At 57.4% G+C, this 115,343-nt stretch carries 108 protein-coding genes and 4 tRNA genes (1 of these 112 cut by a window edge); 63 read left to right on the top strand and 49 right to left on the bottom strand.

Features of this window, described 5'->3' with window-relative positions; all coding sequences use genetic code 11:
* The 4 genes in view from MUU53_RS03055 to MUU53_RS03070 are tightly spaced (at most 41 nt apart) and all read left to right on the top strand, a layout consistent with a single transcriptional unit that may run on beyond the window.
* Positions 1–1,072, top strand: the 3' portion of a protein-coding gene (locus MUU53_RS03055) for an ABC transporter permease (protein WP_247259654.1). Its footprint begins 95 nt before the window's first position; only the last 1,072 of its 1,167 coding nucleotides appear in the window; its start codon lies beyond the left edge, outside the window; its stop codon occupies positions 1,070–1,072.
* The gene (locus MUU53_RS03060) at positions 1,069–2,004 is read left to right on the top strand and encodes an ABC transporter ATP-binding protein (protein ID WP_247259542.1); all 936 of its coding nucleotides are present in this window, start codon (positions 1,069–1,071) and stop codon (positions 2,002–2,004) included. The genes MUU53_RS03055 and MUU53_RS03060 overlap by 4 nt, the downstream gene beginning before the upstream one ends.
* Positions 2,004–2,762: an ABC transporter permease gene (locus MUU53_RS03065; RefSeq protein WP_247259655.1), complete on the top strand. Its 759-nt coding sequence runs from the start codon at positions 2,004–2,006 to the stop codon at positions 2,760–2,762. The genes MUU53_RS03060 and MUU53_RS03065 overlap by 1 nt, the downstream gene beginning before the upstream one ends.
* Positions 2,763–2,803: 41 nt before the next feature.
* Positions 2,804–3,112: a LysR substrate-binding domain-containing protein gene (locus MUU53_RS03070; protein WP_247259543.1), complete on the top strand. Its 309-nt coding sequence runs from the start codon at positions 2,804–2,806 to the stop codon at positions 3,110–3,112.
* Between the two features lie 62 nt (positions 3,113–3,174).
* Here MUU53_RS03070 and MUU53_RS03075 read toward each other — a convergent pair.
* Positions 3,175–3,264: transfer RNA gene (locus MUU53_RS03075), tRNA-Ser, on the bottom strand.
* Positions 3,265–3,608: 344 nt separating this feature from the next.
* On the opposite strand from MUU53_RS03075, the gene MUU53_RS03080 reads away from it, so the two are divergent.
* From MUU53_RS03080 to MUU53_RS03115, 8 genes are all read left to right on the top strand, one after another.
* Positions 3,609–4,823 (top strand): septal ring lytic transglycosylase RlpA family protein, encoded by a 1,215-nt coding sequence (locus MUU53_RS03080; RefSeq protein ID WP_247259544.1) that lies wholly within the window; start codon positions 3,609–3,611, stop codon positions 4,821–4,823.
* A 98-nt stretch (positions 4,824–4,921) separates the two neighbouring features.
* Positions 4,922–6,058, top strand: coding sequence for a D-alanyl-D-alanine carboxypeptidase family protein (locus MUU53_RS03085; RefSeq protein ID WP_377307249.1), 1,137 nt, complete (start codon positions 4,922–4,924; stop codon positions 6,056–6,058).
* 91 nt (positions 6,059–6,149) lie between these two features.
* Positions 6,150–6,827 carry a dTMP kinase gene (gene tmk / locus MUU53_RS03090; protein ID WP_247259657.1) on the top strand — a complete coding sequence of 226 codons (678 nt, stop codon included), beginning with the start codon at positions 6,150–6,152 and terminating at the stop codon, positions 6,825–6,827.
* Complete coding sequence (locus MUU53_RS03095; protein WP_247259545.1) at positions 6,824–7,852, top strand: DNA polymerase III subunit delta'; 1,029 nt, start codon at positions 6,824–6,826, stop codon at positions 7,850–7,852. The genes tmk and MUU53_RS03095 overlap by 4 nt, the downstream gene beginning before the upstream one ends.
* An 84-nt stretch (positions 7,853–7,936) precedes the next feature.
* Positions 7,937–9,496, top strand: coding sequence for a methionine--tRNA ligase (metG, locus tag MUU53_RS03100; protein ID WP_247259546.1), 1,560 nt, complete (start codon positions 7,937–7,939; stop codon positions 9,494–9,496).
* 8 nt (positions 9,497–9,504) lie between these two features.
* Positions 9,505–10,290 (top strand): TatD family hydrolase, encoded by a 786-nt coding sequence (locus MUU53_RS03105; protein ID WP_247259547.1) that lies wholly within the window; start codon positions 9,505–9,507, stop codon positions 10,288–10,290.
* Positions 10,291–11,118, top strand: a complete 828-nt coding sequence (locus MUU53_RS03110) for an MBL fold metallo-hydrolase (RefSeq protein ID WP_377307242.1) — start codon at positions 10,291–10,293, stop codon at positions 11,116–11,118.
* Positions 11,119–11,136: 18 nt separating this feature from the next.
* Positions 11,137–11,619 (top strand): DUF2938 domain-containing protein, encoded by a 483-nt coding sequence (locus MUU53_RS03115; RefSeq protein WP_247259548.1) that lies wholly within the window; start codon positions 11,137–11,139, stop codon positions 11,617–11,619.
* A gap of 210 nt (positions 11,620–11,829) precedes the next feature.
* Here MUU53_RS03115 and MUU53_RS03120 read toward each other — a convergent pair whose 3' ends face one another.
* A complete protein-coding gene (locus MUU53_RS03120) occupies positions 11,830–11,979 on the bottom strand; it encodes a hypothetical protein (protein ID WP_247259549.1) in 150 nt (49 codons plus the stop codon).
* A gap of 399 nt (positions 11,980–12,378) precedes the next feature.
* Between MUU53_RS03120 and MUU53_RS03125 the strand changes: the two genes are divergently transcribed.
* Positions 12,379–12,750, top strand: coding sequence for a helix-turn-helix domain-containing protein (locus tag MUU53_RS03125; protein ID WP_247259550.1), 372 nt, complete (start codon positions 12,379–12,381; stop codon positions 12,748–12,750).
* Between the two features lie 197 nt (positions 12,751–12,947).
* The gene (locus MUU53_RS03130) at positions 12,948–13,106 is read left to right on the top strand and encodes a hypothetical protein (RefSeq protein ID WP_247259551.1); all 159 of its coding nucleotides are present in this window, start codon (positions 12,948–12,950) and stop codon (positions 13,104–13,106) included.
* Positions 13,107–13,211: 105 nt separating this feature from the next.
* Here the strand turns inward: MUU53_RS03130 and MUU53_RS03135 are convergent, their stop codons facing one another.
* The gene (locus MUU53_RS03135; protein WP_247259552.1) at positions 13,212–14,594 is read right to left on the bottom strand and encodes a sensor histidine kinase; all 1,383 of its coding nucleotides are present in this window, start codon (positions 14,592–14,594) and stop codon (positions 13,212–13,214) included.
* Positions 14,591–15,268 carry a response regulator transcription factor gene (locus MUU53_RS03140; RefSeq protein WP_062554803.1) on the bottom strand — a complete coding sequence of 226 codons (678 nt, stop codon included), beginning with the start codon at positions 15,266–15,268 and terminating at the stop codon, positions 14,591–14,593. The genes MUU53_RS03135 and MUU53_RS03140 overlap by 4 nt, the downstream gene beginning before the upstream one ends.
* A 142-nt stretch (positions 15,269–15,410) precedes the next feature.
* On the opposite strand from MUU53_RS03140, the gene MUU53_RS03145 reads away from it, so the two are divergent.
* The 11 genes from MUU53_RS03145 (at position 15,411) to MUU53_RS03195 (ending at position 28,114) form a co-directional block, all read left to right on the top strand.
* On the top strand, positions 15,411–16,463 hold the full coding sequence (locus MUU53_RS03145; RefSeq protein ID WP_247259659.1) for an ABC transporter substrate-binding protein: 1,053 nt from the start codon (positions 15,411–15,413) through the stop codon (positions 16,461–16,463).
* A gap of 215 nt (positions 16,464–16,678) precedes the next feature.
* A complete protein-coding gene (locus MUU53_RS03150) occupies positions 16,679–17,623 on the top strand; it encodes a Bug family tripartite tricarboxylate transporter substrate binding protein (protein WP_137135964.1) in 945 nt (314 codons plus the stop codon).
* Positions 17,620–18,111 carry a tripartite tricarboxylate transporter TctB family protein gene (locus MUU53_RS03155; RefSeq protein WP_247259553.1) on the top strand — a complete coding sequence of 164 codons (492 nt, stop codon included), beginning with the start codon at positions 17,620–17,622 and terminating at the stop codon, positions 18,109–18,111. The genes MUU53_RS03150 and MUU53_RS03155 overlap by 4 nt, the downstream gene beginning before the upstream one ends.
* Positions 18,112–18,121: 10 nt before the next feature.
* Positions 18,122–19,639: a tripartite tricarboxylate transporter permease gene (locus MUU53_RS03160; RefSeq protein ID WP_247259554.1), complete on the top strand. Its 1,518-nt coding sequence runs from the start codon at positions 18,122–18,124 to the stop codon at positions 19,637–19,639.
* Between the two features lie 209 nt (positions 19,640–19,848).
* The gene (locus MUU53_RS03165; RefSeq protein WP_247259555.1) at positions 19,849–20,799 is read left to right on the top strand and encodes a lysylphosphatidylglycerol synthase transmembrane domain-containing protein; all 951 of its coding nucleotides are present in this window, start codon (positions 19,849–19,851) and stop codon (positions 20,797–20,799) included.
* 297 nt (positions 20,800–21,096) lie between these two features.
* Positions 21,097–22,983, top strand: coding sequence for a peptidylprolyl isomerase (locus MUU53_RS03170; RefSeq protein ID WP_247259556.1), 1,887 nt, complete (start codon positions 21,097–21,099; stop codon positions 22,981–22,983).
* A gap of 48 nt (positions 22,984–23,031) precedes the next feature.
* A complete protein-coding gene (trpD, locus tag MUU53_RS03175) occupies positions 23,032–24,048 on the top strand; it encodes an anthranilate phosphoribosyltransferase (protein ID WP_247259557.1) in 1,017 nt (338 codons plus the stop codon).
* A 6-nt stretch (positions 24,049–24,054) separates the two neighbouring features.
* Positions 24,055–24,870, top strand: a complete 816-nt coding sequence (gene trpC / locus MUU53_RS03180) for an indole-3-glycerol phosphate synthase TrpC (protein ID WP_247259558.1) — start codon at positions 24,055–24,057, stop codon at positions 24,868–24,870.
* The gene (gene moaC, locus MUU53_RS03185) at positions 24,867–25,355 is read left to right on the top strand and encodes a cyclic pyranopterin monophosphate synthase MoaC (RefSeq protein ID WP_247259559.1); all 489 of its coding nucleotides are present in this window, start codon (positions 24,867–24,869) and stop codon (positions 25,353–25,355) included. The genes trpC and moaC overlap by 4 nt, the downstream gene beginning before the upstream one ends.
* Before the next feature lie 9 nt (positions 25,356–25,364).
* The gene (locus tag MUU53_RS03190; protein ID WP_247259560.1) at positions 25,365–26,594 is read left to right on the top strand and encodes a molybdopterin molybdotransferase MoeA; all 1,230 of its coding nucleotides are present in this window, start codon (positions 25,365–25,367) and stop codon (positions 26,592–26,594) included.
* A gap of 59 nt (positions 26,595–26,653) precedes the next feature.
* Entirely contained in the window at positions 26,654–28,114 is a 1,461-nt protein-coding gene (locus tag MUU53_RS03195) for a cryptochrome/photolyase family protein (RefSeq protein ID WP_247259561.1), read from the top strand.
* A gap of 76 nt (positions 28,115–28,190) precedes the next feature.
* Here the strand turns inward: MUU53_RS03195 and MUU53_RS03200 are convergent, their stop codons facing one another.
* The 4 genes from MUU53_RS03200 to MUU53_RS03215 all read right to left on the bottom strand — a co-directional run bounded on the left by MUU53_RS03200 (position 28,191) and on the right by MUU53_RS03215 (position 32,261).
* Entirely contained in the window at positions 28,191–29,819 is a 1,629-nt protein-coding gene (locus MUU53_RS03200) for a CTP synthase (protein WP_170973370.1), read from the bottom strand.
* Positions 29,820–29,954: 135 nt separating this feature from the next.
* On the bottom strand, positions 29,955–30,353 hold the full coding sequence (gene secG, locus MUU53_RS03205) for a preprotein translocase subunit SecG (RefSeq protein ID WP_062554481.1): 399 nt from the start codon (positions 30,351–30,353) through the stop codon (positions 29,955–29,957).
* A 104-nt stretch (positions 30,354–30,457) separates the two neighbouring features.
* Positions 30,458–31,228, bottom strand: a complete 771-nt coding sequence (gene tpiA / locus MUU53_RS03210; protein ID WP_247259562.1) for a triose-phosphate isomerase — start codon at positions 31,226–31,228, stop codon at positions 30,458–30,460.
* Positions 31,229–31,376: 148 nt separating this feature from the next.
* Positions 31,377–32,261, bottom strand: coding sequence for an alpha/beta hydrolase (locus tag MUU53_RS03215; RefSeq protein WP_247259563.1), 885 nt, complete (start codon positions 32,259–32,261; stop codon positions 31,377–31,379).
* A 207-nt stretch (positions 32,262–32,468) separates the two neighbouring features.
* On the opposite strand from MUU53_RS03215, the gene parE reads away from it, so the two are divergent.
* Positions 32,469–34,532, top strand: coding sequence for a DNA topoisomerase IV subunit B (parE, locus tag MUU53_RS03220; RefSeq protein ID WP_247259564.1), 2,064 nt, complete (start codon positions 32,469–32,471; stop codon positions 34,530–34,532).
* A gap of 48 nt (positions 34,533–34,580) precedes the next feature.
* Here parE and MUU53_RS03225 read toward each other — a convergent pair whose 3' ends face one another.
* The gene (locus MUU53_RS03225) at positions 34,581–37,133 is read right to left on the bottom strand and encodes an HWE histidine kinase domain-containing protein (RefSeq protein WP_247259565.1); all 2,553 of its coding nucleotides are present in this window, start codon (positions 37,131–37,133) and stop codon (positions 34,581–34,583) included.
* On the bottom strand, positions 37,126–37,587 hold the full coding sequence (locus MUU53_RS03230) for a biliverdin-producing heme oxygenase (protein WP_247259566.1): 462 nt from the start codon (positions 37,585–37,587) through the stop codon (positions 37,126–37,128). Before MUU53_RS03230 ends, MUU53_RS03225 begins: the two co-directional genes overlap by 8 nt.
* Positions 37,588–37,879: 292 nt before the next feature.
* On the opposite strand from MUU53_RS03230, the gene MUU53_RS03235 reads away from it, so the two are divergent.
* Positions 37,880–39,031, top strand: a complete 1,152-nt coding sequence (locus MUU53_RS03235; RefSeq protein ID WP_247259660.1) for an AI-2E family transporter — start codon at positions 37,880–37,882, stop codon at positions 39,029–39,031.
* On the opposite strand, the gene MUU53_RS03240 is transcribed toward MUU53_RS03235, so the two are convergent.
* Positions 39,009–39,470 carry a GNAT family N-acetyltransferase gene (locus MUU53_RS03240; RefSeq protein WP_247259567.1) on the bottom strand — a complete coding sequence of 154 codons (462 nt, stop codon included), beginning with the start codon at positions 39,468–39,470 and terminating at the stop codon, positions 39,009–39,011. The two genes, MUU53_RS03235 and MUU53_RS03240, sit on opposite strands and share 23 nt — an antisense overlap.
* A gap of 142 nt (positions 39,471–39,612) precedes the next feature.
* Here MUU53_RS03240 and MUU53_RS03245 point away from each other — a divergent pair, with 142 nt between their 5' ends.
* On the top strand, positions 39,613–39,957 hold the full coding sequence (locus tag MUU53_RS03245) for a hypothetical protein (protein ID WP_247259568.1): 345 nt from the start codon (positions 39,613–39,615) through the stop codon (positions 39,955–39,957).
* A gap of 37 nt (positions 39,958–39,994) precedes the next feature.
* Here MUU53_RS03245 and MUU53_RS03250 read toward each other — a convergent pair whose 3' ends face one another.
* The 3 genes from MUU53_RS03250 to MUU53_RS03260 all read right to left on the bottom strand — a co-directional run bounded on the left by MUU53_RS03250 (position 39,995) and on the right by MUU53_RS03260 (position 42,580).
* A complete protein-coding gene (locus tag MUU53_RS03250) occupies positions 39,995–41,128 on the bottom strand; it encodes a DUF2336 domain-containing protein (RefSeq protein ID WP_247259569.1) in 1,134 nt (377 codons plus the stop codon).
* Between the two features lie 259 nt (positions 41,129–41,387).
* On the bottom strand, positions 41,388–41,993 hold the full coding sequence (locus MUU53_RS03255; RefSeq protein ID WP_247259570.1) for a flavin reductase family protein: 606 nt from the start codon (positions 41,991–41,993) through the stop codon (positions 41,388–41,390).
* A complete protein-coding gene (locus MUU53_RS03260) occupies positions 41,993–42,580 on the bottom strand; it encodes a nitroreductase family protein (protein ID WP_247259571.1) in 588 nt (195 codons plus the stop codon). The genes MUU53_RS03255 and MUU53_RS03260 overlap by 1 nt, the downstream gene beginning before the upstream one ends.
* A 128-nt stretch (positions 42,581–42,708) precedes the next feature.
* Here MUU53_RS03260 and MUU53_RS03265 point away from each other — a divergent pair, with 128 nt between their 5' ends.
* A complete protein-coding gene (locus MUU53_RS03265; RefSeq protein ID WP_377307248.1) occupies positions 42,709–43,644 on the top strand; it encodes a hypothetical protein in 936 nt (311 codons plus the stop codon).
* 58 nt (positions 43,645–43,702) lie between these two features.
* Here MUU53_RS03265 and thrS read toward each other — a convergent pair whose 3' ends face one another.
* From thrS to MUU53_RS03285, 4 genes are all read right to left on the bottom strand, one after another.
* Positions 43,703–45,724, bottom strand: a complete 2,022-nt coding sequence (thrS, locus tag MUU53_RS03270) for a threonine--tRNA ligase (RefSeq protein WP_247259573.1) — start codon at positions 45,722–45,724, stop codon at positions 43,703–43,705.
* Positions 45,725–45,844: 120 nt separating this feature from the next.
* Positions 45,845–46,270, bottom strand: a complete 426-nt coding sequence (locus MUU53_RS03275) for a DUF2267 domain-containing protein (protein WP_247259574.1) — start codon at positions 46,268–46,270, stop codon at positions 45,845–45,847.
* 5 nt (positions 46,271–46,275) lie between these two features.
* Complete coding sequence (gene yidD, locus MUU53_RS03280) at positions 46,276–46,662, bottom strand: membrane protein insertion efficiency factor YidD (protein ID WP_247259575.1); 387 nt, start codon at positions 46,660–46,662, stop codon at positions 46,276–46,278.
* A 3-nt stretch (positions 46,663–46,665) separates the two neighbouring features.
* Entirely contained in the window at positions 46,666–47,109 is a 444-nt protein-coding gene (locus MUU53_RS03285) for an iron-sulfur cluster assembly scaffold protein (RefSeq protein ID WP_247259576.1), read from the bottom strand.
* A 268-nt stretch (positions 47,110–47,377) separates the two neighbouring features.
* Here MUU53_RS03285 and folE point away from each other — a divergent pair, with 268 nt between their 5' ends.
* The 3 genes from folE (at position 47,378) to MUU53_RS03300 (ending at position 49,534) form a co-directional block, all read left to right on the top strand.
* The gene (gene folE / locus MUU53_RS03290) at positions 47,378–47,986 is read left to right on the top strand and encodes a GTP cyclohydrolase I FolE (protein ID WP_062554498.1); all 609 of its coding nucleotides are present in this window, start codon (positions 47,378–47,380) and stop codon (positions 47,984–47,986) included.
* Positions 47,987–48,007: 21 nt separating this feature from the next.
* The gene (gene hisI, locus MUU53_RS03295; protein WP_247259577.1) at positions 48,008–48,469 is read left to right on the top strand and encodes a phosphoribosyl-AMP cyclohydrolase; all 462 of its coding nucleotides are present in this window, start codon (positions 48,008–48,010) and stop codon (positions 48,467–48,469) included.
* Positions 48,470–48,574: 105 nt separating this feature from the next.
* Complete coding sequence (locus MUU53_RS03300) at positions 48,575–49,534, top strand: patatin-like phospholipase family protein (RefSeq protein WP_247259578.1); 960 nt, start codon at positions 48,575–48,577, stop codon at positions 49,532–49,534.
* A 37-nt stretch (positions 49,535–49,571) separates the two neighbouring features.
* Here MUU53_RS03300 and MUU53_RS03305 read toward each other — a convergent pair whose 3' ends face one another.
* Together MUU53_RS03305 and MUU53_RS03310 are read right to left on the bottom strand one after the other, a co-directional pair.
* Positions 49,572–50,006 (bottom strand): CBS domain-containing protein, encoded by a 435-nt coding sequence (locus MUU53_RS03305; protein ID WP_247259579.1) that lies wholly within the window; start codon positions 50,004–50,006, stop codon positions 49,572–49,574.
* Between the two features lie 110 nt (positions 50,007–50,116).
* On the bottom strand, positions 50,117–50,845 hold the full coding sequence (locus tag MUU53_RS03310) for a rhomboid family intramembrane serine protease (RefSeq protein ID WP_247259661.1): 729 nt from the start codon (positions 50,843–50,845) through the stop codon (positions 50,117–50,119).
* Between the two features lie 268 nt (positions 50,846–51,113).
* Here MUU53_RS03310 and MUU53_RS03315 point away from each other — a divergent pair, with 268 nt between their 5' ends.
* Entirely contained in the window at positions 51,114–51,683 is a 570-nt protein-coding gene (locus tag MUU53_RS03315) for a PAS domain-containing protein (RefSeq protein WP_247259662.1), read from the top strand.
* An 89-nt stretch (positions 51,684–51,772) separates the two neighbouring features.
* Positions 51,773–52,378 carry a PilZ domain-containing protein gene (locus tag MUU53_RS03320; protein WP_247259580.1) on the top strand — a complete coding sequence of 202 codons (606 nt, stop codon included), beginning with the start codon at positions 51,773–51,775 and terminating at the stop codon, positions 52,376–52,378.
* Between the two features lie 7 nt (positions 52,379–52,385).
* Here MUU53_RS03320 and MUU53_RS03325 read toward each other — a convergent pair whose 3' ends face one another.
* Positions 52,386–52,661, bottom strand: coding sequence for a hypothetical protein (locus MUU53_RS03325; RefSeq protein WP_247259581.1), 276 nt, complete (start codon positions 52,659–52,661; stop codon positions 52,386–52,388).
* Between the two features lie 294 nt (positions 52,662–52,955).
* Here MUU53_RS03325 and MUU53_RS03330 point away from each other — a divergent pair, with 294 nt between their 5' ends.
* From MUU53_RS03330 to MUU53_RS03345, 4 genes are all read left to right on the top strand, one after another.
* Complete coding sequence (locus tag MUU53_RS03330) at positions 52,956–53,564, top strand: transglutaminase-like cysteine peptidase (protein WP_165136017.1); 609 nt, start codon at positions 52,956–52,958, stop codon at positions 53,562–53,564.
* A gap of 146 nt (positions 53,565–53,710) precedes the next feature.
* Positions 53,711–54,460: a hypothetical protein gene (locus MUU53_RS03335; protein ID WP_247259582.1), complete on the top strand. Its 750-nt coding sequence runs from the start codon at positions 53,711–53,713 to the stop codon at positions 54,458–54,460.
* 132 nt (positions 54,461–54,592) lie between these two features.
* Complete coding sequence (locus MUU53_RS03340) at positions 54,593–56,077, top strand: SPOR domain-containing protein (RefSeq protein WP_377307241.1); 1,485 nt, start codon at positions 54,593–54,595, stop codon at positions 56,075–56,077.
* Positions 56,078–56,436: 359 nt separating this feature from the next.
* Positions 56,437–56,712 (top strand): hypothetical protein, encoded by a 276-nt coding sequence (locus MUU53_RS03345; RefSeq protein WP_247259583.1) that lies wholly within the window; start codon positions 56,437–56,439, stop codon positions 56,710–56,712.
* Positions 56,713–56,749: 37 nt separating this feature from the next.
* Here MUU53_RS03345 and MUU53_RS03350 read toward each other — a convergent pair whose 3' ends face one another.
* Positions 56,750–57,187, bottom strand: a complete 438-nt coding sequence (locus MUU53_RS03350) for a DUF1489 family protein (protein WP_247259584.1) — start codon at positions 57,185–57,187, stop codon at positions 56,750–56,752.
* Positions 57,188–57,258: 71 nt separating this feature from the next.
* Complete coding sequence (locus MUU53_RS03355; protein WP_247259585.1) at positions 57,259–58,656, bottom strand: L-serine ammonia-lyase; 1,398 nt, start codon at positions 58,654–58,656, stop codon at positions 57,259–57,261.
* Positions 58,657–59,110: 454 nt separating this feature from the next.
* Between MUU53_RS03355 and MUU53_RS03360 the strand changes: the two genes are divergently transcribed.
* Entirely contained in the window at positions 59,111–59,803 is a 693-nt protein-coding gene (locus tag MUU53_RS03360; protein WP_247259586.1) for a DUF599 domain-containing protein, read from the top strand.
* Positions 59,804–59,824: 21 nt separating this feature from the next.
* Positions 59,825–60,814, top strand: coding sequence for a heparan-alpha-glucosaminide N-acetyltransferase (locus MUU53_RS03365; protein WP_247259587.1), 990 nt, complete (start codon positions 59,825–59,827; stop codon positions 60,812–60,814).
* A gap of 43 nt (positions 60,815–60,857) precedes the next feature.
* Here the strand turns inward: MUU53_RS03365 and MUU53_RS03370 are convergent, their stop codons facing one another.
* Complete coding sequence (locus tag MUU53_RS03370; protein WP_062554511.1) at positions 60,858–61,244, bottom strand: MerR family transcriptional regulator; 387 nt, start codon at positions 61,242–61,244, stop codon at positions 60,858–60,860.
* 83 nt (positions 61,245–61,327) lie between these two features.
* Positions 61,328–62,743, bottom strand: coding sequence for a magnesium transporter (mgtE, locus tag MUU53_RS03375; protein WP_247259588.1), 1,416 nt, complete (start codon positions 62,741–62,743; stop codon positions 61,328–61,330).
* Positions 62,744–62,940: 197 nt separating this feature from the next.
* Between mgtE and MUU53_RS03380 the strand changes: the two genes are divergently transcribed.
* Positions 62,941–63,438, top strand: a complete 498-nt coding sequence (locus MUU53_RS03380) for a peptide deformylase (RefSeq protein ID WP_247259589.1) — start codon at positions 62,941–62,943, stop codon at positions 63,436–63,438.
* Between the two features lie 62 nt (positions 63,439–63,500).
* On the top strand, positions 63,501–63,998 hold the full coding sequence (locus MUU53_RS03385; protein WP_247259590.1) for a BON domain-containing protein: 498 nt from the start codon (positions 63,501–63,503) through the stop codon (positions 63,996–63,998).
* A 30-nt stretch (positions 63,999–64,028) separates the two neighbouring features.
* Here MUU53_RS03385 and MUU53_RS03390 read toward each other — a convergent pair whose 3' ends face one another.
* The 6 genes from MUU53_RS03390 to gyrA all read right to left on the bottom strand — a co-directional run bounded on the left by MUU53_RS03390 (position 64,029) and on the right by gyrA (position 72,387).
* On the bottom strand, positions 64,029–64,460 hold the full coding sequence (locus tag MUU53_RS03390; RefSeq protein ID WP_247259591.1) for an OsmC family protein: 432 nt from the start codon (positions 64,458–64,460) through the stop codon (positions 64,029–64,031).
* 29 nt (positions 64,461–64,489) lie between these two features.
* The gene (locus tag MUU53_RS03395; RefSeq protein ID WP_247259592.1) at positions 64,490–65,563 is read right to left on the bottom strand and encodes an alpha-hydroxy acid oxidase; all 1,074 of its coding nucleotides are present in this window, start codon (positions 65,561–65,563) and stop codon (positions 64,490–64,492) included.
* Positions 65,563–66,216 (bottom strand): tetratricopeptide repeat protein, encoded by a 654-nt coding sequence (locus MUU53_RS03400; protein WP_247259593.1) that lies wholly within the window; start codon positions 66,214–66,216, stop codon positions 65,563–65,565. Before MUU53_RS03400 ends, MUU53_RS03395 begins: the two co-directional genes overlap by 1 nt.
* Complete coding sequence (locus MUU53_RS03405; protein ID WP_247259594.1) at positions 66,213–66,899, bottom strand: Fe2+-dependent dioxygenase; 687 nt, start codon at positions 66,897–66,899, stop codon at positions 66,213–66,215. Before MUU53_RS03405 ends, MUU53_RS03400 begins: the two co-directional genes overlap by 4 nt.
* 77 nt (positions 66,900–66,976) lie before the next feature.
* On the bottom strand, positions 66,977–69,250 hold the full coding sequence (locus MUU53_RS03410) for a TonB-dependent receptor (RefSeq protein WP_247259595.1): 2,274 nt from the start codon (positions 69,248–69,250) through the stop codon (positions 66,977–66,979).
* A 305-nt stretch (positions 69,251–69,555) separates the two neighbouring features.
* Complete coding sequence (gyrA, locus tag MUU53_RS03415) at positions 69,556–72,387, bottom strand: DNA gyrase subunit A (protein ID WP_247259596.1); 2,832 nt, start codon at positions 72,385–72,387, stop codon at positions 69,556–69,558.
* A gap of 277 nt (positions 72,388–72,664) precedes the next feature.
* On the opposite strand from gyrA, the gene MUU53_RS03420 reads away from it, so the two are divergent.
* Positions 72,665–73,294 carry a MarC family protein gene (locus MUU53_RS03420; RefSeq protein ID WP_247259597.1) on the top strand — a complete coding sequence of 210 codons (630 nt, stop codon included), beginning with the start codon at positions 72,665–72,667 and terminating at the stop codon, positions 73,292–73,294.
* Between the two features lie 76 nt (positions 73,295–73,370).
* On the opposite strand, the gene MUU53_RS03425 is transcribed toward MUU53_RS03420, so the two are convergent.
* Positions 73,371–73,913 (bottom strand): single-stranded DNA-binding protein, encoded by a 543-nt coding sequence (locus MUU53_RS03425; RefSeq protein WP_247259598.1) that lies wholly within the window; start codon positions 73,911–73,913, stop codon positions 73,371–73,373.
* Positions 73,914–74,174: 261 nt separating this feature from the next.
* On the opposite strand from MUU53_RS03425, the gene uvrA reads away from it, so the two are divergent.
* Both uvrA and MUU53_RS03435 read left to right on the top strand, forming a co-directional pair.
* The gene (gene uvrA, locus MUU53_RS03430; RefSeq protein ID WP_247259599.1) at positions 74,175–77,102 is read left to right on the top strand and encodes an excinuclease ABC subunit UvrA; all 2,928 of its coding nucleotides are present in this window, start codon (positions 74,175–74,177) and stop codon (positions 77,100–77,102) included.
* A 26-nt stretch (positions 77,103–77,128) separates the two neighbouring features.
* Entirely contained in the window at positions 77,129–77,950 is an 822-nt protein-coding gene (locus MUU53_RS03435; protein ID WP_247259600.1) for a DUF72 domain-containing protein, read from the top strand.
* On the opposite strand, the gene MUU53_RS03440 is transcribed toward MUU53_RS03435, so the two are convergent.
* Positions 77,937–79,442 carry an NAD(P)H-hydrate dehydratase gene (locus MUU53_RS03440; protein WP_247259601.1) on the bottom strand — a complete coding sequence of 502 codons (1,506 nt, stop codon included), beginning with the start codon at positions 79,440–79,442 and terminating at the stop codon, positions 77,937–77,939. The genes MUU53_RS03435 and MUU53_RS03440 overlap by 14 nt on opposite strands.
* Positions 79,443–79,739: 297 nt before the next feature.
* On the opposite strand from MUU53_RS03440, the gene MUU53_RS03445 reads away from it, so the two are divergent.
* The 3 genes from MUU53_RS03445 to hspQ all read left to right on the top strand — a co-directional run bounded on the left by MUU53_RS03445 (position 79,740) and on the right by hspQ (position 82,379).
* The gene (locus tag MUU53_RS03445; RefSeq protein WP_062554525.1) at positions 79,740–80,078 is read left to right on the top strand and encodes a P-II family nitrogen regulator; all 339 of its coding nucleotides are present in this window, start codon (positions 79,740–79,742) and stop codon (positions 80,076–80,078) included.
* A 58-nt stretch (positions 80,079–80,136) separates the two neighbouring features.
* Positions 80,137–81,546 (top strand): type I glutamate--ammonia ligase, encoded by a 1,410-nt coding sequence (gene glnA / locus MUU53_RS03450; RefSeq protein WP_247259602.1) that lies wholly within the window; start codon positions 80,137–80,139, stop codon positions 81,544–81,546.
* 503 nt (positions 81,547–82,049) lie between these two features.
* Complete coding sequence (hspQ, locus tag MUU53_RS03455; protein ID WP_062554528.1) at positions 82,050–82,379, top strand: heat shock protein HspQ; 330 nt, start codon at positions 82,050–82,052, stop codon at positions 82,377–82,379.
* Between the two features lie 72 nt (positions 82,380–82,451).
* On the opposite strand, the gene MUU53_RS03460 is transcribed toward hspQ, so the two are convergent.
* Positions 82,452–83,087, bottom strand: a complete 636-nt coding sequence (locus MUU53_RS03460) for an invasion associated locus B family protein (protein WP_247259603.1) — start codon at positions 83,085–83,087, stop codon at positions 82,452–82,454.
* A 261-nt stretch (positions 83,088–83,348) separates the two neighbouring features.
* Here MUU53_RS03460 and MUU53_RS03465 point away from each other — a divergent pair, with 261 nt between their 5' ends.
* From MUU53_RS03465 to MUU53_RS03475, 3 genes are read left to right on the top strand one after another with little or no spacing between them, the layout of a single operon-like run.
* On the top strand, positions 83,349–85,160 hold the full coding sequence (locus MUU53_RS03465) for an extracellular solute-binding protein (protein ID WP_247259604.1): 1,812 nt from the start codon (positions 83,349–83,351) through the stop codon (positions 85,158–85,160).
* Between the two features lie 28 nt (positions 85,161–85,188).
* Positions 85,189–85,860, top strand: coding sequence for a DsbA family oxidoreductase (locus MUU53_RS03470; protein ID WP_247259605.1), 672 nt, complete (start codon positions 85,189–85,191; stop codon positions 85,858–85,860).
* Positions 85,861–85,915: 55 nt separating this feature from the next.
* Positions 85,916–86,851, top strand: coding sequence for a DMT family transporter (locus MUU53_RS03475; protein ID WP_247259606.1), 936 nt, complete (start codon positions 85,916–85,918; stop codon positions 86,849–86,851).
* Between the two features lie 13 nt (positions 86,852–86,864).
* Here the strand turns inward: MUU53_RS03475 and mfd are convergent, their stop codons facing one another.
* Positions 86,865–90,380 carry a transcription-repair coupling factor gene (gene mfd, locus MUU53_RS03480; RefSeq protein ID WP_247259607.1) on the bottom strand — a complete coding sequence of 1,172 codons (3,516 nt, stop codon included), beginning with the start codon at positions 90,378–90,380 and terminating at the stop codon, positions 86,865–86,867.
* The gene (locus tag MUU53_RS03485) at positions 90,377–90,706 is read right to left on the bottom strand and encodes a succinate dehydrogenase assembly factor 2 (RefSeq protein ID WP_247259608.1); all 330 of its coding nucleotides are present in this window, start codon (positions 90,704–90,706) and stop codon (positions 90,377–90,379) included. Before MUU53_RS03485 ends, mfd begins: the two co-directional genes overlap by 4 nt.
* A gap of 93 nt (positions 90,707–90,799) precedes the next feature.
* On the opposite strand from MUU53_RS03485, the gene recG reads away from it, so the two are divergent.
* Complete coding sequence (recG, locus tag MUU53_RS03490; RefSeq protein ID WP_247259609.1) at positions 90,800–92,905, top strand: ATP-dependent DNA helicase RecG; 2,106 nt, start codon at positions 90,800–90,802, stop codon at positions 92,903–92,905.
* Between the two features lie 37 nt (positions 92,906–92,942).
* Here recG and MUU53_RS03495 read toward each other — a convergent pair whose 3' ends face one another.
* From MUU53_RS03495 to pcsA, 9 genes are all read right to left on the bottom strand, one after another.
* A complete protein-coding gene (locus tag MUU53_RS03495) occupies positions 92,943–94,424 on the bottom strand; it encodes an esterase-like activity of phytase family protein (RefSeq protein ID WP_247259610.1) in 1,482 nt (493 codons plus the stop codon).
* A gap of 132 nt (positions 94,425–94,556) precedes the next feature.
* Positions 94,557–95,216: a DUF502 domain-containing protein gene (locus tag MUU53_RS03500; protein WP_247259611.1), complete on the bottom strand. Its 660-nt coding sequence runs from the start codon at positions 95,214–95,216 to the stop codon at positions 94,557–94,559.
* A 127-nt stretch (positions 95,217–95,343) separates the two neighbouring features.
* Positions 95,344–97,170 (bottom strand): glutamine--fructose-6-phosphate transaminase (isomerizing), encoded by a 1,827-nt coding sequence (gene glmS / locus MUU53_RS03505; protein ID WP_247259612.1) that lies wholly within the window; start codon positions 97,168–97,170, stop codon positions 95,344–95,346.
* A gap of 107 nt (positions 97,171–97,277) precedes the next feature.
* A complete protein-coding gene (gene glmU / locus MUU53_RS03510; protein WP_247259613.1) occupies positions 97,278–98,639 on the bottom strand; it encodes a bifunctional UDP-N-acetylglucosamine diphosphorylase/glucosamine-1-phosphate N-acetyltransferase GlmU in 1,362 nt (453 codons plus the stop codon).
* A gap of 164 nt (positions 98,640–98,803) precedes the next feature.
* On the bottom strand, positions 98,804–99,877 hold the full coding sequence (locus tag MUU53_RS03515; RefSeq protein ID WP_247259614.1) for a BMP family ABC transporter substrate-binding protein: 1,074 nt from the start codon (positions 99,875–99,877) through the stop codon (positions 98,804–98,806).
* A 45-nt stretch (positions 99,878–99,922) separates the two neighbouring features.
* Positions 99,923–100,837, bottom strand: coding sequence for an ABC transporter permease (locus MUU53_RS03520; RefSeq protein ID WP_247259615.1), 915 nt, complete (start codon positions 100,835–100,837; stop codon positions 99,923–99,925).
* Positions 100,838–100,840: 3 nt separating this feature from the next.
* Positions 100,841–101,932: an ABC transporter permease gene (locus MUU53_RS03525; RefSeq protein WP_247259616.1), complete on the bottom strand. Its 1,092-nt coding sequence runs from the start codon at positions 101,930–101,932 to the stop codon at positions 100,841–100,843.
* Positions 101,922–103,484, bottom strand: coding sequence for an ABC transporter ATP-binding protein (locus MUU53_RS03530; RefSeq protein WP_247259664.1), 1,563 nt, complete (start codon positions 103,482–103,484; stop codon positions 101,922–101,924). Before MUU53_RS03530 ends, MUU53_RS03525 begins: the two co-directional genes overlap by 11 nt.
* 163 nt (positions 103,485–103,647) lie before the next feature.
* Positions 103,648–104,382, bottom strand: coding sequence for a phosphatidylcholine synthase (gene pcsA, locus MUU53_RS03535; protein WP_247259617.1), 735 nt, complete (start codon positions 104,380–104,382; stop codon positions 103,648–103,650).
* 143 nt (positions 104,383–104,525) lie between these two features.
* Between pcsA and MUU53_RS03540 the strand changes: the two genes are divergently transcribed.
* Positions 104,526–105,740 carry a UbiH/UbiF family hydroxylase gene (locus MUU53_RS03540; protein ID WP_247259618.1) on the top strand — a complete coding sequence of 405 codons (1,215 nt, stop codon included), beginning with the start codon at positions 104,526–104,528 and terminating at the stop codon, positions 105,738–105,740.
* Here MUU53_RS03540 and MUU53_RS03545 read toward each other — a convergent pair.
* Positions 105,705–106,667: an AEC family transporter gene (locus tag MUU53_RS03545; protein WP_247259619.1), complete on the bottom strand. Its 963-nt coding sequence runs from the start codon at positions 106,665–106,667 to the stop codon at positions 105,705–105,707. The two genes, MUU53_RS03540 and MUU53_RS03545, sit on opposite strands and share 36 nt — an antisense overlap.
* A gap of 40 nt (positions 106,668–106,707) precedes the next feature.
* Positions 106,708–107,454 carry a cytochrome c biogenesis CcdA family protein gene (locus MUU53_RS03550; protein WP_247259620.1) on the bottom strand — a complete coding sequence of 249 codons (747 nt, stop codon included), beginning with the start codon at positions 107,452–107,454 and terminating at the stop codon, positions 106,708–106,710.
* A 1,071-nt stretch (positions 107,455–108,525) separates the two neighbouring features.
* On the opposite strand from MUU53_RS03550, the gene MUU53_RS03555 reads away from it, so the two are divergent.
* From MUU53_RS03555 to MUU53_RS03565, 3 genes are all read left to right on the top strand, one after another.
* Positions 108,526–108,599: transfer RNA gene (locus tag MUU53_RS03555), tRNA-Cys, on the top strand.
* A gap of 107 nt (positions 108,600–108,706) precedes the next feature.
* Positions 108,707–108,946: a DUF982 domain-containing protein gene (locus MUU53_RS03560; protein WP_247259621.1), complete on the top strand. Its 240-nt coding sequence runs from the start codon at positions 108,707–108,709 to the stop codon at positions 108,944–108,946.
* 321 nt (positions 108,947–109,267) lie between these two features.
* Positions 109,268–109,909: an exopolysaccharide biosynthesis protein gene (locus MUU53_RS03565; protein ID WP_247259622.1), complete on the top strand. Its 642-nt coding sequence runs from the start codon at positions 109,268–109,270 to the stop codon at positions 109,907–109,909.
* 22 nt (positions 109,910–109,931) lie between these two features.
* On the opposite strand, the gene MUU53_RS03570 is transcribed toward MUU53_RS03565, so the two are convergent.
* Positions 109,932–110,129 carry a hypothetical protein gene (locus tag MUU53_RS03570; protein WP_247259623.1) on the bottom strand — a complete coding sequence of 66 codons (198 nt, stop codon included), beginning with the start codon at positions 110,127–110,129 and terminating at the stop codon, positions 109,932–109,934.
* Between the two features lie 319 nt (positions 110,130–110,448).
* On the opposite strand from MUU53_RS03570, the gene MUU53_RS03575 reads away from it, so the two are divergent.
* Positions 110,449–110,523: transfer RNA gene (locus MUU53_RS03575), tRNA-Asn, on the top strand.
* Between the two features lie 203 nt (positions 110,524–110,726).
* Positions 110,727–110,801, top strand: a tRNA-Asn gene (locus MUU53_RS03580).
* A 74-nt stretch (positions 110,802–110,875) separates the two neighbouring features.
* Here MUU53_RS03580 and MUU53_RS03585 read toward each other — a convergent pair.
* Positions 110,876–111,130, bottom strand: coding sequence for a hypothetical protein (locus tag MUU53_RS03585; protein WP_247259624.1), 255 nt, complete (start codon positions 111,128–111,130; stop codon positions 110,876–110,878).
* 141 nt (positions 111,131–111,271) lie between these two features.
* Here MUU53_RS03585 and MUU53_RS03590 point away from each other — a divergent pair, with 141 nt between their 5' ends.
* From MUU53_RS03590 to sseA, 5 genes are all read left to right on the top strand, one after another.
* Complete coding sequence (locus MUU53_RS03590; protein ID WP_247259625.1) at positions 111,272–111,478, top strand: hypothetical protein; 207 nt, start codon at positions 111,272–111,274, stop codon at positions 111,476–111,478.
* Positions 111,479–111,562: 84 nt separating this feature from the next.
* The gene (locus MUU53_RS03595; RefSeq protein ID WP_247259626.1) at positions 111,563–111,871 is read left to right on the top strand and encodes a hypothetical protein; all 309 of its coding nucleotides are present in this window, start codon (positions 111,563–111,565) and stop codon (positions 111,869–111,871) included.
* A 186-nt stretch (positions 111,872–112,057) separates the two neighbouring features.
* Complete coding sequence (locus tag MUU53_RS03600) at positions 112,058–113,095, top strand: cysteine synthase A (RefSeq protein WP_247259627.1); 1,038 nt, start codon at positions 112,058–112,060, stop codon at positions 113,093–113,095.
* 13 nt (positions 113,096–113,108) lie between these two features.
* Positions 113,109–113,846, top strand: a complete 738-nt coding sequence (locus tag MUU53_RS03605) for an alanyl-tRNA editing protein (RefSeq protein WP_247259628.1) — start codon at positions 113,109–113,111, stop codon at positions 113,844–113,846.
* Between the two features lie 31 nt (positions 113,847–113,877).
* Positions 113,878–115,299 carry a 3-mercaptopyruvate sulfurtransferase gene (sseA, locus tag MUU53_RS03610; protein WP_247259629.1) on the top strand — a complete coding sequence of 474 codons (1,422 nt, stop codon included), beginning with the start codon at positions 113,878–113,880 and terminating at the stop codon, positions 115,297–115,299.
* Positions 115,300–115,343 lie beyond the last annotated feature (44 nt).

Genomic DNA, 115,343 nt, shown 5'->3' on the forward strand with positions numbered 1-115,343 from the left:
GATCGTACAGGGACAGCCGGTTTGGGTTTTCTCGGCCTTGCCCACATGGGCCGCCGCCTGTTTGATGCTGGTAGTCATTGCCGTGCTCGTAAGCGCGATCTTGAAAGCGGGCGTGCTGGTCCGAATGACCGCGGCATGCCTTGGTCTTGTCACGGTGCTCATCGCGATCGGCCTCGCAGCCAGCTTTCTGACGCCGGAAGGCAATAGTTTTGCGCGCGTCTCGACGGCGACCGGTTTCTGGATGCTGCTGTTTGCGTTTGCGATGCTGCTGATTGATGCGCTGGCCCGATTGCGTCCAAGACCACTGGCCAGAATTCTCCTTCTCCTGGCCGGCCTCGCGCTACTCGGGCTGCTGGCGAGAATCGGCGTCTGGAATGAGCTTTCTCTCTTGAAAGAGTTTTCAAGCCGAGCCGACAGCTTCTGGCGCGAAGGTTGGCGACATCTGGCGCTTGCAGTCGGATCGCTTGTGATTGCCTTTGCCTTCGGATTGCCGCTTGGCATTCTGTGCTACCGGGTCGAGCGTTTGAGAGCCGCGATACTGAACGTTCTCAATGTCATTCAGACCATTCCATCGATCGCGCTCTTCGGACTGCTGATTGCGCCGCTCGGTTGGATAGCGGCAAATCTGCCTGGCGCATCCGAACTCGGCATCCGGGGTATCGGAGCCGCACCCGCCTTCATCGCGCTCGTTCTTTATGCGCTTCTTCCCATCGTGGCCAATACGGTGAGCGGCCTGGTTGGCGTGGATGCTGCCGTCAGCAATGCTGCCAAAGGCCTTGGCATGACCGATGGCCAGATCCTGCGACGGATAGAGTTGCCGCTTGCCATGCCCGCCATCCTCACGGCCATTCGCATTGTATTGGTGCAAAACATCGGCATGGCGACGATCGCGGCACTCATTGGCGGTGGCGGCTTCGGCGTCTTCGTTTTTCAGGGAATAGGGCAGACTGCGACGGATCTTGTGCTGCTTGGGGCGCTGCCAACTGTCGCGCTTGCCCTCTGTGCCGCCGTGATCATGGACGCGTTGACCGAACTTGCCACCCGCGCTCGCAAGGAGATTGCCACCGCATGATCGAGATAGACGAGATCTCCAAACTTTACGATGGGCGCGCTGTCGTGGACCGGGTTTCGATGCAGATTCCAGCGTCGACGATCACCGCGATCGTGGGCACATCCGGCTCCGGCAAGACCACGCTCATGCGCATGGTCAATCGCCTGATCGACCAAACCTCCGGGCAGATCAAAATCAACGGGCAGGATATAACAGGCACACAGCCCCACGAATTGCGGAGGCGAATAGGCTATGTCATCCAGGGACACGGCCTCTTCCCGCACCAAACGGTCTACGACAACATCGCGACGGTACCGCGTCTCCTGAAATGGGATAGAGCAAAGATCGAGCAAAAGGTGCGCGAACTGCTGGCCCTTTTTCAGCTGGAATTCGACAGCTTCGCGCGGCGATATCCGCATGAACTGTCCGGCGGTCAGCAGCAACGCGTCGGTGTAGCACGCGCCCTTGCGGCAGAGCCCGACCTGCTGCTGATGGACGAACCTTTTGGCGCGCTCGATCCGATCATCCGGGCCAAGGCGCAAAGCGATTTGCGGGATATTCAGCGTAAACTCGGCATGACAATTCTGCTTGTGACCCACGACATGGACGAAGCATTTCGTCTTTCCGATCGGATTGCCGTGATGAATGCGGGCAAGTTGCTGCAGTATGCAGAACCGCGAACGCTTTTGACGCATCCAGCGGATTCATTCGTGGCGGAAATGGTGGGGCAGGCAGAGCGCGCTTTCCGTCTCCTGTCCTTGAATGGCATCGACGCAATTGCCGAAGATGGGCAGGCCGCTGGCGCAGCTTTGCCCGCGGATCTGACCCAGCGCGAAGCCTTGTCAGACCTTCTCTGGAGCGGACGTGATGCGGCGCCCATTGCCCAGCCAGATGGAAACGCACCACGGCGGGTAACGCTTTCGCGCCTGCTTGCGGCGGCGGCGGAGCGATGATGCAGATCGCGGCGGGATCGTTGACAAGAGCGCTATTCGGCCTCGGCATTCTGGCCTTTCTTGTGAGGCCGGAATGGTTTGAACCGGCTCTTCGGCTGCTTGTCGATCAGAACATGCCGGTCATCTACCTTCAGGGCAATCTGCTGTCTCTTCTGCTCCAACATCTGGCCCTGGTTCTTGCCGCGACGACGGTAGCTGCCATCCTGGCTATCAGCGCCGCCATTTTCGTCACGCGGCCGGTCGGTAGTGATTTTCTGCCTCTTTCCCGCAGCATCGTTTCAATCGGCCAAACGTTTCCGCCCGTTGCAGTTCTGGCCCTTTGCGTGCCGGTTCTGGGGTTCGGCAACGGCCCCACCCTCGTAGCACTCATCTTCTATGGCCTTCTTCCGATCTTCGAGAATGCGCTGACGGCGCTGCGCACGATAGATCCAGCGGTTCTCGAGGCGGCACGAGGCAGCGGGATGAGCGAGCCACAGAGGCTCATGCGGGTTGAACTGCCACTCGCCATGCCCTTGATCATATCCGGCATTCGACTATCCGCAGTTATCAGCGTTGCGACGGCCACGATCGGTTCCACGGTGGCGGCAAAGACGCTGGGCGAAGTCATCGTTGCAGGTCTGCAAAGCTACAACTACGCCTTCATTCTCCAGGGGGGGGTGCTTGTGGCGGCACTGGCCTTGCTGATCCATGATAGCTTGACGATTCTAGAACGCCGGTTCGGTCTACGTCGGCTCGCAACGACTGACGGAAAACCCTGACAAGCACATCATCCGGCGTCCTGAAACAAACCCCGCCGAGTGTGTCTATCGATACAACGACTTCAGATTGGCGTCATGAGATGCGCCCCAAAAAAGCTCACCGCGCAAAGAAAGCAATGGGCTTCTTGTTTCTGCCCGCCATATTGGCGGAAGAACAATTCAAGCGCGGCAGGCTGGAGCTTGTTTTGCCGAGCGTCATCAACGTCGCTCCACCCCTTTATGCGGTTTATTCTTACAGTGCCTATCTTCCGGCGAAAATCAGAACATTCCGGGATTTCATCCGCCATCGCAGCAATCTCGGCTGGGTTCTCACCGGGGATGAACCACCGACCGAACCGGGCACACTGTAGCAATCTAACTCGGGATGTGGTGTCGCTTTGAATCTCGCGCACTCTAAAGAATGGTGCGGTCATGGCGGAAGAGGTGGGATTCGAACCCACGGTACGCTTTCACGCACGCCGGTTTTCAAGACCGGTTCCTTAAACCACTCGGACACTCTTCCATGTCTGCCGACGCAAAGCGCGACGGCTCGGTTTGGAGCGGTTTATAGTGATGTGATGGCTTGCGTCAACTGCACTCATACCGCACGCAACTGATTTTACGTGATCGTCAGACATTGGCGCGCACTCGAGCGGAACAGTGGCTCCAACAGTCGCGATGCACCCTTGGGGTTTTAGTCAAATGTTAACCATATTTGCGAGTAATTTTAATTATCCACTCTTTTGGATCGCAATTTGGCCACGTTGAGGGCAAAACTTCAGGCACATGAGAGCGACAGGGTCTCGGCCCTTGCGTGCTCGCCGTTTTGGGACGGTGCGTGTAGTGTGTTATGCGTGGGGCAAGAGTTTGAGTTCGCGAAAGAATAAGCTCGTTTTGGGTGCAAAGTGGCTTGGCGTCGCCTTTGTTTGTGCAAGCATGGCATCCTGCGCTTCGACATCCAACACGCCGACAGCGGCCAAAAAGAACAAGCCCAAAAGTAAGGAATATTTTGCGGAGAGCGAATATGGCGTGAAGGCCAGTCCGCGCGTGGTAGCAGATGGCCAGCCCGTACCGAAGGGTGGCGGCCGCTACATGGTGGGCAATCCTTACGAGGTCAAAGGCAAGGTCTACGTTCCCAAGGAAGATCCCAATTACAACAAGACTGGATTGGCTTCCTGGTACGGTTCTGCCTTCCACGGGCGGTACACGGCTAACGGGGAGGTGTATGACAGCGAACACCTGTCTGCGGCGCACCCGACATTCCCGCTGCCGAGCTATGCCCGCGTGACCAACATGGACACCGGCTCCTCCGTTGTTGTTCGTGTGAATGATCGTGGTCCATTCCATTCGGGTCGTATCATCGATGTCTCCGACAAGACGGCTGAACTGCTGGACTTCAAGCGGATCGGCACGGCACGCGTGAATGTTCAGTACGTCGGCAAGGCGGATCTCAGCGGTCACGACATGCCGTACTTGATGGCATCCTATGTGCGTAAGGGCAGCCGCCTGCCAGGTATCTATCCTGACCCGCAGATCGCAACAGGCGTGATGGTGGCTTCCAACCAGCCGCTGGGCGACCAGTTGCAGAGCTTTGCCCGCAATGGCGGCACGACCACCCCAGCGGCGCGCCCTAACACACCTAAAGCAGCAAAGCCGGAAACACGTATGCCCGCCGCGCCTGTGATGGCGCAGACCGCCGCTGTTTCTGCTCCGAAGCCGGTTCAGACTGCGGCAATTTCCGCACCGAAGCCGAGTGACAGACCGGCCAATCTTCCCAATGCACGTCCGCAAGTTGCGGCTGCCGCTCCCGTTGTTGCGCCAGTGACGTCCAGGCCCGTGGCGGCACCCGTTCATGCGCCTCAGCCCGCGCAAGTGGCAGTTGCAACACCTCAGCCCAAGAACGCAGTGCAGCCCGTCAAGCGCAGTGCTGCGCCGGCCTACACGTCTGAAACTGCCTATGCGGCACCGGCAAAGCGCGCACCAAGCGGGCCGCAGGTGGTTTTTGGAAACGTCATTCTTCGCGATGACGGAATGATGCAACAGGTCAACGATTCCGCAGGGCAAAAGCCTGCCAAGCGCTGATCCTTTGGTTGCGCAGGCGCCACTGCACTGCTAGCTATGCAAGCATGCGCTTGGCGAGTTTTACCATGATTTGCGGCTATACCCGTTCGACGCTTCTGATGGTCGCCGCCATGGCTGGCGGCCTGTTGACTGCCAGTCCTTCGGGTGCGCAGGGCCTGGCAGACCTGAAGGCGAAGCAAGTCTATCTGGTTGAATCAAAAAGCGGGACGGTGCTTCTCGCGCAGAACGAGAACCAGGCTTTTCCGCCCGCCTCACTTGCCAAGCTCATGACCATGGATCTGGTGTTCGAAGCCCTCAAGCAGGGTGAGCTTCAGCCGGACAACACCTTCCCTGTATCGGAAAATGCATGGCGAACCGGCGGCGCGCCATCTGGCACGACGACCATGTTTGCCGCTTTGCGATCCCAGATTCCGGTGATGGATCTGGTGCGCGGCGTCGTGGTGCATAATGCCAATGATGCCTGTATCATTCTCGCCGAAGGCATCTCTGGAAATGAGGCCAGCTTCGCAGCCCGCATGACCGCCAGGGCGAAGGACCTCGGGCTGACGCGCACCACATTCGGCAATTCGACCGGTCTGCCCGAACAGGAGAGCCGCACGACAGCGCGTGATCTGGTTGAACTTGCCCGCCACATTTACACGACCTATCCGGATTTCTACAAGCTCTATAGCCAGCCGGACTTTACGTGGAACAAGATTTTTCAGCGCAACAAGAATCCGCTTCTTACGCTGGGGATCGGTATAGATGGACTGGGAGCAGGCTATGCCGAAGGTGCCGGTTTCGCAGCCGTCGCTTCGGTAGAGCGTAACGGTACGCGACTGTTCATGGCGCTCGGCGGGCTTGCCAGCGACAAGGAGCGTTCAGAGGAATCGCGCCGGATCCTGGAATGGGCTCTGAGTTCGTTCGAAACCAGAACGGTGTTCAAGGCACAGGAAGTCATCGGGCAGGCCGCCGTCTATGGTGGCGCTCGTTCGCATGTCGATCTCGTGGCCAAGGATTCGGTGGATGTCTATGTGCCGAGCAAGAATCCGGAGCGGCTATCCGGGCGTATCGTCTATCACTGGCCTTTGCGTGCGCCCATCGAGCAGGGACAGCAGATCGGAACGCTCCGGATTTCGGAAGGCGAACGCGAGATAAAGTCGGTTCCTCTCTACGCAAATCAATCCGTTGGTGTCGGCGGACTTGTGTCAAAGGCCACGGATGCCGTACTGGAACTCATGTTCTTCTGGCTGTGATCTTGCGGCCAGTCGATCAAATTCAATTTTTGCGTGGTAGCAGCCGGTGCAGGACGATGCACCGACCAGCGCCACCGGAGACATGATGACCGTGACTGGAGCCACTGGCTTGTTCGTGACATTCGAAGGCGGCGAGGGGGCTGGCAAATCCACCCAGATCCGCCGGCTTGCCGCGAGCCTGAAGGACAAGGGCCATGATGTGTTGGTGACACGCGAACCGGGCGGATCGCCGGGTGCGGAAGCCGTTCGCCATGTGCTGCTGTCCGGTGGGGCAGAACGCTTTGGCGTTCGCATGGAGGCCATGCTGTTTGCCGCGGCACGCAACGACCATGTGGAGCAGGTCATCCGGCCAGCGCTGAACTCCGGCAGGGTGGTGCTGTGTGATCGTTTCATTGATTCGTCGCGAGTCTATCAGGGCATAACCGGAAATCTGGATGCGGCTTTCGTCGATGCGCTGGAAGAAATCGCAATCGATGGAGTTCGTCCTGATCTGACGATCATTCTGGACCTTCCGGCTTCGGTTGGCCTTGCCAGAGCACGCCAGCGCGGCGAGGCGGAAGGCGCATCGGACGCACCAGATCGCTTTGAAAAGGAAGAGGTCGAGGTTCACGAAAAGCGCAGGCAGGCGTTTTGCGAAATTGCTGAAGCCGCCCCAGAACGCTGTCGCCTGATCGATGCACAGCAGACCGAGGACGAGGTCGCAAGCGAGATCATGGCCATGGTGGATGCCATTATGCAAGAGCGCGGCGGCACGGGCATGGAACGATGAGCGAGACGAGCGGCGCGGTGCTGGATGGAGCAATCCCACCGCAACTGAACAACCGTCTGTTCGGACATGAACAGGCCGAGGAATTTCTGGCGCGCTTCTACAAGTCCGGGCGCAGTCATCACGCGATTCTCGTCGAAGGCCCCGAAGGGATTGGCAAGGCTACGCTTGCCTTCCGGTTTGCGAATCACGTTCTCTCTCATCCCATCCCTGAAGAGGCGCCGGATCATCTGGCCGATCCTGATCTCGACAGTATGGTCAGCCGGCAGATCGCGTCGGGCGCATCGCACAATCTGCTGCATCTTGCGCGACCCGTTGACGAAAAAACCGGGAAAACGAAAACCGCCATTACCGTTGACGAGGTGAGGCGGGCAGGGCACTTCTTTTCGCAGACCTCCGGTACTGGCAATTGGCGTATCGTGATTATCGATCCAGCCGACGATCTCAATCGCAATGCTGCAAATGCCATTTTGAAGATCCTCGAAGAGCCGCCCAAGCGCTCATTATTTCTGGTGCTGAGTCACGCGCCGGGCAAGCTTTTGCCCACCATTCGCTCGCGCTGCCTGCCGCTGAAGCTCAACCCGCTTTCGACCGACGACCTTACCCAAGCACTTGGCCACCTGCGGATCGAGCTGGACGGTGGTCAAACTGCGTTGAACGTGCTTGCCTCTGCTGGCGGTAGCGTATCGCGGGCGCTGAAGCTCCTGAACTATGGCGGCACGGAGATCGTCTCGGCCTTCGATGATATTCTTGCCGCGGAAGGACCTTCGGCACGGCGCGCAATGCACAGACTGGCCGATGTCCTGTCCGGCAAGGACAATGACGTGATCTTCGGTTTCTTCCTCGATCACATTTCCACCCACCTGATGCGACGAGCGCGCGATGCGGCTCTCGCGGGAGATCTGAGGCAAGCGGATCGTGTGTCCCGTCTGGTCTCGGAGGTCAGCGAACGCATTTCGATCTCGCAAGGGTACAATCTGGACCGCAAGCAGACCATCCTTTCACTGCTCGAAGACATTGCCCGCTGAGATTACGCAACTTGCTTGTTTCGCGATGCCGAAACATGGGGTAAGACGCGGGCGATAGAAATCACGAACTGAACGCTGGCTTTGATGTCCTCAAAAACGCCCTACTACATTACGACCGCCATTTCCTATCCCAACGGCAAGCCGCATATCGGCCATGCCTATGAGTTGATTGCGACCGATGCCATGGCACGCTTCCAGCGGCTGGACGGCAAGGACGTGTTCTTCCTTACAGGAACGGATGAACACGGCCAGAAAATGCAGCAGACGGCGCGCAATGAAGGCATTACTGCTGCGGAACTGGCCGAGCGGAATTCCAGCGAATTCCGCGAGATGGGCAAGCTGCTGAACTCCTCCAACGACGACTTCATTCGCACGACCGAGGCGCGTCACCACGCGACCGTGCAGGAAGTGTGGCGCCGGATGGAAAAGAACGGCGACATCTACAAGGACAGCTACGCAGGCTGGTACTCCGTTCGCGACGAAGCCTATTTTCAGGAAGAAGAGACGGAACTGCGGGCCGACGGCGTACGCTATGGTCCGCAGGGAGCGCCTGTGGAGTGGGTGGAGGAGGAGAGCTATTTCTTCAAGCTGTCCGCCTATGAAGACAAGCTGCTGAAGCTTTACGAAGACCAGCCGGATTTCATTGGTCCGAATGAGCGCCGTAACGAGGTTATTTCCTTCGTCAAATCCGGCCTCAAGGATCTTTCGATTTCGCGCACCACATTCGACTGGGGCATCAAGGTACCGGGCGACGACAAGCATGTGATGTATGTCTGGGTCGATGCCCTGACCAACTACATCACCGCCACCGGCTATGTGGAAGATGAGAACGGTCCGCGCGCGAAATACTGGCCTGCGGATGCGCACATCATTGGCAAGGACATCATTCGCTTTCACGCCGTCTATTGGCCGGCCTTCCTGATGTCGGCGGGCCTGCCGCTGCCGAAACGCGTCTATGCACACGGCTTCCTGCTCAACAAGGGCGAGAAGATGTCGAAGTCGGTGGGCAACGTGATCGATCCGGTCAATCTGGTGAACCATTTCGGTCTCGACCAGGTGCGCTATTTCTTCCTGCGCGAAGTGTCGTTCGGTCAGGACGGCAGCTATTCGGAGGAGGGGATTGCAACCCGCATCAACGCCGATCTCGCCAATGGCATCGGCAATCTGGCATCGCGTTCTCTTTCGATGATTGCCAAAAACTGCGAGGGCAAAATCCCGGAACCCGGTCCGCTGACGGATGCCGACAAGGCCATTCTGGCAACGGCAGATGAGGCAATCGCCATCTGCCGCGAGGAAATGGGCCGCCAGCAGATCCACAAGGCCGTGGCGGCGGTGATCAACATCGTCAACGAAGCCGACCGCTATTTCGCGGCGCAGGAGCCATGGGTTCTGCGCAAGACGGATGTCGCCCGCATGGGTACAGTGCTGTGGGTAACGGCAGAAGTCGTTCGCCAGATCGCCATTCTCTTCCAGCCGATCATGCCTGCATCATCAGCAAAGATCCTCGATCTGGTGGCCGTTGCGGAAGAGGACCGCACCTTCGACAAACTGGGCGAGGCGGGTCGCCTGAAGCCCGGTACCGTGCTGGAAGCGCCGAGCCCGGTTTTCCCGCGCTACGTTGCCCCGGAAGCAGACAAGGCCTGATAGTCGAAATGCTGATTGATACCCATTGCCATCTGGATTTTGCCGACTTCGACGCGGAGCGTGACGAGCTTGTGGCTCGCGCGCATGCCGCAGGTGTCAAGCAGATGGTGACTATCTCGACTTGCGTGCGCAAACTTCAGACCTTGCTGGATCTGACCGAGCGTTACGACAGCGTATTCTGTTCCGTAGGCACGCACCCGAACAATGCTGGTGAAGAACTGGACGTAACCGCTGACGATCTGGTGCGGCTGGCGGAAAGCCACGAGAAGATCGTGGCGATCGGCGAGGCGGGTCTCGATTACTTCTATGACACGCAGAAGCCGGAGGACCAGCAGACGGGTCTTCGCCGCCATATCGAGGCGGCGCGACGCACACGGCTTCCACTGGTGATCCATAGTCGCAGCGCTGACGATGACATGGCCGCCATCCTGCGTGAAGAGACAGAGAAGGGGGACTTTCCCTTCATTCTTCACTGCTTCTCTGCCGGTCAGGCGCTTGCCGATGCGGGTGTCGAACTCGGCGGGTATGTTTCCTTTTCCGGTATTCTGACATTCCCGAAATCCGAGGACATTCGCGAGATAGCCCAAACGGTCCCACTCGACCGGCTGCTGGTGGAGACCGATGCGCCCTACCTTGCGCCAAAGCGCTGGCGTGGGAAACGCAACGAGCCTTCCTATGTCGTCAACACAGCGGAAGTGCTGGCCGAGGTGAAGGCCATCTCCTACGAGGAGATGGCGCGCATCACGACCGAGAATGCGTTCCGCTGCTTTTCGAAGATGAAGAAGGTCGCATAAGTGCTGGCAAAGGGTTACAGGCGGCGGTTCACCATACTGGGATGTTCGTCGTCTCCCGGCGTGCCGCGTCTGGATGGTGACTGGGGCGCGTGCGACCCTCTGGAACCGAAAAACCGCCGGCGGCGCGCTTCGTTTCTTGTCCAGCAGATTGCACCGGATGGCGAGATGACCACTGTCGTCATCGACACCGGGCCGGACTTTCGCGAACAGATGATTTCGGCTGGCGTGAAGCGGATCAATGCCGTGCTCTACACGCACGCGCACGCCGATCACCTGCACGGTATCGACGATATTCGCGGCTATTTTCATTCTCAGCGGATGCGGATTCCGATCTATGCGGACCCGTTCACGATGGATCGCATCCGGGCCGGTTTCGGTTATTGCCTCGAAACACCGGCGGGCGGCAATTATCCGCCAATCGTAACGCCGAACCTGATAACCAATCTCGATCAACCGATCATCGTTGAAGGGCCGGGGGGCGCGATCCCGTTTGTCGCGCATCGCCAGTTCCATGGAGACATCGAGTCACTCGGGTTTCGCATCGGCGATGTTGCCTATTGTAGCGATGTGAGCGGTTTTCCACCCGAAACGCCGGAAAAGCTGCAGGATCTCGATACGCTGATCATTGACGCACTTCAGTATCGGCCGCATCCCAGCCATTATTCCCTGAGCGAAGCGCTGGAGTGGATCGAGAGGCTCAAGCCGCGCAAGGCCTTGCTGACGCATATGCATATTCCGCTGGACTATTGGACGGTGCAGCAGGAAACTCCCGACCATGTCGAACCGGCCTATGACGGGCTGAGTTTCGAAGTGCACGGACACGATTGAAGCTGAGGATTGAAGCGTATGGGTCTGCTGATCTGTCACGGCATTCTGATCGGATTGGCGGCGACCGTCGCGATGGATATCTGGGCACTCATCCTGCATCTGGTTTTCAAGCAGAACAAACCAAACTGGGCGCCGGCGGGACGCTGGTTTCACCGCGTCGCGCGCGGACATTTCCTGCATCAGGATCTCAGTGCAATCGAAGCGTTTCCTCAGGAACAGGCAGTCGGCTGGTTTGGTCATTACGCGGTTGGCGTGGCCTACGGTATCATCTTCGCGCTGATCGTCGGGCCTTTATGGTTCGCAGCGCCAACATTCATCCCGGCCTGGATCTTCGGGATCGTGACCATCGGCGCCGGTTGGTTCATCATGCAGCCGGGCATGGGGTTTGGGGTAGCTGCGTCGAAGACACCCAGTCCAAACAAGGTGCGTCTCTTGAATTTTGCAGCTCACACAGTGTTTGCGCTGGGCATGTATGGCAGCGGGCTGATCCTGATCGCATAGCGACGATGATAGAATAGAAGAACGCATACGAGAAAAGGGCACAATCAAGCATATATTATAGAACAGCCCTTGATTGAAATCAGATAAGCCAAATTATGGAACTGAAAGTCGCCTTTGCTGAACCATCAAATCGACCAATGTGATGATCAAAGTTCCGGTAGATATATAATCAACCCCCTTGAGCGGCAGCGCGTTTGCAGGAAATAACGGTCACGTGCTACCGATATACTGGAAGTAAGCCCAGGCTAGGATAAAGGCCGCCATGACGCCTACAATGACCAGTGCCTTTTTCACGGTCGGCGGCGTTTGCCGCGGCGGTTTGACCGGCTTCGGCTTGTTGAACTTGATGACGTCACCCATAATAAATTCCGTAGTTCTGATCTTCTGCGTTTAACCGGCCGATGCTGTCGCACCATGTCGGCAGTTCGTGGAATGATTCCGGTCCGTCCTCCATTCTAAAGCCTGTATTGTTCATGGCAACATCACTGGTGCGGGGCTAACACGCCTTCTGAGGAAGCGCTGAAGACCTATGCTTTGAAGGATTAAAGCCTACAAATCTCCAGTGACACTGCAAAGCTCGATATGCAGGAGACGTCCTACGAGAGATCCATCGAGAAATATATTTCTGAATAACCGGATCAGATCAAATCGTGGCTTTGTTAATAATCCTAAATTCTCGAGAGTCGGCATTCGTTCCGAACTTTTCCGACGTTAGGAATTCTTCCAGACAGTGCCTCAGCTTAGCTAAAGGAGCGAGAAATGAGATTCAGTAGCATCACAGGCTATGGTAATGAGCCGGAACAGAATACGATTGGGGGCCGCATCTCAATCGCCCGGGAGACGCTAGAACTATCTTTGAACAAAGCTGCCGGGACAGTGGATGTCAGCCAAACTGTGTGGTCCAACTGGGAGCGCGATCGATGTGAGCCACCCCCGCAAATGCTTGTTCGTATTGCCGAGACCCTGCAGGTGACCCTTTACTGGCTCTTGACCGGCCGAGGTGTTGGTCCGTGCTGGCGGGATCTCATCGAGATTTCGCCCTCCACATTAGAGTGCTGCTGGCAAGCTATGGAGCCATCCCCTCTGGCAGAAATCTTTTTCCCGTCAAGCCGGTTGACTGCCCCTCGTTAGTGGCTATTTCTCGCCTCCTCGCAACGACGATGCCGAATCTTGATCGGGTTCGGTCCAGATTGAAACCATGACCCAAATTGAGACGTTCGAGAGTGTAGATTGGCGGAACGGTTGGCGAATTCCAGCCAGACGCAAGCATGAGGTGGTAACCCTTATGTCACAGCCAGGATGAACCGGGCGCAGAAAGGGGCAATGATATGACCGACTTGGAACAGCATATGGACTCACAAGAAGTAGCACTGGCACTGTATCTGGAAGAGAACGACGGTGACCGTCTGACCGATATCCTTGTTGCTGCGCTCGATGATGCCCTGCGCCTCATGCAGGAAGATGCCGGGCGCCAGACCCTCCATTAATAGGCATATCGTCGTGCGTTTGTGTGCGCAGCGGTTTAGCGATAACGATATGCGCTTTAGCTCCTAACGTTTGGAGTTACCGTATCTACGGTGACAAAATGTTACTTACGTAAAATGCGGAAGATCGATTTTCACGATCAGGCCACGCTGGTTCAACCCCGAGTACAATGAAACAGACCCACCGTGCACAGTGGCTATTTCCTCGACAATGGGAAGACCCAGGCCTGTGCCACGATCGTCAGCCCGGTCCGCACGATCAAAACGTCTCATCACTGTTCCGATCTTGTCAGGTGGGATTCCCGGTCCATCATCCTCGATTTCCAGCCGAATGGATCGTTCCGTCCGCACTACCCGCGTAGTCACCTCAGCGCCCGGCCCTGCGTAGAGCAGCGCGTTTGAGATAAGGTTCTTCATTAGCTCGGCGATGAGAAGCGGTTCTGCCCGAATGAACGCCTCGCCCTCGCCCTCAAAACCAAGATCAATTCCGGCTTCTGCGGCCGCCGGCACGTATTCGCCTGTCACATCGCGCGCCAGATGAACAAGATCGACTTGTTCAAGCTTTGAGATGGAAGATGCGGTTGCGTCCAGCCGCGACATGGTCAGCAGTTGCGCAAGCACACGTTCGGCACGAGCGATTGCCGCGTCTGCATGCTCGATCGCTTCTCGTGCAACAGTCGGATCATTCGACCTGGCGGCCAGAGCGAGCTGCGTTCGCACCACAGCGAGCGGTGTTCGCAGCTGATGGCTGGCATTGCCGGTAAAGTGACGGAGCGCCTCCAGCGAGGACTGAAGCCTGATCATGAAGGAGTTGATGGTCTCCACGAGGCCCTCGACCTCAGACGGGACTGTCTCCTGAATGGGTTCCAGATCTTCAGGATTGCGCCGGGCAATGGCCTCTCCCAGACGATTGAGCGGTCGCAAGGCAAGGGAAACCGCCACCCAAACGATGACAGCCGCTCCGGACATCATCAGGATCAGCCGCAACGCGGAATGCAGAAGGATCGACCGCGCCAGCTGTCGCCTCGCGATCGTCGTTTCCGCAACCGTAACCGTGAAGGGAACAGAGGAAATGCCCGTGGAAGCAGAGCGCGCTAGGGTAGCCACCCTGATCGGATCACCCCGGAACTGCAAATTGTCGAAGACCGCCGCCTGCCCTTCCTTCTGGGGAAGCGTCGGCAAGGTCTGATAGCCGGTGATGAAGCTGCCCGATGGGCCATCGACCCTGTAGAACACACGGTCCTGCGCAGCGGAGGTCAGCATTTCCAAGGCCACGTAAGGAATATCCACTTCCAGCGAGCCGTCTTCGGCAACGACCACCCGCTCGGCAATGGCCAGCGCGGAGCCAGCCAGCACGCGGTCAGATACCTCGTTGGCGGTTTGCTGCGCTTCTCTCCAGGTATCGACCAGAGCAATGCTGCCGAGCACCGCCGTACCGGCCAGCAGCCAGAGAAGCAGGCGTCCGCGGATGGAGTGCGTGACCGACCTCATGTTTCGGTCTGGGCCTGATCAAGGTAATACCCTATCCCGCGGGCCGTCTTCACGGTAAGCCCATAGGCTTGGAGCCGTTTGCGCAGGCGGCTGACATATTGCTCGATCGCATTCGCGGACAGATCATCATCGAAACCAGAGAGCGAGCCGATGATGGCATCCTTGCTGACCACTTTCCCAGCCCGCAAAAAAAGAAGCTCCAGCAGAGCCAGTTCACGCGCCGGAATATCAACCGGACGTCCAGCACTCGTGAAGCTGCGCGATGTCAGATCGAAGGCCAGCGCCCCAAACTCGACGCGCGAACTGCGCAAACCCGCCTGACGCCTGAGGAGAACGCGAATACGCGCTTCAAGCTCGGAAACATCGAACGGCTTCGTGAGATAATCATCTGCGCCGAGATCCAGCCCCCTCACCCGTTCTTCAGGCGCGCCACGCGCCGTAACGATGATAACGGCTGCCTGATTCTGATGCGAGCGAAGAGAGCGCAATACATCCAGCCCATCCATCTCCGGGAGGTTCAGATCGAGGATGATGAGATCGAAGGCTTCCGCTCTTGCGGCCGATTCTGCCGAGAGACCGTCACCCACGACATCGACCGTGTAGCCGCTGCCGCGCAGGATTGTCGCCAGACCTTCCGAAAGCGTCGCGTTGTCTTCAACCAGCAGAATTCGCAAAGAAATCTCCCCCTAGATAAGCTTCACGATAGAGGCGAAATGAGCGCCTGTCACGCCGCGATGGCCCAGATTCGCGAGCTTCCGCTTGTGGATAGCGATGGCGTTCGGCATCATGGCCAGCATGAAAGCCTCACGCCTTGCCATGTTCATCGCACTTTTTTTCTCCGCATCGGTCGTGCATGCGGAAGTCACACTGTTTCCGGCTATTTCCGGGCGGGCCAATGCGCCAGAACTGGTGGTTTATTCCTCGCTCGACGAACCACTGGCAAAGCCGATGATCGTGAAGTTCCAGCAGGCAAATCCCGACATTGCCGTCCGTTATGAGGATATGCTGACCGGTGTCATCTACGACCGGATCGTACAGGAAACGGACTCTGGGCGGAAAACGGCGGATTTCGCGTTTTCATCGGCCATGGACCTGCAGGTCAAACTGGCCAATGACGGCTATGCGCAGGCAAGCCATCTGCCGATGAGCCTTCGGTGGCCGAACTGGGCGAACTGGCGCGATACCGCCTATGCGCTGACCTTCGAACCTGCCGTCTTCGTCTACCACAAGCCGAGCTTCAAGAACCTGACGGTGCCTTCAACCCGCGCCGAATTCATTCAGTTCCTGCAGAGCCAGGGCGATGCGGTACATGGGCGCATCGCAACCTACGATATCGAGCGATCGGGCGTCGGGTTCCTCTTCATGTCGCGCGATCAGGAACAGTTCGACGATATCTGGTCCGTTGTGAAGGCAATGGGCGCCGCGGGCGTGAAGCTCTATTCGACAAGCCAGGCGATTCTGGAACGGGTGGCAGACGGGCGCTTCGTGCTGGGCTACAACATTCTTGGCTCCTACGCCGCCGATTGGGCGGCGCGTCATCCCGATGTCGGTATCGTCCTGCCAAAGGATTACACCGTCGTCATGTCACGTATCGGGCTTGTTCCGCAGGCGGCAGCGACACCGGAACTGGGGCGCAAGTTTCTGGATTTCTTCATGTCACGAGAGGGCCAGACCATCCTGACGCAGGAACTCCAGATCCCAGCCGTCAATCCTGACGTCGCGGTCGGAAATACGGCAACGACGATGCGCGAAATGCTGGGAGGTCAGTTGAAGCCCGTACCGGTCAGCCCCGGCCTCATGGTCTACCTTGATCAGGTCAAGCGCTCGCGACTCATCGCGAAGTGGAACGACGTTCTCAGATTGCAATAAAGTAATTATAATTCCCGTATCAGGCGAATTTATTAAACGTCAGTTAAATGTCAGGATAATGTGGTCGCTTAATGGCATTCGGGATCGTGGAGGCGCTCCCGATGTGACTGGGGGGAGTGAGCCGATCCGAGCCAGGATTGGCCGAATGACGTGAACCGTTCTCCTTCCGGCACAGCCAGAACATGCGCAGCCAGTGCGCCAACGGAGGACAACACTTGAAACACGTATTTCTCGCATCCCTGATTGCAGGTTCCATCGCTCTTCCGGCCTATGCCGCTGACTACACCATCATGGCTCCTGCAGCGCCAGGCGGCGGCTGGGACCAGACGGCGCGTTCTCTGCAGACGGCATTCCAGCAGGAAGGCATTTCCAAGAACGTACAGGTCATGAACGTTCCGGGCGCCGGCGGCACTATCGGTCTCGCACAGTTCGCCAGCCAGCAGAAGGGCAAGGACAACGCCCTGATCGTCGGCGGCTACGTCATGGTCGGCGCAATCCTGACCAACAAGTCCCCGGTCACCTTGAAGGACGTTACCCCGATCGCACGTCTGACCGGCGAAGACGAAGCGATCGTCGTTCCTGCATCCTCGCCGATCAAGTCGATGGCCGACCTCGTCGCAGCCCTCAAGAAGGATCCGGGCAAGGTTTCCTGGGGCGGCGGTTCCGCAGGCGGCGTGGACCATATCGCTGCCGGCCTGATTGCAAAGGCTTCCGGCGTTGATCCGACCAAGATCAACTACATCGCGTTTTCCGGCGGCGGTGAAGCGCTTGCTGCTATTCTCGGCTCGCAGGTGACCGTCGGCATTTCCGGCTACGGTGAATTCGAAAGCCAGGTCAAGTCCGGAACGCTTCGCCTGCTGGCAACTTCTGGCGAGAAGCGCATTCCGGGCGTGGATGCCCCGACGCTGAAGGAAGCCGGTGTAGATGTTGCCGTTCAGAACTGGCGCATGGTCGCCGCAGCTCCTGGCCTTTCCGCAGAGCAGAAGGCAAAGGTAACAGCTGACGTTCAGAAGCTCGCAACCTCCAAGACCTGGCAGGAAACCCTGAAGACAAAGGGCTGGCAGGACACTTTCCTCGCAGGCCCGGCTTTTGAAGCGCAGCTTGCCAAGGACATCTCCGCCACCGAAGGCATCCTGAAAGATATCGGTCTGGTGAAATGAGCCAAGAGCCTTTGATCAAGGCAGAACAGCGCCGCCCCGATTGGGCGGCGCTTGTTATCGCCGCTATTCTCATTGCCATTGCTGGCGTCATCTTTTTCGATGCTGCACGGCTGCGCGAAGTCACCGGTTATTCTCCGGTCGGTCCCGCAACGGTTCCCCACTGGATCGCTATCGGTCTGGTTCTTTTGGCCATCTGGACCATCATTGCAGCCTTCCGAGGCGATTTTCCGGAGCGTGAAAAGCAGGAAATCAAGCCGGTTGTATGGGTGATCGGCGGCCTTGCGGCACAGATGCTTCTCCTGAACACGGCCGGATTCTCCATTGCGACCGGCATCCTGTTTGCCGCGACTGCTGCCGGTTTCGGCAAGCGCAAGATCTGGTTCTCACTGCCGATCGGAATCGTGCTCTGTCTTGTCGTATGGCTGATCTTTGCCGGATTGCTGCAGCTTTCGCTTCCTGCCGGTCCGCTCGAGCGCCTCTTCCAGTAAAGGTATTGCCATGAGCACTTTTGAGTTCCTCATGCAGGGCGTCGTGGTTGCCATGCAACCCATGAACCTGCTCTACGCCTTGATCGGCGTGACGCTCGGCACGGCTGTCGGTGTGCTTCCGGGCATCGGTCCGGCGTTGACGGTCGCCCTTCTGCTGCCCGTTACATACCAGTTGGACCCGGCCGGCTCACTCATCATGTTTGCCGGGATCTATTACGGCGGCATGTATGGCGGTTCGACGACATCGATCCTTCTCAACACGCCAGGTGAAAGTGCCTCCATCGTCACCGCGCTCGAAGGCAACAAGATGGCACGGGCCGGACGCGGCGGACCGGCCTTGGCGACAGCGGCAATCGGCTCCTTCGTTGCGGGCCTCATTGCCACCGTCGGCCTCGCCTTCATTGCTCCCTATATCGTCAAGCTGGCGCTGGTCTTCGGCCCTTGCGAATATTTCGCACTCATGGTGCTCGCCTTCATCACGGTCTCGTCCGCCTTTGGCGATTCCACATTGCGCGGCCTCACCTCGCTGTTCATCGGTCTCGCCCTGTCGCTGATCGGCATCGACCAGTTGACCGGACAGACCCGCCTCGCCTTCGGCGTGCCCGACCTTCTGGACGGCGTCGAGGTCACCACGCTGGCGGTTGCCATGTTCGCCATCGGCGAAACGCTGTTCATCGCAGCACATGGGTCGTTTGGTCCTGATAAGGTCGAGGCTGTCAAAGGCTCGATCTGGATGAGCGCGAATGACTGGGCGCGTTCCTGGAAGCCGTGGTTGCGCGGCACGGCGATTGGCTTCCCTATCGGCGCAATGCCGGCGGGCGGCGCCGAAATTGGCACTTTTCTTTCCTATGCTACTGAGAAGCGGCTGACGAAACATCCGGAAGAGTTCGGCAACGGCGCAATCGAAGGCGTTGCGGGGCCGGAGGCTGCCAACAATGCATCGGCTGCGGGAACGCTCGTGCCGCTGTTGACGCTGGGCCTTCCGACGACTGCGACCGCCGCGATCATGCTTGCGGGCTTCCAGCAATATGGTCTCCAGCCGGGTCCACTGCTGTTTGCCACCAATCCGCAACTGGTCTGGGGCCTGATCGCCTCGTTGCTGATTGCCAACTTCATGCTGCTGGTGCTGAACCTTCCGCTGATCGGTCTCTGGGTCCGCCTGCTGACAATCCCGAAGCCCTGGCTTTACGCAGGGATCCTCGTGTTCGCCACACTCGGAACCATCGGTGCGAACCCCTCCGTCTTCGAACTGGGCATGCTGCTGGCGTTCGGCGTAATGGGCTACATCATGCGCGTTCTGGGCTACCCGATCGCACCGGTTGTCGTTGGCCTGATCCTCGGGCCTCTTGCGGAGCAGCAGTTGCGTCGCGCTTTGGCGATCAGCCAAGGTGACTTCACAGTGCTCTTCACATCACCGATTGCGGCCGTACTTCTTGCCATTGCCGCGCTGGCGCTGATCGTACCGCTTATCCTGCGGGCACGCGGTCGCGGAGAAGTTCTCTCCCAAATGGCTGCCAACGAGGATTGATCCAACACCGATTACCCCCCCCCCCCCCCCCCGCTTAAATTGAGCGGGGGCAATTCCGTTCGAGGCTGCAAAGACGGAACCATTGTCCCAGGGTCGCGTTTAGGCGGTTCATTGGGGACAGCATACATGACAGGCCTCGCAGCGCCTTTTTTCCTTCGCTCGACGCGCGTTGCAACTCGCACACTTCGGCATAGCGCGAGGTGCGGAAGATGAGCGGCAAAAAGCGCCTCTTCACCTACGGCACAATGGTGTTCGGCCTTGCGATCGCCGCTTTTCTTCTCTATCGCGGCCTGAGCCAGTTTACCTGGGATGAGATCGTCCAGTCTGTTACAGCGATTCCGACGAAGAACCTGCTTCTGGCGCTGGCTTATTGTGCCGGTTCCTATATTTGCCTGACGGGGTTCGACTGGACAGGCGTTCGCTATGTGAAAAGCGACCTGCCCTACCCCAAGATCGCGCTCGCATCCTTCGTGGCCTTGGGCCTTGGCCAGAGCATCGGGCTCGCAGGTCTCAGCAGCGGCGCCATCCGTTATCGCTACTACGCCCATTGGGGCCTCTCGACCGAGGATGTCGCGAAGATCGTTCTTCTGTCGGGCGTGACGGTTGGGCTTGGGCTCATGGTTCTGGGCGGAATCGTGATGGTCCTGAACCCGGATGACACGGCGAAGATCCTGAAAATCGGCCCCTCTGCGGTTCTGCTGATCGGCATCGGGCTTCTGCTCGCGGCAATCGGTTATGTGTTGTTGGCAGCGTTTGCCCGAGCGCCGGTGAAGATCCGCAAGTGGACGTTCAAGATGCCGACAGCGCGTCTGGCGGTCGCACAGATCGTGATCGGTACAATCAACTTCGCACTGGTTTCTGCCTGCCTGATGGAACTGATGCAGGCGACTGAAAACGTCAGCTACCTCAAGGCTGCAACGGCATTCGTGCTCGGCAATATTGCCATTCTCATCACTCACGCGCCAGGTGGCCTTGGCGTTCTCGAGGTCACGGTTCGCCATGTGATGGGCGAGCAGGCCTCCATCGGTGCGCTGGTTGCGTTTCGTGTGATCTACTTCTTCATTCCATTCTTCGTGGCACTGCCGATTTCGCTGATCGGTGAAGCGGTCTTCCGGGCCCGCAAGGGACGCGATAAGACTGAACCCGCCGCATCTGTCTGAGGTTCATGGCTGGACGGTGCCGACAGGCTACAGCAACGGGTTTCGCCAGCGCAGAGCCAAGAATCGGGATCTGCTCAGGATGAAATCCTGTTCCCATGGGCGCGACGCTGCGAATGCAGTGCCTGCTGTGCAAGTTGATTTGACGAAGAACCTGTTCCTTTTCCGCTCCCTCACATGAATTCTCACGCTTCTTTTGGTCGGACATACCTTCAATTCTCGTGCAGTTTGTTCTAGAGACATTGCTCCAGACCCGCCGGAATGGCGGCTTTCGTATGTTTTGCAAGGTAATGTCGATCGATGCTTGATACGCTTAGAAGCGCCGCCCGGTCCTGGGTCGCGAAATTGCTGCTTATGCTGCTCGTGGTTTCCTTCGCCATTTGGGGCGTCTCCGCATCGATATTCAGTGGTGCCAACAACTCGGTCATGACCGTGGGCAACCAGCGGGTTTCTCCGGAAGAGTTCCGCCTCGCCTATCAGAGGCAGCTGGGCGCGATCAGCCGTCAGCTTGGCATGCAGCTGACCTCCGAGCAGGCACGTGCTTTCGGCATCGAACAGCAGACCTTCTCGCAGCTTTCTGCCGGTGCCGCGCTGGATGAACTCTCTTCCAAGATGCGCCTGGGCCTGTCTCAGGACCGGCTTGCCAACCTGATTGCAGAAGATCCTGCATTCCACGGCAACAACGGCCAGTTCGACCGAAACGTGTTCAGTGCGCGCTTGCGCAATGCTGGACTGCGCGAACAGGACTACATTACCGAACGCAGCAAGGTCGCCGTGCGCAGCCAGGTGGTGGACGCCATCGCCGACGGCTTCCAGGCTCCGACAGTCATGGTCGATGCGCTCAAGAAGTACCGCGACGAAAGCCGCGATCTGGAGTTCCTTGTTCTCTCCAATGCCAATATCGATCCGATCAAGGCGCCGACCGAGGCCGTTCTTGCCTCCTGGTTCCAGACCAACAAGAGCAAGTATCGCGCGCCTGAGCTCCGTCGTTTCGCTTACGTGACCCTTCAGCCGACGGATGTTGCCGACCCGGCAGCCGTGACTGATGAGCAGGTTCGTGCGGAGTACGATCGGCGCAAGGATGCCTACAAGACACCGGCAACACGCACTATCGAGCAACTGGCCTTCCCGAGCAAGGAAATGGCCGTTGCAGCACTTCAGCAGATGAAAGAGCGCCAGCTGACGTTCGACCAGCTGGTTGCAGATCAGGGCAAGACGGCTGCGGACGTAATGCTCGGCGACTTCACCAAGGACCAGATTCCGGATCAGACGATTGCTGATGCGGCATTCGCGGTTCCCGCCTCCGGTGGCACGACCGGCATCATCCAGGGCTCCTTTGGTCCGGTGATGCTGCGTGTGACCAATGTGCGCGCCGAGACCACGAAGTCCTTCGATGAAGTGAAGGACGAGGTTCGCAAGACGCTGGCGCTTGCTGCTGCAAGTCAGGCCGTTCAATCCGTGCATGACCGTTTCGAGGATTTGCGCGGCTCCGGCTCGTCGCTCGAAGAAGCTGCATCTCAGTTGAAGCTGAAGGCTGTTACCGTTGCGAGTGATCGCACCGGCCATGATGGCGACGGAAAAACAATTGATCTGCCGCCTGCCGACACGCTTCTGACCGATGTTTTCCGGACGGATGTGGGCGCTGAGTCCATCCCATCCAACCTTGGCAATGACGGCTATGTCTGGTTCGACGTGCGCGAAGTCATTCCAGAGCGTGATCGTGCATTAAGCGAAGTTCGTGAGCGCGCTACTACTGACTGGACAGCAGAACAGCAGCGCGAAGCGCTGTCGAAGAAGACGACCGACTTGAAGGCGCAGCTGGACAAGGGCGGACTTACGCTGGCCGCCATTGCGACCGAACTCGGCCTGACGGTGGAAACCAAGACTGGCCTGCGCCGTCAGAGCAATGACGCTATCTTGGGCGGTGACGCGGCCAAAGCTGCCTTCTCGGGTCCGAACGGCATCTATGCCACGGCACTCGCGGCAGATGGCGAATCCCGTCTTCTGATGCATGTGACCAATGTCCAGCAGCAGCCGTCTGACGCGCTCGATGCCAATGATCAGCAAATCAAGCAGATTGCCGGCGCGGCAGGTGACGATCTTCTGGATCAGATGGTTGTGCAATTGCAGAACGATTATGGCGTCTCCATCAATCGTGCGCTCGCCGAACAGGCGATGGTTCGCTAACGTCTGGGCAAACCTGGTCGGTAGCAGACCTTAGGGGGGAACTGAAGAATGTCGGATCTGAAGACCTTTATCGGCAAAGTGGCGATGGGAGATCCGCTCTCGCTTGAGGAGGCTCGTGCCGCTTTCGACATCTTGATGTCGGGTGAGGCAACGCCATCGCAGATTGGTGGCTTTCTCATGGCTCTGCGGGTTCGCGGCGAAACCGTCGAGGAAATTGCCGGTGCGGTTTCGACCATGCGGGCGAAGATGCTGCCAGTTGCGGCGCCTGGCGGCGTGATGGATATTGTCGGGACTGGCGGCGATGGGCTTGGCACCTACAATATCTCGACGCTCGCCGCTCTCATCGTGGCGGGTGCCGGGGTTCCCGTTGCCAAGCATGGCAACCGTGCGCTCAGCTCCAAGTCCGGCACGGCCGATGCCCTGACGGCTTTGGGCGTGAAACTTGATATTCCGCCACAGCAGATCGCTCGATGCATTTCCGAGGCCGGAATCGGCTTCATGTTCGCCCAGGTGCACCACGCCGCCATGCGACATGTCGGTCCCAGCCGTGTGGAGCTTGGAACACGCACGATCTTCAACCTGCTCGGTCCGCTTTCGAATCCGGCGGGTGCCAAACGGCAATTGCTTGGCGTCTTCTCTCCTCGCTGGCTGCAGCCAATCGCCGAGGTGATGCGCGATCTCGGTTCAGAGGCCATATGGGTCGTACATGGCGATGGCATGGACGAAATCACCACGACGGGCGTGACCCATGTCACCGCACTCGAGAACGGGCAGATCCGCAGCTTCGAGCTGATACCGGAAGATTTTGGCGTTGGGCGTGCAACGATTGATGAGTTGAAGGGTGGCGACGGCGAAGTGAACGCCAAGGCGTTGCGGGCTGTCCTTGGCGGTGCAAAGAACGCCTATCGCGACATCGCACTTTGCAACGCTGCGGCCTCGCTGGTCATCGCCGGCAAGGCAGCCGATGTTCTGGAGGGCATGATCCTTGCGACGCAATCACTTGAAAGCGGCAGCGCGGCCTCTGTGCTTGACAAGCTTGTCGCCGTCTCGAACGAGGATATCTAAGCTGTCATGAGCGACATTCTGCAGAAAATCGAGGCCTACAAGCGCGAAGAAATCGCAGCGGCCAAAGCGCGCGTTACCCTGGCCGACCTGAAGGCCATGGCACAGGATCAACCTGCGCCACGCGGCTTTTACAAAGCACTCGCGGACCGTCGTGCGCGCGGCGAACTCGGGCTGATTGCCGAAATCAAGAAGGCGAGCCCGTCGAAGGGTTTGATCCGCCCGGATTTCGATCCTCCAATGCTGGCCAAAGCCTATGAGGCCGGCGGTGCGGCCTGCCTTTCCGTTTTGACGGATGCTCCGAGTTTCCAGGGTGCGCCCGAGTTTCTGACGGCAGCCCGCAATGCCTGCTCGCTTCCGGCCTTGCGCAAGGATTTCATGTTTGAGACCTATCAGGTGCATGAGGCTCGCGCCTGGGGCGGCGATTGTATTCTCCTGATCATGGCATCGCTGACCGATGACGATGCGAAGCGTCTTGAGGATGAAGCATTTTCGCTTGGCATGGATGTGCTGATTGAGGTTCATGACGAACAGGAAACCGAGCGTTCCTTGAAGCTCGCCTCGCCTATGATTGGCGTCAACAATCGTAATCTGCGTACTTTCGAAGTCAGCCTTACGAATAGCGAAAGGCTGGCCCCAATGGTGCCAGCGGACCGATTGCTGGTGGGTGAAAGCGGCATCTTCACGAATGCCGATTGCCTGCGTCTGAAGGCGGTCGGTATCTCCACCTATCTGGTCGGCGAAAGCCTGATGCGTCAGCAGGACGTTTCGGCTGCAACAAGGCTGTTGCTGACCGGTGAGAGCGCAAGCCAGGCAGCAGAATGAGCATGACCGAGCAGGGCCTGACGCATATTACCGAAACCGGCGAGGCCCACATGGTGGATGTGGGCGGCAAGGCTGAAACGGTACGTGAGGCAACCGCCGAAGGCTTCGTGCGAATGTTGCCGGAAACGCTTCAACTCATCCGCAAGGGCGATGCCAAGAAGGGCGATGTCATCGGTACGGCCCGGCTGGCGGGCATCATGGCGGCCAAGCAAACCTCCAGTCTCATTCCGCTCTGCCATCCGCTGATGCTGACCAAGGTATCCGTCGATATTGCGGAAGACGCGGATCTCCCCGGCCTGCGGGTTACGGCGACAGCAAAGCTGACCGGCAAGACGGGCGTCGAGATGGAAGCGCTGACGGCGGTATCTGTTGCCTGCCTTACCATCTACGACATGGCGAAGGCCGTCGATAAAGGCATGGAGATCGGCGGTATTCAATTGCTTGCCAAGAGCGGCGGAAAATCCGGCGACTGGCGAAAAACCTAGGAATTGACTGTGGCGTCACCTCTCCTTCCCGTTTCCGAAGCTCTGACACGTTTGCTGGAACCGGTGCGAGCAGTTGCGGATACCGAAAGCGTTCCCCTTGGTGAGGCAGCAGGCCGCATTCTGGCCGTGGATCTGGTAGCGAAACTGACACAGCCGCCATTTCACGCCTCTGCCATGGATGGCTATGCTCTTCGCTCCGCCGACGCGCCAGACGTTGGGGCAGAACTGACGGTCGTCGGCCAGGCAGCGGCGGGCCATGCATTCAATGGCCAGGCAGGACCGGGAGAATGCGTGCGCATTTTCACCGGTGCTCCATTGCCAGAAGGTGCCGACAGCATTCTCATTCAGGAGGACGCCGAGCGACTGTCTGAAAACCGAATTCGCACGAAGTTTCCGGTAACGGTCGGGCGCCATATTCGCCCGCGTGGGCAGGATTTTGCCGAAGGCGAAACCGTGCTGCGCGCTGGGGTCCGGCTCGACTATGCCCATCTGACCGTTGCAGCGGCGATGAACCACCCGCAGGTCGAGGTTCTGCGTCGCCCGCGCGTGGCGGTGCTGGCGACCGGTGATGAACTGGTGCACCCCGGCAGCAGTTTGCAGCCTTCACAGATCATCGCATCCAATACATTTGGCATCAGCGCCCTCATTCGCGCCAACGGTGGCGAAGTCATCGATCTCGGAATTATACCTGATAGGCAGGATCTGATCGAGAATGCGATTGCCAAGGCTGTGGCGGAAAAGGTCGACGTGCTGGTCACGCTGGGCGGGGCATCGGTCGGTGACCACGATCTGGTGCAGGCCAGCCTGAAAGCGCAAGGCATGTCACTCGATTTCTGGCGTATCGCCATGCGCCCGGGCAAGCCGCTGATGGTGGGCTCGCTGAGAGATATGCGCGTGCTGGGCCTTCCGGGAAATCCGGTTGCGAGCCTTGTCTGCGGCACGCTGTTTCTGGAACCTGTCGTCGCGAAGCTTTCCGGCACACGACCGAAGGCGCGGATGGCTGAAGCCCTTGCCGCAAAGCCGCTTGCCGCCAATGACCAGCGACAGGATTACCTTCGGGCACGGCTGAGCAGAGACGCTGACGGCCGTCTGATTGCTGAACCTTTCGACAAGCAGGATTCTTCGATGATGAAGATTTTTGCCCATTCGGATTGCCTTATCGTGCGCCCCCCGCATGCACCGGAACTTGCCGCACTGACGCCCTGCCCTATCCTTCTGCTGAGGGATTTCGATCGGTGATCCGCGTTTGATGTTTGGACGTAAATATCGGTAATTATTCGATAACCGGAGTTTACGCCTTGTCGTCAGATCATCAGCCGCCAATCCTTCTCTGGTTTCGAAAGGATCTTCGTCTCGACGACAATGGCGCTTTGTCGCAAGCCTGCGAAAGTGGCAGGCCTGTTGTCTGCATCTACATCCGCGAACCGAAACAGGACGGGATCGGCCCGCTGGGCGGTGCTCAGGAGTGGTGGCTGCATCACTCGCTGGAGGCGCTGGCGACGGCTCTTGCCGACAAGGGCAACAGGCTGATCCTGCGAAGCGGAGAAGCAGCCAAGGTGCTTTCCGGACTGGCCCAGGAGACGCAGGCTGAAGCGCTCTTTTACAACCGTCACTACGAGCGTGATGCGGCCGACAAGGACATCGTCGGTGCCTTGAAGTCGTCAGGGCTGGAGATCAAGCGCTTTCGCGGCCAATTGCTGCATGATCCAGAGACGATGAAGACGGGTTCTGGTGGCGCTTACCGGGTTTATTCGCCGTTCTGGCGTGCGCTGGAGAAGGATGGTGAACCGCGCGATCCGGTGTCGGCACCATCCAGGATACCCGCGCCGGGCTCTTTCCCGAAATCCGAGGCGCTCAAGGACTGGAGCCTGCTTCCGACGAAACCGGACTGGGCGACCGAGTTCGGACGGATATGGCAACCGGGGGAAGCAGGCGCGCACAAAAAACTGAAGCGTTTCCTGAAGAAGCCGATACAGACCTACAAAAGCGATCGCGATCACCCCGGTCTTGAGGATGCGACATCGCTGCTTTCCCCTCACCTCGCCTTCGGCGAAATTTCGCCTGCCCGGATCTGGCATGAGACCAAGGGGCTGGAGGCAACGAATGACGTCATCCATTTCCGCAAGGAACTGGTCTGGCGGGAGTTTTCCTATCACCTTCTCGTCGAGTTTCCGAAGCTTGCCACCGATAACTGGAACGACAAGTTCGACGCTTTTCCGTGGCATTTCAGCAAGGCACAGTTTTCTGCCTGGACCAAGGGCATGACCGGATATCCGATCGTGGATGCCGGAATGCGCCAGCTTTGGCGCCATGGCTACATGCATAACCGCGTTCGCATGATCACCGCATCTTTCCTGATCAAGGATCTGATGATCGATTGGCGCAAGGGCGAGGAGTGGTTCAAGGACACGCTTGTGGATGCGGACCCAGCCTCCAACGCCAGCAACTGGCAGTGGGTCGCGGGATCAGGCGCTGATGCCTCTCCCTTTTTCCGGGTCTTCAACCCGATCCTGCAGGGCGAGAAATTCGATCCGGATGGCGACTATGTCTGCCGTTTCGTGCCGGAACTGCGCAAGCTGCCGAAGAAATATATCCATCGACCCTTCGAGGCGCCAAAGGAGGTTCTGGAGCGTGCCGGGATCAAACTTGGCGAGACCTATCCAAAGCCCATCGTCAATCACGGAGAGGCGCGTGACAAGGCTCTGGCCGCCTACGCACATGTGACGGGCCGCAGCGGTGACGCAGATCCGCGCGATTGAGCGTTGGCACGTATGAATGCGAAAAGGGCCGGAGGATAATCACCACCGGCCCTTTGAATTTCAATCTGGTACCTGATCAGACCAGTCGGCTCTGTTCCAGCGCCGCCGTGATGAAGCTGGAGAACAGCGGATGCGGATCCAGCGGGCGGCTCTTCAGTTCGGGGTGATACTGAACGCCAATGAACCATGGATGGTCCGGATACTCGATCGTTTCCGGCAACAGCCCATCCGGTGACATGCCGGAGAAGACGAGGCCGCAGTTTTCCAGACGGTCCTTATAGTCCACGTTCACCTCATAACGGTGACGGTGACGCTCGGAGATATCTGTCGAACCATAGATCTCGGCGATCTTCGTGTCGCGCTTCAGCGCCGCCTTATAAGCTCCCAAGCGCATGGTGCCGCCCAGGTCGCCCGCAGCCGAACGCTTCTGCAACTCGTTGCCCTTGACCCATTCGGTCATGAGACCAACGACAGGTTCCTTGGACGGACCGAACTCGGTGGAGCTTGCGTCTTCGATGCCAGCGAGATTGCGAGCTGCTTCCAGAACCGCCATCTGCATGCCGAAGCAAATGCCAAAATACGGCACCTTGCGCTCACGCGCAAAGCGGGCTGCGTTGATCTTGCCCTGTGCGCCGCGCTCACCGAAGCCACCGGGCACCAGGATGCCGTTGACCTTCTCAAGGTAGGGAGCCGGATCTTCCTTTTCGAAGATTTCCGACTCGATCCACTCAAGCTTGACCTTGACCTGGTTCGCGATGCCACCGTGGTAGAGCGCCTCGATCAGCGATTTGTACGCATCCTTCAGGCCGGTGTACTTGCCAACGATCGCGATGGTGACTTCGCCTTCCGGCGTACGGATGCGGTTGGAAACCTCTTCCCACGGCTCCAGACGCGGCTTTGGTGCCGGTTCAATGCCGAATGCCGCCAGGACTTCCGAGTCCAGACCTTCCTTGTGGTAGGCCATCGGCACATCGTAGATGTTGGAAACGTCCAGCGCCTGAATGACAGCGGATGGACGAACGTTGCAGAACAGCGAAAGCTTGCGGCGTTCCGCTTCCGGGATCTCGCGGTCCGCACGAACCAGCAGGATATCGGGCGCAATGCCGAGCGCCTGGAGTTCCTTGACCGAATGCTGCGTTGGCTTGGTCTTCAACTCGCCAGCAGCCGGGATGTAGGGCATCAGGGTAAGATGCAGATAGACAGCGGTTCCACGCGGCAGTTCATTGCCAAGCTGACGGATCGCTTCCACGAAGGGCATCGCCTCGATGTCACCGACGGTGCCGCCGATTTCGCAGATCACGAAATCATAGTCGTCATTGCCCTCGACCACGAAATCCTTGATCTCGTTGGTGACGTGCGGAATGACCTGAACCGTCGCACCGAGGTAATCCCCGCGCCGTTCCTTGTCGATGATGTTCTTGTAGATCCGACCTGTGGTGATGTTGTCGGTCTTTGTCGCAGAGCGCCCCGTGAAACGCTCGTAGTGGCCGAGATCGAGGTCGGTCTCCGCACCGTCATCGGTCACGAAGACTTCGCCGTGTTGAGTCGGGCTCATGGTGCCCGGGTCAACGTTGAGATAAGGATCGAGCTTACGTAGCCGAACCCGATAACCTCTGGCCTGTAGCAAGGCTCCGAGGGCTGCGGCCGCAATTCCTTTTCCGAGGGAAGAAACCACGCCGCCTGTGATGAATACATATCGCGCCATGGGAGTCACCGGATACCTTTTCACGATCGATTCCGCCAGCCCAAAAATTCTTCGGGACGGTTAAAGCTGTGGAATCTGAACAAAAGAAAACCGGCAGGCTTTTCGACCTGCCGGATGATGGGAGCTTGACGCGGCTTAGTTGCCGGTCGGAACAGACGACGGATTTGCCGGAGCCGGGGCCGGAGCTCCCGGTGCAGGCGCTGTGCCGTTTGCCGGTGCACCAGGCGTTGCCGCCGGACCGAGCGAATCGAGGATGCCGTTGCCCTGACCCTGCTGCGTTGCCGGGATACGGTTCAGAATGTCCGTCGGACGAGACTCGTGACGCGCCATGATGCCAAGCGCCATGGAGGTCACGAAGAACAATGTCGCCAGGATTGCGGTCGTGCGGGTCAAGGCATTTGCCGTGCCGCGCGCCGACATGAAGCCGGAACCGCCGCCAATACCAAGGCCACCGCCCTCGGAACGCTGGATCAGTACCACGCCAACAAGCGCAAGCACGATCATGAGATGAATAACGATCAATACGGTCTGCATATCAGTCCAGTCCTGCGCGCGGGTTGCGGCACATATAAAGCTTTGCCGGTCCTTTAGCTCAGCCGGACCGGCATTCCAAGGGGCTAGTGCCGATTAAACGCGATTTAACGCACCAATGCCTCATACGCGCCATAGATGGCGAGGAAGTCTGCGGCTTTCAAGCTGGCGCCGCCAACGAGAGCACCATCAACATTGCTGATGGCCATCAGTTCCGCCGCGTTGGAAGGCTTCACCGATCCGCCATAGAGAATGCGGAATTTTGCGCCTTCTGCACCGAAGCGGCTCTTCAGCTCATCGCGCATGAAAGCATGCGCCTTTTCGACATCGTCAGCGGTCGGCGTGAGGCCAGTACCGATGGCCCAGACAGGCTCATAGGCAATAACCGTGTTCTCGGCATTGGCATCGTCAGGAACCGAGCCTGCAAGCTGGCGCTTGAGAATCTCCAACGTCTGGCCTGCCTTGCGCTCATCTGCCGTCTCGCCAATGCAGATGATGGCGGTCAGATCGGCGGCATAGGCGGCTTCAGCCTTGATGCGAACCAGATGATCGGTCTCGGCGTGGTCCACCCGACGCTCGGAGTGCCCAACGATGACATGGGTGCCAAAGCAGTCGGCAATCATTTCGGCGGAGATGTCACCTGTATGAGCGCCGGATTTGTTCTGATGGCAATCCTGTGCGCCGATCATCAGCGGGCTGTCGGTGCACAAGGCCGTCGCCACATAGAGAAGCGTTGCAGGAGGGCAGATGAGCACGTCAACCTTCTCAGCCAGCGGGCCGCTCACTCCGGCAGAAATCGCCTTGATCTGATCGAGCGAGTCCCGCGTTCCGTTCATCTTCCAGTTTCCCGCTACAAGCGGACGAACATCCGGCGTCATATCTGCGAATTCCCTTATGCTCCCGGCCAGCAGTCACTGGCCACCCCGTTGACTTGATCGAACCGTCATAACCGCAATGCGGCCGCAAGCCCATTGCTTTCATAGGATCCGTTTCAGGAATGTCGGTTTAGCGGATGCGTTCGAAGGATCAACCTGCCGCGAGCATAAAATTCAGAATTTCCCGCCAATCGCTCATCCGGATCGGCGTTCCATGGCCGCCGGTCTGAAACAGCCGGAAAATTGTCGGATAACCGGCCTTTCGCATCTTTCGGTACAGAGCGATCTGCTCCTCCGCCTTGTAGACGCTATCGGCGCTGCCATGTGAAAAATAGACCGGGATCTTCAGCTTGGCCGCGGGCGTCGTCAAAAACCCCGGATCCGACGGGCCGCCCATAACGACCAGACCCTTCAGATATCGGACGGCTTCCTTGTCACGCGACACACTCTGACAGATAAAGTTGCCCATGGAGGCGCAAGCGAGAATGACAGGGCGACCGGACGACAGTTCGAAAACGTGGCGAATGAGCGCCGCAATGTCGGCCGCACCATTTGGATCGAAGGATTTGACCGTGGGGGCGTAATAGGCGCCGCCGCTTTGCACGACAAGATTTTTCAGCCGATTGAAATTGCCGCCGAAAGTGTAGTCATTCACACCCAGGCGACGATCCCCGCCCCTGCCATGAATGAAGATGATGGTGAATGTGGCATCACGCATGCGCCCGACGCGCGCAACATCGAGGCGGCTGGAGGCAATCGTCAGCGTTTCGTTGGCCTGAAACTCCCGCACCCCAAGATCGACATAATCCGGCTTGACGCGACGCTCCGGCTCTTCATCGCGCTGGTTGATGTCGCGCAGCTCCTGGTAATCCAGCACCTTGAAGGCGCCTTCATCCTCCGTTTTCAGGACTGTCTGGGAGGAGAACAAGACATCCTTGAAAGAGCGAATCGGTCCGTCTGCTGCTGCCGTAGCGGTCGCGAGCAAGCACAGACAGAGGGCCGCCAGCACACGCAAATGCAAATGATCTGTGGACATAGGCGACCGGTTTCGTTTCCTCTAAGCAGCACGACTTGCGTTCTTCATCTCTGCGGCGCAAATCCTGATGCGAACCATTCGTGAACGAACAGGTCGCGAGACGCCGTTTTATCTGGCACACTCGCCAGCGATTCGAAAGCCGATAAGGGCAATCAACGCGACTCCGTTCAGCATGCCATCCATTCAAGGCAAGGCCAGCGAACCCATATGGATAATAACGACCTTTTTGCCAGTCTTCCCGCGCAGCCTGAAAAGCCGTCAGAGCCCAAAGGCAAGACCGAGGCTACCGCCAAGCCCGCGACGGCTGCGGCAAGCACTGCGGCATCTTCCCCGGCGGCCAACCCCGATACCTATGACGCCTCGTCGATCCGTGTTCTGGAGGGACTGGAGCCGGTCCGGATGCGCCCCGGCATGTATATCGGCGGTACAGATGAAAAGGCGCTGCACCACCTGTTTGCCGAAGTCATCGACAACTCGATGGACGAGGCCGTGGCAGGCCACGCCAACTTCATCGAAGTACATCTGGATGCTCACGGTTTCTTGACGGTCACTGATAACGGTCGCGGTATTCCGGTGGAAAACCATCCACAGGTGCCGGGCAAATCCACGCTTGAAGTCATCATGACCAAGCTGCATGCGGGCGGGAAGTTCGACGGCAAGGCGTATGAGACATCCGGCGGTCTGCATGGTGTCGGCGTTTCCGTGGTCAACGCGCTTTCAGACGTTCTGGAAGTGGAAGTCGCGCGCAATCGCAAACTGTATCGCCAGCGTTTTTCTCGCGGCGTTCCGCAGGGCGGACTGGAAGAACTGGGCGATGTGCACAACCGTCGCGGCACGCGGGTGCGCTTCCACCCCGACCCGCAGATTTTTGGAGAGCATGCCAAGTTCGATGCGGGCCGTATTTTCCGCATGGCGCGCTCCAAGGCCTATCTTTTTGGGGGCGTTGAAATCCGCTGGAGCTGTGATCCGGGCGTCGTCATCGCCGGCGGTGAAATACCCGATAAGGCCGTGTTCCATTTCCCGGGCGGGCTGAAGGATTATCTCTCCGCGACACTTGGCAAGGACTTTACCGTCACCCGCGAGATCTTTTCGGGCAAGACGGAAAAGACCGGCGGTCACGGTGCACTGGAATGGGCGGTTACCTGGTATGGCGGCGACCCGCAGATCCACTCCTACTGCAATACGATCCCTACACCCGAAGGCGGCACGCATGAGGCGGGTCTACGTATTGCTCTTCTCAAGGGTTTGAAGAATTATGCCGAACTGACGCAGAACAAGCGTGCCAAGGACATCACTACCGACGACGTGATGATTTCGGCTGTTGGCATGCTTTCGGTCTTTATTCGTGAGCCGGAATTCGTCGGCCAGACCAAGGACAAGCTTGCCACCGTTGAGGCACAGCGGATTGTCGAAAACGCGTTACGCGATCCCTTCGACCACTATCTCGCAGGCAATCCCGGCGAAGCGGCCAAACTCCTCGACTGGGTGATCGAGCGAGCAGAAGAGCGCCTGCGTCGCCGCAAGGAAAAGGAAGTCAACCGCAAGACTGCCGTTCGAAAGTTGCGTCTTCCCGGCAAACTCGCCGATTGCTCTCAGAACACAGCGGAAGGTGCGGAACTGTTTATCGTCGAGGGTGACTCGGCTGGTGGTTCCGCCAAGCAGGCACGCAACCGCACGAACCAGGCCATTCTGCCGCTCCGTGGCAAGATCCTGAACGTCGGCAGCGCCAGCCGCGAAAAGCTATCGGCAAACCAGCAGATCGCGGATCTCATTCAGGCACTCGGCTGCGGGACGCGAACCAAATACCGGGACGAGGATCTGCGGTACGAGCGCGTGATCATTATGACCGATGCGGACGTGGACGGAGCCCACATTGCCTCGCTTCTGATTACCTTCTTCTATCAGGAAATGCCGGAGCTCGTGCGCGGTGGGCACCTGTTCCTGGCGGTGCCGCCGCTTTACGTGATCCGGCAGGGCGCGAAGACTGTCTACGCCCGTGATGACGGGCATCGCGCGGAACTGATGGAGACTGTCTTCAAGGGCAAAAAGGTGGAAATTGGTCGCTTCAAAGGCCTAGGAGAAATGATGCCCGCCCAGTTAAAGGAAACCACCATGGATCCTGCCAAACGTACACTTCTGCGCGTGGCGATCGACGAGGTGGATTTTGAGGGGACGCGCGAAGCCGTCGACAACTTGATGGGCACCAAAGCGGACGCACGTTTCCGCTTTATTCAGGAACGGGCTGCCTTTGCAGACAATCTCGATATCTGATCATCGCTTGGCAATCTCCGGATCGGGTTTTGATGACCTAGCCAGGATCTATTGAGCACTTTCACGCGCAGCAAGAACGCGTAGAACCGCGCCTACGAGAGCTTTCGCCTCGTAAGGCTTGCGCACAACCGGTGCGGAGAAGCTTGCCGGGACGACCGAGCGATCACTGTAGCCGGTCGCAAATATGAATGGCACGCCACGTCGCTCCATCTCCTCCGCAATCGGAAGCGAGGTCCCTGTGCCGAGATTGACGTCGAGAATAGCAACATCTGGCGTAAAGTTCTTCAGACGCTTCATCGCCTCGTCGACCGAGGGAGCCGTCGTGACGTTGTTCACGCCGTTCTCAGCCAGCATCACCTCGACATCAGCAGCAACCAGCATCTGGTCTTCCACCAATAGAACTTCGATCTCCTGGAGGACATCATTGATCTCACGTGTTGAGGCAGAATTGAGATCCGCATCGGAGACAATCTCGCCCCCATCGTCGCTTTGCACGTTCTTTGCCGGAATAAGGAACCGGGCCCGTAGTCCGCTTTCGAGATAGTCGACCGAACTGTCGCCAGAGAGTTCGTAAGGGATGCTTCGCTCTATCAGAACCGTACCAAATCCTGCTCGACTGGGCTTGCTTACCAGTGGCCCGCCAGACTCGTGCCAGGAAATTTCGAGATCTCCCCTCTCGGTGCGCTTCCAATTGACATCAAGCCGACCACCGGCTTCCGAAAGGGACCCATATTTCGCGGCATTGGTGGACATTTCATGAAGCACGAGCGCCATGACCGAAAAGGCGCGGCTATCCAGCCATAGATCAGAACCCTTCATCGAGATTATACGATGCTCGCCGCTATAGGGATTGAGTTCGGCCTCGAGCAATTCCTTAAGAGATCCTCCGTCTGCGCCTCGTACGACCTGATCATGCGCGAAGGAAAGCGCTTGGATGCGTCCCTTCAGCGTAGAGACATACTCGCCGATATCGCGCCCTTCCCGAACCGGATGGCCGACAAGCGCCTTGATGACGGCCAGGATATTCTTGACGCGGTGATTCAGCTCCTCGTTCAGCATCCGCTGGCGGACGTCCGCCTTTCCGCGTTCATCCGCAAGCAGCTCATTGTGATGCAGCACCACCTCGACGAGAACCGCGCGAATGGCTTCCGCGATCTCCCGCTCTTCTTCCGTCCAGCGTTGCGCCTTCAGATGAACCGTTTCCTTCCATATCGCAAAGCTTTTGCGGGGCGTTAGTCGATCACCAAACGCCCCGTTTTCGTAGGATTTTTCTGGGTTTCCAGCCCAGTTCAGCGTCTGAACCAGTTCCTTGCGGAAAAAGAACAGATAGTCTTTTGGCCTTTGTGACAAGGGTATAGCCAGAACACCGCAGGCTGTAGAGGCATAGGATGCCGCTTCCGGCAACTGCAGCGCCAGTTGTTCCGTACCCCAGATACGTCCACCGGAGGTGGCGCCAACCAGTTCGGCAATTTTTGCCATATCGAGCAGCGGTGGCACGGAACCCATGCTCGTCCAGCCGCCCTCAAGCCAGAGACCGATACCATCGCTGGGCATGATATGCGCGAACTCTGGAAGAGAGTCGCGCAGTAATTGTGTGATGTCCGCACTCTGAGATGCAGCCTGCAGAAAGCGATCGAGTGAGCGACGCGCACGATTGGCCGTGTCCAGAATTTGTTTCTGCTTTAGCGCACTCAGATGCAGCGACAGGAATTCGCCAAACATTTCTGCAGCCACCCGCTGCTGCATTGCAAGCGACTTCGGTGAATAGTGATGACAGGCGACAAGTCCCCACAATTCACCGTCAACCACGATCGAGATCGACATTGAAGCGGCTACGCCCATGTTACGAAGATATTCGCAATGGATCGGTGAGACGCTTCGCAAGTGGGCAAAGGACAGATCCAGTGGTTCTACAGATGCATGGCCATTTGATACAAGCGGGATGCGCTCATCTCGTGCGTCTGAAATTATGCGGATGGTATTCTTCAGATACAGGACGCGTGCTTGTTTCGGAATGTCGCTCGCCGGAAAATACTGCCCCTTAAAGCTCTCTAGATCGCGGCGCTTATGCTCGCTGACGACCTTGCCGGAACCATCATGTTCGAACCGGTAGATCATAACACGATCATAGGCCAGCATCGCGAAGATCAGCCGAACGGACTTATCCACCAGTTCGTCGATCCCACCAATCGATCGCACCCGGCTGATCAGCATGCGTGCTGTTTCCAGAGGTTGGTCAGAATGTTTGACGTGCGGCTCAAATTCCATGAAAGCACCCTGAGGCGTCCTGTGAACCGCTACATCGAAAAATCCGCCAGGAAGCTCCAGGCCCATCCGCAATGCCGGGCGGCTAGGGTCATCACTCGTCGCCAGAGCATTACGCAGCGTATGTGCTACATCCGGGCCTACGGCGTCTTCAAGCCGACTGCCTTCGACTGGTGCCGGGATACCCAGCATGTCTGCAATATTCGCAGAATAAGCAAGAACGTCGCCGCCGGTACCATCGCATACGATGAGAGCGCCATGTGCTTGGATGCTTCCGGGTATGTGGATCGGTTCCCGGTCGCAATTCGTCAGATCGACATTTGACGGCTCATTCATTCACATTGTCCTTGAAGGCCGTCTCTGCCCATTGAAAGGCCAGGTCTGAAGCCCCTATTACCTTGTTCATATCGACATCAGGTGCGGCATCGAGGATCTGTAGGAAACGAACAAATCCATCCGAAGCAGCCTGCTCGTGCAGATGTCTTGCACCGTGTGTCCCATCCAATCCAAGCTCGTTAGCCCGTCGATAAAGAATGCGCGCGCCCAGCGTAGACCCTTCCAGGACGTAGAGCGTACCCAGAAGGCTTTCCAGATCACGTTTCAGATAAATCGCGTCTGAAACTAATTTCGGTGCCAGAGTGAGATCCTTCATATCAGCGACAATAAGAGGGCTTATTGCCTTCGGGCGCCAGCCTCCGAATTCATCTGGTAAGTGGCATAATAACATTTGGTCATCCAGGGGCCTGCGAAAGGCAAGCAGACCTTGCAAATAGGTCTTGTAATGTACCAATGTACGAAATGAGCCTACGGCAGCGTCAACCGCTGCGTGGCGATCTGACGTACGCTCCCGCAGGAGGAAGCGGCGTGAAGATGGGGGCATATATCGTAAAGCTGAGTTGACGTTACCCACATTTCTAGCGCATCTGCGCTTTACGGCAAGCTTGAATCTTCGATATTTCTAATCTTAGCTCTCGTCAGGCTCGCCTGAAAACAAACGAGAGATTCAAACAGGGTGGCAGTCAATCGTGCGTGAGAATGACAGACCGAGAACGGAACCGCGATGGCTCGGGCCCGTTGCGCCAATGCGCATAGCGCTCATTCCGCCGATATCGGCTGCGCGATGGCTTCTCGTTCTTATTGTCTTTGCAGGGATCTACTTCTTCCACGGCTTTGTGATCCCTGTTTTGGCCGCACTCGTCATCGGTTTTGCCAGCTGGCCGCTGTATCGGGATCTGTTGCGGCGCATCGGTGGCAACACGACCATCGGCGCGACGATTGCGATCATATGCGTTCTAAGCTTCATCATTATCCCGATCAGTATCGCCCTCACTTACGCGATAGGCGAATTGCGCGATTGGATCGGTTGGGCGCTTCAGATCAACCGTGTCGGCTCTGCCCCGCCGCAATGGATCGTGGACCTGCCTGTCGCGGGGGACTGGCTTTCGACCCTGTGGGAACGCCACATCGGCGAGCCAGGTGCCATCGGTCAACTGGTTCAATTGGTCAGCGGCGCCAATATTGGGAATATCTATCGCGCGGTGATCGCTGCCGGAGATGGCGCGTTTCATCTACTACTGACGTTGCTGTTCATGCTGATCGCCCTGTTCTTCGTGTATCGTGACGGTGCGGCCTTCGCGCGCCAGATGGATTTGCTGGGTGAACGCATACTGCCGTCCCGGTGGGAGCGAATATCGCGGGTGGTTCCCGCTACTATAAGCTCTACAGTGACCGGTATGACGCTGATCGCGATTGGTGAAGGCATCATTCTCGGCATTGCTTACTGGATTGCGGGCGTTCCGTCCCACGTCACCCTCGGTGTTCTCACCGGCATTATGGCGCTGATTCCCGGCGGAGCGCCCTTGTCCTTCACGCTTGTTTCAATCTACCTCGTGGCAAGCGGATCACTTTTCGCAGGTGTGGCGCTGTTTGTCTGGGGCTCTGTCGAACTTTTTATCGTGGATAAGACGGTACGCCCAAGACTGGTCGGAGGTCCCATCAAGCTTCCGTTCCTGCCGACCTTCTTCGGCCTCGTAGGCGGTGTAAAGACGCTCGGATTCCTAGGCTTATTCATCGGTCCTGTGCTGATGGCGCTGCTCGTTGCGATCTGGCGCGAGTGGATGCGGGAGATAGAACTCTCATCCAGCGCTGAAGCGGTAGAGACCCCGACTGTTCCGGAGCCGCCAAAACGCCTCAAGTCCGATCCGGCCCCCGTCAACGAAGGCGCTTCTCCATAAACAGGCTGAGTGGATCAAGCTTATAGTCGCCGAATGGCGGAATCTCTTCGTATCCAGCATTCCGATAAAGGCCAATCGCCTCTGGCTGATAGATCCCTGTTTCAAGGCGGATGATCGAAATGGCGAGGCTTCGGGCCTCGCTTTCTAGCTGGTCGAGCAAACGCTTCCCGAGTTTCAAGCCCCGTGCGGATCCGTCAACAAACATGCGCTTGATCTCCGTCGTGCCATCGTCATTTCGGACAAGGGATGCGCAACCAAAAACGTCTTTGCCTCGTCGGGCCACGAAGAACGAAACTGTATCGGCTTCCAGCTCCTCGATCGACAGCATATGGTTGCTTTCGGCAGGGTAGAGCGATGCAACATAGGCGTCGGATAACTCCAGCAGTCTCAGCACGCCGGGCTGCCGTGGTGCTTCTCGTTGAATGACCATATCCTGCATAGCTTTCCCGTCTGCCTCCACAAAGTGTCAAGCTAGGCCTTAACGTTCTTGCAAGATCCCATGCAAGGAAGTTCATTTGCGCACCGCGATGGTCATCATAACAATACTTGGCTGCGGCGACAGCGCCACGGATTGCTAATAGGTGGCGACGCTCAATCAACGCTGGCCCAGCGTCGAACTTTGCAATGCGGTTTCTGAAAAGGAGTTGGGCCGGTTCGCCAATGTTTCCTATCCCGTCGTCATTGCCGTTTGCCAAGATCCGACCGTGGCGAGCGCATCCCCGACCGCACCGAAATCTACAGACACGACAGGTGCCCATGCACCGACAGCGGAGGAAACAAGGCAGGAGGAACAGTCGATGGCCGCAAAGGCCATGGACCGTGTAAAGACTATCCTGCCGACGCGGGATAACGTCGAGAGCCTGATCAAGGGGCCGGTACGGATCGTGGAAAGCGGATATTCCTGGGTCGTCCAGCGGCTGCACTAGTAATCTTGCGCCAGAGATTTATGCGATGCGAAAGCCTTCAAGCAGCGTAGGCAGTCTGATCTGCGTATGCGCGGGCCATATCCCTGTATTCCTGGCGCTGCAGTGACTCGACAATGTCCAGAAGCTCGTTGATGCTGGTGTAGGTATCAACCGTGCGCGGATACCGTTCGATCAATGCATCGAAGATCCCCTCGCCGCTGCCATGAAACTCACGCACTTTCTCGCGCCAGAGCGAGGTCGCCTCTACGAAGACTTCCGATATTTCACGAGACAATCCGCAGGCTTCATACAGAGCGCGGATTGCATGTCGACGACCAGTCGCCATGATCGAGCGAACGCGGCGATCGTCCAGGCCAGAAAGATCGGTGATCGCAGCAGCAAAGAATTCGATCCGTCCCGAGCATAGCGCGTGCATGAGGAAAGCCGACGTGAGGCGGCCATCTTCACGCATCGTCTGAACCAGCAGCGGAATTTCATCCGACAGAGCGTTTCCGACAAGACGCAGCGTGGCGAGCGTAGCCGCCTCTTCAGTCAGGTATGCAATGCGCGGTGCACTCAACGTGGCCTGAACCAGCAGCGAACCAGCTAAAGCGCGACTGATCTCGCGGACCAGAACATCGCGCGCTTCCGCAGGGAGATCTTCGCGGTCCAGAAGCAGGTTACGCACCTCGCAACTACGGGCGTGGCGCTCTGCCAGCCGCTTGAGAACGTATCGGGAGAGCTCGGCGGAATCGTTTTCCAACAGGATTACCGCCTCAGCCGTATCACCAATCTCGGCAATCGCAGCGGCAACACCGCGGCCCAGTTCGGGACGGGCCGCAATCAAGCCGCGGGTCATGCTGGACCCTCTACCAGCGATATCCACGAGATCCATATCCGTCAGTACCGGTGAAAACGTAATGACGGGGCAGGCGATATCCGGCTGGTCCTCCGCCAGCGCCAGAATGACGGCACGTGGTGCTGACGGCTCTTCAGCAAGGCTCTCGGAAAGCGCGAAGCGAACGGCTGACGAGGGGTCATCCAGCAGGTGGATCATTGCGTGCAAGGCAGCCTGCTTTTGCGGATCATCTGACCGAAGACGAAAATAGGCGGCAGCCAATGCGCGCGCTGCTTTCGCGCGGTCTGCCGCGCCTGCTGTTTCCGCCCATCGCAAAAAAGCCTGGATAATCAACTGACCTACCCCAAACGCCGGAGCGACTCTACGCTCTCCATTCGTCCATGAGGCCAAGCTAGTCAGAAATAGTTTACGATCGGTTCACCATACGCCTTAAGAATCAAGAAAAGAGACCACCAAACTTCTATTTCCGTTTATTAACACCATGCATTGCAACCTCTGAGCAAACCATGTTTCGATGGCAGAACAGACATGATGGAACATAAGACACTGAGGTCGCAACTTATCATAAGGCGTCGCTAATACTCAACGTTTGCTATCGGGTCGGTCTTTGTAGTTGGAAGACATCGCTGCCACCATCCGCATAATCCATATAGCCCATACGGGCGACGGGTTTTGCCAAACCCATGTCGATGCGGCCGTCCCGGAGAATAGCTTCACTGATATGGATGCCGACCACCTGACCGAACACAATAACCGATTCGGACATGGTTTCATTCAAGCCCTTTGGTCGAAGGACCTCCGTCACCTTGCATTCGAGCGCAGCATAGGCCTCGGCCACGTATGGAGCATCCACCAGCTCACCAAATTTCGGCGTCAGCCCAGCAAGATCGAATTCGTTGACACCATAGGGCACCGGCGCAGAGGATGCGTTCATCGGTTCGATGAGATTTCGGCTGACGAGGCTTGCGGTGAAGACGCCCGTTTCTTCGGCGTTTCGGCTACTGTGTTTCGGCGTACTGGAAGAGAACATCACAATTTTCGGATTGTCCGAAACGATGTTGAAAAACGAATAGGGCGAGAGGTTCAGCGAACCATCCCTGCCCTTCGTACCGATCCACCCGATGGGTCGCGGCGCTACAATGGCCTTGAACGGGTCGTGCGCAAGACCATGCTGGTTGAGATCGGTGGTATAAAACATCACTCGCTTGCCTCACCGACCCAGCTGACGATATCCTTGAGTTCAGGGCGCGGACGGTCGGTTTGCGGGAACGTCGTGGAGCCGATGTAGACCAAGCCGGCGATTTTTTCTTGCCGCTTCACGCCAAGAGCGGCCTTGGCATCGACGTCATAGGCGACCCATTCGCTCAGCCAATTGGCGGCATAACCATGGGCATTGGCCGCCATGAACAGGTTGAGGCAGACGGCGCCGGCAGACAATTCCTGTTCCCAGACCGGGATCTTGACGTGCTCCGCCGCAGTGCTGACCACAGCAATGACGACCGGAGAACGCGTCAAGCGCGACCGCTCGATCTGCCGGGCTTCTTCGGTCATTTCGGGGTTCTTCTTCAGAGCAATGGCCAGAAGCTGCTCGCCGAGCTCTGCCCTCGCCTGTCCCCGATAAACGATGAAGCGCCAGGGAGCGAGCTTGCCGTGATCAGGAACGCGTGAGGCGAGCGTCAGGATCTGCTCCAGCTCGGTCCGGTCCGGGCCCGGTTCCGTCATCTGGAGCGCAGGAATGGATCGACGCGTGCTGAGATAATCGAAGAGTGGCTTCTGAATGGGCATCCGACGACTCTGTGAATGGAGGGATCTTGAAATTGCCGCTAGGTTGGTTTTGAAGTGACGTTTCGGAATTCAAGAGTCAACGGTCAGCAACCACTATGAACGCAGTTTCTCGGAAGGTCTCGCTCTCGATGGCGCTGCTGGCGGCGCTTGCCCTGGCGCCATCCGCTCAAGCTCAGGACGCATTCCAGCCTTTCAAGCAGTTGGAAGGCACGCCAAAGATGCCGAAGCTGAATGCTTTTACCGCGCCATCTGCCCGTAAGGTTCCGGCCCTGCGCGATGTGACGCTGGAAGCGAAGTTGACGGCAGATGGAACATCTCTCCAGACCGGGCTCAACTGGCGTGTGTTCAGCCCGAGCCCCGGCCCGGATGGCAAGCTTCAGCTTGTTGCCTCCTCGGAAGGCGGCGAAGCCCATCTTCAGCTGGCGCCAGGTGATTATTTCGTCAACGTCGCATTCGGACGCGCTGGAATCACAAAGCGGCTGAGTGTTCCGGAAAATGGTGACGTCAAGAAGCTGTCCTTCGTTCTTGATGCGGGCGGCCTTGTGTTGAACGCAGTTGCGGGCACTGATCAACGGATACAGGCCAACAAGCTGAAGTTCTCGATCTATTCCGCGGAGGTGCGCGAAGACGGCGAGCGTGCGCTTGTGATGGCCAATGTAAAGCCAAACACGATCATCCGGCTGAATACCGGCACATATCACATTGTTTCAGAATATGGCGATATCAACGCCAGCGTTCGGGCTGACCTTCAGGTGGAGGCAGGCAAGTTGACCGAGGCGACGCTGCAGCACAAGGCGGCGCAGATTACCCTGAAGCTTGTTTCCCAGCACGGCGGCGAAGCCGTGGCTGATACCGCATGGTCCGTGCTGACTGCCGGTGGCGACGTGGTGAGTGAAAGCGTCAGCGCCTTTACAACCATGGTGCTGGCGGAGGGCGAATATACCGCCGTCGCCCGTAACAAGGACAAGATCTATCAGCGAGAGTTCACCGTTCAATCCGGCAAGAACGCGGATATCGAAGTTTCCATGAAGGAACAACAGGCGTCCGTCGTCGGTCAGGATTGATCCCCGCGATCGCTTGAAACAAAAACCCCGGTGGATCGCTCCACCGGGGTTATTTGTTTTACTCGGCAGCCATCTTGCGTGCTGCTTGACGCCGCTTGACATCCGGCGGCGTTGCTTCTTCCGAAAGCGATGCAATGGCATCTTCCAGCGACATCGGTGTCTGTGCCTGCGAACCCAGGCGGCGGATGTTGACCGAGCGGTTTTCGGCTTCCTGACGACCACAGACAATGATGACCGGCACCTTCGTGACCGAATGCTCGCGGATCTTGTAGTTGATCTTCTCGTTGCGGAAGTCCTCTTCCACGATCAGGCCCGCATCGCGCAGTTGCTGGGCAACCTCGCGGCCATAATCATCCGCATCGGAGGTGATCGTTGCGACGACCACCTGAAGCGGTGCAAACCACAGCGGCATATGCCCGGCGAAGTTCTCGATCAGGATCCCGAGGAAGCGCTCCATCGAGCCGCAGATGGCGCGGTGGATCATGACGGGCTGGGTCTTTTCCGAGTTCGCATCGATGTAGAAGGCACCGAAGCGCTCTGGAAGGTTGAAGTCAACTTGAGTCGTTCCGCACTGCCAGTCACGGCCGATAGCGTCCTTCAGAGTGTACTCGAACTTCGGCCCGTAAAACGCGCCCTCACCTGGCAAAATTCCGGTTTTGATGCGCCCGCCAGACTGCTCTTCAATCGTCTTGAGAACGTCCATCATGACCGATTCCGCGCGGTCCCAAAGCTCGTCGGATCCAACGCGCTTTTCTGGACGGGTGGAGAGCTTCACCACGACTTCCTTGAAGCCGAAGTCCTCATAGACCGACAGGATGAGATCATTGATGCGCAGGCATTCGGCTGCCATCTGCTCTTCCGTGCAGAATACGTGGGCATCGTCCTGCGTGAAGCCGCGAACGCGCATCAACCCATGCAATGCGCCGGATGCTTCGTAACGATGAACGAGACCAAATTCCGCAAGGCGAACAGGCATTTCACGGTAAGACTTCAAGCCATGCTTGAAGATCTGGACGTGACCCGGGCAGTTCATCGGCTTCAAGGCGAAGACGCGATTATCGGCTTCCTTGTCATCCGGATGGGTAAACGCGTAAGCCGATTTCACAGCGAACATGTTTTCCTGATACCAGCCCCAGTGACCGGAGGTTTCCCATAGCGAGGCATCCAGCACCTGCGGTGCATTGACCTCTTCATAGGTGTTGGCCAGACGGCGGCGCATGTAGGCGGTCAGGGTCTGGAACATGCGCCAGCCCTTGCCATGCCAGAACACGACGCCCGGACCTTCTTCCTGGAAATGGAACAGGTCCATCTCGCGGCCAAGCTTACGGTGATCGCGCTTCTCGGCTTCCGCAAGTACATGCAGGTATTGATCTAGTTGCTCCTGCTCTGCCCAGGCGGTGCCGTAGATACGGGTCAGCATCGGACGGGTGGAATCACCGCGCCAATAGGCACCGGCCACCTTCATGAGCTTGAAGGCCGTCCCAATCTGTCCGGTCGAGGCCATGTGCGGACCACGGCAAAGGTCGAACCAGTCGCCCTGCGCATAGATCTTGACGTCTTGATCTTCCGGGATCGCATCAACGAGCTCGACCTTGAAGCTCTCACCCTTGGCAGCAAACACATCCTTGGTTTTCTGACGGGACCAGACTTCCTTGGTGAAGGGTTTGTTGCGACCAATGATCTCCTTCATCTTCTTTTCGATCTTTGGCAGATCGTCAGGCGTGAAGGGCCAGTCTTCCCTGGTGTCTGGGTGAACGCGCTTGAAGTCGTAGTAGAAGCCGTTTTCGATCACCGGGCCGATCGTGACTTGCGTGCCGGGCCAAAGCTCCTGGACGGCTTCTGCCATCACGTGCGCGGCGTCATGGCGAATGAGTTCCAGAGCGCGCGGATCCGTGCGGGTAATGATCTCGATCTTGCCGTCGGAGACAGGGTCCGACAGGTCGCGGACTTCGCCGTCGATCGCAATGGCGATGGCCTTCTTGGCAAGCGACTTCGAGATGGACTCAGCGACCGCAAGCCCGGTCGCACCGGCTTCATACGAACGGACAGAGCCATCAGGGAATGTGAGGGAAACGGACATTATATTCTCCTGTTATCCAGTCCCGCCAACGAATGCGGGTGGGTAAATCGCGCCGCTTATTACGGCATCCAACGCGCGCGTAGATACCCGCGAAAGCCCGGCGAGTAAAGGCTAGGCTGGTTAGCTCCTGTAGCCCCAAAACGCCAGCGCGCCTTCCGGCAACTGGCCCAGCAGCGCCCTCAGCTTTGTCTCATCCACATGGCGACGAATCGCGGTCGTCACATCCTCAATTGCCGAGGGGGTTGAGAGATTGTGGTTGTGGCGCAACTGGCGCACTTCAGCCATCATCTGCTCATGGGTCTCGAAAGGCTTCAGCGGCTCATCCGTATTCCAGTCACTCACGAAAATGGCGCGAACGACGGGCGGCAGAATGCCAGCAAACTCAATAGCCTGCGGCAGTGTCAACCGGCGTCGAAAAACCTGCAAAACGGCCTGCAACATCGTGTAGGCCTGATGCCGGGTTTTCAAAAGAGATATGTCCAGCAGATCAGACATGAAGGCGTCGAAATCCGTCGATGCCTGAAAATATTCCATCGGCATCGGCATGACGGTTACTCCTGTTTTGTAGGTGCTGTGGTTGGAGCTGCGCGACTGTAGCGCCAGGGTGTCCACCATCGTTGGTGTTCTGCCATCCTCTCCGGCACGGGATCCAGCCCGGACGAGCCGAATGGCCCGCAACGGGCAAAGCGGTAGGCCGTCATCCAGCCACCGAACCAGAGACCATGACGCGCGACCGCCTCATAACCGAACTCTGAACATGTAGGGATGTGACGACAGGAATTGCCGATGAAGCCGGAGAGCGTCAACTGATAGAGGCGGATCAGGCCCATTCCGACAAGACGATCGGGCGTTTTGCGAAAAGGACCGGACCAGTTCCGACTTCTTCTCCGCGGCTTTTCATCCTCGTCATCATGCAGACCAGAACAGTGCTGGCACATAAGTCAGACCGCCTGCGGCTGCGCTTTGGCTTCAATCTGATCGAGACAGTCTACCACGGCATCGAAGGTCAACATGGTCGAGGCATGTCGGGCCTTGTAGTCCTTCACGGGTTTCAGAACACGCATTTCCTCAAAACGACCGATGGGTCCTTCACCATCCTCCTTCAGCATGGCCAGCATGTCCCGACGTGCCTGACGAATTTCGTCAACAGATGCGCCAACGACCACCCGCGCCATGGCCGATGAAGACGCCTGCCCTAAAGCGCAGGCGCGCACCTGATGCGCGAAGTCGGTCACGACCCCATCGCGCACCTTCAGAAAGACGCGCACCTTCGAGCCGCAGAGCTTCGAGTGCTTTTCGCTGGTCGCATCTGCATCATCGAGCGTACCGGCACGCTGGATGTTGCCTGCCAGTTCGAGAATTCGACTGTTGTAAATATCGTCCATGCCGAAGAATCCTGACGCTTCCTGCGTCGCTTGCCAGTGGACAGTGTGTGCTTCAGCCCGCCGACTGGTCGTCCCTAGTCTCATGCTCTATATGATGCCGGAAACGATCGGTTCAAGAAACATGTTTCGCCAAGTCTTCAATCGAGAGTAACTCGTATCTTGTAAAAAGGGATCCGACAGGTCAGATAACGCGTAGCCTGCTTTGAACGTCATTGCAGTTCAAAGAACTTCGGCAGGTGCGGCCTTGAACCGCACGGGAGATATGAACATGGATTCAGTCGTGAAGAATTTCCCTGCGGGGCAGAAGCAACCTCGCCCGACACAGCAAGAGGCCGAGGATGCGGTGCGCGTTCTGCTGCGCTGGGCCGGTGACGATCCGTCCCGCGAGGGCCTCATCGATACGCCGAAGCGCGTCGCCAAATCCTATCGTGAACTCTTCGGTGGTTACGATCAGTCGCCAGAGGAAATTCTTGGCCGTACCTTCGAGGAGGTCGGCGGCTATGACGACATGGTCCTTGTAAAGGACATTCCGTTCTATTCCCATTGCGAGCACCACATGGTGCCAATTATCGGCAAGGCTCACGTGGCTTACCTGCCGAAGGGCCGTGTACTGGGGCTATCAAAGATTGCCCGCCTCGTGGAAGTGTTTGGCCGCCGATTGCAGACGCAGGAAAACATGACCGCGCAAGTCGCTCAGGCGATACAGTCCGGTCTGGCACCGCGCGGCGTTGCGGTGATGATCGAAGCGGAGCACATGTGCATGGCCATGCGCGGCATCCAGAAGCAGGGCTCGACCACGCTTACGACGACATTTACCGGCGAATTCAAGGAAAAGGCTCAGGAACAGGCCCGTTTTCTCAGCATGATCCGTCGCTGATACAGGCTGACAGAGAGTTACATGACCATTCAGTTCGACCCGGCGCCCTCAGACAAAGCTCAACTTGAGGGCTACGGTGTTTTCACGCCGCGCTTTGATGACCATGGTCTGGTGACAGCCATCGTGACAGATCATCGCGATGGTGAACTTCTGATGGTCGCCCACATGAACAGCGAGGCGCTGGCTCTTACCATCGAGACTGGAATCGCGCACTATTACAGCCGTTCGCGCGCAAAAATCTGGAAGAAGGGCGAAACATCCGGCAATCTTCAGACCGTGGTCGAGCTTCTGACCGATTGCGATCAGGATGCCGTGTGGCTGAAGGTGCAGGTTGCCGGACATGATGCCAGCTGCCACACCGGACGTCGCTCATGCTTCTATCGCGCCGTCGAATTGGTGGACGGCGAAGCAAAGGTCAGGATCGTTGATGAGCATCGTCATTTCGATCCAGACGCGATCTATTCAGACAAGGGAACCGATTAGGCAACTGCTTCGTTTTTCGGCAAGTCTGACGGACATGAACTGATTCTAAACCAGTGTCTGCGTTCAATGGTAGTCTGGCTTACATAGCCTGAAGGGCGGGATCAGATGCTGAACTGGAACTGGAATCGCGGTGAGGCTCCGACATCCGGAGCAGATGCAAATAGTGGCGGCAACAAGCCGCCTCATACTCCCGAACACAAACCCAAAAAGCCGAAGCTTGCTCTGGCACTCGGCGGCGGTGCCGCCAGAGGCTGGGCGCATATCGGTGTCCTACGCGCGCTGGAAGAGGCTGGAATTGAGGTCGGCATGGTTGCCGGCACCTCCATCGGTGCGCTGGTGGGCGGTTGCTATCTCGCCGGCAAGCTTGATGAACTCGAAAACTTCGCGCGCTCGCTTACCATGCGGCGCATCGCCGGCCTTCTGGATCTGACCATTGGCGGCGGCGGCTTGCTGGGTGGAATGCGGCTGACGAAACGCATGCAGGAGCATCTCGAAGACGTCGCCATCGAAGACCTTGATCGTCCGTTCGTGGCGGTCGCGACCGAGCTTCACAGTGGTCACGAAGTCTGGATTACGAGTGGCTCGCTGATCACCGGCCTTCGCGCATCCTACGCACTTCCCGGCATTTTCGAGCCGGTGAAATGCAACAACCGGACGCTTGTGGATGGAGCGCTGGTCAATCCTGTCCCGACATCTGTCTGCCGGGCCTATGAGCAACCGCTCGTGGTCGCGATCAATCTGAACTATGACATTTTCGGTCGATCCGCCGTCGTCAAACACAATGCCAGCGTTCAGCCCGTTCATCAGGGACAGCACACAAAGGTTCAGGAAGCACGGATTGGGATGACCGGCACGATGGTGCAGGCATTCAACATCATTCAGGAGCGAATCTCACGCGCGCGCTTGGCGGGAGACCCACCCGATCTCGCGCTTCATCCACGCCTCAGCGATATAGGTCTTTCCGAATTTCACCGGGCCGGTGAAGCAATCGACCGCGGCTATCAGGAGGCCCAGAGCCGCATTACCGAACTAAAGCGGATGCAGGAGATATTCACTCTTCCCTGAAAATGGGCAGCCGCCCCACCGGGCGGCTGGTGGGTGTTCAGCTGGCGATATAGGCCCGGATATGCTCTGCCTCGGCCTCAACTTCCTGAATGCGCGCCTTGACGACGTCGCCGATGGAAATGATGCCCGCAAGCTTGCCGCCATTTTCGACAGGTACGTGGCGGAAGCGGCCACTGCTCATGATTTCCATGAGTTCGTTCAAGGTGGTTTCTTCCCGGCAGCGCGTCACAGACGTTGTCATTGCCGATGAAACCGGATTGGAAAGAGCCGCCTGACCCTCTTTCGCAACACAGCGGACAAGGTCACGCTCCGTAAAAATCCCGGCAATCCGGTCTTCGAGACTCGTGACGACGATCGCGCCAATGCGCTTCTGCTCTAGGATCTTTGCGACATCCTCAATGGTCGCATCGCGTGACACAGTCACGACATCCCGGCCTTTTCTATCGAGCATGTGCTTCACGGAGATAGACATCAATTCCTCCTATTGATCAGCTCTTCGAAACCTTTGATTCGCTCCTCCAAGCGTTTCGAAAGTCCTACGATGGTGCTCCTCAATGGAACGGATTGCAAGAAGCGCAGGCTTCAGGCTCTGTCATGTCTTTCGATGACGCCGGGATCAAAGGCCGAAAATAGCAGATAGCCAAAGAGGAAACCGCCGATATGCGCGTCCCAGGCGATGGCCGAATCGTCACCCCCTACGAGCGGAATGCCCAAAGCGATCAGCACGTTTCCGAGGAACCATAGGATTGTAAAAATGAGGACCGTTCTGTTGCGCATGGCGCCGACAATTCCCTGGCGCGGCAGAAGATGAACATCGCGCCCGAACATGCCGGTGCCGCTGGCGGGAAATGCGAACCGACATGCGGCGCCCATTAATGCGGAAATGACACCCGATGCGCCGATCAGGATCGTCTCCTGACCCCAGTTCAGCGCGGCGTGGAAAAAGGCGGAACAGGCAGCCGACAAGGCCCAGAACACCATGAAACGCTTGAAGCCGATGCGACGGAAAACGGGGGCCCCAAATGCTGCGAGCCAAAGCCCGTTGAAGGCCAGATGCTCGATACTCCCGTGCAGGAAAGAATAGGTGACCGGGGTCCAAAGCCATTCCAGCCCCTGCCCCGATAGCGGAAACACATACCGTAGCGGTGTATAGGCAAGCTCGAACAGGAAGTAAGCTCGCATCTCGTCGGACAGCACGTAGGCATCCAGGACGAACAGGACGATCAGAAGTCCTAGAATTGCGAGTAATGGTCCCGGCAGGTTGATTGCCGGCTCACGGCGCTGTGACGCGCGGCGAATATCTTCATTCATTCCACGACCGTGGTGAATGCCTCGCTGTGCGGGCGTCTCTTCCTCTGGCGGGGTGGCTCCCCAGGGTGTTTCGGGCGGTTTTTCCATGCGGGTCGGGTTCCTCTGCCGAAATCTATTAGCAGATCGCAACCCCATGAGCGAGCAACGATTGCGGGATTTGCTGCTCCTGCAGTGGCCCAACGCGTTGGAGTGGCATGCTTTTCGCTCCGTGGATTAGAAATGGCAGGCATGACGCCTGATGCGACACAGAATGGAACAAAACGTGCAGATGTTGAGCAACCACAGTAACGAAGTGTTGAGCTATTGGTACAGCCTGCGCCGCGCGAACAAAGCGCCACTTAGGACCCAGTTCGATCCCACGGAAATCCGCTCGCGTCTGCCCGATCTCATCATGCTAGGCTGGCAGGATCTCGATCTTGTGTTTCGTTTGGCAGGCACGCGGGTCTGCGAACTTTTCGGCGAAGAGTTGCGAGACCGAACCTTTGAGACGTTGTGGAATCCGCGGTCCCGTGATCAGGTAGCCGAAGCCACCTTGTCCGCCTTCAGATCAGAGACCGCGATCCATTGCAGCGTGAACGCCATCCAAAATGGACGTGCCGTGCGCTTGGAGATGCTTCTGCTCCCCTTGCGTTCAGCGGACGGGGCATGTGATCGTCTGCTGGGCTCCATTGTTCTGGGAGAAGACGCACCCCCCTCCTATATCATTAATCCTGGCACGCTCGTGCTCGATACATGGCAGCCAACCTTTGCGCCCGGAACCGTCTTTGGCTCGACAACGGAAATCACCAGAGACAGGGTCGGCCAAAGCTTCATCAGGCGGCTTTTCCATCTAAGCTGAGCAGTCGCGACAACCCCAGGAGTCGGATTGACCCAATGTTAACCGGCTGAGAGTAAGCATGTCTGGTAGATGACGGACGAAAGAGTGCAATGTTCTCATTCCAGCCAGCAGCACAACCACAGAAGCCCGCTCCTCCCCGTACCTTCCAAAGAGTGACGGTCAATATGAGCGGCCGTCTTATGCTTGCCTCGCGCGAGGAATACCCCTGCCTTGCCTCCGAAATGTCGCCCGGCGATGTCATGCTCGAATGCATCGGCGCTCCGCGCGTCGGCGAACGGATCATTGCCTACATCGATCATCTTGGCCGGCTGGAAGGCCAGGCATTGCAACTGACAGATACTGGCTTCGTAATGTCGATCACGGCCACGGATCGCAAGCGGGAAAAGCTGGCCGCGCAGCTGACATGGCTGGCAAACCGACACGAACTCGGCCTGCCGGAAGACCGACGCCATGACCGCCTTTCACCGCGCATCACGCGCGCCGAACTGCGGCTTGAGGACGGTACGAGTTATCCTTGCCGTCTCGCCGACCTCTCGCTGTCCGGTGCGGCGGTGGATTGCGATGTTCGCCCACCCGTCGGCACCCCCGTTTTCCTCAACAACATGCGTGGACGCGTCGTTCGCCATTTCGCAGAAGGTGTCGCGATCGAATTTGCGATGGTGCAAACGCGCGAAAGCCTGCGCGACTTCCTCTAGGAACAGCTCACAGTCGCCTCAGATTGAACCCGGCCATCGCGCCGGGTTTTTGATTCCTGGCACCCGAGAGATCCGTTGCCTGAAATGCGGTTCGATGCGTACCGAATTTAACCAATGCTCCACCATGTTTTGTGTCGTACAGAGTCCGTGCAGAAAAAAATGTACGAAAAAGACGCGTTTTTTTGACTGCAATCTCGGCCTCAACTTCCGTCTGGGCCTCGCTTCCGCATTCAATTTCCCGCCTGAGGGGCGGGATTTCAGACGCGAAAATGATGTTGATCATTTCCTGAAGCTCGTGATTTGTGACCCGAATTGGTCATCACGGATTACTACGGTCCAACCAAGGCGACGCAATTTCAGCAACTTACCTGATCATCTATCGAATTATCCTCAAACTTGCGCATAATTTGAATGAAATTTGGGTCAAAACCGATTCAGATTCGAATTGCATTTGGATCAAATCAGCGCTCAATTTTAGACGCATTAAATTCAATTAAGCATCTGATTTTACTGTCAATTTTGGCACAGTTTGAAGGTGCGTGTGAGACATTCCCCTCATCGAAACGGGGAGAACAAAATGTTTCACATCAAGAAGATCGCCGCTGGCTTGGCCATCGTCGCAGCAGCCCTCAGCGCAGGCAATGCCAACGCCGCAAGCACCGCGCAGATGCAGGTGACCGGCAAGGCCAATCCACCCATCGGCCATTATGAATTCTGCCAGACCTATCGCAGCGAATGCGTTCCAACGGACGGGGACCGTGGTCCTCTGGTTCTGACGGAAGATCGCTGGAGAAAAATTCTCGATGTGAATTTCACCGTCAACTCGACGATCACTCCCATGACAGACCAGGAGATTTACGGCGTCGAGGAACGTTGGGCCTATCCGCGGACAGTCGGCGATTGTGAAGACTTCGTTCTCCTCAAGAGAAAGCTTCTAATCAATCAGGGTATCAGCCCTTCGGATCTCTTGATCACCGTTGTCCTGCAGCCGAATGGCGAAGGCCATGCCGTACTCACGGTCCGGACCGATCGCGGCGATTTCGTTCTCGACAATATGCGCAACAAGGTCATGCTGTGGTCCGAAACCGAATACACCTATCTCAAACGTCAGGCCGTCGATGATCCAGGCGCATGGGTGAAATTGCAGGATGGCCGCGCCAACGCGGTGGCTAGCGTCAGAAAATAAGCTTCATCCCCGTGAAGCCAAAGGCGTCGCTCCACTCCCCGTGGGCGGCGCCTTTTATTCGTTTAATGATTGGTTAACCATAAACGCGAATGCTTCGGACAATGATGCGCAGCTAGTTTGGCGCTTCCGGAACATGGTGTGCGACAATGGCTTCTCATACGAATGATAGCGATGAAGGCTTCGAGCCAATCATCTCCAATCGGCTTGCCATCAAATTGGTATCGGCTCTCGCAGGGCTGGTCCTTATAGCCGGGCTGATTACAACTGCAGGCCACTGGCTTGGTCAGCGAATGGCTTCTGGCGGGCATACCGAGAGTGCAGAAGTATTCGACATTGCGATAGGCTCAGACATCGTTTCGGTTCCAGCCAACATGATCAGGCTGGCCGAACAACGGGCATCCGGCAAAGCCTCGGGTTTGAACCTTTATCTGACCTGGCCGGAGATGCAGGGATACTCGGCCGCGGAGAGGGGCCGCTTCGATACGCCCGACACGTCCAATGACCTGATTTTTGTCGAACTTTCAGAAGCCACTATGTCCCGCGATATGTCTGGACGGTTCGAGCCGATCTATCAGAGGCTCTTATCCGGTGATTCAACAGACTTTGGCCATGGCCTCACGCTGCATCATCTGAAAGCCGATAGCGGGTATGGCGATGAAGTTCTTCTATCCGCCCACCGTCCAGGAAAGCCAGACTATGTGGTGCGGTGCCTTCTGCCCCAACGCGGACAGGAGGCGAGCAGCGCCGATTGTCAGCGGGATATTCATGCGGGAAACGGGTTGAGCATCCTCTATCGCTTCTCATCCAAACGTTTAGCCGAGTGGGACCATATTGATGCCGCTATTGGAGCTTTTGTCGCAAACAGGCTAACGGGCCAAAAATCCGACAATCCGTGAAAAGTCGAACAGAGTTTGTAAACGTCTGTTCATCATAAACCACTTGGTAAGGCTAAGCCCCTAAAGTGATGAGAACGGTGCTGCGGGGGCAGCCGGACCCGATAACATGAATTGCAGTGAGTGAGTGCAAACGTGCTGAATTACATCAACACGACATCCTTCCCCAAGGGTGGCGCCTCGATTTTCCAGAAGATCGTCGGCCTCGTTTTCGTCGTAGCCTTGTTCGTCTTGCTTGGCGGGCATACGGCACACGCCAATCCGAAATATGCAGGTATCGTGGTTGATGCCAAAACCGGCAAGGTGCTCTATTCGGATGATCCGGATTCGCTGCGCTATCCGGCATCGCTCACCAAGATGATGACCCTTTACCTCACATTCGAGGCGCTTGAAGCGGGTCGCATTACCCTCGATACGGCGATTCCGGTCTCTACCCATGCGGCAGCAGAGCCACCATCGAAACTCGGCGTTCGCGCTGGCGGGTCCGTTACCGTCGAGCAGGCCATCTTTGCGCTTATCACCCGCTCTGCCAACGATATCTCAACTGCTCTTGGTGAGTATCTGGGTGGCAACGAAGCCCGCTTTGCCATGATGATGACGAACAAGGCCCGTGCACTAGGCATGACTCGCACAACTTATCGTAACGCCAATGGCCTGCCCAACACGGCGCAGATGACGACGGCGCGGGACCAGGCACGCCTTGGCATCGCCTTGCGTCAGCATTTCCCCCAGTATTATGGCTATTTTTCCACGCGCTCCTTCAAGTTCGGCAAGCAGGTTATAGGCAATCATAATCGTCTGGTCGGTAGCGTTGCAGGCGTGGACGGCATCAAGACGGGCTACACCCGTGCTGCAGGTTTCAACCTTGTTACCTCAGCACAGCTGAACGGTCGTTCCATCGTTGCGGTCGTTCTTGGCGGCACCAGCACGGCCGCTCGTGATGGCCAGATGCGCAAGCTGGTTGCTACCTATCTGCCACAAGCCTCTCAGGGCAGTGCCAGCAACCTGATCGCACAAGTTCGCACTCCAGCCCCACCAGTGGCTGCGTCTGTTCCGACGCCGATCACGGCGCAACCTTCCCCTGTTGCTGCTGCAGCGCAGGAGGTGGCCGTCAATCTTCCTACGGGCGCGCCACGTCCGTCAGCACGCTATGCCGAGGAAAAGCTGCCAGGCGCCTCAGCCTATTCGTCTGAACCAAGGGCTAATGGTGCCGCTGCGGCCGTGACTGCTGCACTGGATACGCCACCCTCTGTTATCCCCACGCCTGCACCGGAATACATGCCGACAGCCCGCGCAAAGGATCCAACGGACTCGTTGACGACTGCTTCGACACGTCCGGTCGCTGAAATGGCCCGAGCCGCAGCATCGCAGCCTTCAGGCTGGGTTATCCAGATCGGCGTGTCTCCGAACAAGGACTCCGCACTGGAAATGCTGGAAACCGCGCAGGCAAAGGTTGGTGGCGCGCTTCGTTCCGCAAAGCCATTCGCCATGCCGGTGGATGCAAATGGCGGTCAGGTTTACCGTGCGCGTTTTGCCGGTTTCGATGACCAGAAGGCGGCTGTAAATGCATGCAACAGCCTGAAAAAGAAGGGCGTTGCCTGCTGGGCTGCACAACAGTGAAATGAGTAATACCAAATGTCGATGATAGGAACCTATTGCGTGGGACCGGAGGCCTTTATCCGACGAGAAGCATACCGGAGAGCGATGCTCCTGCATCGGTCGAGGATTGCGACAAAGTCGGTGAAGGAAATCCGGCCCATCCAGAGGACCGGGCGCTTTTGGTCTTCGGACGTCGTCGAAAATCCGCGCCGGACGGATTGGTCCGGCTGTGGTTTTCTTCTTGCCGCAAACCAAAATCGCTCCGGCGCAATCGGTCCCTATCATCGACATTTGGTATAGGGGAGGCAGTGCGCCTCCCGACACCATCTGCGTTTCGGATGGAAAACAGATCCTCGCTTGTATTGCGTTACGAGGTCACCATGGCGACGAATGAGAACAATCTCGACTTCGAGTTGCCGACAGGCTCGAAATCGAAACACCGTGGGGGCGCGCTTCATCCTCTGCACGAAGCCGCCATGCGGTTAGCCGCTATGGGGATGGGAATTGGTCGACCGAAAGAGAAGACGCGTGATCTCGTGTCGCTTCTTCTTTCCCATGGCGCACGGGCCTGGCGCCATACCCAGCCAAGGGTACATATACATCTGCATTTGGCAGCAAGGAGCGGTCGTTCACCGCTGCGTCTACGGCTCAAATAGTTCAACGAGGGCGCGGCGGAATGCGCCCTTTTCGCTTTCAGAGCAAGCCGAGTTCGGCCAGTTCCCGACGCAGATCTTCCGGCATGGAAGCGACATCATCGCCAATCGCACCCAGATCTCGCGGAGCATCCTCCTGCGGCAGATAACGCCAGCCCTGGAACGGACGCTTGGGCTGTGGGACCGTTTCGATGATTTCCGGCCCCAGCACGAGGTTGCATCGACCGATGCCATCTCCCCCGGTGAAGGTCACGATATCCAGCAGAGGTTGACGTGCTGTGACCTGCCCCTTGATGACCCAATAGAGCGAGCCGCCATCGAGCAGTTCCTCGACGCGTTTTGGCACCATGCGTGTCGTATGCGTGGAGTGGGGTTGAAGTCCGGCAGCAATAGCCGTCAACGAACGTTCGGCCACCCATTCCCTCAGATCCTGAAGGGAGTCGGCGCCAACGCAAAGCTTGATCAAATGAAGAGCCATAGAATGCTAAAAGACCCTCTTGCCGTTCCGGTCAAGAGGGTCCTTCACAGTCCAATCCTAAATTCCTGTGATCAACATTCGACGACGTTGACGGCGAGGCCACCTGTCGAAGTTTCCTTGTACTTCTCGCTCATATCGTTTCCGGTCTGACGCATTGTCTCGATGGCTGCATCGAGTGGAACAAAGTGAGAGCCGTCGCCCTTGATGGCGAGCGACGCTGCCGTAACGGCTTTCACGGCCCCGAGGGCATTGCGCTCGATGCAGGGAACCTGCACCAAGCCGGCAACGGGATCACACGTCATTCCCAGATGATGCTCAAGCGCAATTTCTGCGGCATTCTCGATCTGCTCTGGCGTTCCGTCCATCACAGCTGCCAGACCCGCCGCCGCCATGGCCGCGGCTGAGCCAACTTCGCCCTGACAGCCGACTTCAGCACCCGAAATTGAAGCGTTGTGCTTGATGATGCCGCCCACTGCTGCTGCGGTTAGCAGGAAGGTTCGCACATCCTTGATCGTTGCATCTTCATGGAAGTGTAAAAAGTAGCGAATGCTGGCCGGGATCACACCAGCGGCGCCATTGGTTGGAGCGGTGACCACACGTCCGCCGCCGGCATTTTCCTCGTTGACCGCCATAGCATAGACGCTCAGCCAATCGTTTGCGAGAACGGGATTAAGCCTATTGCTTCGGGCATCATTCGTCAGCTTTTCATAAATGGACTTGGCGCGGCGACGGACCTTCAAGCCACCCGGCATGATGCCGTCCACTTTCAGGCCCCTATCGATACAGCCGCTCATGGCAGACCAGATTTCATCCAGCCCGCGGTCCAGCTTCTCTTCGCTCATGCGCGTCAATTCATTGGCACGCTTCATGTCAGCAATGCTGAGGCCGGACGCCCTCGCCATTTCCAGCATCTGCTTCGCCGTGGAGAAGGGATAGGGAACCTTGGCTGCTGCTGCGTTTTTTTGCCCGCGCATTGCTTCGAGTTCCGTATCGGTTACAACGAACCCGCCACCAATCGAATAATAGATCCGCTTAAGGAGAAGGCGACCGTCCTTATCAAATGCCGAAAAGCTCATACCATTTGCGTGACCGGGCAAGGGTTGCTTCTTGTCGAAAATCAGATCCGTCGCGGGCTGGAAATCATAGCCGGGATGGCCCGGTGGCGTAATCCTGCCACTGCGTTCAACCTGTTCGATGACATCGTCCATCCGGTCCGGATCGACGGTATTGGGCGCTTCGCCCATCAAGCCCAGGATAACCGCCCTGCCCGTTCCATGGCCGATACCGGTGAAAGCGAGCGAGCCATGCAGGCTTGCCTTGATGGCGGAAACATGTGAGCCGACCGGCCGCGGCCATTCATTGGATACGATCAGGTCCAAAAAGCGATTGGCGGCCGACATGGGTCCCATCGTATGCGAACTAGACGGACCTACTCCAATCTTAAAGACATCAAATACAGATAAAAACATACTGCTATCGTTCCCAAATCGATCTCGTCAGGATGCGACAAACTAGCTGGACTGAACGCCAAGTCCAGTCCTTACAGCGACAGCTCACTGTATAATTGTACGCTTCAGGCAGAGAGTGCTGCTGCTACAGCCAACGACTTAGAATGAGCTGACGAGATAAGCGATTGCGAGAATCCCCGCGAAACCGCATAGGGCCTTGAACGTGACACCCCAGCAGGATTTAACGACGCTGTCTTCCATGATTTCCTCAGTTGGCGCCCAAGAATTTCGGCGCCGATATCGATTATTAAGGACTTATTAATCTCCGAGGCGTTTCGCAAGTGCGAAATTTAATCCATTCACTATTGGTTAATCCAGACATCAGGACGCCTCTTGGCAGCCAGCCGCGCAGGCGACTTGAGCCGAATCCAGAAGTGGCGCATAGAAACCGGACAGGGCACCAGCAGGACGTCTCATGACATCGGTCGACATTATCGCACTTCTTTTGTTCGTGGCACTTTGGGTTGGGTACTCATGGGTGACCAGCGGCGACCCGATTCTGCCGCGCAAGAGTCTGAACCAGGTGATGGCAGAGCGACGCCGTGACTGGATCTACAATTCGCTGAAACGCGACTTGAAGATGATCGATACACAGATCATGGCAGGGCTACAGAACGGAACCGCCTTCTTCGCATCAACCTCTATCTTTGCGATCGGCGGCTGCTTTGCATTGCTGGGCGCGACCGATCGTGTCGATGCGGTGTTTCGCGATCTGGCCTTTGTCGAATATTCCGGGCGTGCAGCTTTCGAATCCAAGGTCGTGGGTCTAACGGCGCTCTTCGGCTATTCCTTCTTTAAGTTCGGCTGGTCCTATCGCCTCTTTAACTATTGCACCATTTTGTTTGGCACCTTGCCGATGGCGAGCGACACTTCGATGCCGCGCAACGAGGTCGAGCGCATCGCGGAGAATGTAATCAGGATGAATATTATCGCTGCGCGACACTTCAATGCCGGGCTGCGTACAATTTTCCTGTCGATCGGGTATCTCGGTTGGTTTATCGGGCCCTATATGTTCATGGCATCCACGCTGTTCGTGATCGTGGTACTCATGCGGCGTCAGTTCTTCTCTGAAGCGCGCCGTGCGCTCATGGACCACCCGGCCCCGTAATATTCAAGGATATGCAAAGAGTTGAGCCATTCATCGACCGACGTGACCATTCAGCGCGTGCCCCGACTGCCGTTTATCGATACCCTGCGCGGCGTCGCCCTCATTGCCATGGCAACCTATCACTTCACGTGGGATCTGGAGTTCTTCCACTACCTTGAAGCGGGCACCGCGACGCACGGCTGGCCGAAGATTTATGCCCGAGGCATCGCCTCCGCCTTTCTGTTCCTGGTGGGCTTCAGCCTTGTTCTGGCGCACAGCAATGGCATACGCTGGCAGTCTTTCATCAAGCGTCTTGGCATGGTGGCGGGTGCTGCGCTTTTGATCAGCGTCGGGACCTATATCGCGTTGCCGGATCAATGGATCTTTTTCGGCATTCTCCACAACATCGCCGTATCCAGCCTGATCGCCTTGGCCTTCCTGCGCCTTCCGCCTTTCATCACCGGCCTTATAGCGGTCCTGCTGCTCGGTGGAATGATCGCCGACAATTGGGTTCAGCCTGGCATTCTGAGCTTCTCGCTTTTTGACTCCCGTTGGCTCGCATGGATCGGCTTCGCAGAGACCATTCCACGCTCGAATGACTACGTGCCCCTTTTCCCGTGGTTTTCAGCCGTTCTATTTGGAGTAGCCGCTGCCGGTCTTTGTCTGCGCCACGGCGTCTTTGCCTATGTCGAACGCTTGCAGCAGAAGCCTAACCTTCTGACAAAGGCCGGGCGTCACAGCCTCCTGTTCTACCTGTTGCATCAGCCGATCCTGATCGCCTGCGTTTACCTTGCGTCGCTGGTCATTCCGCCGCCTGCACCCGATCTGGTGTCCGGCTATCAGCGGGATTGCCGCCCCTCCTGCGAGGCGCAGGGCAATGATGCCGGTCTGTGCGAGCGTTTCTGCGGCTGCACAGCGCGGGCGCTGGGTGGCCAATCCCTGCTTCAGCCGCTTTACCGCGGCGAGATCAATCTTGAAGGTGATGAGCGGGTGAACAAGATCGTTCAGGAGTGTTCGATCCAGTCGCGGTAGCTGCTGGCGGGCGGAGGCTAAAGCGTTTTCGCCCCGGCCTCGATCAGGTTCCGACGCCGATTTCCGCGAGACGCGTGAGGCATGCCTCTTCGACGTTATCCAGTTCGCTTAACGTATCGTCTATATCCTTGCGTTTCTGGCGAAGCTCGTCGCGTTTGACGTCGACGCGCTTCATCAGAAGCTTTAACTGGCCGATCTCTCCGGGCGGCTCCTTGTAGACCTGAATGATTTCCCGTATTTCTGCAATTGTAAAGCCGATGCGGCGACCACGCAGGATTTCTTGAATAAGGCGTCTGTCAGCAGCGCGGAAAAGGCGGGTTCGACCTCGGCGCTCAGGGTGGATTAGCCCCTCGTCTTCGTAGAAGCGCAAGGTTCGGGTGGAAACGCCGAATTCCCGCGTCAGCTCAGTGATGGTATAATACTTATTCACGCCAGTATCCCGTATGATGCCCCGAAAATAATTGACTTTTACGTGCAAGTCAATTTCGGGTGCGACGGTCTGACTTGCTGGATTCAACTGATCGCAAACCACCATGTCGCAAGACCGAGGAACGAAAAGAATCCGGTCACGTCGGTCACTGTGGTTACGAAGACAGCGGATGCAACGGCGGGGTCTGCGCCAACCTTGTCAAGGAGAAGCGGAATCATGATGCCTGCCAAAGCAGCCGCCATCATGTTTATCAGCATGGCAGCCGCGATAATGCCGCCGATATTGATATCCTGAAACCAAAGGCCAGCGGCGACGCCGATAAGGACACCAAATATGATGCCGTTCAGCAGGCCTACGCCCGCCTCGCGTCGAACCACGCGCCAGGCATTATAGATATCGAGATTGCGGGTTGCCAGCGCGCGTACTGTCACCGTCATCGTTTGAGAACCGGCATTGCCGCCCATGCCTGCAACGATTGGCATCAGTACGGCGAGCGCCACGATCTGCTCAATCGTCGCTTCGAAAAGCGATATAACCGAGGCGGCCAGCAGGGCTGTCAGCAGGTTCACCAGCAGCCACGGAACGCGGGAGCGCGACGTTTCCGGAATGGTGTCCGACAGCTCTTCGTCACCCACGCCACCAAGGCGCATGATGTCTTCCTCGGCTTCTTCCTGAATGACGTCAACGACATCATCGATGGTCAGAATACCGACAAGGCGACCGTTTTCGTCCACAACAGCGGCGGATAGAAGGTCGTACTGTTCGAACAGTTGGGCCGCCTCTTCCTGGTCCATATCGGCGGGGATTGGATAGTTGGTTTCCCGCATGATGGTTTCGATCTTTACCTGGCGCTTGGTGCGCAAGATGCGGTCAAGATCCACGATGCCTAGAAGCTTGAATGTGGGATCGATCACGAAAATCTGTGTGAAACTTTCCGGCAGATCTTCTTCATCCCGCATGTAGTCGATGGTCTGGCCAACGGTCCAGAACGGAGGTACCGCCACAAATTCCGTCTGCATTCGACGACCGGCGGAACTTTCCGGATAGTCTAGCGCGCGGCGCAGACGTACGCGTTCGGTGAATGGCAGTTGAGCGAGGATCTCTTCCCGATCCTCCTGATCGAGATCTTCCAGAATGTAGACGGCGTCGTCAGAATCCAGTTCGCCGATGGCAGCAGCGATCTGCTCGTTCGGCATCTGATCGACGATTTCGAGGCGGATCGCCTCATCGACCTCAGTCAGAGCTGTCAGGTCGAAATCGTTGCCGAGCAGTTTGACAAGCGCCAAACGCTGATCCGGCAGGATGGACTCTAGCAGGTCACCCAGCTCGGATTCATGCAGGGAGGCGACATTCTGCCGGAGGAACAGCAAATCGCGGTCCGCAATCGCTGCACCAACCATGGCCAGGAAGTCGGAGCGAATCGAGCCGTTCTCCGCGTAGATATCCTCGTCTACGTCATCGGTTTGCGGTTTCGCACGGCTTTCGTCAAGTTCCGTCATTGCCGCTCCTTGTACCAAACGCCTGTGCCGAGGTGGATCCTACTGAGTCGGCAGAATGGCTGCGAAAAGTCGATTGTCAACAAACGGATAGGCGAAGCTGGCATAATGATGATCTTTGCCGGAAAGCCTGCCCGTCATGCATTGGACGTGCTAACAGATATCGACCGCAGATTAACAAAGACCAATTTGTAGATACGATGGCTGTACGCACGATTCTTCGTTACCCCGACCCGTTGCTTTCGCGGCCCTGTGCCCGCGTTATCTCTTTTGACGCCCAGCTGAAGAGCCTGTGCGACGACCTGCTGGACACGATGAGAGCAGCGCCCGGTGTCGGCATCACGGCTGCACATATCGGGGTGGATCAGCGCGTTTCGGTTATTCAGCTTGCGCCTGACCAGCCGCTGCACATCCATATCAATCCCGAAATTGTTTCAGCTTCCGGCGAACTCCAGCGTTTCACAGAGGGAAGCGTGTCCATGCCCGGCATGACAGACGACGTGGAAAGGCCCTCTCGCACAGAATTCCGGTATCAGGATCTCGACGGACAGATTTTCACGGATCATGCGGAGGGGTTTCTTGCCACCTGTATCCAGCACGAAATTGACCAGCTGGACGGCATATTCTGGATCCGAAAACTGTCCCGTCTCAAGCGGGACCGGCTGCTGAAGAAATGGGAAAAGCATTCTGTCCGCTGAAGATTGAGAACCATAATGCCTTCTGCACGTTGTGCGGCTGAGCAAACTCAGGAGGTCTCATCATGCCCGCCAAGAAATCGGTCAACGACATTTCCCGCGAGGAAGATTACCGCGATTACGACACAAGGAACATCGACGACGGATGGCCCTATGCGGATCAGGCCGGTGCAACCGCGGCGCCTGTCGGCAATGCTGCCTATGGCGATACGGCTGCGAATTTCGACCGCGAGCGCAACAAAGGCTTTCAGGTGGATAGTGCCGATCAAACCGTTCTGGAAGAGGGTGTTACCGATCGCACCACTCCGGCCACAAAAGGAATGGAGCTGAGCGACGATCTGGAAGAGCGGGTCAGCGACGCAATTGAAGCGCTCGACCTCGTTGCCATGGAAACCATCGACATTCGCGCCGACGGGACCACTGTGACCATTGAGGGCGAGGTCGATGACGCGCAGACCGCACGCAAGCTCGTGGCGCATGTCAAGCGCGTGCCAGGCGTTGGAAAAGTCGTCAACGAGCTCACGCTGCTGGGTATCGACAGCCTTATTCCCGATGAGGATTGAGCCAAATCGATTGGCAGGTCGTTAAAAAATTTATGCTGCCGAATTGACCTGCAAATCAATGGGTGGAGCTGCGGCAATCGTGTTGCTGATCGTGCAAAGATGTTTCGCCAGCGTCGCGATTTCGTGGCGCTGGCTTTCATCATAGTCACCTGAGATGTTCAGTGTGGCCGTTATGCTTTCAACGCGGGACGGCTCATCATGCGCCTTTTCCCCGGTGACGATTGCTTCGGCGCCCTCAAACCGATCCAGCATTTGCAGCTTGATCACAGCGCCCTTGACGCTGAGCACCAGACAGGCCGCGAGCGAAGAATACAGAAGATCGAGCGGATTGAAGCCAGCCTCGGAAACGCCAGTGACGACCTCGAGTTCGCCGCCGGTCACCGTTCGCAAGCTTGCGCGCCCCCGCACGCCCAAGACAGACGTCGCTCCGGTTTCTCTCGTCTTTACGCGAATATCGACCACTGGTTTTTCCTCGACTCATCCATGTGACGTTAGAAGAGCACCGAACGATCTATCTCGGCAAGCGAAGCTTTTCCGAGCAGAGCCATCGCCAATTCGAACTCTGTCTGCAGAACAGTCAGCATGTGAGCAACCCCCGGCATGCCGCCAATGTGGAGGGCATGCAGCACCGGCTCACCCACCATGACAGCCGATGCCCCGAGAGCCAGAGCCTTGACGATATCCGTCCCGCGACGAATGCCACCATCAAGGATGAGTGGAACTCGTCCATCGAGCCGGTCAGCAATCAGCGGCAAGACATCAAGGCTGGCGGGCAGGCCATCCAGTATACGACCGCCGTGGTTGGACACCACGAGAGCATCGACGCCGAGTTCGACGGCACGCAGCGCATCCTGCGGATTGAGGATGCCTTTCAAGATGAGCGGTAGGCGACAATTATCCCTTAGCCACGCAATATCCTCCCATCGCGCCGCGTCATCAAGCATGCCTTGAAACACGGGGCTTCCATTGACAGCCCGAACCGGCGCGGAGCCTTCCAGCCCATCGAGATTGACCGGTCGGATCTGTATCGGAAGTTTGAAGCCAGCCCTCGCCTGCGCATTCCGCATTCCATTGACCGGCGCGTCCACCGTGACGACGAGAGCTCGGTAACCGGCCTCCTCTGCCCGCCGGACGAGGGATAGGGTTTCCTCTCGCCGCCGCTGAAGATAGAGCTGAAACCAAAGCGGTGATATCGATCGTTTTGCGATCGCTTCCAGCCTAACACTGGAAAGCAGGCTGACCGTCATCACGGTTCTGGTCAGGCCCGCCGCCTCAACAGTCGCTAGCTCTCCTTGCGGGTGCGCAAGTTGATGATAGGCAGTCGGAGCCAGAAGGATGGGATAGGCCATCTCTGAACCGAGAAGGACTGATTTCGCCGAAGCGCCGCGCATATCCCTCAAGACGCTTGGCAGCAAACGATGACGCTCGAAAGCCTCGCGGTTTGCGCGTTTCGTCTGCCCGTCTCCAGCAGGGCCATTGATGTAGGACCCGATCGCCGGATCGATCCGTGCGCGAAAGTGGCGTTCATAATCAAGCAGTGAAACAGTATCGTCCGGAACAGCCATCACCGCAGCACTTTCTCTGCCAGCAGCATATCCAGGCGTGCCTTCAATTCATCCGCACGTGCGCCTTTGAAACACGAAAGTGCCGCCTGCAATTGCCGCCAGAAATCCGGAAAGCCAAATGATACCGACTTTTCGAGAAGATCGAATGCATCCCCGTGACTGCCCTTCGCCACCAGAATTCGGGCTGCATTCAGGTGCGCCCAGCAATCGCCTTGCGCGGCACCCGCGCGATAAAATTCAAGCGCAATGTTTTCATCCGGCGCGACTGTGCGACCATCCTCGTGGAGTAGCCCAAGCATGTTGAGGGACTTTGCATGCCCTTGCCGGGCTGCATCCGCGTAAAGAGCGTAGGCTGCGGCTTCATCCCGCTCCACGCCATCGCCACGCAGAAATAGATCCGCCAGATTGAACTTCGCCCAGACGTCGCCCAGATCCGCCGCCTCTTGGTAATAGGCTGCGGCGGTCGCGCAATCTGGAGGTACACCCCAGCCTCGCTCATAGGCCCGACCCAGCATGTTGATGGCACGCGCGTCTTTGGCACGCGCCGCCGCACGCAGCAGATCCAGAGCACTTTCATATTCCTGGCGATCCAGATGCACCTGAGCGAGCGCGAGTTGCACCTCTACCAGCGTCTCATGACTGTCTGCCGTCACAGTTCCGCCCAGCGCCGTAGAAGATTATGGTAATGGTTGACAAGTCCAAGCACGGCCGGATTGTCATCCCCAAGTTGCTGGCGCGTCTGGATAATCGCCACGTCCAGGTCATAGAGCATCGCGCGCAGACCATCATCCTTCACCATGGACTGGGTCCAGAAGAAGCATCCCCAGCGACTGCCGCGCGTGATCGGCACGACCCGGTGAAGGCTGGACGAGGGATAGACGACCATATGGCCGGCCGGCAGTTTGACCGCGTGGGTGCCGAACGTATCTTCGATCACGAGCTCACCGCCATCATATTCGTCGGGATCGGTCAGAAAAATCGTCGTGGATACGTCCGCGCGCATCCGCATTCCGCCGGAACCGGGGATGGTGCGAATGGAATTATCCACATGCGCCCCAAAGGTCATACCGACGTCATAGCGATTGAACATCGGAGGGAGAACGCGAAGCGGCAAGGCGGCAGAGTTGAAGGTCGGGTTTCTGCCCAGCGCATTGAGAACAAGTTCCCCCAGCACGCGCGCCTCATCGCTTTCGACGGGGATCTGCAGATTGTTCTTGGCTTTCGCCGCCTGATCACCGGCGGTGACCTTTCCATCGACCCATTGCGAACCCTCGAGAACAGCCCGGCAATGGTTCAACTCTTCCTTCGTCAGGACATCAGGGACCTGAAGCAACATGGTATCTCATCCTGTCATGCAAAGACGATGCGCCACCGTCAGGCAGCGCATCGCGTATTCTTGTCTTTGGCCGATGATCAGAAGGTGGTGCCGACGGTCAGCATGAACGTCCTGCCCGACGACGGAACGGCGCGACCGCCCTGCCCCGACTGATAATTCTGGTGATCCGTCAGGTTATAGCCATTGAGGGAGACGCGGAACTTATCGGTTTCGTAGGACACCAGAGCATCCAGCGAGAAGGCGTTCGGGATCTTCTGGGTGTTTGCCGTGTCCAGCCAATAGGAGCTTGCATAGAGGAAGCCACCGCCGACCTTGAGCTTGCCTGGAAGCGCAGCCGAAATCTCTTCTGCAATCGTATAGGTGGTCCACAGGTTGAAGTTATGCTTGGACACGTTCGGCGCTTCATTACCGATCTGCGCAACCGTGGCAGACTCGGTGATCTCACCGTCCAGGAAGGCGTAATTCGCGAAGACGGACCACTTGTCGGTCACCTCACCGCTGAGGCCAGCTTCGAAGCCGCGAACCCGGCGACCGGTTGCCGCGTCGCCTGCACCGGCTGGAAGACCGGTCACTTCGTTATAGGAAGTGTCCTTGTCGACCTGGAAAATCGCACCCGTCAAACCGAGCTTGCCATTCAGAAAGTCAACCTTTCCGCCAATTTCCCACGTGTCCGAACGCTCCGGCGACAGCGGTGAACTGCTCGACGGCAGTTCTGCGGCATTGCCTGTCAGAGCAGCAATATCGGTCGAGACTGGCTTGTGGGTACGAGCAAAGGACGCATAGAGCGACAGATCCTTGTTCGGTTCCCAAACAACGCCAGCGGACGGATTATATGCCGTATCGCTTTGCGAAGCGGAGGCGCCGCTCTGCTCAAGCTCCGTCTTGAAGTAATCGATGCGCAAACCGCCAAGAACCGAGAACTCATCAGTCAGATAGGCGCGATCGCTGACGAAGAAGCCGACATTCGTCGCATCAAGTGTGCGCTTTCCGGCATAATCAAAGACCGGCGAGAAATTGTAGTAGTAGCGCGGATTGAACAGCGACTCGATATTGCGGTTTGTCCAGGTCGGCCAGGAACCGTTGACGCGTTCGTCGTTCTGGAAGCTGACATCGAGACCCACAGCGGCCTTATGGCGAACGGACCCCGTTTCAAACTCCATCTGTGCTGCTGTGACGTTCTGGATCGCCCAGCCTTCCTGATCGTAGGTCAGGCCACCGCCTGCACCCAGCGTATAGGTCGCCGCACGATTTCCACGGAAGAAATCTGTTGCGCAAGCCGCAGAGCATGAGCCCGGGACCGTTCCGCCAAAATCACGATCATAGATCGTGAGCCGCGTGTCGTTGGTAATGGTCAACCAATCCGTCAGCTCGGAGCGGAGAGATGATCCGAGCATGTGGTTGTTGGTAACATCCTTGTTGGTCGAGCGCACATAGGAGATGGACGGATCGAATCCGTATTTGGCTGCTGGCAGGTAGATACCATTCGAACCCTGCACCATCGGTTGGCCGTAATCCGGAACACCATCGCCGTGCAGATAGCTGTAGCTCAGATGCCATTCCGTTTCGGTGCCGATACCCATGCCGAAATCGACGCCGAAGCCACGACGGTCTGACGTGACGTTATCGCGGTCCGCGACGTCCTGCTTGTGGTAGACGCCGTTGAAGCGGATCGCCGTCGTATCATTGATCTGGTAATTGGTATCGACGGTCGTGCGGTAGGTTGGCCCAGTCCCAACGGACTGGTCAAGCTTCGTGAAGTTTTCGAGACGAGCTTTCTTGCTGCTCTGGTTGATGAGGCCGCCCGTGTTTCCAGCACCGAAATTATCACCAGATGGACCTTTAAAGACCTGAACATCCTCCGTGTTGAACGTATCGCGGGAATAGACGCCGAAATCGCGCAGGCCGTCGACATAGATATCGCTGCGTGCCTGGAAGCCGCGGATACGGAACTGGCTGCCGTTCTGTCCGCCATTGCCTTCGCCCGTGGAAAGCGTGATGCCGGGAACGTTGCGCAGTGCCTGCTCCAGCGTCGTGGCGCGCTGCTCTTCGATGATCTGCGCCGGCACGACATTGATGGTCTTCGGCGTGTCCTTGATAGAGGCCGAAAGCCGAGAAATGCCCGTCGTACGTTCGTTGGTGTTGGGACCCTTGCCACCCTGACCGCTAACTGTCACGCGGTTCAGCACCGTTTCGTCATCAGTCGCCGGAGCGGAACCTGTGCGCGCATTCGTTGCCGCCTGCTGGGCGTTGGCGACGACAGGCAAACCGGCAATCGACATTGCCAGACCAGCTGTTGCCGCAGCGCCAGACATCAACGGCCGCAATGAGGCCAAATTTCTCTCAATTTCCATCACACTCTCCTGAACCCCTGAGAGGAAGTAACGGCGCGTTCGCGGGATCGGAAGGACCACCAGGCAAACGTCGCGCCTAAAACTTGTCTCGATTTGTCCAGTATTGTGTCGCGAAAGTGGAGTCAATGAGTCGTCTATAAAATTCCAAAAAAATCCTGTCGCGTTTTCAGAGACTTTGCCTGTTTCTGGCACTCTCTTGTCTCCCGCGCAACACGCGCACCTCGACAGGCTGTGGTCTTTCTCAAACGAAAAAAGCCGCACCGAAGAGATCGATGCGGCTTCATTTTATTTCCTGGTTTCGGCTCTTATTCGGTAGTTGAACCTTCGCCTGAACTGTCTGACGGTGCGGCGCCGAGGTCACCGGTTTCAGCGACGATTTCCTCCGGCAAATTGCCCGCCTCGTCGCCTTCCGGCTCGCTGATACGCTCGACCGACACCACCTTCTCGTCTTTCGCCGTCGAGAAGATTGTCACGCCCTTGGTCGCGCGGCTGGCAATGCGGATACCATCAACCGGAACGCGGATGAGCTGGCCCCCGTTCGACACGAGCATCAGCTGATCCTTGTCCTCGACCGGGAAGGCCGCAACAAGTTCGCCAATTTCGTTCGTCTTCGAGGTGTCCGTCGCGCGGATCCCCTTGCCGCCACGACCGGATGTCCGGAAATCGTAGGACGACGAACGCTTGCCGAAACCACGCTCCGAGATCGTCAGAACGAACTGCTCGTGCGCTTTAAGATATTCGTAACGCTCATCCGAAAGCTGCCCTTCCTCGGTCACTTCCTCGCCGACGAGCGCGATATCATCTTCGTCGACACCTGCGGCACGACGTTCCGCAGCCGAACGCTTGAGATAGGCCGCGCGCTCCCATGGTTCTGCTGCGACGTGCCCGACGATCGTCATCGAAATCAGACGGTCGCCTTCTGCCAGCGTAATGCCACGGACGCCGATGGAATTGCGGCCGGCAAAGACACGCACGTCTTCCACTGGGAAACGGATGCACTGGCCCAGAGCCGTCGTCAGCAGGACGTCATCGCCCGGCAGAGCGAGGTCCGCATTCGGCGGAGAGCAGGTCTCCACAGAGAGGATCTCATCGCCCTCTTCCTCGAGCTTCATCGCAATCTTGCCGTTGCGATTGACCTGTATGAAATCGGACAGCTTGTTTCGACGCACGGTCCCGCGCGTTGTCGAGAACATGACGTCGAGATTTGCCCAGCTGTCCTCATCCTCCGGCAATGGCATGATGGTCGTGATGCGTTCGCCTGGCTCCAGCGGCAGCATATTGATGAGCGCCTTGCCACGGGACTGCGGCGTACCAATGGGGAGCCGCCAGACCTTTTCCTTGTAGACGATACCGCGAGACGAGAAGAAGAGTACCGGCGTGTGCGTATTGGCGACGAACAGGCGCGTTACGAAATCCTCATCGCGGGTCGCCATGCCCGAACGGCCTTTGCCACCGCGACGCTGGGCGCGATAGGTCGTCAGCGGCACGCGCTTGATATAGCCGAGATGCGAAACGGTGACGACCATGTCTTCCCGGGCAATGAGATCTTCATCGTCCATGTCGGGGCCGCCTTCCATGATCTCCGTCCGGCGAGGGGTGCCGAACTCGTCACGGACTGCGGTCAGTTCATCCTTGACGATCTGCTGGATGCGCAGACGCGAGGAAAGGATATCGAGATAATCGCTGATCTCGGCACCAATCTTGTTCAATTCGTCCGCGATTTCATCGCGTCCGAGTGCCGTCAGGCGGGCAAGGCGCAGTTCAAGAATCGCGCGGGCCTGCTCTTCCGACAGATTGTAAGTGCCGTCTTCATTAATGCGATGGCGCGGATCGTCGATCAGGCGGATCAACGCATCCACATCCTTGGCGGGCCAGCGGCGCTCCATCAATTGCTCGCGTGCGGTCTGCGGATCGGGAGCACGACGGATGAGATTGATGATCTCATCAATGTTGGCAACGGAAATGGCAAGACCCACCAACACATGGGCACGATCGCGCGCCTTGCGAAGCAGATACTTGGTGCGGCGGCTGACGACTTCCTCTCGGAAGCTGACGAATGCCCGCAGCATGTCGAGCAGGGTCAACTGCTCCGGCTTGCCGCCATTCAGCGCAACCATGTTGCAGCCGAACGATGTCTGAAGCGGCGTGTAGCGATAGAGCTGATTCAGAATGACTTCGGCATTCGCATCACGCTTCAGCTCGACGACGACACGGTAGCCCTGACGGTCCGACTCATCACGAAGGTCCGAGATGCCCTCAATGCGCTTTTCGCGCACGAGTTCGGCCATCTTTTCGATCATCGCCGCCTTGTTCACCTGATAGGGAACTTCGGTAATGATGATCTGCTCGCGATCGCCGCGCATCGGCTCAATCGTTGCTCGGCCGCGCATGATGACCGAACCACGACCCGTCTCATAGGCCGAACGGATGCCGGACCGGCCAAGGATCAAAGCACCGGTCGGAAAGTCCGGACCCGGAATGATCTGCATCAGATCAAGGAGTTCGATCGCCGGATTATCGATCAGCGCAATACAGCCATCAATGACTTCGCTCAGATTATGCGGCGGAATGTTGGTCGCCATACCGACGGCGATACCGCCTGCACCGTTAACGAGCAGGTTCGGGAACTTCGCAGGAACGACGACAGGTTCGGACAGCGTACCGTCATAGTTATCGCGGAAATCGACAGTCTCCTTGTCGAGATCGTCCAGCAGCGAGTGTGCGGCCTTTTGCAGGCGGCATTCCGTGTAGCGTTCGGCCGCCGGTGGATCGCCATCGATAGAGCCGAAATTCCCCTGGCCATCGATCAACGGCAGCCGCAACGACCAGTCCTGCGCCATGCGCGCCAATGCGTCATAGATCGCGGCATTGCCGTGCGGATGGTATTTACCCATCACATCCCCGGTCACGCGGGCGCATTTGACGTATTTCTTGTTCCAGTCGATGCCGAGTTCGGACATGCCGTAAAGGATGCGACGATGAACAGGCTTCAAGCCATCACGCACATCGGGCAGCGCCCGGCTCACGATTACGCTCATCGCGTAGTCGAGATAGGAACGCTGCATCTCTTCCATGATGGAAATGGGTTCGATGCCTGGAGGCAGCTTTCCGCCGCCGGGTGTGCTCTGGTCAGTCAAATCGGGTACGATCTCTGTTCGGAATCAGTCTTGTGTGTATAGACCATGCACAGTTCAAACGCCAATTTTGCGGCAGGTTTTGAACAGGCTTTTGGCCTATCTGGCAAGCTGACCATAGTGTTTGCCCTCATGGATGCGCAAGCCAAACATGAAATGCACAAGATGAACGCGTTAATCGCGGAGTGTGTGCCAATTATCTGCTGGTAGATCGCTTCCGCGACGCGTACATTTCGCGTAAACGGGGCGTAGAGCATAAAGAGTAGCGGACGGGGGAACCATGGCATCTGCCGATAATATCATGAGTGCCTTCACAACCCTGCTGGTTACACTCGACCCGCCCGGTCTTGCACCGATCTTCCTCGGACTGACTGCGGGACTTGATGCGATACAGCGGCGTCAGGTTGCTATTCGCGGCACGATCATTGCCTTCGGGATCCTGGCGACGTTCGCCATTTTCGGTGCAGGCATCCTTTCGATACTCGGCATTTCCATGGGCGCCTTCCGTATTGCTGGTGGTCTGCTGCTGTTCTGGATTTCCTTCGAAATGATTTTCCAGAAGCGCAATGAGCGGAAGGAAGAGACGTCCAAGGCCGCCATTTCCATCGACCATGTGCAGCATATCGCCGTTTTCCCGCTGGCCCTGCCGCTCATTGCCGGGCCCGGCGCAATTTCCGCAACCGTGCTTCTGGCGGGTTCATTTGCTACACCGCTGGACCGTGCATTGCTGATTGGAATGCTCGCCTTTGTCATGCTGCTTGTGCTGCTGGCGCTGATCGTTGCTGAAAAACTTGACCGCTATCTCGGTGTCACAGGTCGCGCGCTTCTCACCCGATTGCTGGGCGTGTTGCTGGCTGCGCTGTCCGTACAGTTCGTGGTCGATGGTATCAAATCGGCCTTCAATACCTGACGAACCACTTCACCGGGTCAAGCAAGCCAAAGAATGAAGGCGACCGAGAACCTCGGCCGCCTTCATTCTTCAAACCTCAAAATGGGATGTCATCATCCAGATCACGGGCGAAGCCACCGCCACCACCGGAGGACTGACCGCCGCGTCCGGAGCCAGAGCTTGAAGTGGATGGCGCACGATCATAATCGTCAGCATAGCCGCCGCCAAAGTCACCACCACCGGAGGATCCTCGGCCGCCACCATAGCCGCCGGCACCACCGCCCTCACCGCGACCATCGAGCATTGTCAGGGTCGAATTGAAGCCCTGCAGAACGACTTCCGTCGAATAGCGGTCGTTGCCGTTCTGATCCTGCCATTTGCGGGTCTGAAGCGCGCCTTCGATGTAGAGCTTGGCGCCCTTCTTCACATACTGTTCGACGACCTTGCAGAGGCCCTCATTGAAGACGACGACGGTGTGCCACTCGGTCTTTTCCCGACGCTCGCCGCTATTGCGGTCACGCCAGCTCTCCGAAGTTGCGATTCGCAGATTGGCGATCGGGCGACCGTCCTGCGTGCGACGAATTTCTGGATCGGCACCAACATTCCCAATCAGAATGACCTTGTTGACGCTACCTGCCATCTTAACACCTTGTCTGCCGCTCGAACGGCATCTCCTATTTCGCTTGTGCAATACCTTAAAGCATCCGCCCAATCGGCGCGATGTGGATACATTTAATCCACAACCAAATTTGTTCTTTATTTGTTCTAGTATTTGGTTATGATCCTGTCAACGGGATCACACGTAGCCAGCGTAAGAGATATGAACTTATGCCAAAGTGCCTCGACAGTGGCGATGAGATCACTAGATAAGAGGCCAGACCTCCCATAGAGCCAAGAGACGATGAGCGAACTCAAGACGATTTCCATTCGCGGTGCCCGCGAGCATAACCTCAAGGGTGTAGATCTCGATCTGCCGCGCAACAGCCTGATCGTGATGACCGGCCTTTCGGGTTCGGGCAAATCCTCGCTCGCTTTCGATACCATCTATGCAGAAGGTCAGCGCCGCTATGTCGAGAGCCTCTCGGCCTATGCGCGCCAGTTCCTGGAAATGATGCAGAAGCCGGACGTCGACCAGATCGACGGGCTGTCTCCTGCCATCTCGATCGAACAGAAGACGACGTCAAAGAACCCGCGCTCCACCGTCGGCACGGTGACCGAGATCTATGACTACATGCGCTTGCTGTTTGCGCGCGTCGGGGTTCCATATTCTCCGGCAACCGGCCTGCCAATCGAAAGCCAGACCGTAAGTCAGATGGTAGACCGCGTTCTCGCTCTCGGAGATGGGACGCGCCTTTATATCCTTGCTCCCATGGTGCGCGGACGCAAGGGCGAGTATAAAAAGGAGCTGGCGGACCTGATGAAAAAGGGCTTCCAGCGTGTCAAGGTTGACGGCCAGTTCTATGAGATTGCCGAGGTGCCGGCGCTCGACAAGAAGTACAAGCACGATATTGATGTTGTGGTGGATCGTGTCGTGGTGCGCAACGACATCGGCGCCCGGTTGGCAGACAGTCTGGAGACCTGCCTGAAGCTGGCGGATGGTCTTGCCATCGCTGAATTCGCCGACAAGCCTTTGCCACCGGAAGAAACCTCAGCCGGGGGATCTGCGAACAAATCGCTCAATGAAACGCATGAGCGCGTTCTGTTCTCCGAGAAATTCGCCTGCCCGGTCTCCGGTTTTACGATTCCGGAAATAGAACCCCGCCTTTTCTCCTTCAACAATCCGTTCGGCGCATGCCCGACCTGTGATGGCCTCGGTGCACAGCAAAAGGTGGATGAGCACCTGATCGTTCCAGAGCCCGATCGAACGCTGAAGGATGGCGCGATTGCGCCCTGGGCGAAATCGTCTTCGCCCTATTACAATCAGACCCTTGAGGGACTGGGCAAAGTTTTCGGCTTCAAGCTCTCCGATCGGTGGTCGAAGCTGTCGGAAAAGGCGCAGAAGGCAATCCTCCATGGGACCGAGGAGAAGATCGAGTTCCAATATGCGGATGGAGCAAGGTCCTACAAGACGACCAAGACCTTCGAAGGCATCGTTCCGAACCTCGAACGCCGCTGGAAAGAAACAGACAGCGCCTGGGCGCGAGAGGAAATCGAGCGCTACATGTCTGCGGCTCCCTGCCCGGCCTGTGGCGGTTTCCGTCTGAAGCCGGAGGCCCTGGCGGTCAAGATCGACAAGCTGCATATCGGACAGGTGACCGATATGTCGATCCGTAAGGCGCGTGACTGGTTCGAGGATCTTCCCGCGCGCCTCAATGCCAAACAGAACGAGATTGCTGTTCGTATCTTGAAGGAAATTCGCGACCGGCTGCGCTTCCTTAACGATGTGGGGCTGGACTATCTCAGCCTTTCGAGAAATTCCGGCACGCTTTCCGGGGGCGAAAGCCAGCGTATCCGCCTCGCATCACAGATCGGTTCTGGCCTGACGGGTGTTCTCTACGTGCTTGACGAGCCCTCGATCGGATTGCATCAGCGCGACAACGCCAGATTGCTGGAAACGCTGAAGCATCTTCGGGATATCGGCAATACGGTGCTGGTTGTCGAGCACGACGAGGACGCCATTCTGACAGCCGACTATGTTGTGGATATCGGCCCGGCAGCCGGCATTCATGGCGGCAAGGTGGTTGCTGAAGGCACGCCACAGCAAATCATGGATAACCCGAACTCGCTCACCGGCAAATATCTATCGGGCGAGCTTGGAGTCGCGGTTCCGGCAGAACGACGCAAACCCAAGAAGGGCAAGGAGATCAAGGTTGTCGGCGCACGGGGCAACAACCTGAAAAACGTCACCGCTTCGGTGCCGCTTGGCGTGTTTACAGCCGTGACCGGTGTTTCCGGCGGCGGCAAATCGACCTTCCTTATCGAAACGCTTTACAAATCCGCTGCACGCCGGGTCATGGGCGCTCGCGAGATTCCAGCGGAGCACGACCGCATCGATGGATTCGAGTTCATCGACAAGGTCATCGACATCGACCAGTCACCGATCGGGCGCACACCACGTTCTAACCCTGCCACCTATACCGGTGCTTTCACGCCGATCAGAGACTGGTTCGCAGGCCTGCCGGAAGCAAAGGCGCGCGGCTATCAGCCGGGACGCTTCTCCTTCAACGTCAAAGGTGGGCGATGCGAAGCCTGCCAGGGCGATGGCGTCATCAAGATCGAAATGCACTTCCTTCCAGATGTGTACGTGACCTGTGATGTTTGCCATGGCAAGCGCTACAACCGAGAGACACTCGACGTGCTGTTCAAGGGCAAGTCGATTGCCGACGTTCTGGACATGACGGTCGAGGAAGGCGTCGAGTTCTTCTCCGCCGTGCCCGCGGTCCGGGACAAGCTGCAAGCGCTTTTCGATGTAGGTCTCGGCTATATCAAGGTCGGTCAGCAGGCAAATACGCTCTCGGGCGGCGAGGCGCAGCGCGTAAAACTGGCGAAAGAGCTTTCAAAGCGTTCGACGGGCCGCACACTTTACATATTGGATGAACCGACGACCGGGCTTCACTTCCACGATGTCGCCAAACTACTGGAAATGCTGCACGAACTGGTCAATCAGGGCAATTCCGTCGTGGTGATCGAGCACAATCTTGAAGTCATCAAGACTGCCGACTGGATCATCGACATCGGCCCCGAAGGCGGAACCGGTGGCGGTGAAATCGTTGCTTGCGGCCCTCCGGAAGACATCGTCAAGGAAAAGCGCAGCTACACAGGGCAATTCCTGAAGGAGCTTTTGACGCGCAGACCGCAGCGTAAGGTCAAGGCTGAAGCGGCAGAGTAGCAGACGGAACTGAGGGGGACGGCGAGATGACAGCTCAACGCGCAGCTACCGGCAAAATCCGCACCGGGATCGGTGGCTGGACGTTTGAGCCGTGGGAAGGACCGTTTTATCCGGAAAAGCTGGCCAAGAAGCGGCAGTTGGAGTTCGCCAGCCGCGAACTGACGGCGATCGAGGTAAATGGCACTTACTATTCAAGCCAGAAGCCGGAGACCTTTGCAAAATGGGCCTCCGAGGTTCCGGAAGATTTTGTCTTTTCGCTGAAGGCAAGCCGCTACTGCACGAACCGGAAGGTGTTGGCAGAGGCTGGCCCATCCATCGACAAGTTCCTGAACCAGGGAATTGCTGAACTTGGGCCTCATCTCGGGCCTATTCTCTGGCAATTCATGGCAACGAAAGCTTTCGATCCCGCTGATTTCGAAGGCTTCCTGCAACTCCTTCCAAAGTCGCTCAACGGCCTGCCTCTCCGCCACGTCGTGGAACCGCGTCACGCGAGCTTCTGTTGCGAGGCGTTCGTGGAGCTACTGGCAAAATACGATGTGGCTGCCGTGTGTGCAGACCATGAGGAATACCCGATGTTTGCGGATGTGACGTCAGACTTCGTCTATCTGCGCCTGCAGCGCGGTTCCGATGATGTGCAAACCTGCTATCCGGAACCCGAGCTCGAACGATGGGCAGACCGCATCTCCATCTATGCGGAGGGCGGCACGCCGGACGATCTGTCGCTGAACGCCCCAAACCGGAAGGCCGCGAAGACCCCTCGGGACGTCTTCGCTTTCTTCATCACAGGGGGTAAAGTCAACGCCCCCAACGGTGCCCGTCGGCTTTTTGACAGGCTCAAAGGGGATTGAGGCTTTCGAGCGCGGACGGAATTGCCGTGACAAGGTCCTCTGCCGTCATGCCTCTTTTCGCGTTTTGCGCCGCTTGCGCATGAAGCCAGACTGCAGCAGCGGCGGCCTCATAGGCGGGCATCCCCTGCGCCAAATGTGCGCCTGCAATTCCGGCCAGCACATCTCCGGCTCCCGCAGTGGCCAGCCAGGGCGGCGCATTCTCATTGATCAGACTACGTCCATCGGGTGCGACGATCACAGTGTCCGGTCCCTTGTCGATGACGACTGCGCCTGAGCGGGCGGCAGCAAGTCTGGCCCGTTCGAGCTTGCCCAGACTGTCATTTCGAGCCAGATCCGGAAACAGCCGCGCAAACTCGCCTTCATGAGGCGTGAGAATATACGGACTTCCGGTGTTCTTGAATGTTGCGAACAGTTGCTCGGGGTTCGAAGCAAAGAACGTGATTGCGTCGGCATCGATAACGCAGGGCTTCGCTGCCAGAACTTCGATGTAGTCCCGAATCGTCTCTCCGATACCAAATCCAGGGCCGATTACACAGGCGTGGATTTTGGCCTCGGAGAGCCACTGCTCCACGTCCAGTCGCGAACTGACCGACCGGACCATGACCGCGGTCAGCGATGCGGCAGCGACATCGAGTGCATCCGGCGGAACGCCCACCGTGACGAGCCCTGCCCCGGCATGAAGGCCTGCGGCAGCGGCGAGACGTGCGGCTCCGGTATGGCTGCGCCCCCCGGAGAAGACGGCCATATGTCCGCGACGATACTTATGCGTATCGGCTTCAATCAAGGGGTATTCGTTTTGCCAGGCTTTCGGATTGTTGACCGAGACTGATCGAGCATGTTGCTCGACGATCCGTCTTGGCATGCCGATCGACACGACCTCCACTGTGCCGCAGAATGCGCGGCCCGGCATCAACAGATGTCCCGGCTTGCGGGCCTCGAATGTGACGGTGACATCGGCATCCAACGCCGCACCCCGCATGCGCCCTTGATTCCCGCAGATGCCGGATGGAAGATCGACCGCCAGGACCGACGCATCGGCACGCTTCACAGCCTCGATCAGGGTCTGGACAGGCTCGGGCAAAGGCCGTGTCAATCCAGCACCAAACAAGGCATCGATAACCAGATCATCTCGTTCGGGAACGTAGGCGGAAATGGGTTCTATCGGTAGCGGGCAGCGCTCTCGTGCATCTCTCGCCGCCCCCTCAGCGCTCGACCTTCCCCAGGAAAAAACGGCAACATTGCATCCATGGCCAGCGAGAACCCTGGCTGCGACATAACCATCGCCGCCATTATTACCCGGGCCACAAAGAATTGCGATCTTCCGCGCCTCTGGAAAATGCCTAAGCGCACAGGCGGCCACGGCATAACCTGCCCGTTCCATAAGATCAGCGATCTCAATTCCACTCTGCACCGACGCTACATCAGCTGCCGCCGCCTCTTGCGTCGTGAACAGGATTGTCTCATCACGCAGCGTCTTTAAGCATTTCCGCAAGTTTTCATCCTTGAACGTCAAACGAGGCCCCAATTTAAGATGATTTTTTGTGCTTTTGCATATTTTTTAAACTCGATTAAATGCGACTTTCGTGTGCACTTTTGGACTAGTCTTCTCTCACCAGCTTCCCCTTGCATTGTGCATCGTGAAACCATAGCCTGCAATCAAGCAGGAGGAGGGTTCTAGATCCGGAACCAAAAATTCTTTGCCGCTCCATGCGGTTGGCACGCTACGTGCATCTAGTTGGGCAAACGGGCATCACCCGTTTTCGAGGGAGAAGCGGAGAGTTATTTTCTCATGAAAAAGATTGAAGCGATCATCAAGCCTTTCAAACTGGACGAAGTCAAAGAAGCGCTTCAAGAGGTCGGGCTACAAGGTATTACCGTAACGGAAGCGAAGGGTTTCGGTCGCCAGAAGGGGCATACCGAGCTTTATCGCGGCGCTGAGTATGTTGTTGACTTCCTTCCGAAGGTTAAGGTGGAAGTGGTGCTGGCTGATGAAAACGTGGATGCGGTGATCGATGCGATCCGCAACGCGGCTCAAACTGGACGCATTGGCGATGGCAAGATCTTCGTCTCCAACGTTGAAGAAGTTGTTCGCATCCGTACCGGCGAAACCGGTGTAGACGCAATCTGACAAACCCGGCCGACTAGAGCCGGGCAAACGACTAACATATTGATTAATGGGAGATTCCATGACGACCGCAAGCGACATCATGAAGCAGATCAAGGAGAATGACGTCAAGTTCGTGGACCTGCGCTTTACCGACCCCAAGGGTAAGCTGCATCACGTCACGATGGACGTCGTAGCCGTCGACGAGGACATGTTCGCCGATGGCGTCATGTTCGATGGTTCCTCCATTGGCGGCTGGAAAGCAATCAACGAATCCGACATGGTGCTGATGCCCGATCCGGTAACAGTACACATGGACCCCTTCTTCGCTCAGTCCACCATGGTCGTGATCTGCGACATTCTGGATCCGGTTTCCGGCGAAGCCTATAACCGCGACCCACGCGGCACAGCCAAGAAGGCCGAGGCATACCTCAAGGCATCGGGCATCGGCGACACGGTTTTCGTCGGACCTGAGCCGGAATTCTTTATCTTCGATGACGTGAAGTATAAGGCTGATCCATACAATACGGGTTTCAAGCTCGATTCCTCGGAACTGCCATCCAACGACGACACAGATTACGAGACCGGCAATCTTGGCCATCGCCCGCGCGTCAAGGGCGGCTATTTCCCGGTTCCGCCGGTCGACAGCCTTCAGGACATGCGCTCCGAAATGCTGACGGTTCTCTCGGAAATGGGCGTCGTCGTAGAAAAGCATCACCACGAAGTGGCGGCCGCACAGCATGAGCTTGGCGTGAAGTTCGATACGCTGGTTCGGAATGCCGACAAGATGCAGATCTATAAGTATGTCGTGCATCAGGTTGCCAATGCTTACGGCAAGACCGCGACCTTCATGCCAAAGCCAATCTATGGCGATAACGGTTCGGGTATGCACGTTCACCAGTCGATCTGGAAAGACGGCAAGCCGACCTTTGCTGGCGATGAGTATGCCGGTCTTTCCGAGAGCTGCTTGTACTACATCGGTGGCATCATCAAGCATGCCAAGGCAATCAACGCCTTCACCAACCCGACGACCAACTCCTACAAGCGACTTGTTCCGGGCTATGAGGCGCCGGTCCTGCTGGCCTACTCGGCTCGCAACCGCTCTGCTTCCTGCCGTATTCCATTCGGAACGGGCCCCAAGTCGAAGCGTGTAGAAGTTCGTTTCCCGGATCCGGCTCAGAACCCGTATCTCGGCTTCGCTGCAATGTTGATGGCCGGCCTCGACGGTATCAAGAACAAGATCCATCCTGGCAAGGCCATGGACAAGGACCTGTATGACCTGCCGCCGAAGGAGTTGAAGAAGATCCCAACGGTTTGCGGCTCCTTGCGTGAAGCGCTCGAAAGCCTGGACAAGGATCGCAAGTTCCTGACCGCCGGCGGCGTGTTCGATGACGACCAGATCGACGCTTACATTGAACTGAAGATGCAGGAAGTCATGCGTTTCGAAATGACGCCGCATCCGGTCGAGTTTGACATGTACTACTCTGCATAATGATTATGGAGGGTCGCTGCCCGCAGCGACCCTCGTTTTCAAAGCTCTCGCATTCTTGAACCTCTGCGTCGATTCGGCAGCGCCAGTCAGACAATCATCGGCGCAATTAATGACCTCGACCAAAACACAGCTACCTGCAGTATTCGGCTGGACTATCTGCCTGCTTGGCCTTCAGGTACAATGTGCCTTTTGCCACTCGCGATCATCGACTATCTGTTCTACGGCTTACTGCCCGACACACAAAATGCGTTGGCACAAGCTCACGGGTGTCATCGGTTTTGCGTCGTTTGCAGCCTTCTATTGCTTTCAACATTCAGTGCGTATTTTTGGGCAAAGAATTCCACTCCTATCACGCCATGGGAATCGTTCTGGTGCCGGATTTGTCGTTCTTGTGGCACTACCTCAGCGATGGCCTCATGCGCTCAAGATGCGTTGAAGAAAGATTCAGGTCTTGATGTCAGATTTATGAATTCCCACATCTATCGGGAAAGGAAGTCTGAACCATGAAACAACGCAGCGCAAAATTTACGATCGGGGAAGTCGTCCGTCACAAGGTCTTTCCGTTCCGGGGAGTTGTGTTCGACGTGGATCCCGAATTCGCGAATACCGAAGAGTGGTGGAATGCGATCCCGGCCGAGATCCGTCCGCACAAGGATCAGCCCTTCTACCATTTGTTGGCAGAGAACGACGAGACTGCCTACGTGGCCTACGTCTCCGAGCAAAATCTCGTGCACGACGACAGCGGCGTTCCCTTGAAGAATCCGCAGGTCGAGCAGGTATTCGAGGTCGCGCCGACCGGTCAATTCAAGCCCAAGGCCATGATGGCGCACTGACACGAGTATCGGAGAATCAAAAAGGGGATACCGATCGGCATCCCCTTTTCACCAAGTCTTTTGCAATCCGCCTTACTGGCCGGTCTTCGCAGCGTTCTGGGCGTCCTCAAGCTTCTTGCGCGCTTCTTCCGCCTTCTTCTGCATGCTTTCCTGCAGATTACGCTGGCTCTCTGCCAATTGCGACTGGGAGATCGGCGCGCCATCGAATGCGCCCGTAAAGCCGCTCAGTGCGACCTTGATCGGGTTCGGAGCGCGACGGAAATTGATGGACGTGAACACGACTTCGCTACCCTTCTTCAGGCTCGCGATCATGGCGTCGGTCAGAACCACTTCAGCCGTGCAACGGTCCGGGATGCAGAGTACGTAATCCAGCTTCTGGCCCTTGCCGCCATCGATCTGCATCACGACGCCAGGCTGAATGAGGCGAGCAGACGGAACGGAGACCTGAAGGATCTTGCGGTTGACCTTGCCTTCGACGGTGATGAGGCCGACTGCCGTGATCAACTGACCGTTCTGCGAGAGAAGAACGTTCTGGACGGCACAGACATCGCTGTCGTCCTGCTTGTCGCAGGTCTTGAACCAGCCAAGTGGCGGCGCGCCAGCCGGTGCGGCACCATCTTGCGCCAGTGCTGCTATCGGCGCTGCGCCGAATGAAAGTGCGAGGGCGGACATGGCAGTCCGCAGAACCTTGTTTGCCTTAAGCATCATACCGAGATCCGTCTCCTGAAAGCGGTTGTGAGAAGCAGCTGTGCCGCTTCATGCCGGGTGCGGTGTCGCTCCACTGTCGTTCAAATGAGGCATTTGAATGACCCACCCGATTTGCACCCCTGTTACATCGCGTGGCGGCGGATATCCAGCATTAGTTTTGCGAAATTACACGGCATATTGATCTTTTAGGTCCGCCGATTGAAGTCATTGCGAGCTATAGGCTAGGCTCGCAGCGAATCGACTTTGACAGGACGTAAGACCATGCGCCGTTTGACCACGCTTTCCTTTATTTTGCTTGCCTTGGCGGGGGCCGCCCATGCGGAACCTGTCCATGGCATTGCAATGCACGGAAATCCTGCGCTACCAGCCGACTTCAAGAATTTCCCATACGTCAATCCATCTGTCAAAAAGGGCGGCAAGATCGCTTATGGCGTCGTCGGCACGTACGATAGTCTCAATCCGTTCAATCTGAAGAGCATCCGTACGACCGCGCGGGGGATGTGGGACAACATCTTCGGAAACCTTGTTTACGAGAGCCTGATGGTACGCTCGTCCGATGAGCCTTTCACGCTCTATGGGTTGCTGGCGGAAAGCGTCGAATGGGATGAGGCGCGGACCTATATCCAGTTCAACCTGAATCCGAAGGCGAAATGGTCCGATGGGCAGCCGGTCACGCCGGAAGACGTCATTTTCAGCATGGAGGTCCTGCGGGACAAGGGCCGCACGCCTTTCAATGCACGCCTGAAGCCTGTCGAAAAAATGGAAAAGATTGGCGAGCGCAGCGTGCGCTTCACGTTCAACAAGCTGGCGGACAGGGAGTTTCCGCTTATCCTCGCCTCCGGCACTCCCATCCTGCCGAAGCACATCATCAACGCTGCAACGTTCGATCAATCCTCGTTGACGATTCCGACGGGTTCCGGTCCCTACAAGGTGAAGACCGTCAATCCTGGCCAGAAGATCGTTTATGAAAGAGATCCGAATTACTGGGGCAAGGATATCCCGTCCAAGGTCGGGTTCGACAATTACGATGAGTTGTCGGTCGAATATTTCCTTCAGGAAAACACGCTGTTCGAGGCATTTAAGAAGGGCGCAATCGACGTCTATCTGGAAGGCAATCCGACTCACTGGTCACGTGCCTACGACTTTCCAGCAGTGGGCAGCGGCGATGTCATCAAGGACGTGTTCAAGCCGAATGTTCCTTCCGGCATGGTTGGATTCGTCTTCAATCTTCGGCGCCCCGCCTTCCAGAACGAGCATGTTCGAAAGGCTCTGGCGACGGCATTTGATTTTGAATGGGCCAACCGTAACCTGTTCGACGGCGCTTACACGCGTACGCAGAGCTACTGGCAGAATTCCAGCCTGTCTTCGCTGGGAAAACCAGCGGATCAGAAAGAACTGGCGCTGCTTGGCGACGCGGTGAAAAAGATCCCGAAGAACATCCTTGATGGTAAGACCGAGTTTCCTGCGACGGATGGATCTGGTGGCGACCGGAAGGTGCTGCGTGATGTGGTGGAAACCCTGAAGAAGGGCGGCTACACCATCAAGGGTGGCAAGATGGTGAATGAGTCCGGCGTGCCAATGGCATTCGAGATCATGACCCAGAATCAGGACCAGGAAAAAGTCGCCATTTCCTTCCAGAGAACGCTGAAGATGATCGGGGTCGATCTGTCGATCCGCACGGTCGACGATGCGCAGTATCAGAGTCGTTCCGGCAACTTTGACTACGACATCATCATGAAATCCTACCCCTCCTCGCTTTCGCCCGGCATTGAGCAGATTGGCCGGTGGGGAAGTGATTCCAAGGACCGCCAGGGCAGTTTCAACTTTGCCGGTTTGGCCGATCCAGATGTCGACCGCATTATCCAGGCCATGCTGAACGCTCGCTCTCGCGAAGATTTTGAAACTGCGGTACGGGCTTACGACCGCTTGCTGCTTGCCGGCAATTATCTTGTTCCGCTCTATCACATTCCGGAACAATGGGTTGCGCGCTGGAAGTACATAGAGCATAGCGACAAACTTCCGCTTTATGGCTACCAGCTTCCTACCTGGTGGGATGCGCGGGCGCAGAAGTAACGAACAAACCAACTGACGGATGGCCCTTATGGAACAGCTGACCATTGACCTTGTATCCGATGTGGTTTGCCCATGGTGCTATCTTGGCAAGGCGCGTCTCGAACTCGCGATTGCCGAAGTGCAAGATCAGGTGCAGATCGACATCAATTGGCGACCCTACCGCCTGAATCCTGACTACCCCGCCGAGGGCGTTGACCAGAAGGCCGCGCTTGAGAAAAAGCTGGGCGGTGCGGAAGCCGTCAAGCGCGCTCACGATATGCTGACGGAACTCGGCCGTGACGTTGGAATCAACTTCAATTTCGAAGCGATCGAAGTCGGCCCGAACACATTGAATGCGCATCGCTTGATCCATTGGGCCTCAATGGAGGGTCGCGATGTGCAGGACCGTGTCGTGACGGCTCTGTTCAAGGCGAACTTCGAGGAAGGCCGCAATATCGGCGATACACATGTTCTGCTGGATATCGCTGTTCAGTCCGGCCTCCAGCATGATGTTGTTGCAGCATTGCTGAATTCGGCTGCCGACATCGACACTGTTCTTGGCGAGATCGAGGCCGCGCAGAAGATGGGCGTCAACGGGGTTCCCTTCTTCATCATCGAGCAGCAGTATGCGGTGAGTGGGGCTCAAACGCCGGATGTGCTGGCCAACGCATTCGTGGACATTGCGAAAGCAAAAGCAGAAGCCCGCGCGAACTTGAATTGACGCCTTTGTAAGAGAAGCCTAATCCGGCAGGACAACACCTGCCGGAATCGCTCCCTTGTCCAGTCAAGATACGACCCTCAAAGGCATTTTCATCGCCTTTCTTTGCTTTGCAGCCTACTCCTTCAGCGATGCCGCCGTGAAACTCGTCGAAGGACGCGTGCCGGCCTTTCAGGCAGGCTTCATTGGAACGGTGGTTGGCTTTGCGGCAGTCCCGTTCCTGCTGAAAAAGGGCGACCGATGGAGCGACATGGTGCGCACCACCAACCGCCCGCTCTGGCTGCTACGCTTTGTCTGCGCCACGATCGGCACGGTCGGCAGCATCATCGCCTTCACCGAACTCTCCATGGCGGAAGCATTCTGTCTGATCTTCCTCCTGCCGTCGTTCGCGACGATCATGTCGGTCATTTTCTTGAAGGAGCGGGTGGGAGCAAAGCGCTGGGCAGCCGTGATTATCGGCTTTATCGGCGTACTCGTGGTCTTGCGACCCGGATTTCGAGAACTGTCCTTCGGTCACCTGACGGCACTTGCCTCCGGCTTCACCGGTGCCGTCTCCGTCATCATCTACCGCAAGCTGGGTCCAAGCGAGAAAAACATCTCGATGTACGGCGCCGGAATTCTCGGCAGTCTCATCATCTGCGCAGTACTGATGCTGCCTACCCTGATGATGCCAACGGCTTGGGATTTTGTTCTGCTGACAGCCTTCGGACTGCTGGCGGCTGTTGGTACCGTGCTTCTGATGATTGCATCCTACTACGCGCCGGCGGCGATCGTGACCCCGCTCCAGTACAGCCAGATGCTATGGGCCATCCTGCTCGGCTACTTTGTGTTTGGCGATTCGGTTGACCGCTGGATGGCGGTGGGTATCGCCCTCATCGTCGGTTCCGGGCTTTTGACGCTCATTCGTGAACGCAAGCGAGGTACCAGCCTGCCGCCGCCGGTCGCAGGACAAAGCGAGGTGGCTCTGGCGGTCAAGCCGGACAACCCGGCCTGACCGCTTTTCACACTCATGCCTGCTTCGCCAGATCCGCGAGTTGAACCATGATCTGTGCCGCCGTGCTGAGACGCTTTCCCGGTGTTGGCAGATCGCGGTTCAGGAACACACTGTGATCCGGCCGGATCTTCGCCATGCTGCCCTGTTTCGCGATATAGCCCACCAGTCCAGCCGGATTGGGGAATTGCTTGTCGCGGAACTGCAGGACGACGCCCTTCGGACCAGCTTCCAGCTTTTCGACATTGGCCGTACGGCAGAGCGACTTGATGAAGACGACCTTCAGCAGGTTCTGCACCTCGACTGGCATGGGTCCGAAACGGTCCACCATCTCGGCGCCGAAGCCATCGATTTCCTTCAACTCGGTCAGTTCACCAAGACGACGATAAAGACCCATGCGCAGGTGTAGATCCGGCACATAGTTTTCCGGGATCATGACCGTGATGCCGACAGAGATCTGTGGCGACCAGCCGGTATCCAGGATCTCGTCTTCGCCCTTCACCTCGGCCACCGCCTCTTCCAGCATTTGCTGATAAAGCTCGAAGCCGACTTCCTTGATATGGCCCGACTGCTCTTCGCCAAGAAGATTGCCTGCACCGCGAATATCGAGGTCGTGGCTGGCGAGCTGGAAGCCAGCGCCCAGCGTATCGAGCGACTGCAGAACCTTGAGGCGGCGTTCGGCTGTCGTGGTCAACTGCTTGTTGACCGGCAATGTGAACAGCGCAAAGGCGCGAACCTTCGAACGGCCAACACGTCCACGCAACTGGTAGAGCTGCGCGAGACCGAACATATCGGCGCGGTGAACGATCAGCGTATTGGCCGTCGGAACGTCCAGGCCGGATTCGACGATGGTGGTGGACAGAAGAACATCATATTTGCCGTCGTAGAAGGCATTCATGATGTCTTCCAACTCGCCCGCTGGCATCTGCCCATGAGCAATCGCCACCTTCAGTTCAGGCACATCCGATTGCAGGAAGGCCTGAATATCCGGCAAGTCCGCCAGACGCGGGCAGACATAGAAACTCTGTCCACCGCGATAATGTTCGCGCATCAGGGTTTCGCGGATGACCAAAGGATCAAACGGCGAGATGAAGGTACGAACCGCCATGCGATCTACCGGCGGTGTGGTGATCAGCGAGAGCTCGCGAACGCCGGTCATGGCCAGTTGCAGTGTGCGCGGGATTGGCGTCGCGGACAGCGTCAGAACGTGAACGTCGCTCTTCAGCTCCTTCAGCTTTTCCTTGTGCTTGACGCCGAAATGCTGCTCCTCGTCGATGATGAGCAGACCAAGATTGGCGAACTTGATGCCGGTGCCGAGCAGCGCATGGGTGCCGACGACGATATCGACCTTGCCCTCGGACAGATCCTTCTTCGTCTGGTTCAGCTCCTTCGTGGTCACGAGGCGCGATGCCTGTTCCACCCGGATTGGCAGGCCGCGGAAGCGCTCACGGAACGTCTTGAAATGCTGGCGGGCCAGCAAGGTGGTCGGCACAACGACGGCCACCTGCGCGCCATTCATGGCGGCGAAGAAAGCAGCACGGAGCGCCACTTCCGTCTTGCCGAAGCCGACGTCACCACAAACGAGGCGATCCATCGGGCGACCAGCGGCCAGATCCTCCCGCACGGAATCGATGGCATTCGCCTGATCTTCCGTCTCATCATAGGGGAAGCGTGCGGCAAATTCGTCGTACAGCCCTTCTGGCGTTTCCAGGACCGGTGCGCGGCGCGTGATGCGCGTTGCTGCGAGCTTGATCAGCGCATCGGCCATATCCAGCAGGCGCTTCTTGAGCTTGGCCTTGCGAGCCTGCCAGGCACCCCCGCCGAGCTTATCGAGCTGGGCTTCCGCTGCGTCAGATCCATAACGCGACAGGAGGTCAATATTTTCGACCGGAAGAAACAGCTTGGCCTGATCGGAATAGTGAAGCTCAAGGCAGGCACGTGGCGCGCCCGCAGCCTCAATCGTGATGAGGCCGACAAAGCGCCCGATGCCGTGTTCGGCATGGACGACCAGGGAGCCTTCGTCGAGTCCTGCGACTTCCGAGATGAAATCCGCGCCACGCTTGCGGCGCTTGGAACGGCGAACCATACGGTCGCCCAGAATATCCTGCTCGCCGATGATAACGACATCGCCGGTTTCAAAACCTGCTTCAAGACTGAGAATGGCGGAAGCCGCCTCGCCCTTGTCCAGCTTGCGGAGATCGGCGAGTTTCTCGATCTGCTTGATGCGCTTCAGGCCATGTTCGTCGAGCACCTGGAGAAGTCGATCCAGCGAACCGGCAGACCAACCGGTGATCAGTACTTTCGAGCCCTCGGCGCGCTTGTCGGCAATGTGCTTTACGACGAGATCGAACACGTTTGTCCGTTCGTCACGCGACTGCTGCTCCGCTTCTGCCTGCGCCTTCGCCCAACGCGGACCGGCATGCGCGTCGAGCGTCACGACCTTGCGGCTCTCGCCCTCGTGCTCATTGAACGGCGTCAGGCGAATGGCGTGGACGGCATCCAGCAGCGCGCCGAAGCCTTTGCCCTCCAGATACAGCTGGCCGGGCGACAGAGGCTTGTAAGGGGCCGACTGTGCGGCGCCGCCCTTGCCGCCGGTGCCGGACGACTGGCGCGCCTCATAATAATCCAGAATGAGCTTTGAACGCTCCAACGCCGCTTCACGCGCCGTATGGTCGGTGACGATACGGAAGCCAGAGAGGTAGTCGAATGCCGTTTCCAGCTTCTCATAAAACAGGGGAAGCCAATGCTCCATGCCCGCATAGCGGCGGCCTTCAGACACCGCCTGATAAAGCGCATCGTCACGCGTTGCCGCGCCGAATGTGGACAGATAGGACTTGCGGAAACGGCTGATCGTTTCCGGCGTCAGGGTCACCTCGCTCATCGGGTTCAGATCGAGCGCGCGGGCCTGCCCCGTCGTTCGCTGGCTGGCCGGGTCGAAGGTGCGGATGGTTTCCAGCGTATCGCCGAAGAAGTCCAGTCGAACCGGCTCCTCGCTTCCAGGAACGAAGACATCGAGGATGCCGCCGCGAACGGCAAACTCGCCGACTTCGCGCACGGTCGGCACACGGTCGAATCCGTTTCGCTCCAACCGGGCCGCTATGTCATCCATGCGGATCGTATTGCCGGGCTTGGCCGAGAAGGCGAGGCTCTCGATCACGTCGGCTGGCGCGATTTTCTGCATCATCGCGTTGACGGTCACCAGCACGATTGCCGGATGCGGTTTGCGCGCGTGGGCAATCAGGCCAGAGAGAGCAGCGAGACGTCTTGCCGACGTATCAGCGCTTGGCGAAACACGGTCATAAGGCAGGCAGTCCCAGGCGGGTAGCGTCAGCACCGGGATGTCTGGCGCAACAAAGCCGAGCATCTGCTCGAGGTCCGCCATCCGGTGGCCGTCCGACATGACATAGGCAACCGGCTGCCCTGCCCGGGCCATTTCCGCCAACAGGAAAGGCTCCATGCCCGCCTGAACGTTGGCAACAGTGAACCCTGCCGCCGAAGCGGCCAGTTTTTTCGCATCGAAGCCAGAAATCATGAACGAGGACCGTGCTTCTCGGCAAGGGAGGCGATCGTCACGATATCAAAGTCAGGCCGATATTTGCAAAGGCGCTCGAACATGGGCGTTTGCAGATGCGCAGGTACGGGATCGGCACCGGTGATCCAACGGTTCAGATCCTGATCCTCTTCGGCCATGATCGTCTCGAATTCATCGAGTTCCTCATCCGAAAGAGAGGCGATTTCATTTTCGGCAAATTGTCCGAACACGAGATCCATTTCGCGAATCCCGCGGTGCCAGCACCGATAAAGAATGCGACGACGGCGGGGATCGAGATCGGCGCTGCTGCGCGACAGTCCTGTCATGAGCGTGTACCCTGTTTGTACGCGTCATATAGGCCGAAAACTTCTGCTTGTCAGCCTTGCCAAACATGCATTTTCCAGCGCATTTTCCCGGCCATGCGTCCAGCCCTTCTCGATCCGCTCTTTGCATCCGTCTCAAGCCTGCCCGGCATCGGCCCAAAACTGGCAGAACTGCTTGCCCGCGTCACCAACCGCGAGGATGCGGATGACTGCCGCGTGGTGGATATCCTCTTCCACGCCCCCTCTTCGCTGATTGATCGCAGAAACCGTCCCGGCATTGCGCTGGCGCCGGAAGGCGTGATCGTGACCGTACAGGGCCATGTCGACCGGCATCAGCCGCCACCTCCGGGTAAGAGCAACATGCCCTATCGCGTGTTCCTGCGCGATGAGACCGGTGAACTGGCACTAACCTTTTTCAAGGTGAAAGGAAACTGGCTCGAGAAAGCCCTACCCATCGACGAAGAGATCCTCGTCAGCGGCAAGGTGGACTGGTTCAACGGTCGTGCCTCCATGGTGCATCCGGACCTGATGGTGAAGGCATCCGAGGCGGCCGATATGCCGCTGGTGGAACCGGTCTATCCCATGACGGCCGGTCTGGTGCCGAAGGTCATTCGCAGGGCCGTCGAGGGGTCGCTTGCACGTCTGCCCAACCTGCCGGAATGGATGGACATTCCGCTTCAGCAAAAGCAGGGCCTGCCCTCGACCGCGGATGCATTCCGCCGTCTGCACGATCCTCGGGATGCAGCCGATCTGGACCCGCAGACACCGTCGCGGCGCCGTCTTGCCTATGACGAGTTCCTGGCGGGGCAAGTGTCCCTTGCACTTGTTCGTCAGCGCATGCGCAAGACTGCGGGCAGACCGATCAAGGCACAGGGTAGTTTGCGGGAAGCCATCCGCAAGACCCTGCCCTTTTCGCTGACGAACAGCCAGCAGACGGCAATTTCCGAAATTCTACAGGACATGGAAAAGCCAGAGCGCATGTTGCGACTGGTGCAGGGCGATGTCGGCGCGGGCAAGACGCTTGTGGCGCTCATGGCCATGGCTGATGTGGTGGAAGCTGGCGGACAGGCAGTTCTGATGGCGCCGACCGAAATTCTTGCCCGGCAACATCATGCGACGATTTCCCGCTTCGGTGCGGCCATCGGACTGAAGGTGGAGGTTCTGACGGGACGCGTAAAAGGCAAGGAACGCGAGGAGGTTCTGAGCCGGATCGCCTCCGGTGAGGCGCAGATCATCATTGGTACCCATGCCCTGTTTCAGGACGCTATTGTCTATCACGACCTCATGCTGGCGGTGGTCGATGAACAGCACCGCTTTGGTGTTCACCAGCGTTTGCGGCTAACGGCCAAAGGTGAGAACCCGCATCTGCTCGTCATGACAGCAACACCAATCCCGCGCACGCTGGTACTCGCAGCCTTCGGCGACATGGATGTCTCCAAGCTGACGGAGAAGCCAGCGGGCCGTAAGCCAATCCAGACCGTGACGGTGCCGACGGAGAGGACAGACGAGATCGTGGCACGTCTGCGCGCAGCCATCGCCGACGGCAAGAAAGCGTATTGGATCTGCCCTCTCGTTGAGGAATCGGATCTCTCCGAACTGATGTCGGCAGAAGAGCGGCACGCGGTTCTTGCAAAGGCACTGGGTCCCAAGGTCGGTCTTGTTCATGGGCGGATGACCGGTCCGGAAAAAGATGCGGTTATGGCGGCCTTCAAGGCCGGGGAACTGCGAATGCTTGTCGCAACGACCGTGGTGGAAGTTGGCGTCGACGTTCCAGATGCAACGATCATGGTCATCGAGCATGCGGAACGGTTCGGCCTTGCGCAACTGCATCAGTTGCGCGGGCGCGTCGGTCGCGGCGACGAGGCGTCAACCTGCATTTTGCTCTACAAGGGACCGCTGAGCGAAACCGGTCGGGCACGCCTTTCCATTTTGCGAGACAGCGAAGACGGCTTCCTGATCGCAGAGGAGGATCTCAAACTTCGTGGCGAAGGTGAATTGCTGGGAACGCGTCAATCCGGCACACCCGGCTTTCGCATTGCAAGCCTGGAGGCCCATGGCGACCTACTGGAGATTGCGCGCAAGGATGCGACCTACATCCTGGAACGAGATCCGGAACTGACAAGTGAGCGCGGGCAGGCGCTTCGCGTTCTGCTCTATCTGCACCGCCGCGACGAGGCGATCCGATATCTCCGGGCCGGGTAGTGAGCGCGGCAAGGGCCACGCTCAACCTCACGCTCGGTTACTGCTTCACGCCCGGAAGTGTGACGCGAAAAACCTGGAACATGGTATCGACGTCCGCGCCATCTGCAGCCTTGTAGGCAGCACCGACCTGATAACCGTCCTGTGTCAGGAAGTCGTTGTCGTTGGCAACGAACAGGAAGTAATCGTCCGGCGCGTTGGCATCGAGCGCGCTTGCGATGCTCATCGCTTCCCATTTTTCCGAAAGATTGTTCCTATCGTTCGGGACACCATTATGCAGCCCGAAGCGAGCGAGTTCAGCGCTATCGTTCAGATCGATGAAAGGGGTGAGCTTGGCAGGCTTGACCGAAGCATCAATGACACCCTTGGGCGCCACCGGCTTGTCTGCATCATAGGCGGTGTTGGCAATGTCCGTTGCAGCAGACAGGTCGACGGCAACGATCTTGCGGTACACCGAAGTATCGCCCTTCAGCCCCTGACCGTTATTGCTGTCGCGCGCCAGCATGAGGAAAGCCTTGTCGGACAGGGCAACGATTTCACTCTGCGCGGCAACGCCCACTTTACCCTTGTTATCAAAAGTGGGTAGCGGCACGACGTATTCATGCACCAGCTTGAGATTGTCGACGTCGGCAGCATCATACACGAGCGCACGCGTATTCATGCGGGTCTGGCCGGAATCGCCGCCATCCTGACGTGCCGCAGACTGAAGCACGGCGATGACGAACTTGCCGTCCGGCGTCATCGACATGCCTTCGAGGCCCTGGTTGTTTTGGCGGCCGGTATCCGGATCCTTGGGATCAGGCTTCTTGCCGTCTGCATCGACGTTATTGGAAGAGAAGTTCACCTCGCCCTTGCGCATTGGCAGCAGCGCCTTCGGCGGCTGTGTTGCCGAGATCATCTTACCATCTGCGGTGAAGTGGTAGATGTAAGGACCATATTCATCACTGATCAGGAAGGAACCATCCTTCAGACGGATGATCGCTTCAGGGTCGAGTGCGATCTTGCCCGTGCGCGCCTGCGGGAGAAGCGGTAGCTTGCCGGATGCCGGGCGCGTTCCGGATTCAGGATCAAGCCCCGTCATGTTCTTCCCCTGGCCGTCCGTCAGCAGGATTGTATCAGCGAGTTTTGCCTCCAGACCCTTCTGCTGCTTCTCGGCAGGTACGGCGCCGGTTGCGGGGGTCAGGCGGAATTCGATCCGGTTCAGGCGATCATTGTAATCCGTGGTCCCTTCGACATTGTAGCCGCGATCCGGAAGCAGCCAGAGCGCTCCGGTATAAGCGTCACCATCTTTTTTCCATGCGGTCGGATCAATCGCCATACCCGAACCCGACCCGAAAGTTTCGTTAAACTTGTCTTTCTGGTTCGCGGGGATACGACCCACAGCGACAAGGCCCTTGCTGGAAATGGTGATGCCGGCTGCGGATACCGAGGCTTCGGCATGAACTGCGAATGGCATCGCAAAAACGGAAGCTGCCAGTGCAAGGCTGGCGCAACGACGTGCAAACGTGGATGGAGATTTCATGAGAACAATCCTTTGAACTGGAGATCCCATTCCTGCCCTGCGCTACGCCCGTAGATCTGGCGCAAAGTTGAACATGGTGTGATCGCGGATTGTATCTATGAGCGATTGATGACAGTCGGATGAAGCCTGCGCTCAGTTGACAGTTGGCCGTGGCGTCCAGTCAGGCGCAATAAGGCCCCCGGAAATAAGTAGCTTCGCCGCGTCTTCCGGCGTCATGTCAAGAATGATGAGTTTTTCCTTCGGCACGAACATCAGGAAGCCAGCGGTTGGTACAGGCGTAGGCGGCAGGAACACAGCAATCATTTCCTGTCCCATCTCGTTGAACCGATGCGCCAGCTCGCCTTGTGCTTCCGTTGCAATGAAGACCAGCGCCCAGGTTCCGGGTGAAGGAAACTCCACAAGACCGACCTTCTTGAAGGAGGTCGACTGATCCTTCAGCACAGTTTCGAAAATCTGTTTCAGGCTTTTGTACAGCGTACGAACCAGTGGGGTTCGATTGAGGATCGACTCGCCAAAATTGACGATCGACCGACCAATGAGGTTTTTGACCAGAAACCCGATCACGGTGATCAGAATCATCGCGATGAGCAGGCCAAGACCTGGAATGGTGATGTCGAAATAGTACTGAGGATTGTAACGCTGGGGAATGTAGGGCGTTACCCAGCTGTCTGCCCAATCGATGAAAGCGAAGGTCAGCCAGATCGTGATGGCCAATGGCGCACAAATGATCAGACCGGTCAGGAAGTTATTCCGAAGCCGACCGGCGAGCGTTATGCGTTCCGGGCTTTCCATCCACTACTTCCAAGAATCATGCTGCACTGCCGTAAAAGGCCGGGTGAAACCGGACAATGCCGGACCTCTCCCCGCCTCGCAAGTGCGTATCGATTAATATTTGGCAAGGCTGAAGCCTTGCTCCCGGTCACTCCACAGTCACCGATTTTGCCAGATTGCGGGGCTGGTCGACATCGGTGCCCATGAAGACGGCCGTGTGATAGGCGAGCAACTGGATAGGCAAGGCGAAAATCATCGGGGCGATGACTTCATCCACGTTCGGCAACACGATCGTCGCCATGGTGGCCAGCTTCGAGGCTGCAGCGCCCTTTTCATCAGTGATAAAGATGATTTTTCCGCCGCGTGCCGCGACCTCCTGCATGTTCGAGACCGTCTTTTCGAAGAAGCGGTCATGCGGAGCGATAACGATTACCGGCATGTGCTCGTCGATCAGGGCGATCGGGCCGTGCTTCAACTCTCCCGCGGCATAACCTTCGGCGTGGATATAGGAGATTTCCTTGAGCTTCAGAGCGCCTTCCATCGCCAACGGATAGCTGGTGCCACGACCCAGATAAAGCACATCCTTGAAGCGCGAGAGATCCCGCGAAAGCTGCTCGATTTGTGGCTGAATGAGGTTAAGAACCTTGCTCATGATGCGCGGAATCTCGATGAGATGGCGAACAAGCTCCTTTTCCTGGACCTCGGTCAAGGTGCCTCTTGCGCGGCCCGCCTGAATGGAAAGCGCGGCGAGCACGGCGAGCTGGCAGGTGAAGGCTTTCGTCGAAGCCACGCCGATTTCCGGCCCGGCGAGAATCGGAAAGATAGCATCCGCTTCACGCGCAATCGTCGATTCCTTCACATTGACGACGGCGCCAATCGGCAGGCCCTCTTCCTTGCAGTAACGCAAAGAGGCAAGCGTGTCGGCGGTTTCCCCCGATTGGGAAATGAAGAGCGCGGCCTGATCTTTCGACAGTGGAATATCGCGATACCGGAATTCCGATGCCACATCGATTTCCACCGGCAAACGCGCATAACGCTCGAACCAGTATTTGCCGACGAGACCGGACAGATAGGCGGTGCCGCAGGCGGAGATGGCAAGGCTGCGGAGCTTTGCAAAATCGATCGCCTCGGCCTTCTGCTTGATGGAGCCGGAGGCGAAATCGACATAGTGACTGAGCGCGTGGGAAATGATTTCCGGCTGCTCGTAGATTTCCTTTTCCATGAAGTGGCGGTGGTTACCCTTGTCCACCATCAGAGCAGCTGCCTGTGAGATCTGGATCGGGCGCTCGACCGGCTTACCCGCAAAATCGGTGATCGTCACGCCATTGGCGGTCAGAACCGCACAATCGCCATCGACCAGATAGGTGATCTGGTTTGTGAACGGCGCGAGCGCGATGGCATCCGAGCCCAGGAACATTTCGCCGCGACCATGGCCAACCGCAAGCGGAGGGCCAAAGCGCGCCGAGAGAATTGTATCCGGATCATCCTGAAACATCACAACCAGCGCATAAGCGCCAGTAACGCGATTCAACATGGCCAGCATCGCATCGCGATGCCCCATTCCCTCACGTGTGAACTTTGCCAGAAGATGCGCGACAACCTCGGTATCCGTCTGGCTGGTGAAAACGGCACCTTCTGCCGTCAGTTCATCGCGCAGTTCTGAAAAGTTCTCGATGATGCCGTTGTGGACGACCGCCACGCCTTCAACGAAATGCGGATGGGCATTGGTTTCGTTTGGAACGCCATGCGTCGCCCAGCGTGTGTGGGCAATACCGATGGTGCCGGGCAGCGGTTCACCGGCCAGTTTCTTCTCCAGATTGAAAAGCTTGCCTTCTGCGCGGCGGCGATCCATCGCGCCATCGTGGATCGTGGCAACACCTGCGGAATCATAGCCGCGATATTCCAGCCGCCGCAGTGCATCAACCAAACGCTCTGCAACGGGCTCCTTGCCAACGATGCCAACAATTCCGCACATGAAAACCTCTTCCGATAACTGCGAACGCGCAAATCTCTATCGCACTGCATGCAAGGCGCAATGAGAGCGCCGGTCAAATTCAATTTCTTACAGTAACCGACAAAGTGTTACTGACCTGCCTTCTTCGCGGCCTTGAACGCAAGCGCGCGCTCGCGCACCTGCTTTGCACGGTCAGGCTTCACTTCCTGCCTTGCGCGTCCGAAGGCAAGCGCTTCATCCGGCACGTTTTCAGTGATGACGCTGCCAGATGCCACATAGGCGCCATTGCCAATCGAGACGGGCGCGACGAGTGCCGAATTCGAGCCAATAAACGCGTTCTCGCCAATGCGTGTCTCGTGCTTGTTTATGCCATCGTAATTGCAGGTAATCGTTCCCGCGCCTATGTTCGAACCGGCGCCGATGGATGCGTCACCGATGTAGGTCAGGTGGTTGACCTTCGCACCCTTGCCAATTGTCGCCTTCTTCACTTCGCAGAAATTGCCAACCTTTGAATCCGGTCCAAGATCTGCACCGGGACGCAGGCGTGCGAATGGACCGACCGTCGCACCTGACGCTACGTGAGCTCCCTCCAGATGCGAGAAGGCGTGGATGACAGCGCCGCTTTCCACGGTGACGCCGGGACCGAAAACGACATTCGGCTCTACCAGAACGTCCTGTTGCAGCACCGTATCGAAGGCGAGGAAGACCGTTTCCGGCGCAATCATCGAGACGCCCGACAGCATGATTTCGTGACGGCGGCGGTTCTGCCAGCTGGCTTCCAGCAACGCCAGTTCCGCCCTCGTGTTGCAGCCGGCCAGTTCTGCTTCCGGCGCATCCACTGCCACGACCTTCGCTCCGTCGGCGCGGGCGATTTCAACAAGATCCGTCAGATAATACTCGCCTTTGGCATTCTTGTTGTCGATCTTCTCCAGCCAGCCAAGCGCCTTGGCCCCATTGATGACCATCAGGCCGCTGTTGCAACAGGTGACTTTACGCTCCTCCTCCGTCGCGTCCTTATGTTCGCGAATCGCGACGAGCTGACCATCTTCGACGAGTAACCGACCATATCCTGTCGGATCGGCAGCCTCGAAGCCGATCACGACGAGATCGGCGCCTAAGCTCAGAAGCGACCGTGCGTTTTGGAAAGTTTCCGATCGAACCAGCGGAACGTCACCATAGGTCACGAGTATTTCGTCGAAACCCTTGGCGATAGCATCGCGCGCCATCAGGACCGCATGACCTGTGCCCTTGCGCTCTGTCTGCAGGACGGTGGAGACCGCCATTCCCTCGACGGCCCCAGCTTTTGCCACAGCATCCGCATCGCGGCCAAGAACCAGCACGGCATCCTGAATCTCAGCATCCCTTACCGCCCGCATGACATGCGAGATCATTGGTAATCCAGCGATAGGATGCAGCACCTTGGACATTGACGACTTCATGCGCGTGCTATCGCCAGCGGCGAGAATGACAGCGAGACAGGTGCGGGCCATACGACTCTCCATGTAAATTCGAGCCGCTTTTAGCAGCGTTTCGATTAACAGGCCAAGAACGTCAGTGTTGGGCTCCTTCAAGTTCTGTTTCGAAATATGTCGAAACGAAAAAGCCGCCTGCCATGAGAGGCAAGCGGCTCATCAGATCAACGTGCTGGCAAAGCTTACTTCGGAAGCTTGTCGTCAACGCCTTCGACGTAGAAGTTCATGCCCAGCAGCGTGCCGTCATCAGCCTTTTCGCCAGCCTTAAGCCAAGGAGAACCATCCTGCTTGTTGATAGGGCCGGTGAAGGGATGCAGTTCGCCAGACTTGATCTTGGCTTCCGTCTCTTCCGCCATTGCCTTCACATCGTCCGGCATGTTGGTGTAGGGCGCCATGGTCAGGATGCCGTCTTTCAGGCCGTCCCAGATCTGCTCGGACTTCCAGGTTCCATCCAGAAGAGCCTTGGTACGCTTGATGTAGTAGGCGCCCCAGGTGTCGACGATTGCGGTCAGCTGTGTCTTCGGACCGGCAGCGATCATGTCAGACGCCTGACCGAATGCCATGATGCCGCGTTCGGCAGCAACCTGCATCGGAGCAGTCGTGTCCGTATGCTGCGTCAGAATATCGACGCCCTGATCGATCAGAGCCTTTGCGGCATCGGCTTCCTTGCCCGGATCGAACCAGGTGTTGGCCCAGACGACCTTGAGCTTGAAGTTCGGGTTGACCGACTTCGCGCCGAGTTCGAAGGCGTTGATGCCCATGACCACTTCCGGGATCGGGAATGAGGCAATGTAGCCTGCGACGCCCTTCTTGGACATCTTGGCAGCGATCTGGCCCTGAATATAACGGCCTTCGTAGAAGCGCGAGTTATAGGTTGCGAGGTTCGGTCCAGCCTTGAAGCCGGTCGCGTGCTCGAACTTTACCTTCGGGAACTTCTCGGCAACCTTCACGGTCGCGTCCATGAAGCCGAAAGACGTCGTGAAGATCATCGCACAGCCGGAACGGGCCATACGCTCGATCGCGCGCTCGGCATCCGGGCCTTCCGGAACGCTTTCCAAGTATGGCGTTTCGATCTTGTCAGCAAAGGCCTTCTGAAGTTCCTGGCGACCGATGTCATGCGCCTGGGTCCAGCCACCATCTGTCTTGGTGCCGACATAGACGAAGCAGACCTTGGTCTTTTCCTGAGCCTGGGCGCCACTGGACAGACCGCCGAGTGCGGCTGCCGTTGCGGCAAGTGCGATAATGAGCTTCTTCATATTCAACCCCTGTTTGGCATGAAGCTTCGTTGTACGGTTACCGTTTCACCGGTCGGGAACAAAAGGTTTCCCAAGCGATGCTGGCGTATTGATGAGCGTCGTGCGGCGATTATGCGAGATGATGATCAGCACGACAATAGTGACTGCGTAAGGCAGCATGGACAAAAACTGTGACGGCACGCCAATGCCGAACGCCTGTGCATGCAACTGCAGGATGCCGACAGCGCCGAAAATATAGCCGCCTGCAAAGACGCGCCACGGCCGCCAAGAGGCGAAGACCACGAGCGCCAGAGCAATCCAGCCGCGACCGGCAGACATGTTCTCCACCCATTGCGGTGTATAGACGAGAGAAAGCTGCGCACCGGCCAGACCGGCACAGGCGCCACCGAACATGACTGCAAGGTAGCGTGTGCGAATGACGTTGATGCCAAGCGCATGAGCGGAACCATGGTTATCGCCAATCGCACGCATCTTGAGGCCGGTGCGGCTTTTGAACAGAAACCAGTTCACGCCGATAATCAGAGCGATGCTGAGGTAGAAGGTAATGTCCTGCTTGAACAGCAGCGGCCCGACGAAGGGAATATCCGACAGAACCGGGAACACGATTGGCTGCAATTTCACGCCCGGTATCCCCACGAAGGATTCGCCGATCTGGCCAGAGAGCCCAAGACCGAGGATCGTCAGGGCAAGGCCTGTAGCGACCTGATTGGTCACAAGCGTGAGCGTGAGGAAGCCAAAGAGCAGCGAAAAAAGAGCACCGCCCATAATCCCGCACAACACGCCGAGCAGCGGGGAGCCTGTGAGATAGGATCCGGCAAAGGCGCAGACCGCGCCCATGATCATCATGCCCTCGACGCCGAGATTGAGTACGCCGGCGCGTTCCGTCACGAGTTCGCCGATTGCGGCAATGACCAGTGGCGTTGCAGCGGTGATGATGGTGAGCAGGATAGCCTCAATCATGGATCACGACCTCCCCTCAGCGGCAGCCCGATCCGAGCCAAAAATGATGCGGATGCGATACAGAATCAGCGTATCGCAGGACAGGACAAAGAACAGCAGCAGCCCCTGGAAGACGCGTGTTACCTTGTCGGACACGCCGATGGACAGCTGTGCCGCCTCACCGCCAAGATAGGTAAGCGCGAGAATGAAGCCGGACACGATGATGCCAAGCGGGTTCAAGCGCCCCAGGAATGCAACGATGATGGCCGTAAAGCCATAGCCCGGGGAAATGCTTGGCTGGAGGTGATTGATCGATCCGGAGACTTCCGAAATTCCGGCAAGTCCGGCGAAGGCACCGGAGAGCATCATCGAGAACCACACCATTCGACGGGACGAAAAGCCCGCAAAGCGCCCTGCCCGCTCCGAGCGTCCCAGCACGGTTACTTCGAAGCCTTTCAGCATGTAACGCATCATGAACCAGACGCCGACCGCAGCGACAAGCGCGAAGACGATGGCCCAATGAGCGCGACCGCTTTCCAGCAGTTCCGGCAATACGGCTTCCTTGGCGAAGCTGATTGTCTGCGGAAAGTTGAAGCCTTTCGGATCACGCCACGGACCACGCACCAGCCAATCCAGAAACAGCTGGGCGATATAGACCAGCATGAGGCTGACCAGGATTTCATTCGTGTTGAAACGCGTCTTGAGCAGAGCGGGAATTGCGGCGAACAGTGCGCCGCCAATCGCTCCCATGATCAGCATCAAAGGCAAAACCATCGGCGAATGCCACTGCGGCACCAGAACCGGCAGGATGGAACCGACAATTGCACCGATGGTGAACTGGCCTTCCGCGCCGATATTCCAGTTGTTCGAACGGTAGCAAACCGACAATCCGACAGCGATCAGGATGAGAGGCGCTGCCTTGATAGCCAGTTCATGCAAGGACCAGACTTCCAGCAATGGCTCGATAAAAAACGCATACAGCGCATGACCCGGATTCTTGCCCAGCATCCAGAACATCAGCGCGCCGAACAGAAGCGTAAGAGCCAGCGCCAGCAGTGGAGAGACAATCTGGAACAGGCTGGAAGCGCTGGCGCGCTTTTCAAGCTCAATGCGCATGGGCAGTCTCCCCGCCATGTGTCGAATCATGGATACCGCCCATGAGGAGGCCGATCTTTTCCAGCGTCAGTTCGCCTGCGGGGAAAGGCTGCGAAAGCCGACCTTCGGAGATAACCGCAATATTGGTCGCAACTTCAAAGATCTCGTCCAGATCCTGACTGATGACCACGACAGCAGAACCAGAACGCGCGAGATCGATCAAGGCCTGGCGGATACGGCTTGCCGCACCGGCATCGACGCCCCAGGTGGGTTGATTGACGATGAGGATCGACGGCTGGCGATCCAGCTCACGACCGATGATGAATTTCTGGAGATTGCCACCAGACAAGGATGCTGCCGCCGGGTCGTCGCCGCTCTTGCGCACATCCATCATATCGCAGATGCGCTTTGCAGCGGAACGAATCGTGTCATGCCGGATGACCGAGGCAAAGCCGCCAGCAAGAAATGCAGTCCGGTCGGACTGGCTTCGCGACAGTAGAAGATTGTCGGACAGGGACATATCCGAAACGGCTGCATGGCCATGGCGTTCTTCAGGAACGAAGCCTGCCCCAAGCATACGGCGGCCATTGATGCCAAGGCGCCCCACCGGCTTGTCACGCATGCGGATCGTCTCCGCGTCGGCAACCGGATATTCGCCCGAAAGCGCATCAAACAGTTCACCTTGGCCGTTACCGGCAACACCGGCAATCGCCAGCACCTCACCTGCGCGAACACGAAGGGACACATCCTTTAGCGTTACGGCAAACGGCGTTCGTGCAGGCACATTCAGGCGGCGAACATCGACTAGCGTGGCTCCGAGGGCATTTGCATCAGCGCGATGAACGGCGGCAACTTCCGACCCCACCATCATGCGGGCGAGCGATGCCGGCGTTTCCTGACGCGGATCGCAAGCACCCGTAACCTTGCCGTGGCGCAGAACGGTTGCCCGATCACAGATGCGCTGGACCTCCTCCAGCCGGTGGCTGATGTAGAGTACGGACCGTCCTTCAGCCTTCAACTTGAAGAGTGTCTCGAAAAGCTTGTCCGCCTCCTGCGGCGTCAGGACCGAGGTTGGCTCATCCAGAATAATGAGCTTGGGGTTTTGCAGAAGCGCACGAACGATCTCGATACGCTGGCGCTCGCCAACGGAAAGATCGGCGACATGCGAACTCGGATCCAGCGGCAGGCCGTAGGCGCGGGAAAGAGCCGCGGCCTCTTCCGCAATTTTTGTGAGGGGAATCTTTGGATCGAGCGATAGCGCGATATTCTCGGCAACGGTCAGTGCTTCAAACAGCGAAAAATGCTGGAACACCATGCCGATACCAAGCGAACGCGCATGGCCGGGTGATGTGACAGTTTGTGGCTTGCCAGTCCAGACAATCTCGCCTGCGCTTGGCTGCAAAACGCCGAAGAGCATTTTGACGAGCGTGGACTTTCCCGCGCCGTTTTCACCCAGAAGCGCATGAATTTCGCCGGGCGCTATCGTCAGATCGATAGCGTTGTTTGCGGCGAAGCTGCCGAAATATTTCGTCAAGCCTCGAACCTGAAGAAGCGGCACCGCTTCCTTGTCGATTGTTTCAGTCACTCGTATCCCCTCACACGTTCAGCCATGCCGCCTTCTTCCGAGGCGATTATCACAGCGACGTGCCGCAAGTTTTCCAGCGATGCTGGACGGCCTTCAATTGATACAAGTTTTGTTGCTGCGCACAACAGAAAACACGTGCTTAAGCGAACACTTAACTGCTTTTCCCGAGGCTGGGCAAAAGCTGCAGGATGCCGCCAATGCAGAAGAGGTAGATCCCGGTGAGCACCACGCTCCAGACAAGCCATGGGGGCGACTCGAATTGTAAAAGCAGCGAATAGCCGCTCAGCGCGCACCAGAGCAGAAAAATCCCGAGGTTTAGCGGCCTCAGTCTCTTCACGCGCACGGGGTGCAGGAAGTTGATCGGAAGGAAGGTCAGAATCACGGCCGCCATGACGACGAGGAGAGCCGCAGTCTCCGACGGTTTTATAACGAAGAGCGTGAGTATGACCATGTTCCAGACCACCGGGAAGCCGGAGAAGAAATACTCATCCGTCTTCATGCCCATATCGGCGTAATAAATAGCGCTCGATACGACAATCATTCCTGCGGCGACGAAGGACCAAGTTTCCCCGATCATACCGCTTTGATAAAGCGCGAATGCAGGCAGAAGCACATAGGTCACGTAATCGATGATGTTGTCGAGCGTATCACCGGACCAGTTTGGCAGGACTTCCTTCACGCGCACCTTGCGGGCAATGGGGCCATCGATCCCGTCAATCAGAAGGGCAAGGCCAAGCCACCACCACATGTCGACGAAGCGATGTTCGGCCGCCGCCACCACGCCGAGGAACGCCAGGAATGAGCCGGAGGCCGTCAGCACATGCACTGAAAAGGCACGAATCTCGGCATAGGGCACTTTGCGGTAGTTGAAAATTCGCCTGATCACGCCCCACTCCGACCAACATATTTCGCGATTTGACGATATGCGGCCAATCGGCGCGCTTTGCAACCTTATCCCGGGCAGCCCATGGATAAGTTTGCGGAGTTTGCTTAAATAGCACGCAGGTCAAAACGAAAAGAAGACGTGGCATGCAGGACTTCGAGATCGCAGTTGTAGGTGAAGGTCTGGCTGGTTCGATCGCGGCACTGGCGCTTGCCCGCGCCGGACGCAAAGTAGCGCTGATCGCGCCTGTCGTTGAACGACAGGATCACCGAACGACTGCGCTGATGGATCAGTCCATTCGCTTCATCGATAGTCTAGGCATCTGGGAAACACTGCAGGACGGTGCCGCGGCGCTCAGCACGATGCAGATTCTGGACGGCACCAAGCGGTTGCTGCGTGCGCCACCGGCACAGTTCCGGGCGGCTGACGTCGGTCTCTACGCCTTTGGTTACAATATTCCCAATCAGGACCTTATGAAGGTGCTGAGATCTGCCATCGCTTCTGAACCCAATCTGCAACGCATCGACGCGAGCCTCGACACCCTGAGTATCGGAAACGACTCGGTCACGCTTTCACTGAACGATGGGACCGATCTATCGGTCGAGTTCGTCGTGGCGGCAGACGGTCGGGGATCGCGTGTCCGCGAACTCGCCGGGATCTCGACCCGACGGTGGGCCTATCCCCAGACGGCAGTCGTGCTCAACTTTTCCCACGAACAGCCGCACAACAATGTCTCGACGGAGTTTCATACCGAGACCGGACCATTCACGCAGGTTCCTCTGTCAGGCAAACGTTCCAGCCTTGTATGGGTCGTCAAGCCGCAAGAGGCAGAGAGACTTCTTGCGTTGCCGCTGGCAGAGCTTTCGCTGGCTGTCGAGACGCGCATGCAATCCATGCTTGGACAGGTTGCCGTAGAAGGAGCGCCAGAAGCCTGGCCGCTTTCCAGCCTCATGGCGGAACGCTTCGGTAAAGGCCGTGTCGCACTCATTGGCGAAGCCGCACATGCATTTCCCCCGATTGGCGCGCAGGGCCTCAACCTCTCACTGCGCGATGTCATGGAACTGGTGAAGCTTCTAAGTTCTCCAACGAAGGCTGCAATTACCGCTGATGCCGGGGAGCGTTTCAACCGCCAGCGCCGCGCCGATGTCATGACACGCACGTTCGGTGTCGATCTCCTGAACCGCTCCCTGCTGTCGGATTTCCTGCCAATGCAGGTGGCCCGTGCCGCTGGTCTGCATCTTTTGACGGCTTCAGGTCCCCTGCGCAATATTCTGATGCGCGAAGGAATTGAGCCCGGGCGGAGCTTCAAGGATCTGGCGGAGAGTTTAAGGCGTCCATTCAACCGTCAAAAAGCCGGATGAAATAAGGTAGAGCACGACTGGCAAAGTCAGGACCGACAATAGCGTCGTGATCAGGACTGTTGCAGACGCCCTTTCCTGCCAGACACTATAGTGCTGACTGATGACAAAGACATTTGTGGCTGTCGGCAGGGCGGCGAGCAGGACTGCAGCATAGATCCAGTTTCGGTCGAACCCGCCGACACAGGATAGCGACAGATACATTACTATCGGCAGAACAAGCAGCTTTACTGCGGTGATATAGCCGATCTCAACCGGAATACGCTTCAGCGGACGTAACGCCAGCGTGACCCCCATAGCGAACAGCGCGCATGGTGCGGCTGCTTGCGCAAGATAATCAATCAACTGCTGAAGCGGTGCCGCAATGGGTATCTGAAATGCGGCGAAAACAAAGCCGCAGGCGGTCGACACAATGAATGGATGCATTGAGACGCGTTTGGCCACATCAAGCGCGACCGCGAGCGGTGGACGCGCGTCGCCCTTCGCAATTGCCATCAAAGCGGGTGCAATTACAAAATGCACGGCGTTCTCAAAGCAGACAATGAGCGCTACCGGAACGGCGGCAGCCTCACCCAAGACGAGCAAAGCCAAGCCCGGACCCATATAGCCGATATTTCCGTAGGCGGCGCCGAAGGACTGAATCACGCCTTCTGCGAATGTTGCCCGCCTCCAAACGGTGGCGATTACCAGCATCAGGAGAAAGACACCGTAGACCGTCGTCAATTGCGTGAAAATAAAGTCTACCCGTGTAAGGTCCGCCATCGGCGTTCGCGAGACCAGCTTGAAGAACAAGGCAGGGAGCGCCGCATAGACGATGAAAATGTTCATCCATCCCAGAGCATCGGCGTTCAGCCTACTCAGGCGCGCCGCCACAAAGCCGATTGCAATCAAGCCGAAGAACGGAATCAACAATGCGAGCGTGGCAGCCAATCGACTCATTCCCGGCAGAACATGAGTATGCGTGACCGGTCTATCCGATCTTCATGAGGATTGGGAAGCTTTGCTGAAACCAAATTGCAATATCGCTAATGAAGCCGAGCATAAAAGCCACGCCGGTCACAACCAGCAGAGCGCCCATAACTTTTTCGACCCTTCCCAAATGACGGCGGAAGCGGGCGAGAAAACGCATGAACGCGCCGGAAAATGCGGCTGCAATCCAGAACGGCACCGCCAGTCCAAGGGAATAGACGGCAAGCAGAAGGGCCCCGTCTGACACTGTTTCTCGAGAGGCCGCAACACCGAGGATCGCGCCCAACACGGGACCGATGCATGGTGTCCAGCCAAACGCGAATGCCAGGCCCATGACATACGCACCCGAAAGCGTGGCCGGCTTCCCGCCTGACTGGAAACGCGCCTCGCGCGCAAGCAGGCCGATTCGGAACACGCCTAGAAAGTTAAGGCCCATTACGATGATGATCAGGCCACCAATCTTGGACAGAAGATCCAGGTGTTGTCTCAACACCATGCCAATGGATGAAGCGCCCGCCCCCAGAGCTACGAACACGCTGCCGAAACCTAGAGTGAAGAACAGTGCGGTGATGAGAACAGAACGACGCGCTTCAACCGCCTGGGTTTGGGTGCCATTGCGGAACTGCTCAACAGAAATCCCGGCCATATAGCAAAGATAGGGCGGAACGAGCGGAAGCACGCAGGGCGACAGAAACGATAGCGCGCCCGCAAGCAAGGCGCTGAACAATGAGATCTCGGCAATCGACACTGGCTTCTCCTGAATCGTCCCTGCCCGACGTAGAGCCGCTTCATAGGACTGCCCGTGGCCATACGCCTGAGATCCGATAAATTCCAGTCACCTTCTGGTTCACAGCCGAATCTTCGCTCCGAGGATAAAACTTCGCGACAGCAAATGCCCACAGAATCGACGTTTCTGAAGCAATCGATCATCCAAGGGTTGTCAAAGCAGCGGCATTGTGATGCTGTGACACATCGCCGCGTTGAGGAGCGTGGCGTTTTTTCGATCATTCTTGGAGGAGAATAGTATGATCATTTCTGGCTTGGTTCTGGCCGCGGCCCTGGGTGCTGGTAGCATTGCCTATTTTCGCTGGCGCGACGGAATATAATGAATTTGTCGATTTAGATTGATCTACCTCAAACATCCACGCAATTTTGGCGGCTCTTGGGCCGTCAAAAGCAATATGGGTAAAGCTGCGGCGATAGTCGTGTGAAAGACAAGTGTTTCGAAACAAGGACACTGCGTTTAAGCCTCGCGGTTATGAGCTGTGAAAAAGGCGGAACGGTTGGTGCGGAGGTGGTGATGCAGTTGAACGCTTCAATTGCCGTGGCTCATGCATCTGGTTGCATCAAGTCAGCGCGTGTGGGCCAAGAGCCTTCCCTTTAGCGGCATGGACTGTTCCACTATCCCGCAGTGGAAGGCGTAACAATTCTAAAAAAGCAAAAACGACTAAGGAGCACTTGGATCGCGCTTCGGAAGTGGTGCTGGCTTTCGAGTTTCCTATGCGCTTCTAGGCTGTCAGCACGGGATACGCCGCCTGGAGTGCCTAGACCTCGGAGAACAAGTCCCCACGGAAGGTCAAGCAAGAAGCTATTTCAAAACACCCAGCATCGACAGCATATCGAGACTGCGCGCAGGAAACCGAAGGAGTGTACTGGAAGAGAAAAAGAGACATTGGGGGACAACCGAGGATGCCATCCTGGAACACGAAAAGAACAGCCGTTCAGAATGAAAAAAGGACTTGGTTCAGAATAAGCCCTCTTGCGCTCCATCTCAATCCGTTCTAAACGCCTGTCACCACTTCAGAAAACACATCGGAATGGCCTCGTGGCGGAGTGGTGACGCAGAGGACTGCAAATCCTTGTACCCCGGTTCAATTCCGGGCGAGGCCTCCATTCCAAGGTTTAAAAAACGTCATCTTTGAACAACTTATCGTGCCACAGCCAGTCAGGTCAGTGGAATTTTGCGATTTGAAGATGAAATTCCTAAGAGCTACAAGACGATGGAATGGAACAAAGGCGTTACCCTTGCGCTTGACGGCCCCGGCCAATACCGCACAATCACAACTTTGCAGGAAGCCTCCTGGGCGCTGATCGAAGACTGGCCGCTTGAAGACGGCGATGCTCTGGACAAGGCGCTGATTGTTTTCGAAGCGGCAATGAAGGGCAAAAAGACGGCTGAAGCCGCACGTCTCGCTTTCATTGCAGCCGCCATCGAAGCAGGTATCGACATCAAATCCTGAATTCGGCTCGTGGATGAGCTCGGCACGGTTTCCCGTGCACAATGCATGCAACTCTGATAGCATATCTGTGTTCGGCTTTTAGAGGAGCAAAGGCGGGACACCTGCATGCGTTGGAGGAGATCGTCATGCACTACCTGACATTCGTAACAGCCATCAATCCGTATGTCCTGGCGGCCTTGGGAATGGTGCTGATATGTGGCGCCGTTGACTGGTGGCGTCATACACACTGAAGCGTGAAGAAAGGCGTGTCTGCGACCACTTCGGGACAGACGACAAGTATGTTATGACAGGTTTTGTCTCAGGACCTGCCCGGAGTGAACTTTGCATACTGATTCCGCCTTCAACGACGCGGCCCAGCCTCTTTCGAGGACACTGGCGACTCTCATCGATGGTATCGAGGGAGACACCGTAACCCTTCGTCAACTGATGCACGCCGTTGGTGAACAGGGGCTCTTGCTCATCTGTGCCCTCGCCTCTCTCCCCTTTCTTATCCCGGTTTCAATCCCAGGGGTCAGCACCGTGTTTGGAGCAGCAATCATCCTCATCGGCATTGCTGTCTTCCTGAATCGCCTGCCTTGGCTTCCAGCGCGAATCTTGGACAAGGAATTGGATACAGCGCGGCTCGTACCAACACTGAGGAAAGGCGTTGGAGTCGTGTCAAGAGTGGACAAATACATCAAGCCTCGCTTCGCCTCGTTCACGGGATCCATATTTGCAAACCGAATTAACGCGCTGGCAATTGCTGCCGGAGGTCTTCTTTTGATGTTCCCGTTGGGTCTCATTCCCTTCTCAAACACCCTGCCCGGCATCGCCATCCTATTGACTGCTCTCGGCATGTTGCAGCGCGATGGCGCGGTCGTCATTTGCGGCTATATCTTCCTTGCTTTGACGACGTTCTATTTCGGCGCCTTGGGCTTCGTTGCCCTTCGCGCCGGGAACGGCCTTGCCTCTATGCTCGGCTGAGCAGATATCAAAGACCGAGACCTTAGTTCCGACGACGGCGACTCCACCAGACGGCCAATTTGCGTCTCCTGCGGCGAACAAACGCCAGATCGTGCGAAAGTACGATCAGACCGAGCGGCGCCATCCAGAATCCCAGGATCGGCAGAAATCCGAGGCAACCGCCTGCCACAAGACCGGCGCCGATCGAAAGACGCCCCACTCGCGATCTCGGCATCGGCATGTGTACGCGGCCCAGGTGAAGCCGCCCCGTTTTCGGATCTATTCCAAACCTGCTTTCGACGTTTTCGCGTTCCAAATTTTTCACCAATCGACAATCGGATCTCAACCCACCCGGTCGGCGGAATCATAGGGACGACCGACTCCTGAACGCAGCAGACCTGCAACAGGCTCCAAACTGCTCTTCCGTTTTTACTCTATTCGAAGGCCGGAGATGGGGACGCGATGCGGATAAGACAAGCGATCTCCATTTTTTTGAAAAAAGCGCTTGGCAAATCGTGCAGTCATGGGTATTACCCCGCTCACGCCGCGGCGAGCGGTGTTCCCTGGTAGCTCAGCGGTAGAGCACTCGACTGTTAATCGATAGGTCGCCGGTTCGAATCCGGCCCGGGGAGCCAGTTTCTCAGCGAAAGTTGAATTTAAAATGTCCGCCTCGAACAGACGGGCATTTTTTATTTTAACTGTCCTCCAGCGTCGATCTCGTTCTTCAACCGAGCGAGTTTTCCGTAATGCGACATTATTTATGACTGCGATGTCAAATCATGCTTGGCAAAACCGTCAACCTTCGCTATGACGCCGCTCACACCGCGACACGCGGCATTCCCTGGTAGCTCAGCGGTAGAGCACTCGACTGTTAATCGATAGGTCGCCGGTTCGAATCCGGCCCGGGGAGCCAGTTTCTCAGCTAAGCTGAACGCAAATGCCCGCCCCTCAAAGGCGGGCAGTGTCTTTTTCCCCCAGAAGTTAATCTTACTGTCTAGCTGGCGCGGTTTGCGTCGGCGTCTGGCCTGCATTGTCAGAGGTTCCGGGTTGGGGCGCCGGGATCGTCGTCTGCGTCGTAGAGGCCGTTGTGGACGGGTCGGTTCCGGGGCTGCCGCTCGACTGAGACCAGATGATGCCCGCTATAAGCAGCAGGGCAACCAGCCCAAGCCATAAGCCTGTCCGCCTGTTCCGACCGGTTGTCCGTGGCAGTTCTGGTCCTTGATCATTCGGGCTGTAGGCCATGTCATGTACTCCTTTCGATCGTAATGATCTTCAAACATCCCAATGCAACCAACGTTCCTCTAAGTCCCGCCCTTCGGATGATTCGTTGACATCAGTGTTCGCTTGAATTAGAACAAAAGAAGAACATTGATGGAGATGAGCATGAACAGTGCAGAACAGGCCGTCAAAAATGCGTTGGCTGCGGTTGCGACCGCCAGGGCGCTTCGCCAGCGGGATGCAGACGAGAGACGAAAGACCTTTCAGCGCATCCAGCTTGCGAGCCGGAAGCCGCTCTACGTTCCTCGTGGCGTGCAGTTGAGACTGGATCTGACGGAGCAGTCATCTTCGCATTCGCAAAAACCTAGTTAATTTTTTTGGGAACGGGTTTGCTGGTCGGATGTTCTTTTATCGGGCGACAGAAAAGCCTGAAACAAAAAAACGAGGAGGAAGCACATGCTTTCGAAACTGCTTAGCGTATCCGTTATTTCCCTTGGTCTTGCCACTGGCGCGATTGCACAGACGGCGGTCACTCCCAATGACCAGACTATGATGAACGCAGACAACAACACGCGGACTGGAACCTACGGTTCCAACAGCGCCACAGGCGCCGTGGTAGACCCCGGCATGACCTACAGCACCAATCGTGATAGCGGCAACAAGCCCGCAGGCGAACTGACCGTTCAGGATAGCCCATGCGCAGCGCCTTCAGCCACGCCGACCGAAGGTTCGAGCACTAGCCCGGTGAACCGCACTCAGTGCTGACAAAATTTCAGAGGAATGACAAAGGGGTGGCCTTGGCTGCCCCTTTTTCGTTGTGACAGAATGCAACAAACGATTCATGGGTGTGAAATTTCACCAAACATGCAAATTGCGGGAATGTATTGCTTGCTGAAATTCGACAGCAGTGAAAATAAAGCACCCTATTCCAGCCCATTTTGGAGATCCATAATGACCGCTCACCCTTCCGTGCTAAGCGTAATCGGCAATACGCCTTTGATCCGTCTCAAGGGCGTTTCAGATGCGACCGGTTGCGAGATCCTGGGGAAGGCGGAGTTTCTGAATCCCGGGCAGTCGGTCAAGGATAGGGCCGCATTGTTCATCATTCGCGATGCCGAGAAGAAGGGCCTGCTTCGTTCAGGCGGCGTCATCGTGGAAGGAACTGCTGGCAACACCGGTATCGGTTTGACGGTCGTAGCGAAGGCACTTGGATATCGGACAGTCATTGTCATCCCTGAGACGCAAAGCCAGGAAAAGAAGGATGCACTCAAACTGCTGGGAGCCGAATTGGTCGAAGTGCCGGCCGTTCCCTATAAGAACCCGAACAATTACGTAAAGGTATCCGGGCGCTTGGCTGCTGAACTGGCCAAAACCGAGCCCAACGGCGCAATCTGGGCAAATCAGTTCGACAATGTTGCAAACCGCGAAGCGCACATTGCCACCACTGCGCAGGAGATCTGGCAGCAGACGGATGGAAAGGTCGACGGCTTCATCTGCGCCGTCGGTTCGGGCGGCACACTTGTAGGAACCGGCATCGGCCTGAAGGAGAAGAATACCTCCATCAAGATCGGTCTCGCTGATCCGGATGGTGCGGCTCTCTACAAGTTCTACACGGAGGGCGAACTGAAATCCGAAGGCTCTTCAATCACGGAAGGCATTGGCCAGGGTCGCATCACCGCCAATCTTGAGGGGTTCCGGCCCGACTTCTCCTACCAGATCAGTGACGCTGAAGCCCTGCCCTATGTGTTTGATCTCGTGGAGCAGGAAGGCCTTTGCCTCGGCGGTTCGTCAGGCATCAATATCGCGGGAGCGGTGCGCCTTGCGAAAGAGCTTGGCCCGGGCTACACCATTGTGACCATTCTCTGTGATTACGGAAATCGCTACCAATCGAAGCTGTTCAATCCGGACTTTCTCCGGTCGAAAGGCTTGCCGATACCGCAATGGTTGGTACAAAAACGCGAGATCAATGTTCCCTTCGAACAGGCATGAGTGAGACTGCAGCATGACAACCAAAGCCCTCTTCCGTGACGATTTCTATCTGGCCACGGCAGAGGGAACGGTGACAGCCATTCATCCGGATGGCACGATCGAACTGGACCAGACCTGCTTCTATGCAACCTCCGGCGGCCAGCCGGGGGATACAGGCTCCCTTGAACGAGCAGATGGATCGCGAATCCAACTCGGTCAGACACGACATGGTGAAACAAAAGATATCATCCTGCATGTCCCACTGGAGGAACAGCCGCGCCCGGAGGTTGGAGAAACCCTCGTTCTGCATGTTGATTGGGCGCGCCGCTACAAGCTCATGCGCATGCATACCGCCTGCCACCTTCTTTCCGTAGTGTGCGAGTACCCGATTACAGGGGCAGCGGTTGGCGAAGAGGAATCCCGTGTCGATTTCGACATGAGTGAAACAATCGACAAGGACGAAATCACAGCCAGACTGATGACCCTGGTGACAGAGAATCACCCGGTATTCACGCGGTGGATTACCGACGACGAACTCCTGGCCAATCCCGGTATCGTGAAATCCAAGAACGTTCGACCCCCTGTCGGACTGGGACGGGTAAGCCTGATTTGCATCGGTAAAGACTCCAGCGTTGACAGCCAGCCCTGCGGCGGCACACATGTTTCCGAGACCCAGGAGGTCGGAGCGATTCACATCGCCAAGATCGAGAAGAAGGGTAAGGAGAACAGACGCTTACGCATTCGTTTCGGAGTTCCGGAGCAAAGCGCATAAGCATCTCCTTGCATGAATGAGGAGACTGAGCATGGGTGTCGAGAAAAGCCGTTTCGTGGTTTCGGGCGATTGGGTTGAGAAACAGCTGGGATCTCCCGGCTTCAAAACCATTGACGCGTCCTGGTATCTGCCGATGCACAAGCGCAATGGCGCCGAAGAATTCGTACAGGCTCATATCCCGGGCAGTGTTTTCTTTGATCAGGATGCTATTGCCGATCACTCGACCAGCCTGCCGCACTCCCTGCCCTCACCTGAGGTTTTCGCAAAGGAAGTCGGCGACCTCGGCATCAGCGACACGGATGTCATCGTCGTCTATGATGGTCCGGGCTTCTTCTCGGCACCGCGCGTGTGGTGGATGCTGCGCGCTATGGGCGTGGAAAAGGTCTATGTTCTCGATGGCGGGCTGGACGGCTGGAAGGTCGACGGGCGACCTCTGGAGAGCGGGACGCCGGATCCGGCTCCAGCGACATTCACACCACGCTTCCGTGGACGTCGCGTCACGACTTTCGACGAAATGCGAGCTATCGTCGACAACGGATCTGCCCAGATAATTGATGCGCGCGGCGCAGGACGCTTCACGGGTGAGGAAGCAGAACCAAGGGCGGGGATGCGATCAGGCCACATGCCGGGTGCGCGCAGTCTTCCTGCGGCGAGCCTCTCCGATAAAGGCTATCTGAAAGATCTCGATACGCTCCGTGCCATGATGGAGGAAGCGGGCGTCGATCTCTCCAAGCCGGCTGTGACCAGTTGCGGGTCTGGCGTCACCGCCGCTGTGGTGACCCTGGCGCTCGAATCACTCGGTCATACCAACAATTCGCTTTACGATGGCTCCTGGTCCGAATGGGGCGGACGCGATGACACGCCCGTCGTCACCGGCCCCGCCGAGCCGCTGGAGAAGCCTGTCCACGGTCCGCTTCGGGCTCACGTGACACGGTTGGAGATGACGGCACCGCCTCGCCAAAGTCTGCCGATGCCGGTGAACCTTCAAACGGCACTAATCCGAACTCAGGATATTCCGCTTCATTACTACCGCTATCTTTACCGGCAGATCGGCAAGCGATGGCACTGGTACAAGCGGTTGCGCATGAGCGACGACGATCTGTCGACAATCCTAAGCAACCCGAAGGTTTCTGTTACGGTTCTATACGTCAATGGCGCGCCTGCAGGCATGTACGAATTGAACCAGCTCGACGGCGATGTCGTCGAATTGTCCTACTTCGGTCTGTTCGAACATGCGCTGGGCTTGGGGATCGGCAAATGGTTTCTGCTACAGGCGCTCTATTCGGCGTGGCAGACGAGCCCGCGGAAGGTGACTGTAACTACGAATACGCTCGATCACCCGCGCGCATTGCCTCTTTATCAGATGATGGGTTTTACCCCTGTCGCCACAAGTGATGCCTGGGTTGAACCGCTATCGGATGCGGAATTGCTTGCGTTCGGCAAACGCGACTGAACTTAACTCGTTTTGTCCGACACTGGAGAGACGAGCGGCCTGTA

Origin of the sequence: Affinirhizobium lemnae (assembly GCF_022968395.1) — a bacterium.
Classification (GTDB): Bacteria; Pseudomonadota; Alphaproteobacteria; order Rhizobiales; family Rhizobiaceae; genus Neorhizobium; species Neorhizobium lemnae.

Bases quoted from the DNA above. Each gene is read 5' to 3' on its own strand.
- recG (WP_247259609.1), top strand. From the start codon at position 90,800: ATGCGTCCAGCCCTTCTCGATCCGCTCTTTGCATCCGTCTCAAGCCTG.
- MUU53_RS03485 (WP_247259608.1), bottom strand. From the start codon at position 90,706: ATGACAGGACTGTCGCGCAGCAGCGCCGATCTCGATCCCCGCCGTCGT.
- MUU53_RS03355 (WP_247259585.1), bottom strand. From the start codon at position 58,656: ATGTTTTTATCTGTATTTGATGTCTTTAAGATTGGAGTAGGTCCGTCT.
- MUU53_RS03495 (WP_247259610.1), bottom strand. From the start codon at position 94,424: ATGAAATCTCCATCCACGTTTGCACGTCGTTGCGCCAGCCTTGCACTG.
- MUU53_RS03240 (WP_247259567.1), bottom strand. From the start codon at position 39,470: ATGCAGGATATGGTCATTCAACGAGAAGCACCACGGCAGCCCGGCGTG.
- MUU53_RS03600 (WP_247259627.1), top strand. From the start codon at position 112,058: ATGACCGCTCACCCTTCCGTGCTAAGCGTAATCGGCAATACGCCTTTG.
- MUU53_RS03255 (WP_247259570.1), bottom strand. From the start codon at position 41,993: ATGTTTTATACCACCGATCTCAACCAGCATGGTCTTGCGCACGACCCG.
- metG (WP_247259546.1), top strand. From the start codon at position 7,937: ATGTCCTCAAAAACGCCCTACTACATTACGACCGCCATTTCCTATCCC.
- MUU53_RS03345 (WP_247259583.1), top strand. From the start codon at position 56,437: ATGGCGACGAATGAGAACAATCTCGACTTCGAGTTGCCGACAGGCTCG.
- MUU53_RS03520 (WP_247259615.1), bottom strand. From the start codon at position 100,837: ATGATTGAGGCTATCCTGCTCACCATCATCACCGCTGCAACGCCACTG.
- sseA (WP_247259629.1), top strand. From the start codon at position 113,878: ATGGGTGTCGAGAAAAGCCGTTTCGTGGTTTCGGGCGATTGGGTTGAG.
- MUU53_RS03215 (WP_247259563.1), bottom strand. From the start codon at position 32,261: ATGTCCACAGATCATTTGCATTTGCGTGTGCTGGCGGCCCTCTGTCTG.
- MUU53_RS03170 (WP_247259556.1), top strand. From the start codon at position 21,097: ATGCTTGATACGCTTAGAAGCGCCGCCCGGTCCTGGGTCGCGAAATTG.
- MUU53_RS03435 (WP_247259600.1), top strand. From the start codon at position 77,129: ATGACAGCTCAACGCGCAGCTACCGGCAAAATCCGCACCGGGATCGGT.
- MUU53_RS03560 (WP_247259621.1), top strand. From the start codon at position 108,707: ATGGAATGGAACAAAGGCGTTACCCTTGCGCTTGACGGCCCCGGCCAA.
- hisI (WP_247259577.1), top strand. From the start codon at position 48,008: ATGACCATTCAGTTCGACCCGGCGCCCTCAGACAAAGCTCAACTTGAG.
- MUU53_RS03420 (WP_247259597.1), top strand. From the start codon at position 72,665: ATGGCATCTGCCGATAATATCATGAGTGCCTTCACAACCCTGCTGGTT.
- MUU53_RS03095 (WP_247259545.1), top strand. From the start codon at position 6,824: ATGAGCGAGACGAGCGGCGCGGTGCTGGATGGAGCAATCCCACCGCAA.
- MUU53_RS03405 (WP_247259594.1), bottom strand. From the start codon at position 66,899: ATGTTGCTTCAGGTCCCTGATGTCCTGACGAAGGAAGAGTTGAACCAT.
- MUU53_RS03065 (WP_247259655.1), top strand. From the start codon at position 2,004: ATGCAGATCGCGGCGGGATCGTTGACAAGAGCGCTATTCGGCCTCGGC.
- MUU53_RS03105 (WP_247259547.1), top strand. From the start codon at position 9,505: ATGCTGATTGATACCCATTGCCATCTGGATTTTGCCGACTTCGACGCG.
- MUU53_RS03160 (WP_247259554.1), top strand. From the start codon at position 18,122: ATGAGCACTTTTGAGTTCCTCATGCAGGGCGTCGTGGTTGCCATGCAA.
- MUU53_RS03130 (WP_247259551.1), top strand. From the start codon at position 12,948: ATGACCGACTTGGAACAGCATATGGACTCACAAGAAGTAGCACTGGCA.
- MUU53_RS03360 (WP_247259586.1), top strand. From the start codon at position 59,111: ATGACATCGGTCGACATTATCGCACTTCTTTTGTTCGTGGCACTTTGG.
- secG (WP_062554481.1), bottom strand. From the start codon at position 30,353: ATGCAGACCGTATTGATCGTTATTCATCTCATGATCGTGCTTGCGCTT.
- uvrA (WP_247259599.1), top strand. From the start codon at position 74,175: ATGAGCGAACTCAAGACGATTTCCATTCGCGGTGCCCGCGAGCATAAC.
- hspQ (WP_062554528.1), top strand. From the start codon at position 82,050: ATGAAACAACGCAGCGCAAAATTTACGATCGGGGAAGTCGTCCGTCAC.
- tpiA (WP_247259562.1), bottom strand. From the start codon at position 31,228: ATGACGCCGGATGTTCGTCCGCTTGTAGCGGGAAACTGGAAGATGAAC.
- MUU53_RS03225 (WP_247259565.1), bottom strand. From the start codon at position 37,133: ATGAATGAGCCGTCAAATGTCGATCTGACGAATTGCGACCGGGAACCG.
- MUU53_RS03410 (WP_247259595.1), bottom strand. From the start codon at position 69,250: ATGGAAATTGAGAGAAATTTGGCCTCATTGCGGCCGTTGATGTCTGGC.
- MUU53_RS03380 (WP_247259589.1), top strand. From the start codon at position 62,941: ATGGCTGTACGCACGATTCTTCGTTACCCCGACCCGTTGCTTTCGCGG.
- moaC (WP_247259559.1), top strand. From the start codon at position 24,867: ATGAGCATGACCGAGCAGGGCCTGACGCATATTACCGAAACCGGCGAG.
- MUU53_RS03300 (WP_247259578.1), top strand. From the start codon at position 48,575: ATGCTGAACTGGAACTGGAATCGCGGTGAGGCTCCGACATCCGGAGCA.
- MUU53_RS03155 (WP_247259553.1), top strand. From the start codon at position 17,620: ATGAGCCAAGAGCCTTTGATCAAGGCAGAACAGCGCCGCCCCGATTGG.
- MUU53_RS03125 (WP_247259550.1), top strand. From the start codon at position 12,379: ATGAGATTCAGTAGCATCACAGGCTATGGTAATGAGCCGGAACAGAAT.
- trpD (WP_247259557.1), top strand. From the start codon at position 23,032: ATGTCGGATCTGAAGACCTTTATCGGCAAAGTGGCGATGGGAGATCCG.
- MUU53_RS03425 (WP_247259598.1), bottom strand. From the start codon at position 73,913: ATGGCAGGTAGCGTCAACAAGGTCATTCTGATTGGGAATGTTGGTGCC.
- MUU53_RS03595 (WP_247259626.1), top strand. From the start codon at position 111,563: ATGCTTTCGAAACTGCTTAGCGTATCCGTTATTTCCCTTGGTCTTGCC.
- glnA (WP_247259602.1), top strand. From the start codon at position 80,137: ATGACGACCGCAAGCGACATCATGAAGCAGATCAAGGAGAATGACGTC.
- MUU53_RS03465 (WP_247259604.1), top strand. From the start codon at position 83,349: ATGCGCCGTTTGACCACGCTTTCCTTTATTTTGCTTGCCTTGGCGGGG.
- MUU53_RS03385 (WP_247259590.1), top strand. From the start codon at position 63,501: ATGCCCGCCAAGAAATCGGTCAACGACATTTCCCGCGAGGAAGATTAC.
- MUU53_RS03060 (WP_247259542.1), top strand. From the start codon at position 1,069: ATGATCGAGATAGACGAGATCTCCAAACTTTACGATGGGCGCGCTGTC.
- glmS (WP_247259612.1), bottom strand. From the start codon at position 97,170: ATGTGCGGAATTGTTGGCATCGTTGGCAAGGAGCCCGTTGCAGAGCGT.
- MUU53_RS03120 (WP_247259549.1), bottom strand. From the start codon at position 11,979: ATGGGTGACGTCATCAAGTTCAACAAGCCGAAGCCGGTCAAACCGCCG.
- MUU53_RS03305 (WP_247259579.1), bottom strand. From the start codon at position 50,006: ATGTCTATCTCCGTGAAGCACATGCTCGATAGAAAAGGCCGGGATGTC.
- MUU53_RS03515 (WP_247259614.1), bottom strand. From the start codon at position 99,877: ATGAAGAAGCTCATTATCGCACTTGCCGCAACGGCAGCCGCACTCGGC.
- mgtE (WP_247259588.1), bottom strand. From the start codon at position 62,743: ATGACGGAACTTGACGAAAGCCGTGCGAAACCGCAAACCGATGACGTA.
- MUU53_RS03460 (WP_247259603.1), bottom strand. From the start codon at position 83,087: ATGATGCTTAAGGCAAACAAGGTTCTGCGGACTGCCATGTCCGCCCTC.
- MUU53_RS03200 (WP_170973370.1), bottom strand. From the start codon at position 29,819: ATGGCGCGATATGTATTCATCACAGGCGGCGTGGTTTCTTCCCTCGGA.
- MUU53_RS03115 (WP_247259548.1), top strand. From the start codon at position 11,137: ATGGGTCTGCTGATCTGTCACGGCATTCTGATCGGATTGGCGGCGACC.
- MUU53_RS03350 (WP_247259584.1), bottom strand. From the start codon at position 57,187: ATGGCTCTTCATTTGATCAAGCTTTGCGTTGGCGCCGACTCCCTTCAG.
- MUU53_RS03310 (WP_247259661.1), bottom strand. From the start codon at position 50,845: ATGAATGAAGATATTCGCCGCGCGTCACAGCGCCGTGAGCCGGCAATC.
- MUU53_RS03500 (WP_247259611.1), bottom strand. From the start codon at position 95,216: ATGGAAAGCCCGGAACGCATAACGCTCGCCGGTCGGCTTCGGAATAAC.
- MUU53_RS03275 (WP_247259574.1), bottom strand. From the start codon at position 46,270: ATGCCGATGCCGATGGAATATTTTCAGGCATCGACGGATTTCGACGCC.
- MUU53_RS03165 (WP_247259555.1), top strand. From the start codon at position 19,849: ATGAGCGGCAAAAAGCGCCTCTTCACCTACGGCACAATGGTGTTCGGC.
- parE (WP_247259564.1), top strand. From the start codon at position 32,469: ATGGATAATAACGACCTTTTTGCCAGTCTTCCCGCGCAGCCTGAAAAG.
- MUU53_RS03525 (WP_247259616.1), bottom strand. From the start codon at position 101,932: ATGCGCATTGAGCTTGAAAAGCGCGCCAGCGCTTCCAGCCTGTTCCAG.
- MUU53_RS03315 (WP_247259662.1), top strand. From the start codon at position 51,114: ATGTTGAGCAACCACAGTAACGAAGTGTTGAGCTATTGGTACAGCCTG.
- MUU53_RS03335 (WP_247259582.1), top strand. From the start codon at position 53,711: ATGGCTTCTCATACGAATGATAGCGATGAAGGCTTCGAGCCAATCATC.
- yidD (WP_247259575.1), bottom strand. From the start codon at position 46,662: ATGTGCCAGCACTGTTCTGGTCTGCATGATGACGAGGATGAAAAGCCG.
- MUU53_RS03470 (WP_247259605.1), top strand. From the start codon at position 85,189: ATGGAACAGCTGACCATTGACCTTGTATCCGATGTGGTTTGCCCATGG.
- trpC (WP_247259558.1), top strand. From the start codon at position 24,055: ATGAGCGACATTCTGCAGAAAATCGAGGCCTACAAGCGCGAAGAAATC.
- thrS (WP_247259573.1), bottom strand. From the start codon at position 45,724: ATGTCCGTTTCCCTCACATTCCCTGATGGCTCTGTCCGTTCGTATGAA.
- MUU53_RS03570 (WP_247259623.1), bottom strand. From the start codon at position 110,129: ATGCCGATGCCGAGATCGCGAGTGGGGCGTCTTTCGATCGGCGCCGGT.
- MUU53_RS03320 (WP_247259580.1), top strand. From the start codon at position 51,773: ATGTTCTCATTCCAGCCAGCAGCACAACCACAGAAGCCCGCTCCTCCC.
- MUU53_RS03540 (WP_247259618.1), top strand. From the start codon at position 104,526: ATGCAGGACTTCGAGATCGCAGTTGTAGGTGAAGGTCTGGCTGGTTCG.
- MUU53_RS03590 (WP_247259625.1), top strand. From the start codon at position 111,272: ATGAACAGTGCAGAACAGGCCGTCAAAAATGCGTTGGCTGCGGTTGCG.
- MUU53_RS03085 (WP_377307249.1), top strand. From the start codon at position 4,922: ATGGTCGCCGCCATGGCTGGCGGCCTGTTGACTGCCAGTCCTTCGGGT.
- MUU53_RS03135 (WP_247259552.1), bottom strand. From the start codon at position 14,594: ATGAGGTCGGTCACGCACTCCATCCGCGGACGCCTGCTTCTCTGGCTG.
- mfd (WP_247259607.1), bottom strand. From the start codon at position 90,380: ATGATTTCTGGCTTCGATGCGAAAAAACTGGCCGCTTCGGCGGCAGGG.
- MUU53_RS03265 (WP_377307248.1), top strand. From the start codon at position 42,709: ATGGCGCTGCTGGCGGCGCTTGCCCTGGCGCCATCCGCTCAAGCTCAG.
- MUU53_RS03325 (WP_247259581.1), bottom strand. From the start codon at position 52,661: ATGATCAACATCATTTTCGCGTCTGAAATCCCGCCCCTCAGGCGGGAA.
- MUU53_RS03330 (WP_165136017.1), top strand. From the start codon at position 52,956: ATGTTTCACATCAAGAAGATCGCCGCTGGCTTGGCCATCGTCGCAGCA.
- MUU53_RS03285 (WP_247259576.1), bottom strand. From the start codon at position 47,109: ATGGACGATATTTACAACAGTCGAATTCTCGAACTGGCAGGCAACATC.
- MUU53_RS03395 (WP_247259592.1), bottom strand. From the start codon at position 65,563: ATGGCTGTTCCGGACGATACTGTTTCACTGCTTGATTATGAACGCCAC.
- folE (WP_062554498.1), top strand. From the start codon at position 47,378: ATGGATTCAGTCGTGAAGAATTTCCCTGCGGGGCAGAAGCAACCTCGC.
- glmU (WP_247259613.1), bottom strand. From the start codon at position 98,639: ATGGCCCGCACCTGTCTCGCTGTCATTCTCGCCGCTGGCGATAGCACG.
- MUU53_RS03445 (WP_062554525.1), top strand. From the start codon at position 79,740: ATGAAAAAGATTGAAGCGATCATCAAGCCTTTCAAACTGGACGAAGTC.
- MUU53_RS03585 (WP_247259624.1), bottom strand. From the start codon at position 111,130: ATGGCCTACAGCCCGAATGATCAAGGACCAGAACTGCCACGGACAACC.
- MUU53_RS03145 (WP_247259659.1), top strand. From the start codon at position 15,411: ATGTTCATCGCACTTTTTTTCTCCGCATCGGTCGTGCATGCGGAAGTC.
- MUU53_RS03260 (WP_247259571.1), bottom strand. From the start codon at position 42,580: ATGCCCATTCAGAAGCCACTCTTCGATTATCTCAGCACGCGTCGATCC.
- MUU53_RS03235 (WP_247259660.1), top strand. From the start codon at position 37,880: ATGCGCATAGCGCTCATTCCGCCGATATCGGCTGCGCGATGGCTTCTC.
- MUU53_RS03605 (WP_247259628.1), top strand. From the start codon at position 113,109: ATGACAACCAAAGCCCTCTTCCGTGACGATTTCTATCTGGCCACGGCA.